The organism is Vibrio sp. 661 (genome assembly GCF_033339315.1).
In the GTDB taxonomy this organism is placed as follows: domain Bacteria; phylum Pseudomonadota; class Gammaproteobacteria; order Enterobacterales; family Vibrionaceae; genus Vibrio; species Vibrio alginolyticus.
Map to the genome: position 1 here is coordinate 115,343 of NZ_JAWOUJ010000006.1, position 115,343 is coordinate 230,685.

88 protein-coding genes (2 of these 88 running past the window's edge) are annotated in these 115,343 nt (G+C 44.0%); 39 read left to right on the plus strand and 49 right to left on the minus strand.

Features of this window, described 5'->3' with window-relative positions; all coding sequences use genetic code 11:
* Positions 1-11, plus strand: the final stretch of a protein-coding gene (locus R7P69_RS13410; protein ID WP_017634925.1) for a CPXCG motif-containing cysteine-rich protein. It extends 184 nt beyond the left edge of the window; only the last 11 of its 195 coding nucleotides appear in the window; its start codon lies off the left edge, out of view; the stop codon is at positions 9-11.
* Positions 12-86: 75 nt separating this feature from the next.
* On the opposite strand, the gene R7P69_RS13415 is transcribed toward R7P69_RS13410, so the two are convergent.
* Complete coding sequence (locus R7P69_RS13415) at positions 87-698, minus strand: riboflavin synthase (RefSeq protein WP_005377625.1); 612 nt, start codon at positions 696-698, stop codon at positions 87-89.
* 392 nt (positions 699-1,090) lie between these two features.
* On the opposite strand from R7P69_RS13415, the gene R7P69_RS13420 reads away from it, so the two are divergent.
* Together R7P69_RS13420 and R7P69_RS13425 are read left to right on the plus strand one after the other, a co-directional pair.
* Positions 1,091-2,461, plus strand: coding sequence for an MATE family efflux transporter (locus R7P69_RS13420; protein WP_005377626.1), 1,371 nt, complete (start codon positions 1,091-1,093; stop codon positions 2,459-2,461).
* Positions 2,462-2,594: 133 nt separating this feature from the next.
* Positions 2,595-3,593, plus strand: coding sequence for a DUF3080 domain-containing protein (locus R7P69_RS13425; protein ID WP_206954080.1), 999 nt, complete (start codon positions 2,595-2,597; stop codon positions 3,591-3,593).
* A gap of 15 nt (positions 3,594-3,608) precedes the next feature.
* On the opposite strand, the gene R7P69_RS13430 is transcribed toward R7P69_RS13425, so the two are convergent.
* Positions 3,609-4,454 carry a DNA ligase gene (locus tag R7P69_RS13430; protein ID WP_086046755.1) on the minus strand — a complete coding sequence of 282 codons (846 nt, stop codon included), beginning with the start codon at positions 4,452-4,454 and terminating at the stop codon, positions 3,609-3,611.
* 422 nt (positions 4,455-4,876) lie between these two features.
* Here R7P69_RS13430 and R7P69_RS13435 point away from each other — a divergent pair, with 422 nt between their 5' ends.
* The 16 genes from R7P69_RS13435 to R7P69_RS13510 all read left to right on the plus strand — a co-directional run bounded on the left by R7P69_RS13435 (position 4,877) and on the right by R7P69_RS13510 (position 23,286).
* Positions 4,877-5,197 (plus strand): STAS domain-containing protein, encoded by a 321-nt coding sequence (locus R7P69_RS13435; protein WP_017634929.1) that lies wholly within the window; start codon positions 4,877-4,879, stop codon positions 5,195-5,197.
* Between the two features lie 26 nt (positions 5,198-5,223).
* The gene (locus R7P69_RS13440; protein ID WP_213885316.1) at positions 5,224-6,090 is read left to right on the plus strand and encodes an OmpA family protein; all 867 of its coding nucleotides are present in this window, start codon (positions 5,224-5,226) and stop codon (positions 6,088-6,090) included.
* Positions 6,087-8,189, plus strand: coding sequence for an SLBB domain-containing protein (locus tag R7P69_RS13445; RefSeq protein ID WP_213893836.1), 2,103 nt, complete (start codon positions 6,087-6,089; stop codon positions 8,187-8,189). Before R7P69_RS13440 ends, R7P69_RS13445 begins: the two co-directional genes overlap by 4 nt.
* A complete protein-coding gene (locus R7P69_RS13450; protein ID WP_238952333.1) occupies positions 8,189-8,875 on the plus strand; it encodes an AAA family ATPase in 687 nt (228 codons plus the stop codon). The genes R7P69_RS13445 and R7P69_RS13450 overlap by 1 nt, the downstream gene beginning before the upstream one ends.
* An 11-nt stretch (positions 8,876-8,886) precedes the next feature.
* Positions 8,887-9,267 carry an Hpt domain-containing protein gene (locus R7P69_RS13455; RefSeq protein WP_005377636.1) on the plus strand — a complete coding sequence of 127 codons (381 nt, stop codon included), beginning with the start codon at positions 8,887-8,889 and terminating at the stop codon, positions 9,265-9,267.
* Positions 9,268-9,575: 308 nt separating this feature from the next.
* Positions 9,576-11,102 carry a sigma-54-dependent transcriptional regulator gene (locus tag R7P69_RS13460; RefSeq protein ID WP_065274521.1) on the plus strand — a complete coding sequence of 509 codons (1,527 nt, stop codon included), beginning with the start codon at positions 9,576-9,578 and terminating at the stop codon, positions 11,100-11,102.
* On the plus strand, positions 11,077-12,147 hold the full coding sequence (locus R7P69_RS13465) for a glycosyltransferase family 4 protein (RefSeq protein ID WP_137281981.1): 1,071 nt from the start codon (positions 11,077-11,079) through the stop codon (positions 12,145-12,147). The genes R7P69_RS13460 and R7P69_RS13465 overlap by 26 nt, the downstream gene beginning before the upstream one ends.
* 144 nt (positions 12,148-12,291) lie before the next feature.
* The gene (locus R7P69_RS13470) at positions 12,292-13,476 is read left to right on the plus strand and encodes a glycosyltransferase (protein ID WP_053303085.1); all 1,185 of its coding nucleotides are present in this window, start codon (positions 12,292-12,294) and stop codon (positions 13,474-13,476) included.
* Positions 13,477-13,487: 11 nt separating this feature from the next.
* A complete protein-coding gene (locus R7P69_RS13475; protein ID WP_042522932.1) occupies positions 13,488-14,660 on the plus strand; it encodes a glycosyltransferase in 1,173 nt (390 codons plus the stop codon).
* Positions 14,653-16,083 carry a lipopolysaccharide biosynthesis protein gene (locus R7P69_RS13480; RefSeq protein ID WP_238952332.1) on the plus strand — a complete coding sequence of 477 codons (1,431 nt, stop codon included), beginning with the start codon at positions 14,653-14,655 and terminating at the stop codon, positions 16,081-16,083. The genes R7P69_RS13475 and R7P69_RS13480 overlap by 8 nt, the downstream gene beginning before the upstream one ends.
* Positions 16,080-17,444 carry an O-antigen ligase family protein gene (locus R7P69_RS13485; RefSeq protein WP_167415198.1) on the plus strand — a complete coding sequence of 455 codons (1,365 nt, stop codon included), beginning with the start codon at positions 16,080-16,082 and terminating at the stop codon, positions 17,442-17,444. The genes R7P69_RS13480 and R7P69_RS13485 overlap by 4 nt, the downstream gene beginning before the upstream one ends.
* 115 nt (positions 17,445-17,559) lie before the next feature.
* Entirely contained in the window at positions 17,560-18,684 is a 1,125-nt protein-coding gene (locus tag R7P69_RS13490) for a glycosyltransferase (protein ID WP_104975301.1), read from the plus strand.
* On the plus strand, positions 18,681-20,114 hold the full coding sequence (locus R7P69_RS13495; RefSeq protein ID WP_005377649.1) for a GumC family protein: 1,434 nt from the start codon (positions 18,681-18,683) through the stop codon (positions 20,112-20,114). Before R7P69_RS13490 ends, R7P69_RS13495 begins: the two co-directional genes overlap by 4 nt.
* A 221-nt stretch (positions 20,115-20,335) precedes the next feature.
* Positions 20,336-21,454 (plus strand): glycosyltransferase, encoded by a 1,119-nt coding sequence (locus R7P69_RS13500; protein WP_054574133.1) that lies wholly within the window; start codon positions 20,336-20,338, stop codon positions 21,452-21,454.
* Positions 21,447-22,637: a glycosyltransferase family 2 protein gene (locus R7P69_RS13505; protein ID WP_238952331.1), complete on the plus strand. Its 1,191-nt coding sequence runs from the start codon at positions 21,447-21,449 to the stop codon at positions 22,635-22,637. Before R7P69_RS13500 ends, R7P69_RS13505 begins: the two co-directional genes overlap by 8 nt.
* A 10-nt stretch (positions 22,638-22,647) precedes the next feature.
* Positions 22,648-23,286, plus strand: a complete 639-nt coding sequence (locus R7P69_RS13510) for a sugar transferase (protein WP_054576904.1) — start codon at positions 22,648-22,650, stop codon at positions 23,284-23,286.
* Positions 23,287-23,305: 19 nt separating this feature from the next.
* Here the strand turns inward: R7P69_RS13510 and R7P69_RS13515 are convergent, their stop codons facing one another.
* The 5 genes from R7P69_RS13515 to hrpA all read right to left on the minus strand — a co-directional run bounded on the left by R7P69_RS13515 (position 23,306) and on the right by hrpA (position 31,128).
* Positions 23,306-23,695: an AAA family ATPase gene (locus R7P69_RS13515; protein ID WP_238952330.1), complete on the minus strand. Its 390-nt coding sequence runs from the start codon at positions 23,693-23,695 to the stop codon at positions 23,306-23,308.
* A 126-nt stretch (positions 23,696-23,821) separates the two neighbouring features.
* Positions 23,822-25,402: a BCCT family transporter gene (locus R7P69_RS13520; protein WP_005377659.1), complete on the minus strand. Its 1,581-nt coding sequence runs from the start codon at positions 25,400-25,402 to the stop codon at positions 23,822-23,824.
* A 362-nt stretch (positions 25,403-25,764) separates the two neighbouring features.
* A complete protein-coding gene (locus tag R7P69_RS13525; protein ID WP_042522922.1) occupies positions 25,765-26,280 on the minus strand; it encodes an outer membrane beta-barrel protein in 516 nt (171 codons plus the stop codon).
* Positions 26,281-26,479: 199 nt separating this feature from the next.
* The gene (locus R7P69_RS13530; protein WP_021033871.1) at positions 26,480-26,959 is read right to left on the minus strand and encodes an outer membrane beta-barrel protein; all 480 of its coding nucleotides are present in this window, start codon (positions 26,957-26,959) and stop codon (positions 26,480-26,482) included.
* A 182-nt stretch (positions 26,960-27,141) separates the two neighbouring features.
* A complete protein-coding gene (gene hrpA, locus R7P69_RS13535) occupies positions 27,142-31,128 on the minus strand; it encodes an ATP-dependent RNA helicase HrpA (protein WP_203346061.1) in 3,987 nt (1,328 codons plus the stop codon).
* Between the two features lie 185 nt (positions 31,129-31,313).
* Between hrpA and R7P69_RS13540 the strand changes: the two genes are divergently transcribed.
* Positions 31,314-31,898 carry an FMN-dependent NADH-azoreductase gene (locus R7P69_RS13540; RefSeq protein ID WP_005377667.1) on the plus strand — a complete coding sequence of 195 codons (585 nt, stop codon included), beginning with the start codon at positions 31,314-31,316 and terminating at the stop codon, positions 31,896-31,898.
* Between the two features lie 94 nt (positions 31,899-31,992).
* On the opposite strand, the gene R7P69_RS13545 is transcribed toward R7P69_RS13540, so the two are convergent.
* Positions 31,993-32,280, minus strand: a complete 288-nt coding sequence (locus R7P69_RS13545; RefSeq protein WP_238952329.1) for a hypothetical protein — start codon at positions 32,278-32,280, stop codon at positions 31,993-31,995.
* Positions 32,281-32,444: 164 nt separating this feature from the next.
* A complete protein-coding gene (locus R7P69_RS13550) occupies positions 32,445-33,749 on the minus strand; it encodes a MipA/OmpV family protein (protein ID WP_373921180.1) in 1,305 nt (434 codons plus the stop codon).
* Between the two features lie 235 nt (positions 33,750-33,984).
* Here R7P69_RS13550 and R7P69_RS13555 point away from each other — a divergent pair, with 235 nt between their 5' ends.
* The 3 genes from R7P69_RS13555 to R7P69_RS13565 all read left to right on the plus strand — a co-directional run bounded on the left by R7P69_RS13555 (position 33,985) and on the right by R7P69_RS13565 (position 36,916).
* A complete protein-coding gene (locus R7P69_RS13555) occupies positions 33,985-34,335 on the plus strand; it encodes a hypothetical protein (RefSeq protein WP_017634942.1) in 351 nt (116 codons plus the stop codon).
* A gap of 9 nt (positions 34,336-34,344) precedes the next feature.
* On the plus strand, positions 34,345-36,285 hold the full coding sequence (locus R7P69_RS13560) for an alkaline phosphatase D family protein (protein ID WP_238952328.1): 1,941 nt from the start codon (positions 34,345-34,347) through the stop codon (positions 36,283-36,285).
* A gap of 190 nt (positions 36,286-36,475) precedes the next feature.
* Positions 36,476-36,916 carry a TerB family tellurite resistance protein gene (locus R7P69_RS13565; RefSeq protein WP_238952327.1) on the plus strand — a complete coding sequence of 147 codons (441 nt, stop codon included), beginning with the start codon at positions 36,476-36,478 and terminating at the stop codon, positions 36,914-36,916.
* Between the two features lie 241 nt (positions 36,917-37,157).
* Here the strand turns inward: R7P69_RS13565 and R7P69_RS13570 are convergent, their stop codons facing one another.
* Positions 37,158-37,688 carry a 3'-5' exonuclease gene (locus tag R7P69_RS13570; RefSeq protein WP_005377684.1) on the minus strand — a complete coding sequence of 177 codons (531 nt, stop codon included), beginning with the start codon at positions 37,686-37,688 and terminating at the stop codon, positions 37,158-37,160.
* A gap of 83 nt (positions 37,689-37,771) precedes the next feature.
* The gene (locus R7P69_RS13575; protein ID WP_064376582.1) at positions 37,772-39,313 is read right to left on the minus strand and encodes a sensor domain-containing diguanylate cyclase; all 1,542 of its coding nucleotides are present in this window, start codon (positions 39,311-39,313) and stop codon (positions 37,772-37,774) included.
* Between the two features lie 291 nt (positions 39,314-39,604).
* On the opposite strand from R7P69_RS13575, the gene R7P69_RS13580 reads away from it, so the two are divergent.
* The 3 genes from R7P69_RS13580 to R7P69_RS13590 are packed head-to-tail and all read left to right on the plus strand — an operon-like array spanning position 39,605 to position 45,067.
* A complete protein-coding gene (locus R7P69_RS13580) occupies positions 39,605-40,237 on the plus strand; it encodes a DUF2760 domain-containing protein (RefSeq protein WP_005389474.1) in 633 nt (210 codons plus the stop codon).
* Positions 40,237-42,201, plus strand: coding sequence for an Hsp70 family protein (locus R7P69_RS13585; protein ID WP_238952326.1), 1,965 nt, complete (start codon positions 40,237-40,239; stop codon positions 42,199-42,201). The genes R7P69_RS13580 and R7P69_RS13585 overlap by 1 nt, the downstream gene beginning before the upstream one ends.
* A 55-nt stretch (positions 42,202-42,256) precedes the next feature.
* The gene (locus R7P69_RS13590; protein ID WP_238952325.1) at positions 42,257-45,067 is read left to right on the plus strand and encodes an Hsp70 family protein; all 2,811 of its coding nucleotides are present in this window, start codon (positions 42,257-42,259) and stop codon (positions 45,065-45,067) included.
* An 85-nt stretch (positions 45,068-45,152) separates the two neighbouring features.
* On the opposite strand, the gene R7P69_RS13595 is transcribed toward R7P69_RS13590, so the two are convergent.
* Positions 45,153-45,347, minus strand: a complete 195-nt coding sequence (locus tag R7P69_RS13595; protein ID WP_005377692.1) for a hypothetical protein — start codon at positions 45,345-45,347, stop codon at positions 45,153-45,155.
* Positions 45,348-45,433: 86 nt separating this feature from the next.
* Here R7P69_RS13595 and R7P69_RS13600 point away from each other — a divergent pair, with 86 nt between their 5' ends.
* Positions 45,434-46,120 carry a DNA-3-methyladenine glycosylase I gene (locus R7P69_RS13600; RefSeq protein ID WP_005377694.1) on the plus strand — a complete coding sequence of 229 codons (687 nt, stop codon included), beginning with the start codon at positions 45,434-45,436 and terminating at the stop codon, positions 46,118-46,120.
* A 73-nt stretch (positions 46,121-46,193) separates the two neighbouring features.
* Here the strand turns inward: R7P69_RS13600 and R7P69_RS13605 are convergent, their stop codons facing one another.
* Together R7P69_RS13605 and R7P69_RS13610 are read right to left on the minus strand one after the other, a co-directional pair.
* Positions 46,194-47,183 (minus strand): Gfo/Idh/MocA family protein, encoded by a 990-nt coding sequence (locus tag R7P69_RS13605; protein ID WP_047102227.1) that lies wholly within the window; start codon positions 47,181-47,183, stop codon positions 46,194-46,196.
* 11 nt (positions 47,184-47,194) lie between these two features.
* Complete coding sequence (locus R7P69_RS13610; protein WP_047102225.1) at positions 47,195-47,482, minus strand: putative quinol monooxygenase; 288 nt, start codon at positions 47,480-47,482, stop codon at positions 47,195-47,197.
* A gap of 103 nt (positions 47,483-47,585) precedes the next feature.
* On the opposite strand from R7P69_RS13610, the gene R7P69_RS13615 reads away from it, so the two are divergent.
* Positions 47,586-48,464, plus strand: a complete 879-nt coding sequence (locus R7P69_RS13615) for a LysR family transcriptional regulator (protein WP_047102223.1) — start codon at positions 47,586-47,588, stop codon at positions 48,462-48,464.
* A 128-nt stretch (positions 48,465-48,592) separates the two neighbouring features.
* On the opposite strand, the gene R7P69_RS13620 is transcribed toward R7P69_RS13615, so the two are convergent.
* Positions 48,593-48,748 (minus strand): hypothetical protein, encoded by a 156-nt coding sequence (locus R7P69_RS13620; protein ID WP_154204611.1) that lies wholly within the window; start codon positions 48,746-48,748, stop codon positions 48,593-48,595.
* Positions 48,749-48,890: 142 nt separating this feature from the next.
* Between R7P69_RS13620 and R7P69_RS13625 the strand changes: the two genes are divergently transcribed.
* The 5 genes from R7P69_RS13625 to R7P69_RS13645 all read left to right on the plus strand — a co-directional run bounded on the left by R7P69_RS13625 (position 48,891) and on the right by R7P69_RS13645 (position 55,520).
* Positions 48,891-50,234 (plus strand): sodium/glutamate symporter, encoded by a 1,344-nt coding sequence (locus R7P69_RS13625; RefSeq protein ID WP_047102220.1) that lies wholly within the window; start codon positions 48,891-48,893, stop codon positions 50,232-50,234.
* A 204-nt stretch (positions 50,235-50,438) separates the two neighbouring features.
* Positions 50,439-50,930: a type II secretion system protein gene (locus R7P69_RS13630; RefSeq protein WP_005377704.1), complete on the plus strand. Its 492-nt coding sequence runs from the start codon at positions 50,439-50,441 to the stop codon at positions 50,928-50,930.
* A gap of 271 nt (positions 50,931-51,201) precedes the next feature.
* Positions 51,202-52,941, plus strand: coding sequence for an ABC transporter transmembrane domain-containing protein (locus tag R7P69_RS13635; protein ID WP_047102217.1), 1,740 nt, complete (start codon positions 51,202-51,204; stop codon positions 52,939-52,941).
* A gap of 3 nt (positions 52,942-52,944) precedes the next feature.
* Positions 52,945-54,720, plus strand: a complete 1,776-nt coding sequence (locus R7P69_RS13640; protein ID WP_053303099.1) for an ABC transporter transmembrane domain-containing protein — start codon at positions 52,945-52,947, stop codon at positions 54,718-54,720.
* Positions 54,721-54,971: 251 nt separating this feature from the next.
* Complete coding sequence (locus R7P69_RS13645; protein WP_005377712.1) at positions 54,972-55,520, plus strand: hypothetical protein; 549 nt, start codon at positions 54,972-54,974, stop codon at positions 55,518-55,520.
* Positions 55,521-55,562: 42 nt separating this feature from the next.
* Here R7P69_RS13645 and R7P69_RS13650 read toward each other — a convergent pair whose 3' ends face one another.
* From R7P69_RS13650 to R7P69_RS13685, 8 genes are all read right to left on the minus strand, one after another.
* Positions 55,563-57,785, minus strand: coding sequence for a TonB-dependent siderophore receptor (locus R7P69_RS13650; RefSeq protein ID WP_158173868.1), 2,223 nt, complete (start codon positions 57,783-57,785; stop codon positions 55,563-55,565).
* 199 nt (positions 57,786-57,984) lie between these two features.
* Positions 57,985-59,961 carry a Fe(3+)-hydroxamate ABC transporter permease FhuB gene (gene fhuB, locus R7P69_RS13655; protein ID WP_054574125.1) on the minus strand — a complete coding sequence of 659 codons (1,977 nt, stop codon included), beginning with the start codon at positions 59,959-59,961 and terminating at the stop codon, positions 57,985-57,987.
* Entirely contained in the window at positions 59,958-60,842 is an 885-nt protein-coding gene (locus R7P69_RS13660) for an iron-siderophore ABC transporter substrate-binding protein (RefSeq protein ID WP_238952324.1), read from the minus strand. The genes fhuB and R7P69_RS13660 overlap by 4 nt, the downstream gene beginning before the upstream one ends.
* 11 nt (positions 60,843-60,853) lie before the next feature.
* Entirely contained in the window at positions 60,854-61,618 is a 765-nt protein-coding gene (locus R7P69_RS13665; RefSeq protein WP_238952323.1) for an ABC transporter ATP-binding protein, read from the minus strand.
* 324 nt (positions 61,619-61,942) lie between these two features.
* A complete protein-coding gene (locus R7P69_RS13670; protein WP_005377723.1) occupies positions 61,943-62,161 on the minus strand; it encodes a hypothetical protein in 219 nt (72 codons plus the stop codon).
* Between the two features lie 87 nt (positions 62,162-62,248).
* A complete protein-coding gene (locus R7P69_RS13675) occupies positions 62,249-63,373 on the minus strand; it encodes an HD-GYP domain-containing protein (protein WP_238952322.1) in 1,125 nt (374 codons plus the stop codon).
* A gap of 274 nt (positions 63,374-63,647) precedes the next feature.
* Positions 63,648-64,853 carry an aromatic amino acid transport family protein gene (locus R7P69_RS13680; protein WP_033905238.1) on the minus strand — a complete coding sequence of 402 codons (1,206 nt, stop codon included), beginning with the start codon at positions 64,851-64,853 and terminating at the stop codon, positions 63,648-63,650.
* 159 nt (positions 64,854-65,012) lie between these two features.
* A complete protein-coding gene (locus tag R7P69_RS13685) occupies positions 65,013-66,206 on the minus strand; it encodes an iron-containing alcohol dehydrogenase (RefSeq protein WP_238952321.1) in 1,194 nt (397 codons plus the stop codon).
* A gap of 629 nt (positions 66,207-66,835) precedes the next feature.
* Between R7P69_RS13685 and R7P69_RS13690 the strand changes: the two genes are divergently transcribed.
* Positions 66,836-68,101 (plus strand): HD domain-containing phosphohydrolase, encoded by a 1,266-nt coding sequence (locus R7P69_RS13690; RefSeq protein WP_238952320.1) that lies wholly within the window; start codon positions 66,836-66,838, stop codon positions 68,099-68,101.
* A 54-nt stretch (positions 68,102-68,155) separates the two neighbouring features.
* Here R7P69_RS13690 and R7P69_RS13695 read toward each other — a convergent pair whose 3' ends face one another.
* On the minus strand, positions 68,156-68,758 hold the full coding sequence (locus R7P69_RS13695; protein WP_033905235.1) for a 2OG-Fe(II) oxygenase: 603 nt from the start codon (positions 68,756-68,758) through the stop codon (positions 68,156-68,158).
* A 160-nt stretch (positions 68,759-68,918) separates the two neighbouring features.
* A complete protein-coding gene (locus R7P69_RS13700; protein ID WP_005377734.1) occupies positions 68,919-69,689 on the minus strand; it encodes a TerC family protein in 771 nt (256 codons plus the stop codon).
* A gap of 411 nt (positions 69,690-70,100) precedes the next feature.
* Between R7P69_RS13700 and R7P69_RS13705 the strand changes: the two genes are divergently transcribed.
* Positions 70,101-71,039, plus strand: coding sequence for a LysR family transcriptional regulator (locus tag R7P69_RS13705; RefSeq protein WP_005377737.1), 939 nt, complete (start codon positions 70,101-70,103; stop codon positions 71,037-71,039).
* A gap of 19 nt (positions 71,040-71,058) precedes the next feature.
* Here the strand turns inward: R7P69_RS13705 and R7P69_RS13710 are convergent, their stop codons facing one another.
* The 4 genes from R7P69_RS13710 to R7P69_RS13725 all read right to left on the minus strand — a co-directional run bounded on the left by R7P69_RS13710 (position 71,059) and on the right by R7P69_RS13725 (position 75,763).
* A complete protein-coding gene (locus tag R7P69_RS13710; protein WP_005389101.1) occupies positions 71,059-71,940 on the minus strand; it encodes a YjjW family glycine radical enzyme activase in 882 nt (293 codons plus the stop codon).
* Between the two features lie 22 nt (positions 71,941-71,962).
* The gene (locus tag R7P69_RS13715; RefSeq protein WP_005389103.1) at positions 71,963-73,507 is read right to left on the minus strand and encodes a YjjI family glycine radical enzyme; all 1,545 of its coding nucleotides are present in this window, start codon (positions 73,505-73,507) and stop codon (positions 71,963-71,965) included.
* Positions 73,508-73,719: 212 nt separating this feature from the next.
* On the minus strand, positions 73,720-74,343 hold the full coding sequence (locus tag R7P69_RS13720) for a LysE family translocator (RefSeq protein ID WP_005377741.1): 624 nt from the start codon (positions 74,341-74,343) through the stop codon (positions 73,720-73,722).
* A 202-nt stretch (positions 74,344-74,545) separates the two neighbouring features.
* Positions 74,546-75,763 (minus strand): HD-GYP domain-containing protein, encoded by a 1,218-nt coding sequence (locus R7P69_RS13725; RefSeq protein ID WP_025766705.1) that lies wholly within the window; start codon positions 75,761-75,763, stop codon positions 74,546-74,548.
* Between the two features lie 487 nt (positions 75,764-76,250).
* Here R7P69_RS13725 and R7P69_RS13730 point away from each other — a divergent pair, with 487 nt between their 5' ends.
* Positions 76,251-77,954: a putative bifunctional diguanylate cyclase/phosphodiesterase gene (locus R7P69_RS13730; RefSeq protein ID WP_005377743.1), complete on the plus strand. Its 1,704-nt coding sequence runs from the start codon at positions 76,251-76,253 to the stop codon at positions 77,952-77,954.
* Between the two features lie 108 nt (positions 77,955-78,062).
* On the opposite strand, the gene R7P69_RS13735 is transcribed toward R7P69_RS13730, so the two are convergent.
* From R7P69_RS13735 to R7P69_RS13755, 5 genes are all read right to left on the minus strand, one after another.
* The gene (locus R7P69_RS13735; RefSeq protein WP_005377744.1) at positions 78,063-78,536 is read right to left on the minus strand and encodes a response regulator; all 474 of its coding nucleotides are present in this window, start codon (positions 78,534-78,536) and stop codon (positions 78,063-78,065) included.
* Positions 78,523-79,860, minus strand: a complete 1,338-nt coding sequence (locus tag R7P69_RS13740; RefSeq protein ID WP_005389108.1) for an ATP-binding protein — start codon at positions 79,858-79,860, stop codon at positions 78,523-78,525. The genes R7P69_RS13735 and R7P69_RS13740 overlap by 14 nt, the downstream gene beginning before the upstream one ends.
* 3 nt (positions 79,861-79,863) lie before the next feature.
* Positions 79,864-81,282 (minus strand): SLC13 family permease, encoded by a 1,419-nt coding sequence (locus tag R7P69_RS13745; RefSeq protein ID WP_017634015.1) that lies wholly within the window; start codon positions 81,280-81,282, stop codon positions 79,864-79,866.
* Positions 81,283-81,530: 248 nt separating this feature from the next.
* Positions 81,531-81,995 carry a GNAT family N-acetyltransferase gene (locus tag R7P69_RS13750; protein ID WP_238952318.1) on the minus strand — a complete coding sequence of 155 codons (465 nt, stop codon included), beginning with the start codon at positions 81,993-81,995 and terminating at the stop codon, positions 81,531-81,533.
* A gap of 35 nt (positions 81,996-82,030) precedes the next feature.
* Positions 82,031-82,393, minus strand: coding sequence for a hypothetical protein (locus tag R7P69_RS13755; protein ID WP_238952317.1), 363 nt, complete (start codon positions 82,391-82,393; stop codon positions 82,031-82,033).
* 480 nt (positions 82,394-82,873) lie between these two features.
* On the opposite strand from R7P69_RS13755, the gene R7P69_RS13760 reads away from it, so the two are divergent.
* The gene (locus R7P69_RS13760) at positions 82,874-83,431 is read left to right on the plus strand and encodes a DUF3750 domain-containing protein (protein ID WP_054730819.1); all 558 of its coding nucleotides are present in this window, start codon (positions 82,874-82,876) and stop codon (positions 83,429-83,431) included.
* 51 nt (positions 83,432-83,482) lie between these two features.
* Here the strand turns inward: R7P69_RS13760 and R7P69_RS13765 are convergent, their stop codons facing one another.
* The 11 genes from R7P69_RS13765 to R7P69_RS13815 form a co-directional block, all read right to left on the minus strand.
* On the minus strand, positions 83,483-85,060 hold the full coding sequence (locus tag R7P69_RS13765) for a sensor domain-containing diguanylate cyclase (RefSeq protein WP_005389121.1): 1,578 nt from the start codon (positions 85,058-85,060) through the stop codon (positions 83,483-83,485).
* A 185-nt stretch (positions 85,061-85,245) separates the two neighbouring features.
* The gene (locus R7P69_RS13770) at positions 85,246-85,716 is read right to left on the minus strand and encodes a heme-degrading domain-containing protein (RefSeq protein ID WP_033905228.1); all 471 of its coding nucleotides are present in this window, start codon (positions 85,714-85,716) and stop codon (positions 85,246-85,248) included.
* Positions 85,713-86,753 (minus strand): oxidoreductase, encoded by a 1,041-nt coding sequence (locus tag R7P69_RS13775; protein WP_226083632.1) that lies wholly within the window; start codon positions 86,751-86,753, stop codon positions 85,713-85,715. Before R7P69_RS13775 ends, R7P69_RS13770 begins: the two co-directional genes overlap by 4 nt.
* A gap of 11 nt (positions 86,754-86,764) precedes the next feature.
* Entirely contained in the window at positions 86,765-87,538 is a 774-nt protein-coding gene (locus tag R7P69_RS13780; RefSeq protein WP_226083633.1) for a DeoR/GlpR family DNA-binding transcription regulator, read from the minus strand.
* A gap of 178 nt (positions 87,539-87,716) precedes the next feature.
* Entirely contained in the window at positions 87,717-88,559 is an 843-nt protein-coding gene (locus R7P69_RS13785; protein WP_238952316.1) for a phosphate ABC transporter substrate-binding protein, read from the minus strand.
* A complete protein-coding gene (locus R7P69_RS13790; protein ID WP_053303115.1) occupies positions 88,549-89,169 on the minus strand; it encodes an OmpA family protein in 621 nt (206 codons plus the stop codon). The genes R7P69_RS13785 and R7P69_RS13790 overlap by 11 nt, the downstream gene beginning before the upstream one ends.
* Complete coding sequence (locus R7P69_RS13795) at positions 89,162-90,475, minus strand: TolC family outer membrane protein (protein ID WP_005377756.1); 1,314 nt, start codon at positions 90,473-90,475, stop codon at positions 89,162-89,164. Before R7P69_RS13795 ends, R7P69_RS13790 begins: the two co-directional genes overlap by 8 nt.
* 15 nt (positions 90,476-90,490) lie before the next feature.
* Positions 90,491-91,804, minus strand: a complete 1,314-nt coding sequence (locus tag R7P69_RS13800; protein ID WP_021033865.1) for an HlyD family type I secretion periplasmic adaptor subunit — start codon at positions 91,802-91,804, stop codon at positions 90,491-90,493.
* On the minus strand, positions 91,801-93,972 hold the full coding sequence (locus tag R7P69_RS13805; RefSeq protein ID WP_238855375.1) for a type I secretion system permease/ATPase: 2,172 nt from the start codon (positions 93,970-93,972) through the stop codon (positions 91,801-91,803). The genes R7P69_RS13800 and R7P69_RS13805 overlap by 4 nt, the downstream gene beginning before the upstream one ends.
* Entirely contained in the window at positions 93,969-106,109 is a 12,141-nt protein-coding gene (locus R7P69_RS13810; protein ID WP_318121614.1) for an Ig-like domain-containing protein, read from the minus strand. The genes R7P69_RS13805 and R7P69_RS13810 overlap by 4 nt, the downstream gene beginning before the upstream one ends.
* 152 nt (positions 106,110-106,261) lie before the next feature.
* Positions 106,262-107,698 carry an arylsulfatase gene (locus R7P69_RS13815; RefSeq protein WP_225455402.1) on the minus strand — a complete coding sequence of 479 codons (1,437 nt, stop codon included), beginning with the start codon at positions 107,696-107,698 and terminating at the stop codon, positions 106,262-106,264.
* Positions 107,699-107,945: 247 nt separating this feature from the next.
* Here R7P69_RS13815 and R7P69_RS13820 point away from each other — a divergent pair, with 247 nt between their 5' ends.
* On the plus strand, positions 107,946-109,463 hold the full coding sequence (locus tag R7P69_RS13820; RefSeq protein WP_033905220.1) for an arylsulfatase: 1,518 nt from the start codon (positions 107,946-107,948) through the stop codon (positions 109,461-109,463).
* Positions 109,464-109,570: 107 nt separating this feature from the next.
* Here the strand turns inward: R7P69_RS13820 and R7P69_RS13825 are convergent, their stop codons facing one another.
* The 3 genes from R7P69_RS13825 to R7P69_RS13835 form a co-directional block, all read right to left on the minus strand.
* A complete protein-coding gene (locus R7P69_RS13825) occupies positions 109,571-110,569 on the minus strand; it encodes an HAD family hydrolase (RefSeq protein ID WP_318121615.1) in 999 nt (332 codons plus the stop codon).
* Between the two features lie 162 nt (positions 110,570-110,731).
* Entirely contained in the window at positions 110,732-111,829 is a 1,098-nt protein-coding gene (locus tag R7P69_RS13830) for a hypothetical protein (RefSeq protein WP_065274487.1), read from the minus strand.
* 53 nt (positions 111,830-111,882) lie between these two features.
* On the minus strand, positions 111,883-113,208 hold the full coding sequence (locus R7P69_RS13835; protein WP_213961774.1) for an anaerobic sulfatase maturase: 1,326 nt from the start codon (positions 113,206-113,208) through the stop codon (positions 111,883-111,885).
* A 238-nt stretch (positions 113,209-113,446) separates the two neighbouring features.
* Here R7P69_RS13835 and R7P69_RS13840 point away from each other — a divergent pair, with 238 nt between their 5' ends.
* Positions 113,447-114,175 (plus strand): formylglycine-generating enzyme family protein, encoded by a 729-nt coding sequence (locus R7P69_RS13840; protein WP_373920819.1) that lies wholly within the window; start codon positions 113,447-113,449, stop codon positions 114,173-114,175.
* A gap of 46 nt (positions 114,176-114,221) precedes the next feature.
* On the opposite strand, the gene R7P69_RS13845 is transcribed toward R7P69_RS13840, so the two are convergent.
* On the minus strand, positions 114,222-115,343 hold the final stretch of the coding sequence (locus tag R7P69_RS13845; RefSeq protein WP_213885336.1) for a tetratricopeptide repeat protein. 1,209 nt of this gene lie beyond the right edge of the window; only the last 1,122 of its 2,331 coding nucleotides appear in the window; the start codon falls outside the window, past its right edge; it ends in the stop codon at positions 114,222-114,224.

Here is a 115,343-nt window from a genome sequence, read left to right on the forward strand (position 1 = left end):
ATTACGAATAACAGCTCGAGCATGTGAACATCAGAAATATAAAAACGCTTAAATGAAAAAGGAGCACTAGGCTCCTTTTTCTCATTCTAAAGCTGTTTTGCTGCAAGAACGCGCTCAACAGTATCAACAATTGCTTGAGTCTGAGGATCAAACTCAATATTAACACGCTCCCCTACTTGTCTCACTCCGAAAAGCGTTCGCTGCAAGGTTTCTGGAATTAGGTGTACCGAAAAACGACACGCTTCAACTTCACCAATAGTTAGCGAGCAGCCATCTAAACCAATGTAACCTTTCGCTAATACATATTTCATTGATTCTTGCGGCAGTTGGAACCAAATCGTGCGGTTATTGGGCGTATCGATGATATCGACAATATCTGCCGTTAAACTAATATGACCAGACATACTATGCCCGCCTATTTCGTCACCAAACTTAGCCGCGCGCTCAATGTTTACGCTATCCCCTTCCACCAGCCGACCTAAATTAGTAAGAGCCAATGTCGCTTGCATTAAATCAAAACTGATAAGGTTGCCTTCGATCTTAGTCACAGTTAGACAACATCCGTTGTGTGCAACGGATGCACCAATTTCTAACCCTTTACAAAGTTCATCGCTTAACTCGACAACGTGCGTTTGAAAGCGTTCTTTTTTATCAATTTTAACGACCTTCGCCGTACCCTGAACTATTCCTGTAAACATTTCTTTTTACCTATTGATTTAATACCAACTGTAGTCGAAGACTAAGCCCTAAACACTGCGCTACAGGTCGGAAATAAAGACCGCAGACGATAAAGCCATGGCTTAATGAACACTGGTTTGTTCTCATGCATGCTTCAACATTACCATGATTCGCTGCTGTTCTCAGTAAAAGCGTATCCTTAGCGTGGAGAGCGTCCAGTCAGTGTTATCGACTATTAGCTACCTAGCTATGGAATATAAACATACAATTGTTTATCATTTGCGCGGAGTTTCTCCGAGGCATTTTTTCACCTTATCGTGACTAAAATCAACCATCAGATCCGTTCACCACATCTTTTGCCCTCGAGTACTCTCATTCTTTCAACTTATTGTTCCGCTCTGGAGTATTTTTCGTGCATCGCTATAAAGAAGAAGCATCAAGTCTTATCAAATTGGCGACCCCGGTATTGATCGCATCTGTCGCTCAAACTGGTATGGGGTTTGTTGATACCGTAATGGCTGGCGGCGTTAGCGCCACCGACATGGCTGCGGTTTCTGTCGCTTCAAGTATTTGGCTACCATCCATTTTGTTTGGGGTGGGTTTATTAATGGCATTGGTCCCTGTTGTCGCACAGTTAAATGGCTCTGGTCGTCGAGTGAAAATACCGTTTGAAATTCAGCAAGGCGTCGTTTTGGCATTGCTGATCAGTGTGCCGATAATTGCAGTCCTGCTTCAAACCCAGTTTATTCTCGGGCTGATGGATGTTGAAGCACTGATGGCTGAAAAAACGGTGGGATACATTCATGCCGTTATATTAGCAGTACCCGCTTTTTTACTTTTCCAAACGCTTAGAAGCTTTACGGATGGTATGTCATTGACGAAGCCGGCAATGGTGATTGGCTTTATCGGTTTGCTGCTCAACATTCCTCTAAACTGGATTTTCGTGTACGGCAAGTTTGGTGCACCTGAATTAGGCGGTGTTGGCTGTGGTGTAGCAACCACGATTGTTTACTGGGTCATGTTTGCCATGCTATTGCTGTATGTGATGACATCAGAGCGATTGAAAAGCATCAACCTATTTGGAGAATGGCATCGCCCACAATGGAAAGCGCAAGTTCGTCTATTCAAACTCGGCTTTCCTGTTGCAGCAGCGCTGTTTTTTGAAGTTACACTGTTTGCTGTCGTTGCGCTGCTCGTTTCACCACTGGGTCCTATCATTGTGGCAGCGCATCAAGTCGCGATTAACTTCTCCTCGTTGGTATTTATGCTACCAATGAGTATTGGTGCAGCAGTAAGCATTCGTGTCGGCCATCGACTTGGTGAAGAAAACGTAGATGGCGCGCGCGTAGCGTCACGAGTCGGCATTATGGTTGGTCTAGCATTGTCCGTTCTCACAGCGATTTTAACCGTCTTGTCTCGTGAGTGGATCGCCGAGCTTTATACTAGCAACCCAGAGGTAATCACGCTAGCGATGCACCTGCTCGTGTTTGCCGCTGTTTATCAATGTACGGATGCGGTTCAAGTGATCGCAGCTGGTGCATTACGCGGCTATAAAGACATGCGAGCCATCTTCAACCGTACTTTTATTGCTTATTGGATTCTTGGGCTCCCAATTGGTTACGTCCTTGGCCGTACAGACTGGATTGTTGAGCCAATGGGAGCACAAGGCTTCTGGCTTGGTTTTATCATCGGCCTATCTTCTGCTGCCTTTATGTTAGGCGTCAGAATGCGTTGGATGCATCGCCAAGAGCCAGAAGTGCAATTGAACTTTTCAGTTCAATAAAGAGTAAAAAAGCCAGCATCCGCTGGCTTTTTTGATCGAATAATCACACGGTTGAGTATACTTATAACAAGATTACGAAGCGGTTGATTTTGCTCTCTAAACAACGGATACGAAGTTATAAAAAAGGATATTTGTGCGGTCTATTTTATTGTTCTTAATCTTGATTCTTAATGGTTGTGATAACTGGTTCAACCCAGAGAACGCCATGTTTGATAAGTATCATCAACGTGTAGCCAATGTATTGGACGTTCCTGCTATTCCAATAGAATTACAGTCTACGGTAACGATTCCTGCGAAACGTGTTTTGTTCGAGCCATTGCCAAGGCTATCTATTGGCCTGCTAGAGAGCTATCAATTACGACAGTGCGGACTCTTTAATTTACTTGCTGAGAAAAACTCACAACTAGGAAAGGTGCAGGATGCCTTTCATGATTTTGATTATCAAACTGCCCTTTTAAGAGTCATGAATCGATGTTTATCCGAATTTCCACTTAGCGATGAAGAACGTGCTACATTGACAGAGCTTTACTCAACCAAGTGGCAACATCTAGACATTCATCTCGACAACTTACTACTCGTAAGTGATGCCATGCAAAAGCAACTAACTGCCTCTGATTGGCTATCTCAAGACACGACGAATGATATTGCACGCATTAACGATGTCTATCGTATTTTCAGCGAAATGTATGATTTACCCCACCGCGCGGTCTCACGTCTACCCGATGTGGAAGTTACGCAATATCAAGAAGAGTTAGAGAAATCTCGTTTACTCGGACGACTTTACTATTCAATGGTAAATACATCCCTTTGGTTAAAAGCGACAACTCAGCTACTTGAGCAGAACCAGAGCAATGTATTGTGCGGGCCGAACAGAGACACCACTCAGTTCCGCTACTTAAGAAATGTCTTTCAATCCATTTACGTTGAAGAAGTGCAACCTTATTTGGCTTATTTAGACAGTACCTATCAACAACTTAATGATGGTGCCACTTTGGTGGAGAACCGTATGCAACTCCATGGTCACCAGTATGGCATCATTGAGGCACATAGGACATTTAGGCAAGAAACCCTAAACCACGTTCAGTTTTGGCAGGGTCTCTTCAAACGATGTGGCGTAACCGTTGGCAACTAGTAAGTGCAGAGCGTTCTATTCCTTCAACCTTTCACGCAAGAATCGAGCAAAACGTGGTTTACCAGTATGTGTAAAACCGTTATATCTAAATGTAATGGTTGAACCAATTTTCGGAGGCTGGCGACGCACTTCATCGGTAAATCCGCTACCGATGTAAAACTCAATGCCATTTGGTAAGCGAACTAACATTGCTCCCATCATACCTAATAAGCGCCCTGTTCCTGGCTTATAACCCACAACTAACGCTTCATCATCTGCGTATCGTTTTAGTTTAAGCAAATCACTACCGCGTCCAGCCTGATAGCGGCTTGATACCTTCCGCAACATCACCCCTTCACCGTCGGATATTGAAATTTTATCCAACTGTGTGAACAGATGAGCTTCATTTTGAATGGCTCGGTGCTCGACATATTTGATATGAGGCTGGTCGACTTCAAGCACTAAATCTTTGATGTTGTAATAACGCTTCCGATAATCACCAGCGGAATATGGCATATCAAAGATCATAAAGTCGATGTGTCGCCAAGCAGACTCAACAGGAGTTTTATCTAATACCGTTTGCTGAACAAGATGGAAGTTACCTCTCCCAGCCCAAAGTTCACCGTCCAACGGATAATCAGGTAAAGGTCCTGTAAACCAATCTGGGGCGTAGATTCGATTACCATTTCTCGTCACGAGATGTTGCCCAGTCCAATAAGCGCGAACACCATCAAGTTTTTCGCTATACCAATATTCAGACACATCAATGCCATCCTGATAGCTTTGTGCAAGAGAAACTGGTGGTGCGAGAGACGTATCCGCTTGAAGCTGTGAAGACGCTGCCATAACAGCCAGCGCAATTAATGTCATTTTTAATGGCATAAGAAGACCTTGTACAAAAAATCGCCTTTATTGAAACGTAAGTCCTCTCGATGACCTATTTATTACTAGTTATTCTTCGACTCATAACAATCAACATTAGTAATAATTTGCAAAGATAATCATAAACTTTAGACAGGTTTTGCATTTAGTCGTTACACGCTATTCACGTAAGGCGGATGGTTCGTCAATCGAGTTGGAATCTAATCATGACGAACCTCCCCGCTCTAACGACTTCTTTCGGCTCAACACCTCTTATAAGCAAACCATTTCTCTGTGCGTTTTTGATTCTCAATTTGAGAATCAGTCCTTTCTCAAATTGAACAATATCATTAACAATATTTAACTATTTGATTTTTAATTAATTTCAAATTGGCACGTTACCTGCTCTATATCCAATTAGAAAAACAAACGGAGACAGAGTCATGGAATTACGCAAACTAGAAATCAATCAAGACAAGTTAGCCATTGAGTTTTTTGGTGACTTAGATGCAAGCGGCTGTCGACAAGCACAACATCACATTGATGAGGTAATTCACAACAATCATCACAAAGAAGTCGAAATTAACCTACAGCACGTCCAATTTCTTGATTCTTCAGGGATTGGTGCCATTGTTTACTTATATAAGCGTCTAGTTGAACGTGAAAGAAGCATGAGTATTGAAAACGTATCAGGCCAACCTTTAGAAATCATGAGCTTGCTTCGTATCAACCATGCCATTCCCGTTAACTCAAAAGGACACTAAAAATACCGGTTTAAACGGAGGTTGGCATGGTAAATCTTATACGACGATATGCATTAAGCGGTCTTGTTGTCGGCATGTTTGGTTGTTCGTCGTTTGACTACCCAGAACACGGAAAAGGTGGCTTGGCGGAAAGCTATCAAGATATCTCGATCGAGAATTATCAGTTTTCCCCAGTGATGCCTGACGAGCCTTTAGGTCCAGAACATGGGTTAAGGTTTGATTGGCAACTGACCAAGTTACATCTAGACGCACTAATCCAAGAGGGCGCGCGCTGGTGTTTTCCTGCGGCAGTTGTTCAGGCCCTTGAAAAACAAAATAGAATTGCGCGCGAGTTAGAAGGTGGGCTTTTACTCGACGCTGCCAACGACCTTGTGATTCAGCGTCGACGCTTAAACCAGCTCGAACAACAACTCGACTACGTACTGAGCCAAACCACTTGCACACCGCCCGATGATATTGAAGCACTACGTAGCGACCTAAACATAGTCGCGGATATCTATGCACTACTTAATATCGACAACCAGTTTGCTGTCGATTCAGCAGAAATCAACCCGAAGTACATGGGACATTTGGCAGAAGCTGCCTACATTTTACGTGACCACCCCAACCTATCTCTTGTAGTAACGGGGCATGCGGATGCAACTGGAACACCCGATTACAACCAGAAACTTGCTCAAGCGCGTGCGGAACAAGTAAAGCGTTACCTAACCGTATTTGGTATCACTTCAGAGAGAGTCACTACCAAATCTGTTGGAGATAACCTGCCACTCTATGAAGGTGAAACATCCGCCGTGCGTTTAACTAATCGTCGAGTAAGCATCGAGGTTATTAGCCCTAATTCAGATAGCGATACCTCAATAAACCGCAACCCAACGGCAGGAGGCGCGCTATGAACACGATGAAACCATTTATCCTCTTAATGTTGTTGTGTTTGGTCGCGTGGGTACCTTCTTCCATAGCGGATGAGAGCAATACTGTTAAGGTCGGTGATTTAATACAGATTAACTTACCTGGAGAGGCGTCGTTAAACCAAGGGTTTCAGGTTGATCGTCGTGGACGAATTAATTTACCAGAAGTCGGCCCTGTATTAGTGGCCGGCTACAATGAAAAACAACTCCAAGACGTGATTATCGACAGGCTAAAGACCGTGTATCGTGACGTTAACAACGCTCGAGTTTTTATTAAACAGCAACAGTTGTTAGTGTCCGTTCAAGGCTACGTGGTCAAACCCGGTGAATATACCTTACCTTCTGGGTCCAACATTCAAATGTTTGTGTACGAAGCTGGCGGCCTGCGCGCTGGGGCTCAGCTTGATAAAATGATCGTGAAACGTGGAAATAAAAACATTGAATTTGACTACAAACGCTTCCTTGATACGGGTGACAATAGCCAACTGCCAAAACTAGAATCACTGGATGTCTTATTTGTCCCCGCTTCCCCACTCGTAGGGAATATTGAGCAAGAGTTTGATGCAGCAAAACTCGCGAATTCAGGTGACAGCGCAGATTCCGCTCGTGCAATCAAAGTCTTTGGTGAAGTCAACGCACCTGGCTCGTTCTCATACAAGCCAAACACCACGCTAGTTGATGTCGTAATGCGAGCTGGCGGCGTGACACGATATGCCAGTGTTGAGCAAATTCGCGTGATAACAAACAATAACCCAACCATGTTTAACCTGAAAAAGTACCTTGATACTGGAGACCAAAGCCTACTGCCAGAGATCCTGCCAGGTGCCACCATCTTTGTCCCAAAACAGGAAGAAGAAATCAAAGCAGGTGCAAATGTGGTTTACGTGATGGGTGAAGTCGCCCATCCTGGGGCATACGAAGGCAAGCAAGGCGCTAGCTTCATGGATATCCTCGCCAACGCTGGCGGGCCCACTCGCTACGCAGAATCTCGCCAAATTCGCGTTATAAAAGCCGATGGCAAAGTCATCAAATTCGATCTTACCGCGCATACAGAAGGACTATCTTCAGCCAGACCACCAAATGTTGGACCAGGAGACGCGATTTTCGTACCGGAGAAAACCGATTTCAATGAGAAGTCTTGGTTAAAAGTAGCACCTAGTCGAGCGGTCGCAGTGATGGGAGAAGTTGTTCGCCCTGGACGCATCGAGTGGTCAGACGAAATGGATTTGATTGATCTGCTTGCACACGTTGGAGGCCCAACTCGACGAGCTGATACCACCAAAATTGAAGTCGCCAATAACGGTCAAATGACACAATTTGACTTAGACCAATACATTCTGGATGGCTCACCAACATCAAGCCTACCTCAAGTTTCCGCTGGTACAGTCGTAAGGGTACATGCATTGCCTGACGACCCATCCGATAATAAATCGCAATGGGTAAGCCAAAGCTCTGACGCATCGATATACGTTTTCGGGCAAATCAATGCACCTGGGCGCTATCGTTTCACCGAAGATATGCATTTTCTGGATATTTTGTCTGCCGCCGATGGACCGACAATGGATGCAGATATTCACAACATTCGTGTCACACACCGAGGCCTAGGTTATGCCAAAGTGAGTAAATTGAATTTATCGATGTACTTTGAAACAGGCGATGAGTCAATTCTGCCCCACGTTCGTCCTGGTGATACCATTTACATTCCAGAAAAAAACAAAAACTGGTTAGATCGTTCAAAAGAATCCACGGTACGCGTATTAGGTGAAGTAAGAGACCCAGGGCGGTACGTATTCAATGACAACATGACTGTGCTTGATCTCTTAGCGGAAGCAGGAGGACCAACTGATAATGCCTACCTTGAAAAGATCAGTGTGGTCAATATGTCTTGCTGCCAGGGCCAAGCCCGAACATTTGATTTGGTGAACTTTAGTAAAACAGCCAACATTTATGAGCTGCCAGTCATTCGCGCAGGCGACACGATTTACATTCCCCATAAAGACGAAAGCTTTGTTGAAAAAGCTAGGGCCGGATTAAGAGATATTTTACAAATCACCACAACCATCGTGTTAATAGGAGCGTTGTAATGACTATTCCTGCAACTCACGCTGAGATTGAACAAATTTATCTTCAGAGTGAACAGAAAGGCCACAAAACGATTTGTGTTGTGGGTTGTAAATCTGAAGATGGTGTCACTTCCGTGGCGTCATCTCTTGCAGAGCGCTTGGTTTTAGCAGGCCACAATACTTTGTATGTAGACCTTAACTTATTCAAACCCGCTTATCACACTGTTCACGAATTTGATGATGACGAGAAGGTTGGCCATTTGATCACACGAGAGAATACACATCAAACTTTAGTCGGCCTCCCTGCTCCATCTCTCACCAGCACTCAGTTAGCGTACCGAGACCCAACAATGCTGAAACGAAACATTGCACAATGGTTAACGCAGTACGAGCGCGTCGTGATAGATACATCACCACTTCTCAGTGTCAACCGAAGCAATATTGCGCCTCAAGTGATTGCTGGCGTATGTGATGCTACTTTGTTAGTAGCGCATTATGGTTCTACGACTGCAACCCAGCTCGAGCAAGCCAAAAAGCTACTCGATGCTAGCGATGCGAACTTGATTGGTTCTGTCTTGAACATGAAGCATACACCAAGCCTGAAAGATGAGTTAATCCGCCAAGTTTCCAAGCTGCGTTTCTTACCAAAAAAGTGGAAAGAAAAACTGTCTCAGCAAATTAAAAAAAGCGAACTGTTTATGTTATAGGGAGCGCTATTATGACGATAAATAATACATTGACTATCGAGCAAGAATTAGTGGATGAGCATATTCTTCAGCAAATGATCAAAGATACGTGCGCCGAAATCATCCCTACCTTGATTGATCACTATGTCGAAGAGTCACGCGATCGCATGGAGAAAATAGAGCAAGCATTAAGCACAAAAGACCTTCAAACATTAGAGTTCGAGGTTCACACACTGGGCAGTTCTGCTCTCGCTTTAGGCAATCGAACGCTTTCAAGACAAGCAAGAATGATTGAGAAGTACTGTGTCGAAGGAAAAATACCAAAAGCATTGGAGCTTTGTGAAACACTTCCGCAACTCGCCAATGAATCGTTTGATGCGTTAGAAAAGCGAAAAGCTCAAGGGTTTGAGTAGTATCAGTGTCTTACTCCCTAGCGAAGCATCGCGTTTGATAAAGCGCGATGCCGACATCATCTCAGAAATTTAGGCTCCAAATTCAATCACCCTCGCCAAGCCACACACCTTGAAATTATTTGGGCATAACTTAATCAATTAAAAAGTATGGATTTTTCGCAAATTTCCTACCTTGTGCTAATACTTAAATAACGCTTTTCTCAAATTGAGAATTTTCAGCACTAGAGAGCAATAAACCACTCATAACGCCAAATAGTAGTGCTGACAAAAATCATAAAAAATGAAACAAACTACGTTGGGATGGGACTATGAGACCAAGGGTGTTACTGGTAGAGGACTCTACTTCACTAGCCATACTTTATAAGCAGTATGTGAAAGACGAACCTTATGACATTTTTCATGTCGAGACAGGTCGCGAAGCGATTCAATTTATTGAAAGAAGCAAACCTCAACTCATCATTCTCGATTTGAAACTGCCCGACATGTCTGGCGAAGACGTGCTGGATTGGATCAACCAGAATGACATTCCTACGTCCGTTATTATTGCTACGGCGCACGGCAGCGTCGACTTAGCCGTTAATCTAATTCAAAAAGGTGCGGAAGATTTCTTAGAAAAGCCCATAAACGCTGATCGCCTAAAAACGTCAGTTGCATTGCACCTTAAACGCGCCAAATTGGAAGATTTGGTGGAAAATATTCAGTCCAAGTTTGATCGCCACAACTATCACGGATTCATCGGTTCAAGCCTCCCGATGCAGGCGGTATACAAGACCATTGATGCTGTTGCGCCAACTTCTGCCAGTGTGTTTATTGTGGGAGAAAGCGGCACAGGTAAAGAAGTTTGTGCTGAAGCCGTCCACCGCCAGAGTGACCGTAAAGACAAGCCTTTTATTGCAATTAACTGTGGGGCTATTCCACGAGATTTGATGGAAAGTGAGATTTTTGGTCACGTTAAAGGGGCCTTTACTGGAGCAACAACAGATCGAAAAGGTGCGGCGACGCTGGCACATGGTGGCACGCTTTTTCTTGATGAGCTGTGTGAAATGGAACTTGAGATGCAAAAGAAGTTGCTCCGCTTTCTACAAACGGGCACTTACACCCCTCTTGGTGGCACTCGAGAAATGAAAGTGGATGTGAGAATCATTTGTGCCACTAACCGAGATCCATTAACAGAAGTAGAAGAAGGTCGTTTTCGTGAAGACTTATACTACCGTGTGCACGTTATACCTATCGATATGCCCCCATTACGTGAACGAGGAAGTGACATCGTCACGCTTGCCAAGCACTTCTTGACCACTTACGCCAAACAGGACAAAAAGAAATTCTCAACAATCGACAGTGAAGCTCAACATATCATCAAGCATTACGAATGGCCGGGTAATGTAAGGCAACTACAAAACATCATACGTAACATTGTGGTGCTTAATAACGACGAAAAAGTCACGGTGAGCCACCTACCCGCTCAACTTACTAAAAAGTCTAAAGTGACGAAAACAACGACGCCTGCGCATGTTGCTCAAGAGTCAACAAACATTGCACCAATCACACCACCACCTGTTTATACTGAGGAACTTTCACCTTCTGCGGTCGAACCGTCGATTACCGCAGCGGAGCTGCCTGGTACACCGTCCTCTGCTGCTACCTCACCGTACTTTAACGCTGATGGAACCATTCGTCCTATGTGGCAAGTAGAGCGTGAAGCAATTCAAAACGCAATCGCGTACTGTGATGGCAACGTCCTCAACGCCGCTGTCATGCTGGAGTTAAGCCCATCTACGGTTTACCGAAAAAAACAAGCGTGGGAAGCGGATGAAATTAATCTCGAACAATCTTGATAAACCTGCCATTGGTGAAATTTGGATCTTGCTTGATAGCCGTCTATTCGGCGGCATTGAAAGTCACGTTATCGAGCTAGCTCGGGGATTAATCGCCTTTGGAAACAAAGCTCGAGTTGTGCTAACCACTGAGTATTCGCCAGCCGCTCAGATTGTACAGAAGGCAAAAGAAGCCGCGATCCCTGTGAGTTACTTAAACTATTTGTCTGGCGAGCCCAATAAAGCTTTAAAAATTAAGCACCTAACAAGCGCCGTCGCCAATCACCAACCCTCAGTGGTTCACTCCCATGGTTATAAAGCGTCGATTTTGTCGCGCTGCGCCAAACTGCTCACCCGAACGTTTCCTCGTTTGATTTCAACTTATCATGCTGGTGAATCGTCCTCAGGGAAGCTATGGCTATACGATTGGCTTGATAGAAGCTCAGGCAGCCTATCTGACCATTGCTTTGCTGTCAGTCCAAGTATTCAGCGCAAAGTTTTTTGTTCTTCAGAACTGCTGAATAACTTTGTTTCGATTCCCAACAGTCAACTCAACTATCAGGAAATCGCTTTTGTCGGCCGATTGAGTCAGGAAAAAGGCGCCGATCAATTTATTGAGGTAGCGAGGGTCTGTCCAACATTACAGTTTAGTGTGTACGGTGATGGCCCAGAAAAAGAGTCGCTTAATCAAACTGCCCCTTCAAATGTGACTTTCTTCGGCCATCAAACCGATATGGAAGGTGTTTGGGAAAATATCAGCGTACTTATTATCTCTTCTCGTTATGAGGGTCTTCCAATGGCGGCGCTTGAAGCCATGTCGAGAGGCATTGCCGTGATGAGCTTACGTGTAGGTCGTCTTCCAGATATTATCCAAACGGGTAAAAATGGTTTTATCGTCGAAGACATTCCCTCTCTTGCTAAATGTCTTCATGACTGGATGTCGATTGGTGAAGCGCAACAATCACTCATTCGCCAGAATGCTCGACAAACCATCATTGATGATTTCTCAGCGCAAAGTGTGATTCCCGTATTGCTACAAAAATATCAAATTGAAACGGATCACTAATCCATATTGGTTCTCAATATGAGAATGATGAGTTCCAAACATAAATATCATATAAGATTCAATCATATAAACTAATGGCATATTTTGGCATCTCTATTGCAGCTCAGCAGTTAACGCAGATTAATGATGAGACAGAGGTGACTTATGACTACGCCAAAACGCATTCTATATGTTCATTATGGTGATAATTGGATTCGCGGCAGTGAAGTGGTGCTTCTGGATCTCATTTCAGGAATCGACCGCAATAAGTTTGAGCCATTCGTATGGTCAAACTGCCAACCATTAATCGATAAGTGCCAATCGCTCGGAATTGAAGCGGAACATTCAGCCTTCAATTTGGTGGGTGGTTGGAGCGCTCCACGCTGGGATATTAGCGGGTGGAATAGCCTTATCAAACAAGGCTCAGCTTTGATCGAAAAGCACAGCATCGACTTGGTACACGTCAATAGCGGCGGCCCTTGTCAATGGATGTGTTTGGCTGCTCGCATGAATCATATACCACTTGTCACGCAACTTCATTGCCATTATACATTGCGCGATCGCTTCTCTCTCGGACTTCACCTCTCTCCAAAATTGATTTGCGTTAGCAAAGATGTTGGACGCGAAATTCTTCAGGACGGCTACCCGCAAAACCAACTTCATGTCGTACACAACGGCGTGTCACTTCAAGGCGTGGATACACCCATCGACATTAAAGATCGCCTCGGAATCCCATCACAGGCCTTTACCTTTCTGTCGGTGGGTTCGCTGATTAAGCGCAAAGGGTTCGACCGCCTTATTCGCGCAATGCGCATGCACAACTACCACCACCACAACCCTCACCTTGTTATTGTTGGTGACGGCGAAGAAAGAGAAGCATTGCAACAGCTTGCCGCGGATCTTGGTATCCAAGAACGAGTGCACTTTGTCGGGGAGCAACACAATGCCGGAGCGTGGATGTGTGGTAATGCAGACGCTTTTATTAGCGGCGCCTATGAAGAGGCCTTTGGTCTCGTGCTCGGGGAAGCGGCTTTAGCTCAACTGCCTATCGTGGCTCCTAAAACGGGAGGCATTCCTGAGTTGTTCGAGCATAATCACTCTGCATTGCTGTACCAGAACAGTGGAATGGCGAGCCTGTTAAACGCGATTCAACAAGTCATGCAAGACGCGGCATTAAGAAACAAGCTGGCGGAAAACGCTTACCTACATGCTAGCCAGCACTTAACGACGACTGCATCTATCAACGCTATTGAACGTATTTACGAAGGTGAACTTAATAACAACGCCATTACACCAATGCCAATGACTCACTGCATGAAGCCTCTTTCACGCTGGTTGAGCATCAATTGAGGAGCCCGGTCATGAAACGTGTATTGATGTTCGACGCCATCCCAATGCAAGGTGGATCCAAAATCGCGAATGCAGAGCTCCTTAAGCAGTGCGATAAGCTGAACGTGATTGGTTATCTACTCACTACAAATCCAGAGCATTGGGCGTCACTGCTTAGTGGTACACCGCATGTGCAAGTTATAAAAATAAAACCGTCACCATTTAACTCGACTCATGGCCTGACCTACTGGTTGATGAACGCTTACTACTTTCTCCAACTTCTCTACGCGTGCATGAAGCTTCCAAAGATAGATAGCTTTTTGGGCCTATCTTGCCCAAGTAATGATATGCCTTTGTACTTACTACGATTAATTAGCAAAAAGCCTGTGGTACAGATGGTTCATGGCCCTATTGGACGATCGAGATCTGCTGGCTACTGCTTAGTAAAAGCATCGGCAATTTACTACTTGGCAAACACCCGCGAATCAATGGTAGAAGCATTACAGGCCTACCTCAAAACAGAGAAGCCAGCCACCGAACGCTATTGGTGTGGTTTGAATACATCTACGTTTGTTAATGGATTATCGAAAGATCGCTGGCCAAAACAAGCGAATCCGATTTCAAGCCGCGTTTTCTGGGCAGCTAGCTTACTAAAATGGAAGAACATCGATCTTTTGCTTGATGCTTTAACACTTGATGAGTCGAAAAAGATCAAATCCACCGTGTGTTACATCAAACCTAACGTGGCAGGTGTGGAATATTCAACACCGGACTTCAACACACAAGGTGTTGAATGGCATGAGTGCCCAAACAACTTAGATGAATTGCGTTCACAGTGTGGTGTGTTTGTTTCCACCAGTATCAACGAACCTTTTGGGTTATCTATTTTGGAGGCTCTCGCTGCAGGTATGTGTGTCGTCATTCCACACGATGATAGTTATTGGGACCGCGTGTTAACTCACGGCCGAAATTGTATTAAATACACGCCTAACAATGTGGCTTCGTTACACAACGCAATTCGCCTTTTGAATGAATCGCCGTGGATGAAAGTAACGATGGGTATCGAAGCACTCAATGTTTCTCAACTATACACAGCCGAACGTTGTTATTTGCCAATCGCCCAGCACCTTGCTGCCGAAATTGCTACCAACAATGATTGCACACTCAAGACACCGCGAGACATCAAAGGATATGACCATGTCTAAAGCAATGACCAACATGACGCTATTTGCTATCGCCTTAGTGATCAATAAAAGCATCAGCCTAATCATGCTGCCTGTATTGCCCCACTTTCTCTCACCAGAACAAATGGGCAAGCTTGAGCTTCTAACAACCTTTGGTGTTGTTACGACCTTGTTTGTCAGTTTCGCTTTGCATGAAGCGCTTTATCGATTCGTCGGCGTTGAAAAGGATAAAAATACGCGCACAAGCCTACTAAACCAGCTGTACTCACTTGCTTTACTCATCGCTAGCGTCGTCGCTCTTAGCTTGCTCACTATCATTTTAATCGCCCCCATTCCCGCGCCTTTTACGCGAGTCGAATTTGCTATTGTTATGTTTGCCATCGTTCTAGAAGGCAGTATTGCAATCGGCACTGCCTGGTTAAGAACACAAGACGACAAAGCAAGAACACTGCTTAACGTCATGGTCACTACCACCATTTTTCAGGTCATTTTTATCGTCGCGGCGCTGTCTGTTCATCCCCATGTTATTTCTGTTTTGTGGGGGGGCTTGTTGGCTGCTATTACTCAATTTGTTTGGCTGCACATCGCTAACCATTACAACGTCACTCTTCCTAAGCTGACATTGGCAAAACAATACCTAAACTACTGCCTACCAATGATGATGGCCGGTTTAGTAGCATTTTGTCTCAATGGCGCTGAGCGCTGGTTCATTGGTGCCAACACTTCTCTTGCGACGTTAGGGATTTACGCGATAGCGGTAAAATTTGCAGTGGGCATGTGTATTTTAGTGCAGCCGTTTGGCATGTGGTGGATGCCACGTCGATTTAACTACTTAGAAGGGCGCAAGAACACTGAAGCAGTGCGCATCAAACACTTAGGTATGATTTACATTACAGGTTTGAGTGTAGTGGTTGGCACATTAGCAATGGTGATGATCACCCACTTACTGCCAGAAACCTATCATGAGGCGGTACTATTCAGCTTATTCTTGCTACCTATCGCCATGTTAAAAGAATGGAGCGAGCTGATTAACATCTCCATTTTGTACAAGCGTCGTACTCGCTGGCTACTGGGTATAAATGTCGTCTCTGCGTGCGTTGCGATTGCTTTGCTGTTTGGCTTATCTTCTCTGGGTATTTATGGTGTGTTCATTGCGCTTTATTACGCACAACTGTGTAAGCTGGGCCTGACTTATGTAGTAGGCCAACAATGTATGACGTTGCCTTTTCACCTAAGTCTGATGGTTTTATTACAGATTATATCCGGTGTGGCACTGTTCCTGCTTCACTCTTCACAATCAATAGGCATCGCCATCGCAATTTGCATTTTGACATGCAGTTTGCTGGCAGGGATAGCCACTCGCTACATGAGTAAAGAGACGCTCAATGCTCTCACTCGATACATAGTGAAACGGCGTGGACAGGTGAAGAGATACTCGTTATGAATGAAACCAAGGTGAGAACAAAACAGTCCATCGCAGCACTGACGATCACTGTCTGTATCGGCCTGCTTTGGATTGTTATGCCTCATCCCATTTTGATTGTTGCGTTGTGTTTCGCACCACTCGCGTTACTGTTTGTTCTCAATCAAACGTTTTGGCTTGTCACACTGTTCGTTATTTTTTCATTCTTTCGTATTCACGAAGCCTTTCCTGTTATCTATAACTTCAAGATCCCATTACTGTTATCACTGGGGGCACTCGCCGCACTCGCTTTTCACCTTCTTATAAGCCGCCAGATTACAGCTTTTTGGCACCCTTCATTAAAGTGGCTGTGTATATTTTGGGGTCTGGTGATCATCGGAATAATATTCGCTTCCAGTCGTGATATCGCAATAACGGTGTTCAAAAATACCTATTGGAAAATCATCATTATGACGTTGGCCATCACCTGGCTTATTACTAAACCTTCACAGCTCGCTCAGATGTCAAAAGCAATTATTTTCGCCGGATTATTGATTGGCTTAGTGGCATTACAAAACGCTGCGAATGGCATTGATTTAGTCGAAGGAACGCGCGTGTCAATAGGACGATCCATAGGTTCAGTACTTGGCGATCCTAACGATTTGGCACTAGTGCTGATGTTTCCCCTTGCCTTTACCGTTAGTCAATTGATGGAGAAGCATTCCCCCAAGCATCTCAGGCTCTTTGCCCTTATCACCTGTTTGGTTTTGTTCTTTGCGATCATTGAGACTCAGAGCCGCGGTGGGTTACTCGGTTCACTGTCTGTATTTGCCTACTTTGCTTTTAAACACATCAAAAGCAAAACATTAGTCTTGGTACTAGGCGCCGTAGCAGCCATCGTACTCTACGCATTCGCTGGTATTTCAGGACGAGAATCGGGGGGAGCCGCTGAGGATGGTATAGATGCCTCTGCGATGGGGCGACTTTATGCGTGGGAAGCGGCATTTAAAATGGCGCTGCATCACCCGTTGACTGGCGTAGGTCTAGATAACTTTTACTTTAATTACTATTTCTACAGCCCACACTGGGATGGTATCAACCACGCGGTCCATAGTACTTGGTTTGGCGTGTTGGCAGAAACGGGTTTTGTCGGACTCGCGGTGTTCATTACTTTAATTGTGTCATTGATCCGCACCTCTTTGCATTCCATCTCATTGTTGACACCAAAATCAGATTACACCCTCTCTGTAGGAGCAAACGCCGTGTTAAGTGGGCTTATCGGTACCATCGTATCAGGTACGTTTCTGACTCAAGGTTTCACTTGGCCAATTTACATTCTAGCGGCATTAACAGTTGTCGTTAGCCGTATTGTTCAAAGTGACTGTCAAAATGAGAAATCCTAGTTTCAAACATAAACAAAACCCATAACTCACTGTTTTAAAATGGCTAATTCCTTGGCACGCATTGTGATTACTCACTTAATTAGTAATCAAATAACCAAGACTCAAGGAGAGCCACATGACGGACATCGTAGTATTTGGAGAAGATTTTGGAGGGTTACCCTCTTCCACTCAGCATATTGTCAAGCGACTAGCAGCGAACCATCGAATCCTTTGGGTGAACTCCATTGGCCTTCGTCAACCTAAGCTGGATTCTAAAGACATACAACGTGCGTTAAACAAACTCACTCGTGTATTTCATAACGTAGGCTCACACAAGCCAACATTGGACTCTGAAACAAACCCAAACATTCACATCATCAACTTGCTCACCATTCCTGCCCCTAGTTCTGCATTAGCAAGAAAAGTGGCCGCTAAGATGATGAAACACCAACTCAACAAACAATTACAAGCTCTTGGTTTTGATAAGCCTGTATTTTGGACGTCGCTCCCGACTGCTGCCGATCTTTGTGCAGAAATGAACCCACGTGGACTGATTTACTATTGTGGCGATGACTTTAGCGCTTTAGCTGGTGTTGACCACGACACGGTAGCTAAGCACGAACGTACTCTTGTTAATGCGGCCAGCGTTATCTTTACGGCAAGCGAAACGCTCTCCACCAAATTTCCATCACATAAAACCGTCACTTTGCCTCATGGTGTCGACGTTAGTCTGTTTTCTGAGCCAGCGCCGAAGGCCAAAGACTTGCCTGACAACGGCCGCAAAGTGCTGGGCTTTTATGGCAGTTTGTCTGAATGGTTAGATTACGACTTAATTGCCCAAGTCGCAGACCAAGCACCTGACTGGGATCTGGTTTTCATCGGCCCCAACGAACTCAGTGACAATCCGCTACCTCAAAGAAGTAACGTTTACTATCTCGGCCCAAGAGCTCATCACACTTTGCCAAGCTACTCTCAACACTGGGACGCAAGCTGGTTGCCCTTTGTTAATAACGCTCAAATCAAAGCGTGTAACCCCCTCAAGCTTCTTGAGTATTTGGCAACGGGAACCCCCGTTATTAGCACGTCGTTTCCTGCATTAATGCCGTACAAGCATATGCTCCACATAGTTCAAAATGTCGAAGATGTATGCGCCAGTCTCGATCACCTGATCCCACCCCCGGCAAACTCAAAGCAATATGTTCAACAGCAAAGCTGGGAAGCAAGAGCCAACCAAGTTGAGAAATTAGTGAGGACGCTATGAACGATTTGAGAGAGAACCTTAGTGTATTACTACATGGCGCTTGGCGACGTCGTTACATGATCGTTATCCCTATGCTTGTCTTGCCTGTGCTGGGTTTCATCGTAAGTAAACTGGTTCCGACGACTTATGTTGCTCATACCAGCATGCTTATTCAAGAGACAGCGAAAATGAACCCGTTCCTTCAAGACCTTGCCGTCTCAACAATGCTTAAAGACCGATTGAGCGCACTCAGTACTCTGCTAAAAAGCCGACACGTTTTGTATTCTGTCGCAAAAGAACAATCGCTGATCAATGACGAGATGAGTGCAAAAGAGCAAGAGTTCATCATAAAAGATCTTGCGTCGCGCCTGTCTGTTCAGCCACTCGGTAAAGACTTCATTCAAATTCAATTGCAAAGTGGTAAATCAGAAGGAATGGAGTCGATGCTGCTCTCTGTCAGAGAGCATTTTGTCGAACAGCTTTTGGCTCCTGAGCGTTCTTCGATTAAAGATTCGAGTCATTTTTTGACTATCCATATCAACAAACGCAGGGAAGAACTAGACAAGGCTGAACAAGCTTTTGCAGAGTATAAAAATACTTACTCAGACGCGACGCCCGAAATGCAAGCTCAAAGCCTTACTCGCCTTGCTAGCCTCAAACAAACGCTAGCCGAAAAGGAGGCGGAGCTTGCTGGTGTTTCACGAAGTCTAGGCAGTTTGGATCAACAACTATCCAAAACGAACCCGGTTATCGGTAAACTGGAAGAGCAAATCATCGACATTCGTAGTGAACTTACCCTGCTTCGCGCTAAATACACAGAGGCGCATAGTTTGGTGCAAGGTAAGTTGCGAGAATTAAACCGGTTGGAGCAGGAACGCTCGGTACTCTTGAACTCTAAACAACCAGAACTAAACAGTGCTCAACTATGGGATATCGCGAGCAATACCACAGTAAACAGTCTTGGCGAAGCACAGCCTCTACTTGTCTCCCAACTACATCAATTACAAATGATGCGCGGACGTTTTGAAGCACTTACGGAAGAAACCAACAGCTTGCGAGACATGATCCAAGAATTAGAGCGAAATGCGCACCAATTTGGGAGCACAGCAACAGAAATCAACCGCTTAGCTCGTGACGTCGCAGTGAAGAGAGAAATGTATGATGAACTCGTCGAACGCTATGAGATGGCCCAACTAACGGGTTCTTTGGGAGAGTTTGAAGAGAATAAGCGCGTAAAAATCATTGATGAACCGTTCACGCCAACGATTCCAACTAACTTACCTAGTTTTGTATTTGTCATTTTAGGATTTATTGGTGGCGCTGGTTTAGGCATTGGATTAGCGACGATACTAGAGTTAGCCGATAACTCTATCCGCTCTAAAAGAGCATTAGAAAAACACCTTGGTGTTCCTGTCATCACCACTTTACCTAACGTAGTGTACGGAAACTAAGCGCCATAAGAACTCATTTACAAGCACTCGGTCGGCGAGTGCTTTTCTTTTACTACTGCCTTATACAGCCTCATAGCATGCCCACTAATATGAATCTCAAATTGAGAATAAACATAAAGTCTCACAAACATCAATATTAACCTATTGTTTTTAAATGATTAATTTTTTGGCACGCAGTCTGCAATTCCTAAATAAACAAAGAACTCAACGAGGGTTTGAAAATGGAATTCAGACAAAAACACAATAACACTAAGCACAGCAAAAAAGTGATATTACACGTCGTGCAACACTTAGCTCCTGGTGGTTTAGAAACGCTCGTACTAGAAATGCTTCGTTTTGCGCAGCCAAACCATTCCGTTTTTGTCGTGAGCTTAGAAGGAAGCAAAGAACATGCACTACAAGGTTGGCAAAAACTATTGCCCTACCAAGGCCAACTGCACTTTCTTAATAAGAAACCTGGATTCAGCGGAAAAACCATCAGTACGCTAACTTCCATGCTCAAAGGACTTAAGCCTGATGTGGTCCACACTCACCATATCGGCCCACTTCTGTACGGTGGTATTGCTGCACGTTTAGCGCACGTACCTGTAGTGATTCATACCGAGCACGACGCATGGCACCTTAATAACAAAAAATCAGCTCAACTACAGTCCCTTTTGCTAACGATGATTCGCCCGCAAGTGGTTGCCGATGCTAACTTTGTCGCCCATCAAATACAGACTAAGTTAAAGTATCGCAAAGTTTGTACTATCCATAACGGGATTGACTGTCAGAAGTTTAAAAGCGGTGACCAAACGGCAACAAGACACTTGTTTGAACTTCCAACCGACAAAATCGTGATTGGCGTTGCCGGGCGTCTAGAAGCAGTTAAAGGCCATAAAGTGCTTATCGAAGCCTTCTCTCATCTTACGCCAAACACACACCTAGCAATCGCAGGTGATGGTTCTCAGCGAACTCAATTGGAAGCACAAGTTAGAACGTTAAAACTTGAAGATCGAGTAACCTTTTTAGGCTTGGTGGACGATATGCCCAGCTTTTACCAAAGCCTAGACTTGTTTTGCTTACCATCACTTCAAGAGGGCTTTCCTCTCTCAACCCTCGAGGCTCAAGCATGTGACATTCCTTGCGTCGCAACGGATGTTGGCGGCGTGAAAGAGACGCTCTGTCCGAACAACAGCACACTGGTTGAAGCAAATCGCGTGTTTTCGTTGGCAGAAGCGTTATCACAACAACTGGAATCATCACACCGTTCTCCTCGAACTTTTATTCTCAAACACTTTGATATCAGAGACATGGTGAGTCGCTACTCACGTTTGGCCAAGGAGGCTAGCTATGAATGATTTACTTTGGATTATAGGGTTTGGTTTATCCGCATTTTTGATTGTCTATCATCACGTTGGGTACCCACTGCTCCTTAAATGGCTTCCTTTAAAACGGCAAGCCGAAACCAAAGCACCATTTGTAGAGCGAGCTTACAAAGCCTCCAAAACAGATAACCAGCTACCCTCTATTACTGTCATCGTGCCCACCTACAATGAAGAACAATGGATAGCAGAGAAGATCCGTAACCTTGCGAGCCTAGATTACCCGAGGGATAAATTAAGAGTAGTGATCGCATGTGATGGCTGCACAGATAACACAGCCGAGATTGCTCAAGCGACAATTCAAGAAGCAATCTGCTCTGATACTCTGTTCATTATTAATGATCACCAAGTCAATCGCGGTAAAGTTGCCCTACTCAACGAAGAAATGCGTCATGTTAGCTCGGACATTACCGCACTGAGTGACACGTCGGCATTGATTTCTTGCGATTCTCTGTTGCTAGCTAGTCAGCATTATCAAAATGAGAACGTTGGAGTGGTTAACGCAACATATCAAATAATGAGTACTGATAACCAAGGTGAAGCGGCGTATTGGCGATACCAGTCTCGAGTAAAGCATCAAGAATCCTTGTTAGGTTCAACGATTGGTTCCCACGGTGCATTTTACACTTTCAGAACTCACTTATTTGAACCACTGGAAGTCAGCACCATTAATGACGACTTTATTCTCCCTATGAGAATCGTTTTGCGAGGCTATAGCGCTATTTACGAGCCAAACATGCTGGCTCTTGAACTAGAACAGAGCTCAGACAACGCAGATTTCAAGCGGCGCCTAAGAATTTCAGCGGGTAACATGCAGCAGCTCATGCAATTAAAGCAATTACTGCTACCTCGTTATCGTGGCACTGCCTTTGCATTTCTATCGGGAAAGGTTCTGCGCTTAGCAACACCCTATTTGATGATTGTTTGCTTTATTTGCTCACTACTACTGGCACACAATCCGCTGTTTCAAGTAATGCTGTTCGCTCAAGTTGGCATTTATAGCATCGCGCTTATCACTTACTTGATGCCAGCACTTAACACAATTAAACCTTTTAAGCTGATTAGCTACATCGTCATTGGTCATCTCGCCAACTTTATCGGCGGTATGAAGTATTTACTCGGAATGGAAAATGGACGTTGGAAACGCGTCAACCAATAAGGAAAGCATCATGAAAAACTCACGCTACGATTCAAATGTATGCCACGCGAAAAGAACGTTTGATGTACTGGTTGCAATGCTTATTTTGGTCGTCACTGCACCGCTATTCCCATTTATCGCGCTAGCTATAAAAATCACATCGAAAGGCCCAGTGATCTATCGTCAACTGCGTGTTGGGCGCTGTACACCAGAAAAAATGGATCTTTTTCAAATCATGAAGTTTCGCACCATGTATATTGATGCAGAGCAACGCTCTGGCGCAGTATGGGCAACTGAAAATGATCCCCGCATCACGCCAGTAGGACGCTTTTTACGCAAAACGCGTTTAGATGAACTACCTCAACTGTTTAATGTGTTGAGAGGTGAAATGTCGATGATTGGGCCGCGCCCAGAACGCCCAGCTTTCTACCAGAAATTGGAAGATGAAATCCCCTATTTTGTAGAGCGCACATATGGCGTGTTACCAGGTATCACAGGCTTAGCTCAGGTTAACCAAGGCTATGATGCATGCATTGAAGATGTAAGACGCAAAGTTGGGTTTGACCACAGTTACGCACTAAGCTTAGGTTCGTTTTACTCTTGGATTTCAATGGACCTTTCAATCATGAGCAAAACATTCGTTGTGATGATTGACGGACGAGGTCAGTAACCCCTGGTTCTGGTAACGGTCACTCTTGCCACTGGCGTCGCATCTTTTCTATCGTCGCTGGTGGGACATCATGAATGCTTTGATACGCTCCGTGACACACTTTAACTTCCACCTCAATGCGCTTCTTCACGCAATAGTCCAAGTAACGCTTCATCTCCCAATGTCGAACAAACGTATTGCTCACAATCACGACTCTCCCTTTGTTCAACCACTTTCTAGTTTGCTGAAAACACCACTCATGCGCTTGAGGTAATTGAACTGGTTCAAAGTGATAATCACCTTCATCATTTTCAAAATACATGTCAGCTTCAAAATGCTTAGCACCAAGCTCTATTGCCAGTTGTTTTGCTAAGGTTGTTTTACCTGAACCCGGAAGTCCACGAATAAGAATGAGTTTAGCCAGTGACATAATGCAGTTTAATGAGGTGGGAATAAGCCTAAACTGTAACGAAATTATTGGAAAAGAAAAGTAGAAATAAAAAATGCCGAGCACATTAGGCTCGGCATTTAAACTCAATCATGGATCGTGTTGTATTTATTTGTAAGCTGGCAGTTCAGTTCTTAACCCTTTCACCAAACTGACACACATCAACAGCAGAACAAAAGTAAACGGTAACCCTGTTGCAACAACGCCTGATTGCAATGCTTGCAAGGCTTCTTTACCACCAACCCAAAGCATTACGGCTGCAATTGCGCCTTCAATACACGCCCAGAAAATGCGTTGCGGTACTGGTGCATCAATCTTACCACCGGCGGTAATACTATCGATAACCAGCGAGCCAGAGTCTGACGATGTAATAAAGAATACCAGAATCAGCACGATAGAAAGCATTGAAATCACTGAGCTATACGGAAGCGCATCGTAAACATGGAACAGAGTCAATGAAATATCAGTTAGGCCATTTGCACCTAGCTCACCAACTTTATTCACCACTTGGTCAAGCGCGATACCACCAAACACAGACATCCAAATCAAAGTAACAACTGTAGGAATAACGATGACTGCGAATAAGAATTCTCGAACCGTACGACCTTTAGACACACGCGCGATAAACATACCAACAAACGGTGACCAAGATACCCACCAAGCCCAGTAGAATACCGTCCAGCCGTGCATCCAAGTTTCATCTTCACGACCGTGAGGGTTACTCAATGGAATAATATTTTCAATGTAAGCCATTGTTGTGTCGCGTAGCGAGCTCCACGCCGTATCAAACGTGATGAAGGTAATGAAAATAAGCAGCGCAAACGCAACCACCATATTGACGTTACTCAGTAGCTTAACACCACCATCAATACCACGAATCACTGATAGCACCGCGATAAAGGTAACGAAGGTGATCACAATCATTTGTGTACCAATGCCGCCTTCTAGACCAAAGACATGATTAATACCACTGGTCGCCTGCTGAGCACCCAGACCTAGCGACGTTGCAAGACCAAATAGCGTCGACAAAACGGCAAGGATATCAATAACGTGACCTAACCAGCCCCATGCACGGTCACCAAAAATTGGATAGAACGCCGCGCGCAATGAAAGTGGTAAACCTTTGTTAAAGGCAAAAAACGCTAATGCTAGTGCAACGAGTGCGTAAATACTCCAACCATGTACACCCCAGTGGAACATAGTGGCACCCATCGCGAGGGATTTTGCTTCTTCGGTGTATGGTACTGCGTTAAGTGGCATTCCCCACCAATCAGTGAAATACGCGGTCGGCTCAGCCACACTCCAGAACAGAAGACCAATACCCATACCCGCGGCGAAAAGCATCGACAACCAAGAAACGGTTGAGTGATCCGGCGTTGCTTCTTTGCCTCCTAAGCGGATTTTACCTAGCGGAGAAAAAAGAAGAGCAACGGCGAACAATAAGAAGAAGTTTGTCGACCACATAAAGAACGCATCAAACTGTTCGATAATTCCGTTTTTTAGACCGTTTAATACGTCTCGAGCAGTGGTTGGCTCAACAAGAAGAAGTGAAATCAGACAGAAAACAACGAGCCCCGCACTAATGCCAAAAACCGGGTTATGTATATCGAATCCCCACTTTTGAACGTTATCCTGTCCAACCTGATAATCGGTTGTATCAATACTATATTTTTTAAATGCATTATCCATAAATACAAATTTAACGTGAATTTGAAACGCCCCTCAGGTGAGAAGAACTCCAATACCGCCCTCCATTAATTTGAACTCTAAAGTTTTAAAGCGGGACGAATTTTAGCAGCAATCACATATTTTTGCAAAAAGTCGTGATTTATTGCATTTTAAGCTCAATTCAAGACAGATAAAGGGGAAATAATATCAACACAAAAATTATGAGGTCTAACGATTGATTTTGTCGTAGGTTGTAGACTAGAAAAGACACAAGAAATACTTAAGTTCATAGCCAGTCACTGCGCAAATAGAGAAGACCTGCGCTGATTTGGTTTCACAATTAACGACGAAACCAAATCAGCAAACCTTTCATCCAGCGAGCGTTATAAGAAATGGAAGGTGATGTTCCCTGTTACGCTGCTAACGGTATCGCTATCGCCTTCAATATCCACGCCAAACGCTTGATAACTCGCGCCCACAGACACATTGTCAAGCAAGAAGTATTCGGCACCAACACTATACATGTAAGAGACGCCATCATCTTTGTCTAAGTTTCTCAGTCCGCCGTCATAATCAACGTTGAATGCATTGATGCCGCCTTTTGCGTAAACGTGTAACGGGCCGAAGTCGATACTAGGTTTCGCCGCTAAATAGAATGAATCAAAATCAGCACTACCCCTGCTGCCACTCAAAGATAAATCCACTTTGCCGTGATTAAAGTAGCCTGCTTCAATGCCAATGAACGGCAAAATACCAGTACCGACATGAATACCGTAGGTTGTATCATTTTCGCTGTCGATATCGGACTGACCAATTTGGCCACCAGCGTAAATCCAAGAGTCAGCCATTGCTGACGTTGAGCACAACGTTAGAGCGAATAACGAGAGTGTTTTTTTCATACTATCCCTTCCTGATCGATTCCTAAGCGAAACATTACGCAAATATGCGCATTTAATCGCCACTATATATTGGAAAGCATAGGCATTTTAAGACTCTAAAAGTGAATAATTTATGTTCAACTTTTGTTTTGTGACTTCCAGACAAAAAAACACCGACATAAAGCCGGTGTGTTTCATATGGTGTTAGAAAGCTTGACGCTTATAGGAAATGTAGTGTTGCGTTAACAGAGAACGTGCTGATATCGTCTTTACCAGCAGTGTAATTCATGTAGCTAGCCCCAACAGACATCGGGCCAAAAATGAAGTACTCAGCACCCACACCGTACATTAGGTCCAAATCGTCATCGTCTTTGCCGCCTTTCACTTTTTTGTCCCACTGATGGAAACCACCTTTTGCGTACACGTGTAGCGGACCGAAGTCGATGCTTGGCTTAAGTGCTGCGTAGTAAGAAGTTAGCTTAGTGTCTTGACCATTTACGTTGAACTCACCGTGCTGTGTTACACCAGCTTCAACACCAATGATAGGTAGAATGCCTGTACCAACGTGAACAGAGTATGATGTGTCCGTCTCACCTTTGTAGTCAGACTGACCTACTGTTGCACCACCGTAAATCCAAGAATCCGCCATTGCCGCAGAAGATGCGCCAAGTAGCGCCACTGCTAATAGAGTTTTTTTCATCATCTACCTTTACTCTTTATTATTCCCACGTCTGCATAACTCAGTCGTTGGTACTACAAATAAAGGGAGGCGAACTATTGCCTCCCAGAACTAAAAAATAATGCTTATTGAGTTACTAGCAATTAGTGTACCAGCAACTTCTTAAGCGATAATTACAAATCTGACACTATTTTACTGGTTGATTAGCAAGCATCAATCGCGTTTTTGACTCGTTTATCAGAAACAGGATAAGGAGTGCCTAATTGTTGAGCAAAGTAACTCACGCGAAGTTCTTCAATCATCCAACGCACTTCTTTTACATTTTCAGGAATGGCCACACCTTTCGGGATCTTGTTCAGCAATTCTTTATAGTCTTGAGTCACAGATTCAATCTTCAGCATATGTAAACGATCTTTGTTTGGATCGATTGGCAACTTCTCCATACGACGCTCTATCGCGCGCATGTAGCGAAGAATATCCGGCAAGCGCTTCCAGCCACATTCCGTTGCAAAGCCTTTGAAGATCAAGCCTTCAATTTGTGCTTTGATATCGGACAGAGCAAACGCCATTGTGAAGTCGATCTTGCCTTTTAGCTTCTTATTGATGCTAAACGCCGTGGTCAGAATAGTCTCAACCTGTTGAGCGATCTCTACAACGGTGTCACCCAATTCAGCACGAACGTGTTCTTTCAATGCTTCGAACTTCTCTGGCTCCCAAACTAAACCACCCTGCTCTTCAATAAGCTTATCGACACCGCAGGCAATGCAGTCATCTATCAGATCAAGCACTTTGCCGTAAGGGTTAAAATACAACCCCAACTTCGATTTGTTCGGTAAGTTAGCGTGCAAATATTTAATTGGAGACGGTACATTCAACAAAATCAAACGACGCTGGCCAGCGCGCATTGCGGTGATCTGCTCGTACTCCGTTTCGTAGAGTTTGATTTCAACGCTGTCTTTGGTATCAACAAGCGCCGGATACGCTTTTACATCGTAGCCGCCACGTTTTTGTTGATACACTTTCGGCAATTCTCCAAAACTCCACGTATGCAGACCTTGCTGTTCGATATCGTCATCCGCAACTTTGGAAAGCGTTTCTTGAACTTTGTCTTTCAAACTTTCTTTCAGTTCATGAAGGTCTTTGTTTTCCTTCAGTTTACGATTTCGGTGATCAACCGCACGAAACGTGACTTTCAAGTGCTCAGGTACTTGTTCCAAGTTCCAGTCTTCACGCAGCACTTCTACGCCCGTCATGCGTCGCAACTCTTTCTCCAATGAATCTAACAGCGGAGCTTCCATTGGCGTAACGCGCGCTAAGAATGCATCGGCATAGTTCGGCGCAGGCACAAAGTTCTTACGAATTGTCTTTGGCAACGATTTAATCAAGCTAACCACAAGCTCATGGCGTAAACCTGGGATCTGCCAGTCAAAGCCCGCTGGTTCAACTTGGTTTAAAATCGGCAACGGCAAATGCACTGTGACACCGTCACTATCATCGCCTGGTTCAAATTGGTAACTCAATTTGAGCTTCAAACCATTTTGATGCCAGAAGTTCGGGTAATCCAAATCGGTCACATGGCTAGCATCACCCTTGAATAGCATCTCTTTTTCAAAGTTCAGCAGTTCCGGATTTTCTTTAGATGCCTTTTTCCACCACGTATCGAAATGCTTACCAGACACCACTTCGGTGCCAACGCGTTGGTCATAGAAATCAAACAGCTCATCATCATCCACTAAGATGTCTCGACGACGAGATTTATGCTCAAGCTCTTCCACTTCTTGCAGAAGCTTACGGTTTTGCTTAAAGAACGCGTGTTTGGTTTCCCATTCACCCTCAACCAATGCACTACGAATGAAGATTTCGCGACTTATGGTCGAATCGATACTGCCGTAGTTGACCAAGCGTTTCGGTACGATTGGTACGCCGTAAAGCATGACTTTTTCGTGCGCCATCACCGCAGCGCGTTTCTTCGACCAATGTGGTTCGCTGTAACTGCGTTTAATAAGGTGTTTAGCTAACGGCTCAATCCATTCTGGCTGAATCTTTGCGATGATACGACCCCAAAGTTTTGAGGTTTCCACCAACTCAGCAGACATGATCCACTTAGGCTGTTTCTTGAATAGACCTGATGCAGGGAAGATATGGAAACGAGCATTACGCGCGCCTTGATATTCATTCTTTTCTTGGTCTTTCATGCCGATGTGCGACAGCAAACCAACCAAAATGGCACTGTGTACGCCATGGTAAGAAGCGGGCTCGTCGTTAAGCTTGAACTCCATCTCACGCATCGACTGATGAATTTGGAAGTACACGTCTTGCCACTCGCGAACGCGCAAGTAGTTCAAATAGTCTTGCTTACACTGTTTGCGGAACTGATTGCTAGACAAGGCTTTTTGCTGCTTTTGGATGTATTCCCACAAATTCACAAATGTCAGGAAGTCCGACTCTTCATGGAAGAAGCGACGATGTTTATCGTCTGAAGATTGTTGTTTGTCGGAAGGACGCTCGCGTGGATCTTGAATCGACAAGGCAGCTGCGATGATCATCACTTCTTTAAGCGCACCATATTTTGGCGCTTCCAATACCATACGCGCCAAGCGCGGATCGATTGGCAAACGCGCTAATTGGCGACCAATGGAAGTCAGGCGCTTTTTCGGGTCTTTTACCTCAGAGTTAATCGCACCAAGCTCTTCCAGCAAACGCACGCCGTCTTGGATGTTACGTTTATCCGGTGCTTCCACAAACGGAAACGCTTGAATATCACCCAAACCAAGTGCCGTCATTTGCAAGATAACCGACGCTAGATTGGTACGTAGGATTTCAGGATCAGTAAACTCTGGGCGTGACTCAAAATCTTCCTCTGAGTACAGACGAATACAAATACCCTCTTCCACACGACCACAACGACCTTTTCGCTGGTTCGCACTCGCCTGAGAAACTGGCTCAATTGGAAGACGCTGAACCTTAGTACGGTAACTGTATCGACTGATACGCGCCGTACCCGGGTCGATAACGTACTTAATGCCCGGAACAGTTAGCGAGGTTTCTGCCACGTTGGTTGCCAGTACAATTCGGCGACCAGTATGAGGTTGGAAAATCTTATTCTGCTCACCTGCCGACAAACGCGCGTAAAGCGGCACAATTTCCGTGCTCTTCAGATTACGTTTGGACAATGCATCTGCGGTATCACGGATTTCACGTTCACCGTTCATGAAAATCAGGATGTCACCTAAACCTTCATCGCACAGTTCGTCTACCGCTTCGAAGATGCCTTCAAGCTGGTCACGATCATTGTCGTCATCACCGCTTAGTGGGCGGTAACGTGTTTCTACTGGGTAAGTACGACCCGATACTTCAATGATTGGTGCATTGTTGAAGTGTTTTGAGAAGCGTTCTGGGTCGATGGTTGCCGACGTGATGATCACTTTCAAATCAGGACGACGTGGCAGCAACTCTTTCAAGTAACCCAAGATGAAATCGATGTTAAGGCTGCGCTCGTGCGCTTCATCGATAATGATGGTGTCGTATTGATTCAAGAAACGGTCATGCTGAATTTCAGCCAACAAGATACCGTCCGTCATCAATTTGATTTGGGTATTTTCAGAGATCTGATCGTTGAATCGAACCTTGTAACCAACAAACTCACCAAGCTTGGTTTCCATCTCTTCGGCAATACGGTTAGCAACCGAACGCGCTGCAAGACGACGAGGCTGAGTATGACCAATCAGGCCAAATTTACCGCGACCAAGCTCAGCACAGATTTTTGGTAGCTGAGTGGTTTTACCAGAACCGGTTTCACCCGCGACGATAACCACTTGGTTTTCTTCGATCGCTTTCGCAATATCGTCGCGTTTTTGGCTTACAGGCAGGATTTCTGGGTATTCAATCGTTGGTTTGTAGTTGCTGCGCTGCTCTGCAACCATCATGGATTTTGCGATGTCTAATGCGATTTCGTCGAACACAGCATTACGCGCTGCGTCCTTCTTAATTTTGCTTGCACCAGAAATACGTTTACTCAAGCGGAAACGGTCGCGCATCATGCACTGATTCAGCGCTTTACGCAGAGATGCCGCGCTATTCACTTGAGCCTGAGGTGTTTGAGCTTGTTTCGCTGTCGCTTTTTGCGCACCATTTGACGGTGTCGCTTGCTCTTCAGCTAGATTCTTTTTTGGGGGCTGTGACGAAGTCAAAGCGTTTCCTATTCTTTTCATTACAAAAACTGCGCGGATTGTATCACACAAGATCTGTAACAAGATAACCGAAAGCTCATTCAATTTTTTCGAACATGTTCAGCGAATCGCTAGGCTTTTGAACTCACTTACGTTGCTTATAATGGCTCCCATAGTCGAAAGCACTTATTTAAGGAATAACCATTATGTCTCGTGTACTAGCTCTAAAATCAAGCATCCTTGGCGATTACTCTCAATCAAACAAATTGGTTGAAGACTTCATCAAAAATGTAGACCAAGACAAGCTTACTGTTCGTGATTTGGCTGCAAACCCGCTACCTGTTTTGGACTTCGCCGTTGCGACTGCACTGCGCGCTACGGAAGATCTTTCACAAGAACAGCAAGCGGTGGTCGACTTGTCTGACACTCTTATTGAAGAAGTAAAGGCCGCAGACACTTTGGTTATTGCCGCTCCAATGTACAACTTCACCATTCCGACTCAGCTTAAAAACTGGATTGATTTGATTGCTCGTGCAGGCGTGACATTCAAATACACAGAAAACGGCGTTCAAGGTTTGATTGAAGGTAAAAAGGCGATTGTAGTAACGACTCGTGGTGGTATTCATAAAGATTCACCAACTGACAACGTTACGCCATACCTACGCACTGTGCTGGGTTTTGTAGGAATCACTGATGTGGAATTTGTTTACGCAGAAGCGCTAAACATGGGTGAAGATGCGGCTGCAAAAGGCATTTCAGAAGCGCAAAGCCAACTTGCAACAATGGCGTAAGTTAGAATAAACCAGAATACAAAAGGGATTGGTTCGCGCCAATCCCTTTTTGGATCAAGATGCCTTGATCGTATTTATAGGGTCTCTTACATCGTCAAAAACGATTCACTTTCTCCAAGTTGCGTATTGCATCGAGGTAGACTTTTTCTAAAGACCGCTCAGCTTCGCTTATCATATTCTCGATCATCGCATTAAACGCGACATCGCTACGCACTTCTATATTGTCTCCCGCCTTAACGTCAAGAGAGTTGACGTACAACACCAACCATTCATAGCCCTCCAAATGCCCTTCTCCGTGAATGGCAAAAAAGCGTTTAGCAAATTCAGCGTTGGTACAATTTATCGCTTCAATTTGAAGATTGAATGAGGAGTCGATACTCATGGTGCTCATCCCATCCGATTCATCAGATGCATCACAAACAGCCTTAACTCTGGCACGATATACGAAATTTCTCGTTGAAAGCAGCATAGTATTATTCATCATTACTCATAATGGGCGATAAATAAGTCAGTTGCAAATCCGACTTATATGCATCTCGCGATGCGCTAAAACTCGAACTGGAAATAAATAGTATTGTAGTTACTCCCACCTTTAATTCGCCCAAACTGGGAAGCGCTTTCAAAAATCGCCGAGCGGTGATGCAATGAATAGCCCACCCACATATTGTTCCAGCTCTTTTGGTTGAAGAGATCGCCTACATTGACATCAAACGAGAAATCTAAGTAGTTGAGCAACTTGCTTGGTGTATAACCCTTGTCTTCCATTTCTGTGCCTTCAATATAGGTAATGCTATCAATGTATGACACACCTTCCGCTACACCAAATCGCCAAGTCGTAGGCCAATTAACCGTATAATAAGCCTTAATCGCCATGACGTATTCTGTGCTCGCAGACTGAACACTGGACGACCAGTGATGAACCAACCCTGGCGTTAAATAAATATCAAGAGGAAAACCAAACAGCTCATCCGTTAATGGATGCCCATAAAACAATGAAGTAAGTTGATTGTCGTATGGGTCTTTTTCTCTCTCAAAGCTAAATATTTCACCGATGTTCGAAGGCGTCGCCCAACCATGCGCAATACGTAGATATGCTTTATTGCTCAGTGTCGGTTTCGGAACTTTGCTTTTATCGTTGAAAAAGCCAAAACCGACAAACACTTCTCCCTGATATCGATCTTCTACAAGCTGACTGTTGTAGGCGTTATCATCTAAGCGAGTAACACTCGTCTCACCCAATAAATACAAATTTGAAGTTACATGGTAACGCGCTTTAATACCAAGATTGGTGTCAAGCCCAGCTCCAATTCTCTCGCCAGTAATATCCTTAAAGGAATAATATTCACTATTGAAATCAGCGTCTTTGTATCGAATCGTAATCGATGGCTCTAATTCCCAATCACCAAATACATAATTGGCAGCAAGGCGGTAATTAGAGTGAAACTGGAGTTCGTCGTCCGTCATCAACTCTACTTCTGCGCGCCAATTGTCGTTAATGCTATAACGCACTTGCCCACCGAAATCGACTCTGTCCCCTTCATTAGCATTTTGTAGCGACATGGGAATATCGACAAATCTCAATCGCATGAGTGCGCTCGCACGCCAGTCGGAATCACTCTCGTTATACAAAAAAGCGCCACCTTCAATGCCATTGATATACACATGTTCGTTTTCAAAGAACATCATTGGTACAAATGTACTCACCGTAGAGTCATTATCGGCGGTATAAAACGGAATCGATGCTGTGCGATACATCGCAGCAATCCCCCACATTTGTTCTTCTACACCATGCGCAGAAGAAACTGCCGCAGCCAAAGGTAAAGCGAGTGTTGTTAGAATTAATCTCTTCATGAGTTCGAAAAATGTTGGTTGAGAAGCAGGCAAACATCAATGATTTGCCATTAAAAGCTTATGTTCTGCTTATGATAGCCGTTACAATGGCAAATGTTGTCATCCTCGTGACAGTTTGAGTCCCAAGATCATATTAATATTGCACGACTAGGTGAGCTTGTTTGCGAATATTTTACCATTACAACAAGCGCTTAAACTCTAGCTTAGTTCTAAATCAAACATAATGAAGTAAAAAGTGAAAGCATCAGAACTCATCTCCACCTTGAATCATTTACCCGCAGACACAGACCCAGACATTGTGATGGGAGAAGCATGGCTGCCAGAGAGGTTGATAGGGACTCAACTCGATGGTGACATGTTGTTTTTGCACTTTGATAATGCACCAGAAGATGGTCAAGGTGACGAAGAAGGGCGTGGCTTCGTCGAACACGAAATCGACCTAATTAGAACTCGGCTTCAGCAAATTTTGGATGAAGACAGTAATAACGCGTCAAAAGCCGATGCGATGCTTGGTTTGTTCCTTATGGGACATGAACTTAGTAGCTCGCAAGTTATCGAAATATTAGAAGAAGAAGCTGACACATAAGGAGCCGTTTTGCCAGCATTGATGAACACGACTGAAATTTCTTTACTTCCTCTTGTCGTTGCAGGTCCGATCCTACGTAAAGTGACCGCAACTGAAATCAATATTTGGCTAGTCACCACCCAACGCTTGGAGGGTATGGTGCAAATTACGGATGAAAATGCCTCCATCCTTTATCAAGCCCCTTTAAGTGAACAAAAAGAACAGCTTCAAATCGGCCTCAATGCGTGGTGTTGCTTACTTAAATTAGAAGGCGAGTTTCCAACCCATCAAGCGTTACGCTATCAAATAAAAACGCAATATGGATTAGTGACGGAACTGCTCCCTCACCTGACTTATGAGCGAGATAATACGCCAAACTTGGGTATTGAGTTCCTCGTTAGTGAAAAAGCGGATTATCTCCTACATGGCTCTTGCCGTAATCCCCATCACTTCAGTGATGATACATTGGTCCCTGCGGATCATAAAATCGCGTCTCAATCCATTGAAGAAAGACCGGATATGCTCATCATGAGTGGTGATCAAATCTATGCAGACCATGTTGCAGGCCCCACTCTCGATGCCATTGAGCAAGTCATAGCTTTATTGGGTTTGCCAGGCGAAGAATTCGATCAAGCTCCGATAAAAAATACCAATGACCTCTACCAACACCCTGCTTGCTATTATGGTCGAGATAAATTGTTGCCTCATTATGTGAGTGATGACAGTTTACTAAGTAAGTTTTTTCCACACCGAGGGACACCAATATTCAGCGCCAAAGAGTGTGAGAATCACCTAATAAGCTTTGCTGAGTGCTTTGCAATGTACTTATTGGTTTGGTCTCCGACCTTGTGGAAGCTTGTTCGAACGGATCGTTTGTTAGAAAACGAATTTACTGTCGGCGGAGAAGTTCTTGAACCCAAATGGCAGCAGCAATGGCGCGAAGAAAAAAAGCAAATTGATAAATTCGTCGCAGGTCTGGACAAGGTTCAACGCTTACTCGCTCACATTCCAACCTATATGATTTTTGATGATCACGATGTCACCGACGATTGGAATCTCACCATAGGCTGGGAACAAGCCGCATACAGCAACACGTTTGCAAAACGCATTATCGGTAATAGCTTGATTGCTTACTGGCTTTGCCAAGGTTGGGGAAATGCGCCAGAAAAATTCAATGATGAATTTATGAGCCTCGCTCAACGCTTTATCGATGAGCGAACCTCGCAAACCCAAGATGCATTTATTCAATATTTGTATCGCTTTGAGAATTGGCACTACACTATTCCTACGACACCAAAAGTTGTCGTGCTAGATACACGAACCAGACGCTGGCGTTCTGAGTCTAAAATGAACAAACCTTCTGGCTTAATGGACTGGGAAGCGATGATTGAGTTCCATCAGGAGCTCGTGCATCAAGACAAGGTTGTTATTGTTTCTGCCGCGCCAATGTTTGGTGTGAAATTTATCGAAGCACTACAACGTGTGGTGACCATGCTTGGTAAACCATTGATGGTTGATGCTGAAAACTGGATGGCTCACCCCGGAAGTGCGAATACTCTTATTAGTATTTTCACACACACAAAGACACCAACTAACTTTGTTATTCTCTCTGGCGACGTGCACTACTCTTTTGCATACGATATTAAGCTCCGCTATCGAAAAAACAGTCCGAATATCTATCAAATCACCTGTAGTGGAATTAAAAATCAGTTCCCTACACAACTGCTCAATATGTGTGATGGCCTAGATAGACTGCTATACAGCCCTCGCTCACCTTTAAACTGGTTCACAAAACGTAAACGACTCAAGATTTACAAACGCGCACCAAGTACGCACAACTTTTATCGCTTGGTTAACCATAGTGCCATTGGTGAGCTACGCCTTGATGATGAAGGCAAACCAAGTCAAATTAGTATTCTGACGAGTGATGGTGACGAAGTTCATTTTCCACCAACACGTGCTGAAAGCTGAGTATCAATCCCAAAATGACTTGCCCTTTGTAAGAGGCAAGTCACCTTGAACTAACTCAGGAGTTTAGTTTTTTTTGGGGAGAAAGTGGCCGTTCTTAAATGTCAACGGCGTGCTAAATTTGGTATCGCACCTTGAGATCTTCCGTATTTATTACCATGTTAACCAAATAAACAATAGCTCGGTGTTCATTATGTTTAATTCTCTCACATCATTATTTAAACAACTCATTGATGGCTCTGATTTAAGCCAAACCAACACACTTTCCCCTAACATGGCTATCGCGTGTTTGCTTTGTGAAGTTTCTGGTGCAGACCATAGTGTCGATGATAGAGAACAAGAAACAAAGCGCTCTTTATTGATGAAACTGCTGTCGTTAAATGAAGAAGAATCAAATACTTTGTTAGAGCAAGCGCAACAGAAAATAAAAGATTCCGCTTCGCTGTACGACTTTACCTCTCAACTAAGAGAACTGACTCAAGAAACTCGTTACAACTTAATCAAAAGCATGTGGGAAGTCGCTTACGCAGACGGCGAAATTGACCCGCTAGAAGACGCGGTGATCCGTAAAACAGCAGAGCTACTCTATGTTGATCACTGCGAGTTCATTCGAGCGAAGTTACAGTCTCAGTAAAGTGACGAGATGAGTATATAAGTCGCTGGCTAACTCTAAGCTACCCCTAGGATGACAACAGATATCGCTTCTGTAGCCATAAAAAAACGCGCACTCTGCGCGTTTTTCAATAAGCCAACGACATTGTTATTAAAATACTGGTCAAGGTATGTGTTTAGCTCTTTCCACACTAAACAGACTGCATGACAAAACAACAATGGTTGGATGATAATTTAATTACAAGCTAGCTAGGTTCGAATAACTAAAACATGGTCAAAGCAAGCTTAGCTAAGTTGTATGCATCTACATAGCCAGAGTGTTGACGCCCTTCCCAGTCTATTCCTTTTGCTTCTTGAGCGGCTCGATGGCCTATACGTTTATCTTTAAGACGATTTTGAATACGGTAGAGTGTCGCTAAGTTGATGAACTCTGTGAATGGTGCTTCAATACCTTTTTGCTTACACTCTTCTAGAAGAATGAGGTCATCTCGCCCCCAAGATGCAAAGATTTTGTTGCGACCACCGAAGTTCTTAACCATGGATTTAAGCACTTCTTCTAGTGGGCGTCCTTGTTTTTCAATCTTACGTGGTGTGATGCCCGTTAACTCAGCGCAAAATAGAGAGACTTCATCGTGTTCTGGTTTCACGTAGTATTGAGCACGCTTGACTATCTCACCTTTAGACAAATCTATTTCAGCTAACCCCACTTCGATAATTTCACCCGTGCTGCCGACGCCATTTTCGTTCCAGCAACACATTTCTAAATCGAAGCATACAATACGGTTATGGTTCATAGTTTGCCTTGGTTCCTAACATAAAAATTTAAAGCGTGCGATTCTATCGTAACACGGCGTAAAACTCGAATTTGTGCGCCCATTTAATCGCCGATCGACACATAATTACGGCCGTTTTTTTTACTCAAATAGAGTTGACTGTCCATTTTGTGATACAAGCTCTCAGGATCTTCTTCTTTATGGATAACCGCACCGATACTCAACGTACAGATGATCGACGCATCACCATAATCAAAAGCCGTACTTGCCACAACACTCCGTAACTTTTCTAGGTAAGCTTCTAGCACCGCTCTATCAATGACTTTAGAAATAATACAAAACTCGTCACCACCAGCGCGGTAAAACTTATCTCCCGGTTTTAAATTAGCACTGACCAGCTTAGTGACATGTTGCAACGCTTCATCTCCACCTAAATGGCCGTGTTTGTCATTAATCACTTTGAAGTGGTCGATATCAAAACCAACCAAGGCGAAGTTAACACCTTTGTTTATCTGATTAAGCAAGTGATCGTTGAAGGCTCGGCGATTCAGTAGTTGAGTTAGAGGGTCTCGCTCTGCCATTCTTTTTAATTCAACGGTTTTGAGCTCCAACATGACCGCTAAGCGCTCTTTTTCTCGAGACTGTAAATTCACAATCCAACTGATCAAAAAGGCGATTACCAATCCGGCTAGCGTCGTGCCCGCTAAAATAGAACGCTCCCAAGCTGAGACTGCGTCAGAAAGTTTAAAGTCAATACGCCATTCACGGTTAGGCAGTTGAATGGTTCGGCTTATAACGGTTCCTCGAATGTTATCCCAGCTAGCACTTTGAAAGAGAACAGGGTCATCTGCTGCGTCGAATCCCAAGTCTTCTACGCGCACCGACATATCGAGCTCCGTCGCGGTTTTCGTAATCAAATCCTCAAAGTAAACCGTACTTCGGATAACACCGGTCACTACTCCTAATAAATATTTGTTCTCGAAATCGAACACTGGATGGAACACCAGCAACCCAGTCTTAGGTATGGACTTGTCATAACCATCTTGCAGTAAGCGAACTTTATCCGAGACATTCGCTCGCCCATTTTCGGAAATATCATCCAAGATTAAATCGAAGCGTTTGCGCGAAAAATAGAAACCCAATAGAGAAAGGTTTTCCGGTGTTCTTGGGTAGATATCCGACGCGATGAAAATTGGCTCATTGTGTTCAAAAATGTACCCGTAGGTTTTGGGACCATCTTTAGGAACGGTAAACGGTTGGAAGTTTGGAAATTTTTGACGGGTCTTTAAAATATGTTCATCAAGATCTTCGAATTCGACCTTTTGCATCCATTGAAGTCCAATGAGACTTCGCGAGCTGTTAATCACTTGTTCCGCATACATCGGAAACGATGGCCAATAGCTTCGCTCAATCGAATGGAAAAAGTTTGCGCCCGCACCAATGAACTTTAGATCATTCTCGACGTTTGCTTTAAGTGATTCTGCTTGTCGGTCGGCTAAAGTATCAAACGTAGTCTGTGTATACCGTTGCTGCATTGTATAAGCAGCACCAACTACACCAGCAGTGACACATAAAGTCGCCAAAAAAGCTAAAATAGAGTCTGAATGTCGTTTTATAAAGCTCTTATGAGCGGTGCTTTGTGTCATATCGTAATTTTTGATACTTCCGTAAGTTAAACTTCGGGATCTATTGAAATACTGCGTTAGCAATGCACAAACATCAAGCAACAACCTATATTGGGGAGTCTGATCGTCGATTTTTCACGCTGTTCGTACGGTATAGTCACGAATTATTACAGCCTTAAGCCTTGAATATGCTACCATCCGTCATCATTTTAATGTCTAAACTTGGTGCAAGATCGCAAAGACGATCGTTTTAGTGAACAAATATGAGCCAATACTGAGCACCAATAAATCAATAGAAAGAGAAAAAACGTCATGAACATTGATTTGAACCTAATTCCTCAAACGTTCGATATGCTTCACGCTGGCCTAACCGCATCGAGCGTTTTGCTTCTTCTAGTTGCAGTGTCGCGCAAATCAAAAGTGGTCGAGAAAGTGGTAGAAAAACCAGTCGAGAAAATCGTCGAGGTTGAGAAACCAGTTGAGAAGATCGTTGAAGTAGAAAAAGTAGTGGAAGTAGAGAAAGTCGTTGAAAAAGTGGTGGAAGTTGAATCAAAACTTGCAACCGCGTCAACGGACTCTGCAATGCAGCTGCTTTCTATCATGCAACAAGAAGCTCGCCTGATTGACTTCCTAAAAGAAGACCTAACGTCATTCTCTGATGAAGAAGTAGGCGCAGCCGCTCGCGTAATCCACACTGGCGGTCAGAAAGTACTGAACGACTACGTGACGCTAGCGCATGTTCGTAACGAAGACGAAGAAACTCGCATTACGGTTGAAGAAGGCTTCAACCCACAAGAAATCCGCCTAACTGGCAACGTAACAGGCAGCGCGCCATTCAACGGCACGCTAGTTCACAAAGGCTGGAAAGCAACATCAATGACGTTGCCTAAACTTGCTGAGAACTACGATGCTTCTGTGATCGCTCCAGCTGAGGTTGAGCTGTAATGGAACACATGAACCAAGAAAACCATTCTCAAGAAGCGTCTGTTGAAACTCAACAGACACCTAAATTCAGTGTTGGTATCGACTTAGGTACAACACACTGTGTCATGTCTTTTGTTGATACACACAACGAAGACGCTCGCGTTGAAGTGATGCCAATCCCGCAGTTGACTGCGCCGGGTACGGTAGAGACTCGCAGCCAATTAGGCTCTTTCCTTTACCAGCCGCACGAACACGAAATGAACCCGCAATCACGCGTTCTTCCGTGGTCGAGCGAGCCAAAAGCTCTAGTTGGTGCAATTGCACGTAACCTAGGTTCAAAAACACCAATTCGTCTTGTTGCAAGTGCGAAATCTTGGCTTTGCCACGCAGGTGTGAACCGTCGTGATGCTTTCCTGCCAGCAGGTAGCCCAGAAGAAGTGGAAAAAGTATCCCCTCTTCGTGCGACAGAGCTTTACCTAGAGCACCTAAAAGACGCTTGGAATCACGCGAACCCAAATCACAACCTTGCCGATCAAGACGTAACCATTACGGTTCCTGCTTCTTTTGATCCTGCTGCTCGCGATCTAACTGCAGAAGCAGCACGCAACGTTGGTTTTGTGCACCTAACACTTCTAGAAGAGCCACAAGCTGCACTTTACAACTGGATCGATAACAGCAACGACAAATGGCGCGACGAAGTTGAAGTTGGCGACATCGTGCTTGTGGTCGATATCGGTGGTGGTACAACCGACCTTTCTTTGGTTGAAGTAACTGAAGACGACGGCAACCTAACTCTGAACCGTATCGCGGTAGGCGAACACATCCTACTTGGCGGTGACAACATGGATCTTGCACTTGCGTACCGCTTGAAGATGAAGCTAGCGCAAGAAGGCAAAGAGCTACAGCCATGGCAAGTTCAGGCAATGACACACGCATGTCGTGACGCGAAAGAAGCGTTATTGAACGACAGCGAACTTCAGTCAGTGCCAATCGTAGTACCAAGCCGTGGTTCTAAACTGCTTGGCGCAACGCTGAAAACAGAACTGACTCAAGAAGAAGTACAACAAACACTGGTTGATGGCTTCTTCCCTCAAGTTGCAATTACTGACCACCCTGTTCAACGTAACCGTGGAGCACTAACGCAAATGGGTCTGCCTTACGCACAAGATGCAGGCATTACTCGTCACATTGCAGCGTTCTTGTCTAAGCAAGCCAATGCTCTTTCTACTTCAGGAAATGGCGCAGAAGCAGCAGCTCAAGATTTCAACCCATTCGCTAACATGCCTGGTATGCCAGGTTCGGATGCAGCGCAGTCAGCTGACTTCATCAAGCCAACCGCAATCCTATTCAACGGTGGTGTTCTGAAATCGAAACTTCTAGCAACTCGTCTAGAAGACACGATCAACGAATGGCTAATTGAAGCAGATGCAGAAATGGCAAAACGCCTAACAGGTGTGGATCTAGACCTTGCAGTTGCTAGCGGTGCGGCTTACTACGGCTCTGTGCGTCGTGGTCAGGGCGTTCGTATCCGTGGTGGTATTGCTTCGGCGTACTACGTGGGTATCGAAAGTGCGATGCCAGCTATTCCGGGCATGGCGCCGCCAATGGAAGCACTTTGTGTTGCACCATTTGGTATGGAAGAAGGCTCAAGCGTTGACGTACCAAGCCAAGAGTTTGGTTTGATCATCGGCCAGCCAGTTAACTTCCAATTCTTCGGCTCAACGGTTCGTCGTGATGACCTAGCAGGTACTCACCTAGACTACTGGGCACCAGAAGAGCTTGAAGAGCTTCCAGAAATCCAAGTAACGCTGCCTGTATCTGAAGGTCGTCGTGAAGGTGAAGTGGTTCCAGTAACCCTAGCCTCTCGCGTCACAGAGCTTGGTACGCTTTACTTAGAAGCCATTGCCGCTGATAACGGTCAAAAATGGCATGTTGAGTTCGATGTGCGCGAAGACGCGAAAAGCAACTCAGACGAAGAAGAATAAATAGAAATCAAACGGCATCCAATCGGGTGCCGTTTTTAAATACACGAAGGTTTGTATGGCATCTCCTCGTTTTCTTGTTGGTATTGACCTTGGCACCACAAACACTGTTGTGGCGTACTGTGAAATCACCGACAACCTTGAACAATCCGAAGTATCCCTATTCGACATCGACCAATTGATTGGCCCGGGTGAAGTGGTTCGTAAGCCATTGCTGCCCTCTTTCCGCTATCACCCTGCGGTTGGTCAAATCTCCCCTTCTGACCTAACACTCCCTTGGGAAAACGAGCCTGTCTCTGGCGACATTAGTAATGTGATCGTGGGTGAATGGGCTCGTGAATTAGGCGCGAAGGTGGAAGGACGTCAGGTATCCAGTGCTAAAAGCTGGCTATCACACCAAGCAGTGGATCGTAGCTCTGATATTCTTCCTTGGGCTGGTGCGCAAGACGTAGATAAAGTCTCACCCGTTATTGCCAGCGCAAGCTACCTCAACCACATTCGTCAAGCATGGAACTACCGTCACCCTAGCAATAAGCTAGAAGACCAAGATGTGGTTGTGACCGTTCCAGCGTCGTTCGATGAAACCGCTCGTAAGCTTACGCTTGAAGCCGCGGAGTTGGCAGGTTTAAAGAAAATCGTCCTGCTCGAAGAGCCACAAGCCGTATGTTACGACTGGTACGCACGCCACCAGCAAACCGCAGCTGATGAGCTCAAAGAGTTACCGCTGATTCTGGTGTGTGATGTGGGCGGTGGTACTACCGACTTGAGCTTGATTGAAGCAAGTTTCTCTTCTCAAGATGAACTAGCCCTTGATCGTATTGGTGTTGGCGAGCACTTGATGCTTGGTGGTGATAACCTCGACTTAGCATTAGCACACCTTGCGGAAAGACGCTTCAACCAGAGTAAGAAGCTCACTGCTGCAAGCCTGACTAAGTTGATTCAACAAACCCGTAAAGCGAAAGAAAACCTGCTTTCAGCAAGTGCACCTGAAGAAGTAAAAATCACCATGCTGGGCAGCGGCTCGAAACTTCTTGGCGGAACAAAAAGTATTGGGCTGAGCAAACAAGAAGTGCACCAAATCGCTTTGGATGGCTTCTTCCCGCTTTCTGATTTCAGTGAAGTACCAGACAAACGCCGCAGCGCCGTTGTCGAGTTTGGCCTTCCATACGTTGCTGACCCAGCAGTGAGCAAACACGTTGCCGAGTTCTTAACTCAGCACCAACAAGTTGCTCGTGCCGCACTTGGCATTGAAGACGACAAACAAAATGCCATTCCGGTTGGTTTGCTACTTAACGGTGGTGTGTTCAATAGTGAACTTGTGACTGAGCGTGTCACTACCCTACTGTCCGATTGGCGCGGCGCTCCGGTTACGGTCTTAGACAACCCACATCCAGATTGGTCTGTTGCACTAGGTGCTGTTGCATTTGGTAAAGCACGTCGTGGCGCACAGCTAAAAATTGGTGGCGGTGCGGCGCGTTCCTACTTCTTACATCTTCAAGAAAAGAACAAGATGGGCAAAGCGCTCTGTTTGCTTGCAAAAGGGACAGAAGAAGGTCACGAGATCCGCTTAAGTGGTCGTCGTTTCTCGCTTACCCTAGGTGAACCCGTTCGCTTTAACCTGCTGACCTCTACCCACGACACCTTAACCAATAACACCGCTATTCAAAACGGTGTGATGGTGGACGTTGATCCTGACTTATTTGCTCCTCTGCCGCCTTATATCACCACCCTTGAAGGTGAAGGCGCTGAACTACAAGCCAACCAGAAAGAGCGTGTAGAAGTACAACTGGCGTGTCAGTTGACCGAAGTCGGCACACTTAAGATGGAATGTGTCAGCGCAGAAGATGACAGCAAACGTTGGGAGCTGGAGTTCGAAGTTCGTAACAAGCAAACCGACGACAGCGAGCAAGTTAAGCTTCACCCTAAACTGAACGAATGTAAGGAGCTGATCGCTCGCCTTTACAGCGGTAACAAGAAAAGTGCAGAAAGCAAAGAGATCAAAACCTTAGCCAAAGATCTTGAGAAGAAACTTGGCAAACGTGACGAGTGGGATTTCACGACCCTACGTCAACTGTTCGATACCTTTGCACAAGGTCGTAAGCGTCGTCGCCGTTCTGAACAACACGAGAAAAACTGGCTTCGTTTGGCAGGTTTTGCACTGCGTCCTGGCTTTGGCGATCCAACCGACTCATGGCGTATTGAGCAAGTTTGGGGTCTCTACCAACAAAACATTCAGTTTAAGAACCATCAAGGTTGGACCGACTGGTGGGTGTTCTGGCGTCGTATCGCAGGTGGCTTGAGCCAAGAGCAACAAGAGACCATCTTGGCGGACATCGCGAAATACCTACATCCTGGTGCGATGAAAAACCCACAATCCGCCAAAGCGGCACAAGATATGGGTTACGAGTCGATGGTACGTTTGTCAGCCTCTCTGGAGCATCTAGAAGTCGAAGACAAAGTTCTATTGGCTACGTGGTTCTTGAGCAAAGCCATCAACCATAACCAGTTCGAACAAGCACACTGGTGGGCAATGGGTCGCTTGGCATCACGTACGCCTTTATATGGCAGTCAGCATAACGTCGTTCCTCGTGAACAAGCGGAACAGTGGTTGCCTAAGCTGCTAGAGCAGAACTGGCAGAAAGAGCCAATGATCGCTTTCGCAGCCGTAATGATTTGTCGTAAGACGGGCGACCGCCTATTCGATATCTCAGACGACTACCGTGAGCAGGTACTGGCTAAGTTGAAGCAAAGCAAGGTACCTGAATCTTGGGTATCACTGGTTGAAGAAGTCAAAGAGCTATCTGAGAGCGAATCGAAGCGTATCTTCGGTGATGTACTACCAAGCGGTCTGACACTGGTAAATAACTAGGCTCTCACGCTTATAAACGCAACAAAGCCCTTCTCGTGAAGGGCTTTGTTTTATCTGATTCTAATAGCTGACGAAAGACGACTCGTTAGTTCATTTCCGTATTGATCACCACATCACGCGTTTCATTATCCATATCACTGATGCCGACCACTGAGATTTCGCGGTCAGATAAATTCTCAATCATGCTGTCTTCTAACCCACCGTCCGTCATCCACGCATAGAATTTTTCCGCAATACGATCCGAACCTTCCCCGACAAACGTTAATGTGACCTTCTTCATTTGTGACACTCCATCAATTTACGATTCAGCCACTTAAGCGTAGTATGTTTCGCAAATATCGACATAAACTAGGACTAACTTCTTTTATGAGTATCGAAAAATTTGACGCAATTTATCAGCGCGCTGCCGAGCGTAAAGGTGGTGAAGATCAACTTGAAGCGCTTTTGTCTCATCCACTAAGCAAAGAAGAGCTGGCAGCGATTCCCGACGACCGTTGGCTGGCCGCTTTTTCGATGAAAGTATTCCAAAGTGGGATTTCGTGGAGCGTGGTTCGCAACAAGTGGCCGAACTTCGAAGAAGTGTTCTTTGGGTTTAAGATTGAGCCGCTATTGATGCTGTCAGATGAGCAATGGGAAACCAAAGCAACAGATAAACGCATTATTCGCCACCTCACTAAAGTCATGTCGATTCCTGCCAACGCACGTATGATCCACGAAGCAAAAATCGAATACGGCTCGTTTGGCAAAATGGTTGCCGATTGGCCGCAAGAGAAAATCACCGACCTGTGGGCATATTTGAAGAAACGCGGTAATCGCCTAGGTGGAAATACTGGCCCTTACACACTGCGTCAAATGGGCGTTGATACCTTCATCTTGTCTAGTGACGTCGAGGCTTACCTGCGCAATTGCAAAATCATTGAAGGTGGCAAAGATACGAAAAAATCGCTCGATGCCACCAACAAAGCGTTTGTTCAATGGCAACAAGAAAGTGGTCGAAGCCTGTCTGAGATCAGCCAAATCATTGCGTTCAGCACCGGCGATAATCGCATTTAATCCAGACTGAACACAAAATAAAAAACGGCGCACCAAATATTGTATTTAGTGCGCCGTTTTTATGTTCATTGGTTCAAGTACACACTTGCTTTGAAGCCAGTGATTCCCACTCAGTCAGTAGCTGCATAATACGGTGAGAATCTTCCCATGTTGCACAAGGGTTTTCTAACGAGGTACGCCCTGCTTCAACCGCTTGGCGAATATTGCGCACTTGATAGAAAAAAGCGTCCCCGGCTGCCGGAACACACACTTCACGCTTCGACGTCTCGTAAATTTCCACACTAAACTGGTTTTCTTGCGTTGGTAGCCATGGGTTTGAATCTAACGTAATACAGCCTTTGCTACCCAGAATGGTGAATTGGTGTTTCAATCCGTGATCTTCGGCAGTGTGTACGCTCGCCGTTTGTTGCTCACCGAATTGCATCATCAAGCTCGATTCACAGATATTACCGTCATGGCCTCTTCGACCAATCGCCGTCATAGAGCGGTTTCCAAAGGCTTGTTGACCCAACATGGTTTTCACCACCAAATGCACCAATGACATTGGGTAACAACCTAAATTATACAAAGCACCTTTACTGTCTGGATTAACAAACTGCGCAATCGACGCGATATAAGAAGTATGGATCGAGCGAAGCTCACCAATCTCTCCCGATTTCAGCACCGAAACCAACTCGCGGATCAACGGGTGATGTAAATACATTAAGCCTTCAGCAAAGAATACCTTGTGCGCTTCTACTGCTTGAAGTGCCAGCTCGGTTTTTTCCATATCTACCGAAAGTGACTTTTCACACAGGATCGCTTTGCCCTGCTCAGCCGCTTTGACGATAAAGTCATGATGAAGGTGATTTGGCAATGCGATATAAATAATGTCGACTTGCTCATCAGCAATCAACGCATCGTAATCGTTGAACGTATTCTCGATGCCATATTGCTCAGCGAATGCCTGTAAGTTCTGCTCCGAACGCCCAGCAACCGCGTACAGTTCACTCTTGTCATCGCCTTGGATTGCCTCAGCCATGACTCCTGAGATAAAGCTTGTGCCTAAAATGCCCCATTTCATGTTCACGTCTCCTATTGAGCTTGGGTTTCGAATGCTTGAACTAACTCTGCCATTTCAGCCGCAATAAACGCTTGTGTATGCGGCATAGCAAAATGCGCTTCAATCGCGGCGCGGTTTTCATATCGCTCCCAAAGAATTACACGTTGTGGTTCTTTCGAATCGTAGGTCGCATTCGCTTGCAAGCACCCCGCTTCGCTTTGCATATCAAGGCAAAATTGTTCAATGGCTTCAACCACTTGTTGTCTTGGCTTATCGGCATTCATTTTCAGTTCGGCGGTAACAAAAATCGTCTCGCTCATGATGGATCTCTTTCTCCATTCTTAATCATACGCCCACTGTAATTAACCTCATTTGATTGATAAACTCTGCTTTAGTTATTTCTTTATCAACTCTGGGTGTGCAATGGATAAATTAACAAGCATGAAAGTTTTCGCTTACGTGGTCGAACACGGCAGCTTTCGTAATGCAGCACACCACTTTGATATTTCACCGACCATGGTTGGCAAGCACGTGAGCTTTCTTGAGCAAAGCATAGGTACACAGCTGATTTATCGCACCACGCGTAAACAGTCCTTAACCGAAGCTGGCAGACTCTACTACCAAGAGTGCCACCGCATTATTGAAGACATCACCAACGCAGAGAACCTGATCCAGACGCTGATCAACCGTCCAACCGGAACAGTAAAAGTTAACTGCCCTGTCACGTATGGCAAAAAGGTCATTGCTCCTATCGTGGCTGACTTCTTAGCTGAATTTCCCGATTTGAACGTTGAGCTGATGTTGGACAACAATTTGATTGACCCATATCGAAGCGAAGCTGACGTGATTATTCGAATCGGTGAATTGGTCGATTCGTCGTTAGTCGCGAGAAAATTGGGTGAATACCACATGACTTACTGCGCCTCACCCTCTTACCTTGAGCAACATGCCCCTATCCAATCGCTTGATGACCTTGAACATCATCATTGTTTGGGGTTTCAGTATCACCAAGGAGAAAGCCAACAAGTGGTGAACATGCCATCTAATACCTTTGGAAACAGCAACACCCGATTAACGTCTAATAATGGCGATGTACTTAAGTTTGCCGCGTTAAAAGGCTCTGGTCTTCTTCTGCAACCAAAGCTCTTAGTTGAACAGGAAATCCAATCTGGTGCCTTAGTAGAAATTCTCCAGCAACATGCTCCCAAGCCAAAACCAATCCACCTGCTTTACCGTTCAAAACAGCTTTCCCTTAAAAACCGCACCTTGGTTGATTTTGTTCTTTCGCATGTGAATCCGTAACACCACCTCATAAAGCGGCGACAATTTAACCGCTCAATCAACTTTTATTGTCGATATGACAAATATTATTTCTTGTTAATTGTCTTTATTTTTCAGGCCGTTAGTATAGAACGCTCATTTAGTGAACACTATTTGTTGATTCCCATCAATTGCATTGCTCTGACAAAGTGACTAGGATTGCCGCCTTTCCTGAGTGAACTATCAAAATAACATCGAGAAATTTCATCAAATTTCTCTTCCTGTTCGTGTGCAATCACAACATTTACACTCATTTCAAATTGCATAAGCACATTCCTTTGCTTATGAAAACGACATTGATTTCTCAACGCTTTTAGTCACGTATGTGGCTTTTTGGCTTGAGAGAGATTTTTATTCAAGGTAGGTCACAAGGACGCTACCCCTTGACTGCATTTACTGGAGGATAAGATGCCTAAAGGTCTAATGCTGACTGACTTAGCCATCGCTGGCTTACTATTGATTTTGGCAAAAGTCATTCGCGTTCACGCGCCATTACTACAGCGTATGTACATTCCATCGGCGGTTCTCGCAGGATTATTCGGTCTAATTTTTGGACCAGCCCTGTTAGACGTACTGCCTTGGACCGATACGTTTACCGCTAACGCAAGCCTATTAACTGCTGCACTTTTTTCTGCGTTAGGTCTGGCAACGGATGTTCCATCACCTAAAACCGTCGCACAGCGTGCTGGCTCATTGTGGGCGTTTAACCAAATCGCTTCTGTTTCTCAGTGGTTGTTTGCGGCAATGTTTGGTCTAGTTCTCACAACCTTCTTCTGGCCAGAGATTAATCCTGGCTTTGGTGTGACAATGTCTGCGGGTTTTATGGGCGGACATGGCTCTGCATCTGTTGTTGGTGAAATCTTCACGGGGCTTGGCTGGGAAGATGGCTTCACACTTGGCTTAACGTTCGCAACCGTGGGTATTTTCATCTCGATTTCTGTCGGCATGCTCATGCTGCAATTCGCATTGAAGATGGGTTGGATTCGTAGCTTTACGACCTTCGACAGCATGGACGAACACGAACGCAAAGGCCTTGTTAAGCCTGATGATCAAGAACCGGTAATGAAAGACACCATGTCTTCCCTGTCGGTTGATTCTTTTGCGATTCACGCGGCGTTGGTTGTAGTGGTAACAGCTTTCTCGTATGTAGCGGCTAACTACTTATCTTCTTTCCACGATAAGGTACAAATCCCTACGTTCGTAACTGGCTTCCTTGGCGGCATGCTCGTGCGAATCGTCGCGAAACAAACGAAAGCTTCACGCTATCTTTGTGACGGTGCATTCAAACACGCTGCGGGCATCAGTACCGATTATTTGATTATCTTTGGTATCTCAGCCATCAAGATTACCGTCCTAGCCCAGTATTTAATGCCGATGGTAGCGCTTGCAATCGGCGGTATCGCCTTCACACTATGGCTAATCTTCTGGGTTGCCCCACGTATCATGGGAGAAGATTGGTTCGAGAAAGGCATTTTCTCTTGGGGTTGGTTGACCGGTACGGTAGCTATGGGCATTGCTCTACTTCGTATTGTTGATCCAAAGATGCGTAGCAAGGTACTTGATGATTACGCCATCGCTTATGTCCCAGGCTCAATCACTGACATCTTCATCATCTCTTTGATGCCAATCGCAATGTATAACGGCATGCACTGGCAAGCGCTTGGTGTAGGATTAGGTTACATCGCAATTGTCTTATTTATTTGGCGATTCATTTTTAAACGTAACAGCAGTGCTCTGACACACGAATCTTAGTCGCTTTACTCGGGAGGATTTTATCCTCTCGAGTTCATTCCTTGGTTTTTATCAAAATCACTCCCCCACCACGAAAATAAGCAACTTGTTTTATATTTGAGATTTGCAATCCCGATCTCTTATTACCATTCTTTTTTAATACTTGACCTGAAAGTTTCTATATCAGAATAGCCGCCTATTCGTTTCTAAACATGGAGAAAGGCTGTGCGTCGCTCTCAAGGATTTACTCTTATTGAACTCATTGTGTGCATCATCATTCTTGGTATTGTAAGCGTCGTTGCATTTCCTAAATTTCTTGGCTTACAAAAAGATGCCAGAGTGGCGGTTCTATATGGAGCCAGAGAAGCACTCATGACCGCCAACAACTTTGTCTACACCAAAGCAGTGATTCAATCTCAAGAGACAGTTGATGGCGGCATACAATATAACATTGATCTAGATAATGACGGCCATAACGACCTAATTGGTTACTTTGGATTTATCAAAAATGTTATTCCAGCAAAAGAGCTAGCAGGCTTTGATCCGCAACTCACTATTAACACTTGGTATGGGGTAGATAGCCCAGACGAGCCCTACTTCCTTATTGGTTTTGCAAACAAGCCTGTTGGTCCAGAACATATGTGTTATGTCGAAGTTTACTACCCAGAAACTCCTGGTGGCCAAGTGAAATACAAAATACAAACTGACGATTGCTAATTCCCATAGAGAGTGGCAGTAACACTTTTACTTTTGGTGTCTTCATCGTTATTGCAAGGTAATGGCTCCAAAACCACCATTAACAACTATTTCACATAATGTCGTCGCACAGTTAGCTCATAGAGATAAAACCAGTAATTTGCGCCGACACATGGCTATAATTGAAACAATCTATCGTTTTTAAACCCGCCTATAACTTGTGCTTGTAAACTCATCATTTCGCTCAATAATAGTTCTATAACAAATTCAATAATTTAAAGCGGGAGGCGTAATGAGAATATTCTGGCAGCTACGTTGGTATTTCCAACAAAAGTGGAGGCACTATGTCGGATCCATTCTGCTTTTCGCTGTGATATCAGCACTACAGCTTGTTCCGCCCAAAGCAGTTGGCATCATCGTTGATGGTGTCGTAGACAACACTTTAGATACAAATACGCTGATTCTATGGCTCTCAGGGTTAACTGTACTGATCTTTACTATTTATGGGTGTCGCATCTTATGGCGAATTTGGCTTTTCGGCGCAAGCTGGGAACTCGGGACCATTCTACGTAACCGTCTATATAGGCACTTATCGACACAGCCACCTCGTTTTTTTGAACGTTACAAGACGGGGGATCTGATGGCTCGTGGCACTAATGATGTGCGTAATATCGTTATGACAGCCGGCGAAGGGGTTTTAACCGCCGCAGACTCTTTGATCACTGGTATTGCGGTTTTAATCATTATGGTAACGCAAGTAAGCTGGAAGCTCACCGTAATGGCGCTTCTTCCAATGCCATTTCTTGCCATCATCATCTTCTTTATTGTGCGTATCCTACATCAACGCTTTCGTGTCGCTCAGGAAGCCTTTTCTACCATGTCAGACATGACACAAGAGTCACTTAATGGCGTGCGAATGCTGCGTGCTTTCGGATTAGAAAACCAAGAGCAGCAACGTTTTGAAGAGGTTGTGGATGATACTGGCGAAAAGAACATCGCTGTCGCAAGAGTCGATGCTAGATTTGACCCGGCAATTCAGTTAACCATCGGTCTTTCTTTCCTTCTTAGTGTCGCTGCTGGTGCTTACCTTGTTGATAAAGGTGAGATCACGCTTGGTGATCTGACCGCATTTACGATGTATTTAGGGTTGATGATATGGCCGATGCTGGCATTCGCATTCCTATTTAACATTTTAGAAAGAGGCTCAGCTGCATGGAACCGACTACAAGAGATCTTTGATGAAAAGCCAGAAATTATCAGTGGTAATAAGCCAATAGAAAATAAACCACTTCCGTTAAAAATTGATATCGACGATTTCCACTGGTCTAGTGATTTACCGCCCGCTTTGACGGAAGTAAACATCGAACTTGAACCCGGAAAAATGTTGGGAGTTGCAGGGCCGGTAGGAAGCGGAAAATCGACCCTGTTAACACTACTTTTGCGTCAACATGATTTAGAAAACGGCTCAATTAAATTCGGGGATGTCGAGATCAAGGATGCCCTACTACCGCAGTGGCGCAACCGTTTTGCTGTCGTTAACCAAAGTCCGTTTCTATTCTCCAAATCTATCTTCGAAAATATTGCCTTAGGCAACCCTAATGCAGAGAAAGAAGAAGTCTATAGAGCAGCAAAGTTAGCCTGTATACATGACGATATTGAAAAGTTTCCTGAAGGCTATCAAACAGAAGTTGGTGAAAAAGGCATTACACTCTCCGGCGGGCAAAAACAACGTATTGCGATAGCACGCGCTATGCTGCTGAATGCTCAAGTGTTGGTTTTGGACGATGCACTTTCCGCTGTTGATGGACGGACCGAACATCAAATCCTTAAGAATTTGGAAACATACTACCGTAATCAGGCCCTAATCGTTATTGCGCACCGCCTCACCGCTTTGGAAGCAGCAGACGAGATCATTGTATTGAATCACGGACACATTACTGAACGTGGGCAACATAGCGCGTTATTAGCGCATAAAGGCTGGTACGCCGAGATGTTCGAGTATCAGAAACTAGAGCAGGCGATGGAGGAATAATGAATGAACCAGACCAGCACGTTTAAACGGTTAATGTCTTACCCATTATCTCAACCAAAGCCAATGATTAAAGGACTCGCCTTGCTGTTTATTGCAGCGTTAGCTAGCGCCGGCGGCCCTTGGTTGATTCAATATTTCATTGATGAGCACATCGCTAAAGGTGACTATTCACAAAGTGTTCTGATTTCGCTAGCAGTAGGTTATATCGCTCTTCAGATCGTATCGGCAACATTCCAGTATTTTCAGTCATTGCAATTTAGCATTGTCGCGGCTAACACGATCAAAGCGATTCGTAAGCAAGTATTTTCTGGCGTGATTAAGCAGCCGTTATCTGCGTTTGATTACACTCCTGCTGGAAAATTGGTGTCGCGAATCACCAACGATACGGAATCTTTACAGCAATTTTATGAGCTTTTGATCGCGACCGTGGTGAAAAACGTGGTCATGATTGTCGTAATGCTTGGCGTTATGTTTTTCATGAGCTGGAAGCTCACACTCGTTGTGCTTGTATTGCTGCCGATCGTCATCGGCTTTATGTACTTGTTTAAGCAGCTAAGTACAGAAAGCTACCGAAAGATGCGTGACCTATTGACCGATATAAATGCGAATCTGAGTGAATCCATTCAAGGGATGAGTGTCATTCAATTAATGCAACAAGAAGAGCGTTTTAATAAACAGTTCAACGAGCTAACCGCAGAGCATCTGGTGGCATCTAAACGAGTGATTCGGCTAAACGGCTATCTGCTAAGACCATTAATGGACTTACTCGCTGGTCTTGCGTTGCTTTGCTTGGTTGCGATCTTTGGTTTTAATGGTATTGAGTTGATTGGTGTGGGGGTACTGTATGCATTTATCAGTTATCTTGCGCGAGTTACTGAACCACTAATTGAGATGACTCAGCAACTTGCTCTACTTCAGCAGGCGTTAGTATCAAGCGAACGTGTTTTTGAATTGATTGATGCGAAAGAACAAACTTACGGGGGCGATCATCAACCATTAAGGTCAGGTGCTATCGAACTTAAAGACCTCACATTTAGCTACGATGGTAAACAGGACGTCCTAAAAGACATTTCGTTGAAGGCCAACCACCAAGACTTTATCGCGCTTGTCGGGCATACAGGAAGCGGTAAAAGCACATTAGCGTCACTGTTAATGGGCTTTTATCCAACGCAATGTGGTGAACTGCTCATAGATGGTCGTCCACTTAAAACATTAGGGAAAGACGTACTTCGCAAAGATGTGGCAATGGTTCAACAAGATCCACATATTCTCCCTGCTTCAGTCAGAGAAAACATCTCTCTCAGTCGGGCGGTTGATGACAATCAAATATGGGATGCGTTAGACAAGGTAGGTTTGGCAGAACAAATTCATCGTTACCCTAACGGGCTAGACACGCAGTTAGGTCAAGGCGAAACTAATTTATCTGCAGGTCAGAAACAGCTTTTGGCGTTAGCACGTGTGCTTGTGGTAAAACCTAAGGTATTGATATTAGATGAAGCAACCGCAAATATTGACTCAGGAACAGAGGCTTTAATCCAAAAGAGCTTGGCGGTACTCAGACAAGACATGACGCTCGTTGTTATTGCTCATCGGCTTTCAACTATCCTAGATGCAGACCAAATCATTGTTCTTCATCATGGGGAGTTAGTCGAGAAAGGTACACACAAAGCACTCTTAACGCAAAATGGTCGTTATGCTCAAATGTATCAGTTACAGCAAGCAAACCGACACCTACAACAGATTGAAGAAGACACCAAGCAACTCGAAGAAGCGGTGTGATTTTATGCCCGTGCCTTCTTTTTATTTAGTCGGCATGGGCATAATTGGTGTAACTTCAAAATTTAGCCTTGTTAGCTTCCAATTTCTTCATAATGTGAACTAATTTTCTATTTCTTACCTATTATTGACATAACCCCTCGCTATATCACGCAAGGTCGTTGTAAAATCGTACGGTACTTAAGTCTACTGCCTGTGGCATTGGGCTGAATTCCGCTTTCTAATTATGCACATTAATCTCATGACACAAGTCCATGGACAAAGATAAGTTTACTAACATCTATCGCTTGCCTGGTTCGATTCAAATTCGTATCGGTAAATGGCAAAAGACGTTCCGCGGCACCTCTGATTTAGTTTTACATCAGGCGCTAATGGAGCGTAATAAGCAATTTAAGAAGCCAGACTTTTTACCTAAAGGCTGGTGTGTCACTCCTATTGATGAAAACGACATTACCATTACGCATCACGGTAAATATATCCAAACCGTTATGCGCACAATGCTGGACAGAAAGGTCTCATACAAGCGACTGTTCCTATCTCGAATGAGTCTCGAAGATGGTGAAAAAGTGCTCCACAATTACAAGCTGGAGTGGGTAAGAAAACATAACCAGATCGCCAAAAAGTACAATCAAATTAAAAAGAAACAATATATGAACTTTGCAAGAGAAGAAGAGGAAACCCTCTACCCTTCGATTCCAAAGGGTGAGTTTGACAAAACATTATGGAACAAACTTGTCGTATCATCGTTTGGCCCGCAGAAAAAGTACAAAAACCCGCACTTTGTCCGTAAAGCCGATTTCTAAATAAACACCCCTAAAGTGAGGGGTGTTTATTTATACGTTAACTCACCAGTCGTAAGTTAAACTTGCAATAACATTTTGTCGGTCGCCATACCAACAAAAGCCATCACATGTCGCTATGTACTTTTTATCCGCGATGTTTTTAGCTGCGACTTGTAGCTTGTAATCGCCGATTCGATAACTGACCGTCGCATCCATTAAGAAATAACTTGGTACTTTTAGTCTCTCTTCATTGTCTCCGTATGACTCACCTGTATAGCGCGCGCCTAAGCCAACAGCAAAGCCATCAAGAGGTCCATCAAAGAAACGATAATGTGCCCAAGCTGATGATACGGTATTCGCCACTTGGGAAGGTGTTTTGCCAACCCATGCCTTATTGATGTCTTCTTTTATCTCTGCATCAACGTACGCAATGTTCCCGATCAATGTTAAGGATGGTGTCACATTAGCTACAGCTTCAAACTCAACGCCGTTATTTTCTATTTTTCCTATTTGCGTTAATTCACTCAAGTAGATACGAGCCAAGTTTTCTTTTGTTGCCCGATACGTTGCAATATTGAAATAACCATCAAATGAATCCGGTTGGTATTTCATACCGATTTCAAATTGATCACCGCTTTCAGGCTTCGCTGGCTTACCATTGCTGTCTTCTTGAATAATTGGATCAAAGTACTGAGAGTAACTAAAGTATGGCGTGAAGCCAGAATCAGAAATATAAGCCGTTCCCACGCTAAACGTCCACTCTCCATTATCGACTTTCGTGCGAGCACCCGTGGTAACATTATGTACTTCATTACTTGTATCGTCGTAACGTGCCCCCAATAACATCGCCCATTTATCGTTGATCAGCATATGATCTTGAAAGTAGACGCCGAGCTGCTGATTATCGATTTTCGTTCTTTGCTTATCGGTTTCGCTCAATGGTTGTAGCGTATTCGGATCGAGTAACATTATGTTATCCGAATAAGTAGGATTAAATACATTAAACCTAGGATCGGGCAAAGCTCCCATTGGTGTGTTTAATAATGCATTACCATTAGCAACGATAGGGTCATTGGCAAAATCTTTACCATCGATACTGATCATTTGAAAATCTATGCCCAACATCAAGTTATGCTCAACACTTCCCCAATTTACTTGGTGCATCAAACGATTATCGATATTAAAAGCATCAGATGACCCATCTTCTGTTGAAGCACCCCGAAGTATGGTTTTGCGTTCATTTGATGGGTCCAAAGCCGGCCCCAACGCAGGCACGTCAGCCGAGTAAACGTACGAATACATTTGTCTTAGCTTAACATCCATTTCGCTGTAACGAGCTGCTTGAACAAATGAAGTGGTATCATTAAATGCATGAGAAAACTCATAGCCTAAAGACACCTGCTCACGCTCAAACGTCTCCCAGTTAGGATTGCCTATCGCTAAACTATCACTGATCTTTCCATTTTTGTTTGGCGTTAACGTTCCTTCAACTGGCAAAAATTGCAGATAAGGATCTGAGTCGTCTTTTTGATAGCTCGTTAGAAAGGTAATTTCAGACGTCTCATTAAATTTGTACGTCATCGATGGAGAGAGAAGAATGCGCTCTGCTTCTACCCCACTAATTCTCGTCCCATTTTTTCTCGCTAACCCTTGAAAGCGGAAAGCTAACTGCTCACTCACCTCAGAGTTTACGTCAAGAGAAAGTTGTTTACGGTCTTCAGAACCGTACTCCAAAGATACAAGTCCTGACCCCCCATCAAATTGAGGTCGCTTACTGACAACATTGATAACCCCACCTGGAGGGTTTTGCCCATAAAGAACAGACGCTGCACCACGTAAAACTTCAACCCTCTCTAACGCAAACGGATCTATTTGCCAACTATAGAAGCCAGAAGAATATAAACGGGTACCATCTTGATACAACCCGCTGTTCGCTTGTTTAAAACCACGAATAATAAACCAATCTTGCTTGTTATCTTCGCCGAAATAATTAGTTTGAATGCTTGGTGTGTACTGTAGTGCGTCAGAAATGCTAATAGAGGCACGATCATCCATTTGCTCTCGCGTAACAACAGACACTGCTCTTGGAGTCTCATTGATAGCAATATCAGTTTTCGTCGCTGCCCGACTCTTCGCTCCGAGATAACTAAAATCTGGACCAACTGCACTGTCTTGCTGCTGTCCAATCACAACTATATTTTCATCTTCCTGAGCCAAGACATTTGGCGTTGATACAGCTAATACAACCGCCATCGACGTTGGTGTCAGCATAAACTGCCGAGTCATATTCTCTCCTTTTTGTCGGCAGCCAAACCAACCCTTCATGACTTCAGCGACCGCTGAAAGAAAAGCGAGTTACGGCATCGCCAGTTGTTTCCGTAAAAGACAAACCAGAGGTTTTGCATAAAGCACTCGCATAGGTTACGAATGCCACTACGAGTGCTTATTTGTATAAGTACTTTCTTGGTTGAGGCTTAGCTCATCTCTATAAGCGGCGTAAACCCCACATTAAATACAAACCGCCAATGAGAGACGCCATAAGCCCTGTTGGTATTTCTTGCGGGTAAAGGACCTGTCGTCCCAACCAATCAGCCAACAACATCACCCCTGCCCCCAGTATCGCGGCGCATAACATGTGTTGTGACGCTTTGTTAAAACCAAATAAGCGAGCTAAATGCGGAGCCAACAACCCAACAAAGCTAATCGGGCCAACAACCAATGTCGCACTGACCGTGAGACAAGCAACTAAAAGAAGCAGTATTGCGCGTGAACGATCAACTCGAATTCCAAGTGCTTTAGAGGAAGCGGCACCGACAGGAAGAATATCTAGCCATCTTACGCAGAGAAAACTCAACCCTATAAAGACAAGCGCAGATAAAGACAATGGGAGTAACGTTTCAACCGAGACATAGTAGGTAGACCCAGACAACCAAGCCAATGCTTGATAACTTCTTGGGTCACCAGTGGCTAGAATAAAGCTCTGTATTGCATTCATCAGTGCGGTTATCGCAATACCAGTCAACAAAATACGCTCCGGCTGAAAGCCTGACTTACGGTTTAGCAGCACAATGACTAATACCGTCGCTAATGCGCCTACGAGCCCGCCTAGAGAAAGAGTGAAAATTGACGAACCAAACCCAGTAAACATCGCGATGATCAATCCCATCGCTGTCCCTGAACTGATACCGATCACTTCAGGACTTGCCATTGGGTTTCCACTTAGGCGTTGAATCATGGTTCCAGCAATCGCCAACATTGCCCCCGCAATTGCTGCTGCAAATAATCTAGGTGCGCGCCATTCCAAAAAAATCCAATTTTGGCTAGCAAATAAGTTTGTCCACCCTTCATTTTGCACAGCAACCGTGGCAAAAAGGACAACGGAAATTAACGTACCGATCAACGCCAATGAGATCGCTTTAGGGTTTAGCTTGTAAACATGTTGACGGTGTCGAGTTAACACTGTTTGAGTATGGCCCTGCGTCTTTTGTGATAAACGAGGTAACAGCCATAACAGTAACGGAGCGCCCAATGCAGCCGTTGCTGCTCCCGTTGGTATAAAACTCGCCATTAGCCCTGGCAGTTGCTGAATAACCAAATCGGTTAAAGTCAATAACATGGCACCAATTAGCATTGATACCCAAAGCTTATGCTGGACTTTATTGATACCTATCAATCGAGTAATCGCTGGCGCCGCTAACCCGATGAAACCGATGATTCCTACGGCAGAAACCACCCAAGAAGTGATTAACACCGCAAGCCCAAGACAGACAAAACGCAACTTAGCTAGCGAGACACCTAAACTCTTGGCACCTTGCTCGGAGAGTACCAACAGACTTAACGGCTTTGCAATCACAAATGCAACGACCGTAGCAAGTGCGATTCGAGGGGCAAGATACGAGAAATCTCCCCATCCACTCTGAACAAGCGAACCGGCTCCCCATATCATTAACCCATTCAGCTTTTCGGTATTCATCATCAGAATAACCGTACTTAATGATGCAAAGTACAGGTTTATCACTAACCCAGAAACGACGACAACCGTTGGAGATAGCGCTCGTCGCCATGACAACAGCATCACCAACCCCATCGATATCACACCGCCGATGAGAGCAACCAAATTAGGCGCGATATCCAACATCCAAGGTGCGAATAGCGTAGCTAACATCAAAGCAAAACTTGAACCGCTCGCCACACCAAGTGTCGTGGGTGAAGCGAGAGGGTTACGCAGCACTTGCTGCATCAATACCCCAGCAACCGCTAATCCAGCACCAGATATAATCGTGGTGAAGACTCGAGGCCACCAGCTAAAGTGAAGTAAAACAGAATCGATAGATTGAAAGTTAGGCTCCCATAAACTGCTTAGAGCCAACGAAAATGAGCTTACTTGGTACAATTGGAAAGCACCAATAGAAAAGGTAAATGCCGAAAGTAACACCACAAAGCTTAAAGGCATCGTTTTCATTGTGTTAACTCCTCGACCTTACTCGCCGTAACTAACTCTGCGAAACGGAGAGCTGAAGGCATAGAACCAAAACTCCAAACGGGTGCGACTTGCATGACCTTTTCACCAGATTGTTGAACAACATATTGCCAAAATGGGTCTTGAGAGAGCTGCTCCGCTCCACCGTAAGGTAATGGCTCTACGATAACAATTTGAGCTTTTATGCCAGCTAACTTGTCGATGCCAACTAGGCTGAAGCCCCAGCTATTCGTCTTTTCATTCCATGCATTACTCAGCCCAATCTTTTCGATAGCCTGAGAGTAAAGACTATTTTGACCAAAAACACGAACGTGCTTCGTATCCATAAACTGAATCATTAAAAGCGGCGGCTGGTCTTTGTTTATGCGCTGTTTTAATAAAGAGAAACGTTTTTCATATTGTTGGATAAGCGCCTCTGCTTCCGCTTCTCTTCCCAGCTCTTCACCAAACCTCCGAGTGAAACGAGTAAGTACCGACCAATCTGTGATCCCGCTTTCATATAAGTTAATCGTAGTAACGGGGGCAATATCGACTAAACGATGCTTCATTGAGGAGAAGTACGGGGCAATAAAAATACGGTCAGGTCTGAGCTCGTAAATACGCTCTATATTGGGTTGAGTTCTTAACCCTACATCCTTAGTTTGAGGTGGTAACGGTGGCGATTTTACCCAAGCATCGTAATCTTGCCCTTGAGCGACGCCTACGGGCACAACCCCTAACGCCAACATCGTTTCAGTTTGTGTCCAATCAACCGACATCACCCGAGGTGATGCGTCAGCTAGTGCTTGAAAAGAACTGACCAAAAGCGCACTAAGTGAGAGAGCGAAAGAGAAATGTTTAAGTCGAGTGTTTGTACTGCTCATTATTCCAACCTTTAGCTTGGCATCGCCACCGGATAACCCGCAGGGTGGTCAGAGATCATCATCTCTATCCCATATATGTCCCTCAACTTAGGTTCAGTAAACACCTGTTCAACATTGCCTTGTGTAATCAAATCACCTTGATGTAATGCAACGATGTAGTCGCAAAATCGTGCAGCCAAGTTGATGTCGTGTAATACGATAATAACGCCCAAGCCCAGTTCTTGACTGAGTTTAGAGATAAGCTTCAACATATCGACTTGATGGCTGATATCTAGCGCAGACAAAGGCTCATCAAGAAGCAAATACTCGGTTTTTTGGGCTAACAGCATAGCTAGCCACACACGTTGACGCTCTCCTCCAGATAACGTGTCCACTAAGCGATCTGCGTATTTTAGTGTGCCTGTCATCGCCATTGCTTCTTCAACAATGTCGTGATCTTTCTTACTCAAACGTCCAAGTAAACCATGCCATGGATAACGACCAAAACCGACTAAATCTCGACCTAAAATACTGTCGGTCACCGGAAGATGCTGAGGCAAGTAGGCAATGTGTTGGGCGAATTTTTTCGCTGAGAGATCGTTAATGCTCGTTCCATGCAGAACCACGTCACCAGCGGTGTATGGCTGTTGCTGTGCCAGCAACTTTAACAATGTGGATTTTCCTGAACCATTGTGTCCAACAAGAGCGTATGTTTTTCCGGGTTCAAATGTCACATCAAACGCTTTTAGCAATGACTTGCCTTCAATCTCAAACTGGAGTGCTTTAGCTTCCAACATCCCTACTTCACCTAATAGCCATTTACGAATAACAGTTATTCAAAGCTCTCATTCGTTGATCACGTTTGCCGTTCTTATTCAACAGAACGATTAATAAGGGAGGTTTTATATAACAACAAAGATACAAATGCAAACCGTTGTTATTATCATTACATCAACAAGATCATTGAGAGAATTGCTAAGTGTTAGTGATAATTTGCTCTGCTGAACTTCATTAGTAAATTATAGGCAGGTCAACGAGAGCAGCGGTCTCCCACTGCTCTCGCATAAATTTGAACGAATACTGCAGCGTATGAAGAAATGAAAAATACCGCAGTGAATACATTAATGACGAGCGTCAGCGCCAAACTCTACTTCTTTATAGATATCGGCCAGCGACTTTTTACCTTGTTTATCTTTGGCTGAACGCTTTTTCTTAGTTTGATAATGGTATTCTTGCTCCTGAAGTGCTTGTTCGTGCTCTTTTGCTGACTCAACAAACTCAGGATTTGCAAGTGCTTGTTGGCGTAAGCGGTTTACTCTTTCAAGGGTTTCCCACAACATACTTCACCTCCAAACTTATTACTGTATATAAAAACAGTATTGTTTAAATATTCCTCCTCGTCAACATTTCAACTTTGTTACTGCTCTTCACATTAACCCCAAGCCTGTATAGTGCTCGGGATATTTGTGGATGATTTGTTTTATATAACCTTGATGCTCTCGCAGAGCATTAACACATTCTCGAGATAACCATCCCTGATACACCCATTTTTCAAGTTCTAACAATGCGTATGGGATGGACCACGCTTGTCTATACGGATGGTGCGTTGTCATAAAATCAAAGGCATTTGCGGCAGCCGTAATTTGGGCGGCGATTGGTATATCGTCACTGGTTAAACCATAAGGATAACCAGTACCATTTAAGTTTTCGTACTGATAAGTAACCATCTGCAAAAACAAAGTCACACTCGGGTGAACCGGATTTCCGATACGGGCAACCATGTCATCCGCTGAATCGATACAACGCTCAATATGTTGAATCAATATCGCCTCTTGTTCTTGAGAGTAATTTGTTCGGCGGCTAGCAATTTCAACTGGCAGCTGACTATCACCGAGCGCATGGAACTGAGCAAAAATACCAATATCTTCGACCATTTCGTCATTCAGGTGATAACGATCCGCTAACTGCGTTGCGATAATTTGACTGTAGTACTTCATGCGTTTGGTATGCGCGTAATACTCAGGTGAATAGCCTGGCATCATACATTGCATTCGGTTCGCTAGCGTTTCTATCGCATTGACTACTTGAGTTTCTGATTCAACCGCAAATCGAATCATTTCGAAATAAGGTTTAAGACCATTCAGCGCTTCTAAACTAAACGCATCACGTTGAGTGGAGTTCAAAAATACAAAACCAGTAAAAGCTTTATTGTCATAACAAGGAATAGCAGCCGACGACTGATATCCGTGTTTGAGTAAAATTTGAACCCGAGGACAGTGCTTAATATCATGAAGGTCTTCGACGATACGAGGAACCGCGTTTTTAGAGGCAATATTGAGGTGGTGGAGTTTACGGAATGCTGATTCGTGATGGGCTAAACACCAAGTGTCGAACTCACTTTCTGCAAATGATTTGAGCACATCTTGGTCTGGGTGATATTTTGCAAATGACACCCTATCAATACATGGCAAGTGCGCCTGCATCCTGCCTTTTAGCGTTTGCAGTTGCTCGTTAAGCGGTTTTGCAAACGGGTAAAAACTCCGGTGCGCCATGCTTCACCTCCACACCAAAGCAGAGAAACAAGAAAAGCTCATTGTGTTGCAAATTCAATGGTATTTTGAGCGGTTTTCTCCACTTAAATTATCGATATACCACAACTTAAGTGTACGAAATAAAAGCACATTTCTACCAATTTTTTCACCGGATATCTTACGGTAATTTGATCCAGATTAAAAAAGCCAACGAGCGAAACTCGTTGGCCTAACAATACTGATTGATTACGATGGATTCAGTAACTAGAAGTTATTCAAAGAACGTTCTAAACAACTAGCCTAGAGCAGGAAGAACACCCAGCGTAATTAACACCTGAGCGAATACGATGCCAGTGCCAGCGATGCCCGTTATCACTAACGCACCTTGACCACCTGCGACGCGGTACTCCCCAGTAAAATCATCCGATTTACGAACCTTGATCACCATAACCAAAGGCAAAAAGATGGCTAAAATCGCTAAGGCAATCGCTGCATAGCCCAAAGCCATAATAAAGCCTTGAGGATAGAAAAGTGCGAAGCCTAGCGGTGGAGTAAACGTCACTAGTGCCGCAATCAAACGATTAGGCTTATCGTTACTTCCTTTGATGGTATCACCCAAAAATTCGAATAGACCCAAACTCACGCCAAGGAACGATGTCAACAATGCCAGGTCAGCAAACACACCAACAATGCTACCCAAATTTGATTGGTGTACTGTCTGAGATAGTTGACCAATCAGTGCGCTCAACCCTCCGTTCTCAACAAGCGTACTTTGACTAACCACACCCAACGTCACGATTTGCCAAAAGATATAAATAACGAGTGGAATCGTCGAACCAATAATAACGGCTTTGCGTAAAGAAGAAGTGTCACCGTCTAAGTAATTCACAATTGCAGGTATACTTCCGTGGAAACCAAACGAAGTAAAGATCACCGGAATCGCCGCTACAACAAGGCCTTGTTCGATTGGCATACTTAACAAGTAAGATTCCGTAACGTTTGGAGCAAGAAAAGAAAGCACCGCAACCATCGCAATGAGCTTCATCGCGAACAGAACTCGGTTTACTTTATCGACCGTACCGGTACCCACTGTCACAACTAAAGTCACAATCAAGGTAAAGATTATCGTTGATGTAGGCCCTGAAATATCGAGGTCAAACCATTGTGCAAGGCGGTCTCCGAACTGAGCACCACCGCCAGCGATATACGCTGCACATAATGAGTAGAAAAGAAACAACATCGCAAAACTTGCCACCCACTTGCCTTTTTGACCTAGGATCTGTTTCGCCAAAGTATGAAGTGTAGCACTACTCTCCGCATGTTGATGAAGCTCAAGCATAAGCAAGGCAGTGAAAGCCATCAGAGCCCATAAGCCTAGCATGATGATAATAGAAGTTGAAAAACCAATGCCGGCAGAGGCAAGTGGAAGCGCTAGCATACCAGCGCCTATTGTAGTGCCCGCAATAATTAGCGTACTACCGAATACTTTAGAACGACTCATTGTATATTAATCTTTACACTTTATTGGAAATTATCAGTATTAGATCGGGCAACGGCGGACCGAAACCAACACCATATTTGTATTGCCGTCGATATTGTAGGATCTTTAGCAGAAGATCAAGCAAGTGTAAGGATAAAAACCACACATGTAAACTATAATTTACACCTTACTGATATTTAACAATAACTGTGTGCATTCTTCCCTGTTCATGAACTTGGGAACAGGGTAATTCCAGTGCGCCTCTTTCAGAATTAAATCAACAAGCGCATCAGCATCTTCACGTTGAATGAGCGCACTGGTTTGCTCAATATCAATAGTTGAAAACAAGGACTCCAGATTCGCGAAAAAATGCTGAGCACTTGCGTTACCTAACTGCCCCTCGGCCGTCAACTCATCGAGCTTTCTTAGTTGAGGCTCAATCTCTGATAATGAAAAGCGCAGCACAGGCAACAAGGCTAATCCGTTTGCCATACCATGAGGTATTCCATATCTCGCACCGAATGTGTGAGCAAAGGCATGAACATAACCCAAACTCGCTTTGGTAAATGCTAAACCCGCGTAATAGGATGCCATAGCCATTTTATGACGAGCTTCGACATCATCCCCTTGCATCACAGCCCTAGGAAGATATTTAAAAATGAGTTTAATAGCGGCAACCGAATAAGCCATCGTTTCTTGAGTAGCGTTTTTCGATACATAGGCCTCAATAGCGTGGGTTAATGCATCAACGCCAGTATCAGCCGTGATCTTAGGAGGTAAACCAATCATTAAATTCGCATCTAAAGCTGCCATTAGTGGCACCAACTTTGGATCCATTAAAGGGGTTTTAATGTGTGAGGAGGGATCTGACACGACCGCAGCGATAGTAACTTCACTTCCGGTTCCAGCCGTTGTTGGAATAGCAAAAAGCGGCGCTGGCATTCGCCATACCTTCAATAGTCCAGCTAATTTTTTTATTGGCCGTTTATTGGTAACTTTCGCAGCGATAACTTTTGCACAATCCATTGCAGAGCCGCCACCCAAAGCTAATATGCCCTCACAATGAAAACGATGATAAGCCTCTAGACCGCTCTCTACCTGATCATAGGTAGGATCGGGCTTAACTTGCGAGAAAACATCTAACTGTAAATCGAGTTGTGCTGCTGCCTCAAGCACCTTATCAACAATACCGACTTGGACTAACCCTTCGTCGGTAACTAACAAAACGCGTTTAAATCCCAGCTCGGTCATCGATTCTAATAGCTCATTCATCGAACCAGGGCCGGAAAACAAGGTTGGTCTCGGCATAGGAAGGATATGGGCTGCTATTTTTAACCCTGCGGTGTAAGTCCGATATAAACGATGCTTCAACATACGAAATCCTTTTCATTTAGAGCTATCATTCTAGCTACTTTTACTACCTATGCTTACTTTGCAATCACACATTTTCAATAAACTTATCTCACTAAAAGGGCTAGCATCGCTGGGAAACCGTACCATTTTATTATCTTTCCTCAACGACATGAGCTACAGAGTAAATGTTTTCAACGACGCTCTATTGTCATGTAGTTAGCAAGCTGCTTTCCCTATTACTCTGTTAGTTACAGAGCAAGCCTCGAAGAAGTCTTCTTATTTTTTGCCTTCAAAAGCAACAATATGAATTCTGTTAATCAGACATCAATACCGTGTGTCTCTGGTTGAGCCCGAACACGATCTACAAAAATAAAAATAAGAATGCGTTACATCATGATTTATTGTCGTTTTCAAATAAGTCAACAAGAGCAACAATAATCTTTCAAAACTTATACTTAGTTCAAATATCTGACTCTTAACCATGAGCTTCAGGTGATATTATTATGCAACTAGGATTATTATCCCGCCCATAATCAAAACTATGTCTAAACGCCCACCTTTTTGGGGTCTATTCGCTGTCGTACCCAATTTTTCCTATCACCTTCTGATTTGGGTTTAGCGTGGGCTAATTAGCAATGTCGGTATAAACCATGAATCATTCTTGCCATTCCCATACGGACATGGGCTTTGAAGTCGATCTGAAACAAGCACTTATCTGGGTTGCTCGAGCACTCGACTATGTCGGTGTTGATGATACGCACCATAGCCATCGTGTCGCTTACATCGCTTACCAATGTGCTCGGGTCATGAGCTGGGAACCAGAAAAAGCGGAGTTTTGCTACTTCGCAGGGATGATCCACGATTGTGGGGTCTCCGAAACACAAGAACATAAAATGTTACTTGAGGAGTTGGTGCCACAAGATGTAAAAACACATTGCTTAAGAGGATACCGAAGCCTCAAGCAGTGTCGTTTGTTGCGTCAGTTTGCTACACCTGTTCTTTACCACCATACACATTGGAGTGAACTAAAATATCTTGATTTACCGCCTTTTGAAAAAGAGGTCGCTGCCCTACTCTATTTAGCCGATCGTCTCGATTTTATGCGTTCCAAATACGTCATGAACTGCCACTGTGACATTGTCACTCTTCATGAAGAACTAATTGCAGAATGCATCATGGCAAACGCTGGAACTTTGTTTAATCCAGACATGGCTAAGGCAATGGTTAGGCTCGTTATGACCGACGCATTTTGGTTCGCGATGGAGTCTGAAAATATAGAAACCATCGGATTAAACTTTAAAAGCATTGATTGGCTTCAAAAACAGCTCACCATCCAAGATATGAATAGTTTGGGCATGTTTATCGCTCGAATTGTTGACGCAAAAAGCCCATTTACTTATCAACATTCGCAAAAAGTGGCGGAGTTATCTCGGTATCTAGCCATCAAGCTTGGGTTCTGTGAGCACGACCAAGAGATGTTATTTATTGCTGGGTTGGTGCATGATATCGGAAAGTTAAAAACACCAGATGAGATTCTTCATAAAGAAGGCTCTCTTAATAAACAAGAGTATACGCGTATTAAACGCCATACAATTGATACTCAGCTCGCATTACACAAAGTGTTTCCCAACGCTAAAATAGCGGAGTGGGCCTCTAATCATCACGAGCGTTTGGACGGTTCTGGCTATCCTTATCATAAAACAGGAGACGAACTCGATGTACCATCGCGTATTGTCGCGGTTGCCGATGTTTTTCAAGCTCTGTCTCAGGACCGGCCCTACCGAGGACGAATGGCTCAAGCACAAATCGCCGCGATTATGGGTGAGCAAGTCGCTAAACAAGAACTTTGTTCTGACGTCTATGCAGTGCTAGAGCGAAACATGACCGAGTGTTACGAGCTATCAACTAATGTTTAATCGATAAAGGGCGTATCTACGCCCTTTGCTGAATTTATGCTGGTTGCAAACCAATCATTTTGCAATATCAAGTACATTGTCTCGCACACCATTGATTCTGAACCAACCTGCAATACTGAAACGCTCAGCATTGGTCGGTAAAACCTCATGCGGGAATTGCTCAGATAAGAATAAAAGTAAGCGTCCCGATTGAGGAGGGATGGTTGCTATCTTATTATCATTTAGATCGTAAACCACCAATTCACCTGCATCCTTTTCCGTCCAAGATTCGTTCATGTAAAAAACGGTTGTCAATCGACGGTTTTCATTACCTTTAAAACAATCTAGATGCTTTTGGTAGAAATCCCCTTCCTCGTACTTGGCAAAGTGAGCTTCATACTCAAAAAGTCCCAGAAACAAGTGACGGTTCACTTCTTGGCGTATTTCTTCCATCTTATCTAAGTAAGAAGTAACCGCGTGCCCCATATTGGGCGATAACCATTGAATTTTGTCACTTCGAATTGACTCAATACGAGTCACATCGTCATTACGACCAATACGCGCTTTTTTCCAGTTACTTGGAATGCAGTCTCGCAATTGATCCACTTCTTGTTCAGAAAGAAAATCATCCCAGATGTAGTAACCATGGGTTGCTAACGCATCGATCATTTTATTCATTATTGTCGTTCACTCATATTAGTTGGGCGGTCTATATAAAAAATCTTCAACCCCACAACAAATGCGATTTTTTGTCGAAACGACAACAAAATAAAAAGAGAGTAAAAATAGGTGATGACGAATATAAAAATGCCGCTCATATGAGCGGCAATATCTTTTATTATTGACGAGCTTCTAATCTGGTTGGATGAACTCGCAACGGACTAAGACGTTTAATAGTCGGGCGTTGTTTGTTTTTTAACTGGATATGACAAAGTTCCAGAATTAAGCCGAATGCCATCGCAAAGTACACATAACCTTTGTTGATATGAATTTCGAAGCCTTCTGCCATCAATAAACCACCTAACAAAACGAGGAATAACAAAGCAAGTGTCTTAAAACCAGGGTAACACGACACTAGGTTATTGATTTTTTCGGCTGTCATGACCATCACGATAGCAGACGAAACAATCGCTGCGACCATAAGTGGGACATCACTTGTCAAACCAACGGCGGTTATCACCGAGTCCATCGAGAATACAGCATCCACGGCAACAATCTGCAACAGAACTACCGCTAAACCAGTACGGGCGTGAGTTGAGTGAGCCGACTCGTTGTGATTTAACCAACTCCACAACTCTTTCAGGCTTTTAGCCAAGAGGAATGCACCACCCGCAATCATGATGACGTCTCTTCCGGTAAACGCTTGGTTCGCCAAAGAAAATAGCGGTTGAGTCAGTTGCATGATCCAAGAGATTGAAAACACTAAACCAATACGAGCAATAACAGCAAGACCAATACCAAGGTTTCTTGCCAGCTTGCGTTGGTGCAGCGGCAGTCTTTCACATAAGACAGAGATAAAAACGACGTTATCAACGCCTAAGACAACTTCAAGCGCAAACAAAGTGGCGAAAATAGCCCAAGCTTCTGGTTGCATAAAAAGTTCTAGCATGAGCATGTCTCCAATAATAAGAAGACATATGGTGAAGGGTTTTGCCGACTAAAGGGGTCGTCCATTAATTATTTATACCTTTGTTACTGAGGGATCATGAGTAAATCACCAAACAATCAACAAAACAATATCTATTTTAATTAACAAGGAACAAGTTTAATTCGTGTACAAATCAATCAACTCCTCCAAATTGATTAAAATTACATAGAAGCTTTAGAATTGAATAAATGAAAGCATTAAAGTCCAACAAAACTAAGATAAATTTCTAGACTTATAAGCACCATCAATCCTTATGCAACCCATTAAATGCATTGAGCTCAAAGAGAAACAGGCGTATTTCCGAGATAAACAATAGTAAAAATTTGTTTCATGCTGATATACTGCCAAAAATCATAAGAAACCATGCTATTTATGGACTACATTGCTCTTTCGCGTATAAGCCTTAAACATCTAACTGTTTTACATATGTTGTTAACCACTCACAGCGTCACACTTGCGGCAGAACGCTTGTGTGTAACACCATCGAGCGTCAGTAAAACGCTCGGACAGTTGCGCGAAACGCTAAAGGATGACCTTTTTTACCGTGATGGCACTCGCTTAGTGCCGACAGCATTTGCGCTGCATATAGGCCCGTCAATCCATGGCATACTCTCCAGTATGAATGGGTTATTACATCAAGGCTCTTTTAATCCGGCTTACTATCAAGGTAGTTTTTCATTAGCAATGCGTGAAAGTTCGTTTGAGCTCTTTGCGCCAGTTCTACAGCACTTGTCCCAACAACTGAGCAATCACGCGCACTTGAATGTCCATGCGAAAGAGGAAATGAGCTTCGATGCATTAGCAAGAGGTCAAGTAGATTTTTTGTTGCTTCCTCACGATCTCAGCCAACCACCCACACAAAATAAAGACTTGGTCTGGAAAACCATTTTGAAAGACGAAATGGTTTGCTTAATGAGAGCATCGAACCCACTCGCTGAGCAACCCTTATCTGTTGAAAGTTACCTTTGTGCAAGACACATCGGTATTCATGATAAAGATCTGTCACAACCTTATTTTGAGCAAAATCTCACCCAAAGGCATTCAAAGCGAAACTTGGCCATGCGTGTAGCCGACTTTGGTTCAGCTGCGGTGATGTGTCAGCACTCGGATTACTTGTTCACATGCTCCAAGCTTTGGGCAAGAGCGGCAATGCAAGCAAAAGGTTTGGTTGAACAAGCTCTTCCATTCGATTACGGACAGGTAGCCTACAGCCTCGTTTGGAACAAAGCGAGCTTAAACGATCCCGCTTTAAAATGGTTACAGCAACAATTACTCGACGCCTGCGCCATGTTAGATGCCTGTGATGCGTAAGCATAGATAAACAACGGTACTACGTGAGTACTGTCGGCACTGTGATAGGGTTACTCACGTAGCATCGAAGCTCTGATTTTAAGCGTTCGATATCATGATGAGAGCACATATCCCAAGTTAACGCCTCCCCCACTACTCCGTGATGCTGAAAGGCATTTAAACGTATAAGCACCGATTCAGGAAGAGTACTCAAGTAACGTCCAATTGCTACGATTTCTATATCTAAATCACTTTTTTGGGGAATATGCAGTAAGCGGACCTCGTACAATTTTTCGTGCTCAACAAGGTACTGAAGGGTTTTAAATACACGATGATTATCACGCCCAGTTAGCCACTGATGCGTCTCCGTCTGCCACGCTTTCAAATCGATCATTGCGCCATCCAGAAAAGGTAGAATACGCTGCCAACCAGCAACCGCTAAAGAACCGTTACTGTCGATGAAACAAGAGAGGTGCCGTAATTCAGGATCTTGTTTTATCCCTTTAAACAGCTCAATAATGAAAGGAAGTTGTAAGGTAGATTCCCCACCGGATACAGTAACACCACTGATGAAAAAGCGATGTTTGCGTATCAAATCGAGCATTGTTACTACAGAGTAGTCAGTAATTTTTGGATTAGATTGGTTCTGACATATCTCTATACAATGATCGCAGTGGGTGCACTCCTCTTTAAGCCAAACAACGTTGTTGTTTTCGTCGAACTTCAATGCGCCTGCTGAACATTCACTCACACACTCACCACAATGATTACAATGGTTTATCGTGTGAGGATTGTGGCAGTTCAAACACTGATAGTTACAACCCTGTAGAAAGATGACTAGACGATTTCCTGGCCCATCAACACAAGAGAAAGGAAGGATATGAGTGACTTTTGCCAAAAGGCTTCCACTTCGTCTAGACATCTTGTTCTTTCCTAAACCGAACTTATGCCTGCGTGTAAGTCGGTGTTACTTCATGGCTCACCACACGTGGTGAGCGTTCTAAAATTTTGGTATTTTTTGCTGCTTCTGCACCTAGAAACGTCGTGTTGGTTCTCGAACCTTCTTCATCATATTTCGCGACGTCTGAAAGTTTGATCATGTAGCCTGTCACGCGAATTAAGTCATTTGAAGTGACATTCGCGGTAAACTCACGATAACCAGCATTTAGTGCCCCTTTACATAAATTGAACATCGCTTCTGGGTTAGATTTCACCGTTTCATCAATCGTCAAAATATCGCTGATACCCGCACGATAATACTGATGATGCTTCGCCGTTGCTTGTACATAAGTGACAGGGTCTGGCTCTGCACCATAAGGCAGACGTACACCTGGCGTAACATCATGATCTAAGCTAATGCCGCCTTGTGCATGTAAGAGCGCTTTGCCATCTAAACCATATTTCACCGGGGTTGAGTCCACCAGTTTAGCCAGTGTTGCTGAAACATCATGAGCAAAAGTATTTGCTCGATCATTTTTTCCGTATCGCCCTATTTGCCCTTCTTTTTCAAATAGAAGGTTTACCGCTTCGGCCATGCCGTAAACGCCATACATTGGCGCGAAATAGGACTCTTTTATCAACCCTTCTTGCGTCAAAAAGCCTTGAAAGAAGTTCGATTTTTCATGCAAGTGCGTGCTTCTTGCGTTTATGAGCTCGACCATTAATCGATGGTAAGAAGGCAACGCACTATTTAAGAAGTCGTTACAGTCTGATGCTCGTTTTGCAACTTCTTTTAAATTCATTCGCACCAATGTGTTCGAGCCACCTGCTAATGGAAGCGAGTTGTAGCAACTTACAATACCAAAGCGTGAGCCGTTGTAGGCTTTCGCGTGCATTGGGTAATTGGTAATATGCGGTTTACTGCATTCACAAATGTTCTGTGTCGCTTGACGAAGTAAGTCATCAGGCGTAACTGTCTCGTCGTACATAAAGGTGAGATTCGGTGCGATCTGCTTGAGCTCCGCATCTACTTTTAAAACAGTGCGACAAATAATGTTGTCTGTCGGTCCGACATTCACATGCATAAACGCATCTGGCAATGTGCGATCCAGCATGATCCAAAAATGTTTTAACTTTTTGTAAATCTGGCTCTCTGTTAGGTCGCCTATGTAAGGCAACAAGACATCATCTAACTGACCTAAGTAAACCGGAATGTTCGTTACCGAAGGAACATGATGGTAAATGATGGTAAGCATATTCAGCGCATCATCGAAATCATCAGCCGGAGACAACTCTAAATAGTCTGAGCCTTGCGATAGAAATTTAGCGTAATCAGGCAACACATAGCGAGGTTTAAACGGTGCATGACCTTCAAACATATCGCAGATGATGCCTTCATCCATTGCTTGTCTCAGTGATGGAGATACGGTCATATAAGGAATGTACGATTCCGCCTCTAAAGCTAAAAAACTCGACTTCTGTTTTGGAGAAAGACGGACGTCGGTCGCGATATCTAGAAAACGTTGTTGTAGTTTAGAAAGGCTTGTCATCTAAGATATTCCTACAAAGTAACCACAAGCCCACAAGACAAAATACGAGCTCTACCCCTAAAGAGTAACGTGATTTTACTCCTGCTTGACTGTTGCCACTAATGAAAATAAACAAAACGCCTATTTCCATTCTGGAAATAAGACAAAGCTAAATTAGCGCATTCCAACTTACTATATGGGAAAACCTAACTGCGTACCGAAATCTGTCTTATTTATCGGTTTGCCGTCGACAACATCACGCCTGCACCAATAAATACTCCACCAGTCAAACGATTGAACAACTTCGCCCTTCCAGCGACAAACAACCAATCGGAGGCTTTTACCCCTAACAATGCATAAAATGTTAGCCAGCTAAGCTCAAAAACCACAAATGTAGACGCGAAAATCGCGTATTGAGCCAGTAGCGGTGCGGAAGGTTCAATGAATTGAGGAAACAAAGCGGTGAAAAAGACTATCGCTTTGGGGTTACTAGCGCCAACAATGAAACCACTAGTGAACGCGCTGAACGCTGTCGCGGAACTTTGAGTCGTTGCCGTTTTATTAAAATCTGTCTGAGATGAGCGCAACGCTTGAATACCTAACCAGATTAAATAAGCGGCACCACACCATTTGATAATATTAAAAACTAACTCAGATGAAGCAATGACAACTCCCAGCCCGGTAAATGAGAGCGTAAGGATGATCGTAATCGCAGACAAACTGCCAAGTGCAGTCATGAAAGCAATACGAAACCCACTACTCACTCCTTTACTTAAACACAACAGTGAGCTTGGTCCTGGTGAAGCTGTGAGCACGAGAATGGCAAGAGTGTAAAAAATCCATGTATCTATTTGCATTGGCATCCCTTCCAGCAAAATGAGGTTTATAGCCCATTGTGTATAGAACTATTTTATCGCCCGGTTTCTATCCATGAAGCCGAGGTCTTAATAACCATCTTGCATCTAAATAACTTAGAAAAAATTAATAGATAGTTATGCAAATAAAATACGATCTACATGCAAGGATGTAAAGCCTGTTGTATAAGCTTATCTATTTCTCTTAATCATAAAAAGGCTTAGGATCGATCTCTAACGATGAAGGCGCTATCGCTCTTTCAATTTTGTACGCACTCGTTTTTAAGTCCACCATCGTGACATCAATGTATCGTTTATACTTGCGGGAGTAAAAACATTTCACTTCTGGCTTTAATGCTTGAGATTCATTTGAAGACCAAACAATACCAACACGCCCATCGTTCAACTCGACAATGGAGCCTACGGGATACATCCCAATGCAATTAATGAATTTGTAAACTAAGTCGGCGTCTAAATGAAATGGCGTTAGACTCAACAAGATTTTAAACGCTTCCGCAGAACTCATGCCTTTTTTGTAACAGCGATCAGCCGTTAGCGCATCGTAGATATCTACAATACAGCTCATACGGCCGTGAATTGGAATCTCCTCCCCCTTCAAGCCTCTAGGATAACCATTGCCATCTAACTTCTCGTGGTGCATCAAACAAACATCACGGCTTACGTCACTAAGTCCTTTTACGTGAAGGATTATCTCACCTGCGAACACTTGATGTAGCTTCATATGTTCAAATTCTTCAGGCGTTAGCTTCGCTGGCTTGTGCAAGATCTTATCATCGACTTTAATTTTACCTACATCATGAATAATGCCACCTACAGCAAGCTGTTTTAGCGTTGGCTTATCCAAGCCCAAGTACTTACCGAATGACACTAAAAGACAAGCGACATTGACGGAGTGTTCCAATAAGTAAGAGTCTTTTTTTCGGAGTGCAGAGACACACTGCAACGCATCTGAGTCAATCAAAACACTTTCAATGACATCGTCAGCCCAAGCTTCTACTTCATCAACTTCAATGATTTTTCCTTCAAAAGTTTGATTCAATAGTTTCTGCGCCAAATCTTTTGCTTCGGCGATCAGCTTTTTGGCTCGCTTGTGTTGGATGTCTCTCGAACGATAAGTTCGTTGACCCCTCTTAAAATCGGAGTGTTTCTGCTCTCGCGTCTCTTTAGTGGCATCAGTTGATTCATCTACAGGCTTGAAGACACACTGCTGCGAAGATAATGTTTGATCTACCCAAACATACTTTACGCCACTTGTAGCAAGCTTCTTAATGCCTTCAGGGCTAGATATCCGCCCTGCATTGGCTAAATTGACGCGCTTGTTGTGCTCTATCGCGGTAACAAACATACCAACGCCGATATCAGCGAGCGCAATTTTGATTGAATTTTTCGGATCGTACTGCATATAAAGAAGGCTTACTCGATATTAACGTCCGCATTATAAGAGATTTGATTACTTGGCGTGATAATAAATTTGAATTGATTACAATTAATGAGCATCCTGTCAATTAATAATCGGTCGCGCTCATTAAGTCCTTTTTGTTATTATGGTTTTATCCAAGATAACATATATACAAATGACGTTAGAAAACAGCACATTGATACCGACACAACTGAAAATAACTTTAGGATAATTATTCATAAATATTTATAGATTGCGGACGGCATCAATAACTGTATTTTATAAATGATTTTTACTGTTGACTATTTTTTATAAATGTCGATGATTAGCCGCCTAATCTTAGTATGTTATTAACCTAGTAGCGCATAAAATGATAGCCAAACAATTTGAACTGACACTTTTGTGATTGTAATGTACGCCAGCAGATCAACTCTATGTTATCAACCCCAACACTCATCTCTGATGCTAAAAGGCTCGAGGAGGAAATATCTTGACCACCATATTTGACCAACAAGTCTCAGATAGTGACCGAGAGTTCCTAAAAATCGTCGAAGAACGATTCATTCATATCTTCGATGTATTTAACGAAGGCCTCTTTTACATGGATGAGTTTGGCACCATGGTATTTTATAACAAGGGCTTTTATGAGCAGCTTGGTATCAACGCTGGTCGAATCAGCTTAGAGCAATGGTTAGACCTTGTTCACCCTCTCGATCGAGAAAGACTCTCCACTCGGGTCGATGCTCACATCATTACCAACAACACGAGGGTCACAACGACCTACCGCGTGCGTAAACCCAATGGACAGTACGTCTGGATTGAAGGCGTAGCCATGACCAAAGAAACAGAACATGGTCATTATATGGTTGGTAGCCACCGTGATATTTCTGAACGCAAGCTGATGGAAAGCTACATTCATCAAGTCGCATTTCATGACAATGCGTCAGGTATGGCTAATCGCGCCCATCTCTTGCTGGATATTGAAGATAGTGTGCGAGCCACTGATTCTTGTGCATCTATCTGTTACATTCAGATAGAAGAGATTAAATCTTACTTAAATCAATATGGCAGCGAGTTGGTCGATGGGTTAGTGGAAAAATTGCTACAAACTCTCAGTCACCTACCTTCTCCAAATAGTTCTGTATATCGCGTACATGATGATGACTTTGCGATTTTGATTCACGATGAATGCTCGGTAGAAACGCTGCAAAGTTACGCCGAAAGTTTAAAGGAAACCTACCACGAGGCAGTGATTGAAGAGGGCCAATACTTAGGAAGTAACATTAGTATTGGTTTGTATCCTTGCATAGATCCAAGTCACTCAGCAGAGGAAATATTACGTAAAGCAGCACGAACTTGTCAGTACGCAAGCGAGCAGAATAAAGACCGTGTTGCGGTTTACAGTGAGAAAACTCAGCATGCCGTAGACCGTTATTTCTTTATTGAGCAAGGTCTAAAAAGTGCACTTGAAAAACAGACATTGAGCGTTAAGTTTCAGCCAATTATTGACGCCAAAAGCTCAAAAGTAGTGAGCTTCGAATCTCTGGTTCGCTGGCGTAGCAAAGAGTTTGGCGAAATTTATCCAGACGAATTCATCCCCGTCGCAGAGAACAAAGGTTTGATTGTCGAACTCGGATATCAAGTCTTTGCCAAAGCGTGTGAATTTATCAAAAACTACCGTGAGCGTTACCAAAACCAAGTTCGTGTAAACGTGAATGTTTCTGTACTTCAGTTAATGAATAGTGAATTCCCTGCGCGAATTAAAGCCATGGCGGATGAGGTTGGTGTCGATCCTGAGTCTATTGTGTTGGAACTAACAGAAACGTTTATTTTGGATAATAATCAGACAGCCATTGCCCCTCTGAATACCCTCAGGGAACTAGGATTTGCACTCTCTCTGGATGACTTTGGATCTGGTTACAGTTCATTAAATAGCTTCTTCGACCTCCCGATGACACAAATCAAAATTGATAGGTCGATGGCGTGGAAAACACTAACCAACCGCTCTTCACAAGAATATCTGAAGTTTCTTATCACTATGTGCCAGGAAAATAATATTGAAGTAGTGATTGAGGGAATTGAAGACGCCAAAATGTGTGAATTTTTTACCGAAATGGGCGTCGATTATCTGCAAGGTTATTGGTTCTCTAAGCCACTTTCTGTTGCCAGTGCAAGCCGCTATTCGTTAAGTTAAGCCATACTAGAGCAATATTCCGCACGGCCACGTTAAACATGCTGAACTATTCACTATAGATTTCAGACACTAACTGGCCGTGACGAAAACAAGCTTAATGTCCCCCGATTAACGTAGACGTTCAAACACCACACTCTGATCTAAATGTTCGTGATACTGAGTGTAATCTAAGCCCACATCAAAGATATATTGGGTCACCAGGTTTCTAACGCACTCTATTAATTGGCTTGCTTGCCATGGTTTTTCAAAGTAGCGGTCAATGCCTGCGGAGTTGATCGCATTAATCGTATCGGTGTGCGTCGCTTGCCCGGTAAGAAGCACTTTCCTCGTAAAGCCAAAACGACCGTCCTTTGATACATCGGTCAGCAGCTCTACTCCCGTTTTACCTGGCATCACATGATCGGAAATAATCAATGCGATCATCTCGCCTTCTGCATCAAATTCATCCATCAGTTCTAGAGCCTCACCTGCTGATTCGCAGTCTTCGACATTCAACCACTGATTTAACGGCTCTAAATCTTGTAGAACCGCGCTTAGTACCTCTCGTTGGTCATCAACGCAAATTACATTAAGCTTCTCCATGTTCACCCTCTACTGGTAACTTGATTCTAAAAATCGTTTTTTCACTGTCGCTCTTTACTACAATAGAGCCGTTATATCCGGCGATAATGCGCTTCACAATCGACAGACCTAACCCTAAACCAAACGACAATCCCCCCTTTTTAGTGGTGAAGTTTGGCCGGAAAATTTTTCTACGTGTCGCTTCATCAATTTCTGGTCCGTTGTTAGCAATCGTGACCAAAATTTTACCCTTACTCTCCCGAGTATGTATTTCGATACCGGGTTTCTCCGTTTCACCAAGTGCATCGCACGCATTCTTTAAGATATTTACCCAAACTTGGACGAGTTCGGTTTGAGAACCAATAAAAGCAGGTAAATCCGCAGGGCTAAAACGAACACTCACTCGTCTTAAGTCACTTTGCAATAGAGCCAAGGCGCGATTGATTGAATCATTGATGTTAATCGCTTCATCCAAGTCGATATCCGTGCGCCCCAATTGTTTTACGGATCGCACAATGCCAACGGTATGTTTAGAAGCGATGCGTAAGTCATGGAGATCTCGCCCCATTTGCCAGAAACGTATCGCTTCTTCTGGTCTTTTTAGCCAATGTTCTGAAAGGAAGTTATTTGGAACGGCTCGCGCAAGATCACGAGCAACCTCCTTGGTTAAACCGTAGTATTTTTCGAAGTGGCGCCCCCGCTTTCTCGCTTCGCTAGAAGAGACTTTCTGCCCTTGCATTAAACCAAAATCAAAAAATTGACTCGCTTCCGGATGAACTTCTTCAAGCAGTTCCATGATAACTGTCTCTAGCCGTTCTGATTTACTGCTTACAACGCCTATCGCATTGTTCAACTCATGAGCAATACCCGCTGCAAGCTGCCCCAACGTTGTCATTTGCTCTGCGGTATGAAGCTTTTGTAGCGCTTTTTCTTTAGCTAATGCCTCTTGCATTGCACGCCGTTGACGACGAGATAATTCGTTAACCATCACAGGCATAAATTGTGTCGTCAATGGTCCGTATGTCGCCTCTTCCACGGCGGGCGTATCACGCTGTATCCAAGCCAATTCAACATCGGTTTGAGCAATCACTGTCGAAGAGGCAGTCCACGTACCAGAAAAGAAACTATGTACGCCAATAAACGCACCTTGAGACGCAGAAAATACCTGAATCGGTTTCTTGTCATCTTCCGCGTAATAGCCCGCCAGTTCTCCCGACAGCACATAGTACAAGCGATCGTTGTAGCCAGCTTGCTCAATAAGCACTGACCCGGATAAAACCGTTAATCGGCGTTCAAGGTGATTAAAGTAGCGTTGTACTAACGCGTCTAACTTCGTTTCGTACATGGGTTATCCAATATGCCCAACAGTATGTAAAATCCACACCATCACAAAGCTGAGTAATACGCCAATCACGCCTAACACAGCACCGATACGAGCCATTTGGCCGCTCTCGACATGCCCTGTTGCATGAGCTAACGCGTTTGGTGGCGTACTGATTGGTAACGACATACCGAGTGAAGCAGCAAATGTCACGACTAAGATCAGAGTAACTTCACCGCCGAGAGGCGTTAACGAAGCCATAGAGGTACCTAACGCAGCCATAATCGGCATCAGCAAGTTTGCGGTGGCTGTATGCGACATAAAGTTTGCCATTAACAAGCACAAGAAAGCCGCACCAAACAAGACAACATATGGCGAGAACTGATCAAACGGAATGCTGTGTACCACCAGCTTCGCAAGCCCGGTTTTATCTAGAGCAAGGCCCAGAGCAATACCGCCTGACACCAACCAAAGCACATCCCAAGAGATTTTCTTCAAGTCTTCTTTGTTGATGATGCCCGTCAGTGAGAACACTGCGACCGGAATTAATGCTACTGTGTAAGAATTCATTCCATGTGCAGAACCCATCAACCAAAGAATAATCGTGCCGGCAAAGGTGACGTAAACCATTATTGCTTTGGGTGTTTTCAAAAACTTGCTTTTAATGTTCAGATCGATGGTGGTTTGTTCGGCTTTATACAAAAAGCCAATCAGAAACCAGGCTAACGCCATCATCACAATAACAAATGGCACACCAAATACCATCCATTCACCAAACGTAATTAAGTTGTCACCAACCAAATATTTTAGGGCGATGGCATTCGGTGGCGTGCCGATTGGAGTACCAATGCCACCAATGTTGGCCGCAACAGGAATACACAAGGCGAATGCAATTCGACCTGGGTCTTTAGGCCCGAAAACCGCTATCACAGGGGTTAAAATGGACAACATCATCGCTGTTGTTGCGGTGTTTGACATAAACATGGAAAAAACAGCGGTGATCAGCATCAACCCCAGCATAACGAACTTTGGTTTTTGTCCAAATGGTTTGAGTAACACTCGGGCTAAGTTGACATCTAACCTGTACTTTGTCGCCGCCATAGCCAAAAAGAAACCGCCGAGGAAGAGCATGATAATCGGACTAGCGAAGGTCGCCATTATCTCGTTGTATTGTAATAGCTCACCAAAATGTGGCTGCCCTTCTTGCAAACGAAAGAGCACAATACCTTTATTTGATACAAGCAATAGCTCTAGGACAATGATCACAACCGAAGTGGCGTAGATTGGAATTGGCTCGAATACCCAGCAAAGTGCGGCAAGCAAGAAGATTGCAATCACTCTTTGCTGGACGATAGTAATGCCATCAAATGGGAACGCAGAGAGAGGCATCAACCAAACAAGCAATGGTATCAATGTTGGAACAACGTATTTGAGATAAGGGCGCATAGTACTACTTCTCTTCCTGAGATGGTTAGCCAGACACATTTGGCGTTTGGAACGCTATTACCCGCCGCAAAACCAAAACTTTCAGACTGTTTTTAAGCCTTCAGAGACGAAATGCGGTAATGGCGTTCCAGAGAAGATTATGTACACTGTTTTCAAACAAAACGTTGGTGCGAGATCAATGAACTCGTTTTCACATTGGAAAACATTTTATATCTGTGTTCAAGCTCACTAAATGCTCACTATTTAAGTTAAATATACTTTTCCATCATAAAGTTAGTTAAGGTTTCTCCCCTAACCTCAACATGTTGTCGAGACTTAACTGTGAAACCCATTTTCTCGTAAAAAGGTCGGGCGGTAATACTCACTTCAGAATACAGTCGTTTTATCCCCTGTACTTTCGCCTGTGAAAAAAGAAAAGACATCAAATCACGACCAACACCTTGTCCTTGGTATTCATGATGGCAAAAGAAATGATCAATCAAGCCGTCACCTTGCAAATCACAATAGCCAACGACCTGCCCTTCTATCTCCGCGACGTAGGGTTGAATATCGTCCATTTTGTGTTGCCACACACCGAGGTCAAAATCTGATGGTGCCCAAGCGGAAACTTGTGATTCCGTGTAATCGCGACGATTAATGATTCGCACAGTATGGTAAAAGAGTGCCCACAGTGTTGGGGCATCCTCGGTGCGATAGCAGCGTATTGAGAGCATCAATTTCCTCATTCCTATTCAATAAATACTAAGCATTAACGCAAAGTGATACTAGTGAACTCATCACTTTCAACGCCAATCACTAAAGGCTTCCCAATCTGATCACTGTTCATCAATACGGTAGTATTCAGCTCACGGCTTGATCTGCGTATATTGCTTTTTCTTATGATATGAATATTCACAATATAATCGGAGTACTCCTTTGTGATTCCGCCGGAAAATTCTACGTGCTCACTTTCATTGTCTCGGACAACATGAAATTTTCGATTGGCTTGAATATCAGTACTGATGGAGGAATCACCATAGTTCAGCACAACGGACGTTGGTTCGCTATCTTGATTGGCAAAACAGCCAAATGCGAACATGCTTAATGCGAGTATACTTTTTGATTTAAACATTAATTATTCTATTTCTGGTTATTTTTCTGCTATTTGCATGACCAAACAGCACTTGTTCTGTGAGCGCCTATTGTGCCATAGCTGAACGCCGACTCTAAACGCGCAAAAAGATGAGCGATGAAAATTCCGCCCAAAACAAGCAAATGTGAGACAATGTGAGGGTCCCAAACTCACCCAACCAGCAATGAATCACTGTAAATGTCTGTTTTGTAATGCTTTTAATTCATGTAACCGTGTAAGGAATACATACAACCTCTTACTTTTTCATACGCAACTAGACGAATCGTTCGAGAAATACGGCATCGTCTATGCCACATGTTACAAATCGGCTTACCTTATTATTACGTATGAACTGGGGTTATGGCACTAACCTTCCCTCTCTCTTTTAATAAGGAGAGGATTTCAACAATCAGACTTGCCACGTTTTTATAGCTAAAATCAATAGAGCGTTAACAGCATCGGTTGGTCTAGGAGCAATAAATGAAAGACCCTCTCAACTTTACTCACCTTGTAAAAATTTGGCTCATGTCAATCACGGTTATGCTGGGTGGATGCACTCAAGGAGATTGGCGTACCGCAAGCAGAGAACCTGCGGGTATCGCACCCGATCCTTCCAATGTCAAGCATGCTGTGATTGAGTTTTACGCCGCAGACGCGTTTGGTTGGCGAGGCTGGTTTGCTGTTCATACATGGTTTGCAATAAAGCCTGAAAATGCGAACGAATATACAGTGTATGAAGTAGTCGGCTGGAGAGTGAATCGCGGACAACCCGCTCTATATCAGTACCAAACTGGGACGCCAGATCGATATTGGTATGGTGCAAAACCAGAAAAGATCCTCTCCATACAAGGTGAAAAGGCCCGCCAACTTATCCCTAAAATACAAAGTGTGATTAACCAATACCCTTGGGCTGAAGAATATACTCTGTTTCCAGGGCCAAATAGCAATACATTTCCGGCTTGGGTGGGTAAACAAATTCCAGAATTAGAGCTGAACTTGCCGTTTCGCGCAATTGGTAGCGGTTACGCCAGCGATTAACAGCAAAGGTTAGTCACTGGCTCGTTTTATGTTCAGCATAAAGCGCAATATCTATTGTGCGTCGTCACCCAACTCCGTTCTATTTCTTCCATTATGTTTCGCTTTATAAAGTGCATTATCGGCGTCTTTCATTACCGCTTCAATTGGTGTGTCATTGCCTTTCCAGTGAGAAACGCCCAACGAAACCGTGACCTTACCAACCACCTGAAAGTCATGTTGTTCCACATTGTGTCTAATACGCTCTGCAACATCCATAGCGTGGTTTACGTCTGTTTTTTCCAAAAACATCATAAACTCTTCACCGCCAGAACGACACAGGTGATCATTAGAGCGAGCTTGGTCTTTCATTAACTGCGCAAACTCTCTAAGTAAGTTGTCACCCACGTCATGGCCATAGTTATCGTTTACGCTCTTAAAGTGGTCAATATCTAGCGCCAAAACAGAGAACGCGGTATTTTCCTGCTTAAACAAACCAAGAACTTTATCTAATCCACGTCGATTCAATAATCCAGTCATCGAATCTGTTAATGTATCCAGTTGCAGCTTATCAATGGTTTTTGACACGATACCAAATGCTTTAAGAAAGCTAAGCTTCAAATGTGAGACCTCAAAATACCAAGACTTAACCAGTTTGAGATCATCGATAGATGATGAATGTTCTTCGACACCTCGCACAGCACCCGCTAACTGCCAAAGTGGTCTAGAAATAAGAAGGGACAAGAACCAAATTAGTAACAAAGTTAATAAACCAATTGGAATCGACTTAAGGAAAACATTCCACATCTGTTCATCTAGCACAGATAACGTCATCGATTTCGGGCGCTGAGCAACAATTCCCCATCCTGATGACTTTACTGGTGCATAACCAGCAAGCATTTCGACGCCGCGAGAGTTAACAATTTCTTTGTTACCGCTCTGCCCCATCGTCACCGCTTTGATTGCCTCATTATCGTCGATTACTTCACCAACTCTCGACTGATCTGGGTGATAAATCAGAGTGTTACTCTCATCGACAACGTAAAGGAAAGAACCATCTTTGTATGCGTGCTGGCTGAGTAACTCTGCAAGAATATTTTCTTTTTCTAGATAAATAGTGCCGCCGATATAACCTAAATATTCATTAGATTGAGAAAATATAGGGTATGAGATGGTTAACAAGTAATTTCCAGCTGGCGATATAAATGGTTCAGTAACAACCGGTGCTTGAGCGTTTAAAGACTGGCGTTTTCTTTCACCCACTAACCTTACACCTTTCACCTGAAGTGTTTCAGGGGATACAGAAATAATAACCCCTTTTGCATTAACGACAACCACAGAGTTAAATGATTTGGTTTGCGTTCTTAATCTCTCAGCCTCTTTATCAAGAAGCTGAGCGTCATGCATCTTGTCTTTTAGCACGTTCGCACTGTATTTTAGCTGCGACATTGAGCTTTCTATGAAAGAGTCTGTCATTTCAGACATTTTTTGGGCGTAAACACGGTTTGATTCTAACGTGTTATTGATGATGAGATCCCTTTGAACACGATAAATCGAGTAGAATGCGTTGATCAAAGTGACAAGCACACTGAACACACATAGGGTGACAATAAGATTTCTAAGATTGAGTTTTTCTTTTCTTCTAAAAGACATTGCCAATGGCCAACTTTGAAGGCTTTCTATATGAATGAGCGTATAGGTTATATGAAATTGATTTGATTTTCAGGTAGTAAGTTGGGATCAATGTTAATATTTGCTCACATTAAAGAACACTTTATGAGCTAAAAAGAGAATTCAGTAGCACGATAAAGAAACCGTGCTACTTTCATATTTGGCGTTTAAGAGGGTTTTGTCTCTGTCATCGTTTTTAATATATCCACAACTAGCTGATGATCATCTAACTGCGGTAAACCCGATACCGTCACAACCCCAACCAAACCAGACCCAGAAAGCCGAATTGGGAACGCGCCACCATGAGCGCAGTACTCACGAGCATCGAGATGAGGCTGATTTTCGAAATCACGTTGCTTTTGCTTGTTGTACAGAGAAAGATAGTAAGAGCTGTGGCCATACCTTAATACTGAGTTTCGCTTCCTACGGACCCAATCTAAATGATCAGCACAGGTTCCTGCCATCGCGTACTGAAATAGCGTTTGTCCAAAGCCGTAAACCTCAATAGCAACAGCCGCGCCGCGAGCTTCAGCCTCTTCTTTTAGAGCGAGGCCGATAGACCACGCAATATGGTGATTAAATTCGGCCAACTGAAGTTCATGCTCTTGCAGGGCCACGAGTTCAAGCGTCAAACTCATGGTTTCACCTGAATCGTTTTACCCGTTTTACTGCTTTCCAATGCCATCTCAATCAGAGCGATATTCTGTACTGCTTGAGCGGCAGGAACCGGGTTATCAGTGCCCAAACGAATGGCGTCTGCCACACCAACAAAGTAAGCTTGGTACGCGCCTCTCTCCGTTTTGATAGTTTGCGCACCGTCTTCGTCGTAACGGACGCCGTATAACGCCTCATCTTCTTCCGACCAAGCATCGTTTTCCGGCAAACGGCCTTCTTTTAAGTAGCCCTCTTGAGGATCTAATCCGAACTTTTCATATTTAGCTTCCGTACCCAATACTTTGTAGCGGAGATTCGGCTCTGGGCTATACAAGTTTGAATGCAAGTGCACAATATGCTCAGGGTAATGAAGTATCAAGTTGTAATAATCAATCGTTGTCGCACCCGGGCGCATCATTCGACATTGTGCGTCTATCGCATCTGGCAAGCCAAACAACACCAATGCTTGATCGAGAAGATGAGGAGCAAGGTCGAATAGAATACCACCACCATCTTGGGCTAGCTCTCGCCAGCGTTGACGAACTTCAGGGCGGTAACGGTCAAAGTGTGACTCGAATAGCTTTATATCACCTAACTTACCTTGTTCGATAAGAGATTTAACCGTGAGAAAATCTCCATCCCAACGTCTATTGTGAAAAACGCTCAGCACCAGACCTTTCTCTTCCGCCAAGGCGATAAGTTCATTACCGTCTTCTATACGAGTAACAAACGGTTTCTCGACGATGACGTGTTTCCCATTGTTCAACGCACGCTTTGCAAGTTCGTAATGTACGTCATTTGGCGCAGTAATGATTACGAGCTCTACATCACTATCATCGAGTAAAGTATTCGCATCAGAAAACCACTTAGCATCTGGCCAATCATTTTGAACCGCCTCCTGTTGACGCGAGCTTATCGCGCTCAGCGTTAAATTTGGTAGCGCTTTAATGAAGGGTAAATGAAACGTTTTTGCTGAATATCCGTAACCAATCACAGCGGTTTTTACGGGATCGTAAGCCATTCTAAGATTCCTTATTTCGGTGACACAACAATACATTCAATATCATTGTGATCGAGGAGTTGTTGAAAATCTGATTGAGGGGGATGATCGGTAATAATGATGTCGATCTTTGACAAATCACATACGTGGTGGAAATTGTCGCTACCAATTTTTCGGGATTCACAAACGACGATGACCTGCTGAGCTTGAGCAATCATCGCTTGTTTCAATGTTGCTTCTAACAAACTATTTGTTGTCAGCCCTCGGGATGACAATGCACACACGCCAATGAACGCTTTGTTCACGTGATAATGCTGCATTTGCTGCTCTGCTTGCGCCCCTAAAACTGCTCTGGCATAAGGGTCAAAGTGTCCGCCTAAGAAATGAACGTCCATTGTGTCGTTTGTCTCAGCAGCGGTCAGCACATCAATGCTGTTAGTGACAACGTTGAGCTTGTTTTCTCCACAACGCGCTTTTCCTGCATAGAGTGGGAGCAGAGACAAAATGGTGCTGGTATCAATAACAAGATGGTCGCGCTCATCCAACAACGCTGCGGCAGCTTGAGCTAGTCGATGTTTAACGTCACTCACGGGTCGACTCGCGTATGCCTCGGTATGGGAAGAGATCGGCGCAAGCATGACACCACCTCGTATTCTTTGTAACCCAGGTTGCTGACTCAACTTAACTAAGTCTCGGCGAGCTGAATCTCGCGAGATACCAAAGTACTCACAAACTTCAGACAACGTTACTTTGTTTTGCTGCTCCAGCTTCGCTCTGAGTGCTACGAGTCTTTCTTCTTGTGTCATAACTTAAATGTACTTAAGTGATTTTAAGTGAACTTGCCACAATAATAGAAAAATTACCAACAAAACCACTTACAACCAACTCAATTGACCAAAGGTTAACCAAAGATAAATGAGCAGCAAGGCAAAACTTCCTAGAGCGGTACGTTCACTCAAGCCCACATAGTTAGGCGTATGAAGTTTATTTATACCCGTTTAAAACAACTGGCTCATCTAGCCCTAACTTCACCCTATTTATTTTAATAAGCGCTTTTGGTAGTGGAATAAACCCAGCATTTCGTACCTGTTGTGTATTGTTGTCGGTTGTAAGGAGTTCAAATAGTTTTGATTTTGTGATTTTCTGATTGGTGTCGAATTGTTTATTTATATAAACGTAATAGACCTCGGAAAATGGATAGCGAAGAGAATAGATGCAATCTGTGCTCAAAGAGCATGAGTCATCGTTATGATGAACAGAGAGAGCCTTGTAGCTCGACCACTGTTCTGAGTATTTAAAATCGGAGTATTGCATATAAGCTTTGGCTGAAAAGTCGTCACTTAAAGCGCGTTTCAATCGGTCTTCATCAAGCATTTGAATCGATGATTGACAACCATTAGAGCTCACATCTGGGTTACTTAAACGCATCTCCCCGAAAGCATACGTATTTGCATCACAGCGTTTCAATTCACTAACGGAAACACTATCTACCGTACTCTTTTGACTATTGATTACGACAATAGCGTTTGCCATTAAAAACAAACGTGTAGGCCTGTGGCCTCTTTCTCGTTGAAATCGGGAGATGTTTTCATCTGACCATTTCTTAGATGTGATCGCAATAGAGGCTCCGTCATTTAGCATGTCGTTAAAACCACCAGACTGAGATGCAAGCGCTACATTTACACTTGGCTCATCTATCAATGTTTCTATCGTTTCTAGTATCTCTGGTTCGACAAAAATCGATGTTCGAGCCTCAGAGTCAGCAAATGCCAGCGGTGAAATCAAACATGAAGTTAGAGCAAGGAAAGGCAAGACTTTAATTTTCATAATTCAGCTCCAACTTCGAATTAGGTGTCAACTCGCTGTCCGAACTAAATATAGTCCACGCTTGTTCAGTACTTTCAGCTTTCGTGTTTACAACAGCAATTGTGCGCCTTTCCCGTTTTTTTAGTTGTACCGTCAATGCCGTATTCTGATAAAACTCTTGCTCTTCAATTCGATTATCTTGAATGCCGTTTCTCACTAGCAATTCTCGTATAGCTGCCGTCCTTTTCTTTGCCAACGCTTTGTTGTATTCGAGTGACGCTTCAGGGCTTGTGTCTCCTATCAGTATGACTTGCGCATTTGGGTTACTCTGAAGCAGTGCTTTCAACTCGCTTAGCGGCATATCATGAGATGGCGTTACCTGATGCTCATCCATCGCAAAGAAAAAGCTGATCAGGTGTGTCTGCGAGTCGTTGACCCAATTCGCACAGCCTTCACTGTCAACAACCACACCTTTTGGCGTATCTGCGCAGTTATCTCGTTGGTTTATCACGCCATCACTATCATTGTCTTTAAGGTCGTTGTACTGGTAAGTGGTCAACGTCGTATTCGGTGATTCAGCACAGCCTGCTAACATGAAAACTAGAAGACTCGTCACTGCGAATTTATCCATTATTGTTCTCCTTCCAGTTCTCTGGATACTCAACTCGCAACGCATAAGTCAGAATCCCCATCGAGTTGAATAAACGGTAAGTGGCAACCAAATGATCGTACTTTGTTCGGGTGTAGTTCCGTCTCGCAACAAACGTTTCAACTTTGGCATCTAATACATCTAACAAACTGCGTCGCCCTACATTGAACTGCTGGATGTACCCTAATTCAGTTACTTTCGCCGCATCAACGTTGACTTTTAAAAACTCCATTTGCTGTTGAAGCAATGTATGTGCGTCCCATGCCAGCCTTACACCTTCATTCGCATCTAGTTCTGCATTTGCTCGAATAGCCCTCGCCTCCTCTACTCGCCAGGCAGATGACTCCACTCGGGAGTCTGTAGAAAAGCCGTTAAAAAGATCGTAGTTGACCGTCAGCATAACCTTTGCATCTTCGTTAATGCCTTCAATATTATCCACGTTGTCTGTTTTGTTGGCTGACAGCTCAAGCTTGAGCTCTGGGTAGTAATCCCCCTTTTCTCTTTTTACTTCATGTCGAGCCGCCTCTAAATCTTTCATCGCTGACTGTATGGATGGGTGCAACCTAACCGCTTGTTTGAGTGCTTCGTCAAGCTTATTCGGAAGCAACTCCTGCGGGTAAACAGGTTCAACTAAGTTTTGCGGCGCTCGACCAACCAAACGTACAAATCTTGTTCTAGCATCGGAAAGATTGTTTTGGGCGGCAATCAATGAGGACTGTGTTGTCGCGACACGCGAAGAAACCTGCGCTAAGTCGGAGTTGCTGGTTAAACCTTTTTCTTTTTTATCTAGAATGAAACGGTAGATCTCTTGGTGTTCATTTAGGTTTCTTTCTGTCAGTTTCATCAACTCTCGGGCATGTAAAACATCCACATACGCTCTGACAGTATCTAATGCAACATTTTCCGCAGATGCCAATAAGTCCAAGCGTTCAGCTTCAGCCTCGTAAGATAGGCGATCAACATCAGCACTTGTTTTAAATCCATCAAATAACAGTTGGGAGATTCTTACGCCCATCTCCGTTCTTTCTAATGTTCTATCTTCACTGTCGATGTAGTTTCCGTTGTTATATCGAGTACCTTCGTACCCTGCTGCTGCATACAAATTAACCTGAGGAAGAAATGAACCATTTATGGCATTTCGGTCTCGTACCATCGACTCATAGCGAGAATAGCGAGCAAGCAAACTGGGGGAGCTATCGAGAGATAACGTAACTGACTCTTCTAAAGTCAAAGCGTTTGGCGACGATGATACTGCAAACAAGACCAATAACGTTGATTTAAGCCGCATCTTATATCCTTATGTCTATCTTTCTCTGAGCGAATTCTCTTTCGCACGTAATATAGGTTTTAACCAATAATTCAGTACTGTTTTTTCTCCTGTAAGAATGTCTACCACAACCTGCATTCCCGGGATGATCGTAAACTTATCATCAACCTTGAAAGTAACGTTGGCACGGTAGTAGGCATTGCCCTCTTCATTTTGAAGTGCATCGGCGCTTACGTAGGTCACTTCTCCTTCTAGGCCTCCGTAAATGACAAAGTCATAGGCAGACAACTTTACCGTTGCCGGCAGGCCAGGCCTTATGAAGGCGATATTCTGAGGAGAAATTCTCGCTTCAACGATTAACGTGCTATTACGAGGGACTATTTCTAAAATAGGCTCACCCGGCTTAACCACACCTCCGATGGTTCTGACAAAAACATCTTTGATGGTTCCATCGACCGGAGAAAGTAACTGCGTTCGATTCAACTGATCCGCAATCGCCTGACGACTTTCATTGAGCTGCGCTAGTTGCGTCACAACTTCATTGAGCTGCCCTTGTGCCTCTGCCCTAAAAGCAAGCGCAGTACCACGATAATCTGCGATGGATTCAGAATACACAGCCCTTTGCTTTTGGGCAGCAGCTTGTGAACTCGCGATGTCTCCTTTGAGCTTTATAACGTCTCTATTCAGTTTTAATAATTCCACTTCAGCCACCGCGCCACTAGAAACCACCTCTCTCAACATATCTCGCTCTTTCGAGACAATAACCAGACTGCTTTTTAGTGTTTGAATGGTATTCAAGGTATCTAGATAAGCTTGCGATTGTTGCTCAATTCGCAATTTAGCCTCCTCCAGCTCAGACTCCAGTTGGCTCAACCGCTCAAGATAGTTTGCTTTGGCATTCAGATAGGCAGAGTGGCCGGTCATCGAAATATCAAATGGCTGAGGCTCGATACTCACTTGTTGTTTCCAATCCAGTTGGAGGCTATTCACTTTTACCGTTTCTAATTCAATTTGAAGCCTCTGCTTTCTGGCGAGCAAAGATTCAACTTGTTCAGAGGTCTCCGAATAGGTCGACTTAAACCTTGTATCATCCAGAATAGCGATGGTTTGCCCCTTAGTGACGCTTTCACCAGGCATGACAAGTAACTCCTTTAGAATGCCTCCCTCTAAGCTCTGAATCGTCTGAACAGACAAAGTAGGAACAACCTTTCCTTCGCCGACAACCACTTCGTCTAACCTCGCCCACGAGGCCCAAATAATCACACTTAGCACTAACGCGGCAGACAACCAAATCAACGTTCTCGAACGGTTTGCTAAATGAGCATTACTCCAACGAACTGTGCTCATCATTGACCTCCTTCGCGTACAATTGATACTGCGCGTACTCTGTTCGTTTTCGCGTTAGACTGTTGTTTAGCAAAAATTTCTTGGGGCGCTCCTTCCCTCAAAATTGTGCCTTTATCAAGCACAACAATTCGATCACAAAGCGATAATAAGGAATGTTTATGAGAGCTAATAATCATCGTCGTCGAGTGCGGCAACGATTTAAGAGCATTAAACAACGCATTCTCAGCTGGCTGGTCTAAGGAACTGGTTGGCTCGTCTAAAATTAATGCTGCAGGGTTTCGATAAAACGCTCTTGAAATCGCTACAGCTTGCCTTTGCCCCCCCGACAAATAACGCCCTCCTTCTCCGACTTGCGTTTCTAGACCATGAGGAAGGCGGCTCATGTACTGGTTCAAACCCGATAATTCTATCGCACGGCGTAAACGTTCTTGATCAATAACATGATGTCCTAATACTATGTTTTCCATAATGCTGCCGTATATAAGATGCGAATCTTGGCCAACCCAACCCGTTTTCTCTCTTATCAATTCGGCGGGCCAAAGCTGACTGTCAATGTCATCAAAATAAACGCTACCCTGTAAGGCACTGAGTTGATTGGTAATAATAGAAAGGAGTGTAGACTTTCCTGCTCCTGCACTACCAATAACGCCAACGCGTTCGCCTTGCTTGATAGTAAGATTAATATCTCTCAAACATGGCATATCAACATCTGGGTATTGGAAGCTCACGTTTTCTAAACGTATATTCCCTGTAAATTCGGCAGACGTAATGACCTGACTGCGTTGCACCTCCTGAGGTAAAGACATGATAGAATTTAAGCCTTCAACCGCTGTTTTTGTCTGTTGATAGCGAAGTAACAGCATAGCTAACTGGTTAATCGCCCCTGCAGCACGACCGCTAAGCATGACAATAGCAATGAGCCCCCCCATGCTGAGCAATCCCTCAGAAATTCTGTACACGCCTGTTACAAGTAACATTACGGTAATTATCTGCTGGCTAGATTGAATGGAGTAAGCAACGATATTCGAATAGTTTCGCGATTGATTTTGCCAATCAGAAAGCATGGATACCGTTTGCTCCCAACGCTTTTGTGCTTCTCCCGTAGCGTTATTTTGCTTAATCTCTTTTAAAGAGGACAATGAATCAAACAAGTGAGCTTGTCGCTTCATGGATAGTGCAGCACTTTCCGTATGTGATTGTTCTATTTTTGCTTTTACCGCAAAGCCAAGGATCAGCAGGATAAACATGACGGCAATAGGTATGAACATCATTGCCCCACCTAGCCAACCTATTAAGACTAAAAATAACAACGTAAATGGGAGATCAACTAAGGTCACAAGAGATGCAGAAGTAAAAAAATCGCGAACACTATCAAAATCTTGTAGTTGTCGAGCGAATGCACCGACTGATGCAGGACGGTGTTCAAGTTTCATCCCCATAACTTTAGAAAAAAGTATCGAAGAAAGCTTGTTATCGATGTACTTACCCGCGGTATCAGTGACAACTCCCCTTGCTTTACGCAATAGCCAATCAAAAATAATGATGACGGAGACACCAGCGACCAAAACCCATAATGTACTGAAAGCTTGATTAGGCACTACACGATCGTAAACGTTCATAGTGAAAAGCGGAATAACTAGCGCTAGCGTATTGATAAGGAAAGAGGCAATCAAAAGATCTCGATACCACGGAGACATTTCTTTCACTACGGCGAAAAGCCAATGTTCATTATAATCCGCTTGAATAGAACTTATCCGTTTGTCCAGCTCTGGACGCATAGAAACTTGCCATGCTTGAGGCTGGAATTGATTATGCAGCTCCTCGCTCGTGACGTATTGCGTTTCACCTTGATCTTCACTAAATAACGTGACTTGATAATCGCTGTTATGTCGCTCAGATATAATAGCGGGTTGTAACGTCTTCCTATTGATTACCACCAATGGAAAGCTCAACATTGCGGTGGATTTTAAATCGATTAATGTGAGTTCAAGATCGGCTCGCTCAGCGGCTCTGATGAATAAGTCACTATCCAATCTACCCTCAACAAGAGGTAATCCAGAAAGCACCTTTTTTGTATGGTGTCTAACCTCAAAATAACGCATCAACCAAGTTAACGATTGCCCCCAAGGATCGTTAGTCAGCTCACTTGATGAGGATGAGTGATGCTTCATGACATACCACCTACTAGCAAGTTGTTGTCATCAATCATCTTCTGTAAGACATTTTCTTCGGCTACGCCAGTCGAGTCACCTTTGTAAAGCTGATCAAGAGTGACGCCCTGCATAAGAATCTGTTGTTTTGTCCCCGTCTCTTCTGGTTTTATGTGAAGCGTTACGCCATCATCATTCTCTGTTAAATCGAGCTTATTATCGACTTCTGTTATCGAGGTAGCGGTGATTATCGAGGCAATGTCAATTGTGTCATTATCATCACCAACAGCGGATATTTGGAAATCGTTGATCACATCGTACGAGGGCTTTAACTCGTTACCGAGCCCTGAACTGTCAAACTGGAATACATCGCTGCCACTTCCTCCAATAAGCAAATCATTAGCATCTGTCGCAAGTAATGTTTGGCCCCCTTCTTCCACTAAGGTAACATTGACTGTCTGAGCAGCACCTTCTGCGACTGTAGCACCCAGTGTTGCAATCGGTTTTATCGACAACGTAAAATCACTTGCACCGCTAAACCCGCCAACGATGGAAAGATCAGCGACATCCTCTTGATCAACAGCATAAATGCCGTTCAATCTTTCACCATGACTCAACTCTAGATCTGTTGGTAATCCGCGAATCTCCACACTTCCAAACTCTTCGGGTGCAGGATTGACTAAATTCATGCTCAACCCCAAAGGAATACTCCCAGACGCTTCAGACACAATAGACTGATAATCGGCCGTTAGTGTTGGCTCATCAGCTTCAGGGGTAACAACAATGGTTAGATCGGTAGTTTGCACATCTCCAAAATCGGTTTCGAGTGTCTCTGACACTATCGCTTGATCAAACGTTCTAACATTGAGAGCAACATCCATCGTTCCAAATGCATCCTTCGGAATGAACTCCAAACCTGACACTTCATTTGCTCGCACTAATACCGTCGCCACGGCATTGCCCGCGTCATCGAAGGTAGAGGATGAGAATTGAGTTCCAATACGAATCCTACCTAAGCCTTCCAATGCAGAGGGTTCAGAGCTTGCTTTGATCAACATCGACACTTCTATATATTCGTTGCTATTTGTTTCAAAACCGCTCGCTAAAAAGTCAATCGAAATGGAATCACCTTCATCTCCAGTGAACGTGTTAGAGGTTGTATTCAACGATACATCATCGCCAATCGGTTTTACGCCGACGTTGAACTGAGAAGTGGTATAGTTATAGTCGTTTGATCCAGACTCTTGGGTAATAGCTTGCAGTGTTAATGAAATATCCCCACTAAAATCTAGTGGCGGTAGAAAGTAAACCTTATCAAGTTGTGCTTGAGTTAGCTGCCACTCCTTGCTCTCACCATCCGTTGAACCGTTATCAGGGAGTAATTCGAACGTCCCATTATTGTCCCAAACCAACACGGCTCCGTCTGGCACTCCTGTCATGACCAAAGACATCGACTCAGAACCATCTTGATCGATTAATGATGCAGATAAGTTTCCTAAATAAATATAATTATCTTCATTACCAACTACGTCTTCTGTTTCCAGAACCGCTTTATCAACCACTGGGGCAATGGTAACGGTAACTTCTGTTGATTTAGTTTGAGTATCTTTCGCACTGTCAGTACTTAAACAACTTCCCGTGACTTCATCAGTAATGTTTGCGTCAACGGAAATAACAAGCTCTCCACTGTAGTTTTCAGGTGGGATTAACTGAATTTCGTTTAGACGCGTAACATCTGTCACTACCCATGTTCCATCACCGTTGTCAATGAGTAGGCTCGGGTCCACGGCAGTAAACCGCGCATTCTCGTCAGACACCGATAAAGAAACCCAATTGACACTTTCAAGGCCAGTCGCTGCGTCACCTTCTCCAGTAATGGACTGCATTGGCCCTTCACTATCGCCCAATACAAGAGCAAGATTCAGGTTGGTTATAGTATCTTCTTGAACCGTAACTTGGCTTGGTGCTATCGCGATATCATCGACAACAGGAGAGATTTGTACCGTAATGGTCTGAGAGGTTGTTTTCGAGTCACCATCGCATGGGGCCGTTTCTGTCACTTCTAAATTGAAAGTAATGCAACCAGCAAAGTCCTCATCCACGCCAGTAAGCGTCAAGGAAGACAATCCAGCGCTAGAAATTGAATAACCCAACAGATTGCCCGCATTATCATAAGCAGGTATCACACCTTCGCCAGTAAGCTCGACTCCTTCAGGTAAAGAATCTGCGGCGACAAAGAAGGAAACTAAGTTACCATCACTACTCGCCACATCAGGGTTTAAAAACGCCCCAATTGAGACATCTTCACCTTCTTTACCTACAATATCCCCACTTTGAACGCTTCCTGGTTCACCAGGATCTGCACACTGGTCTCCATCTCCTTCATGGCCAGTAATTTGAATTTGGAACTGGCCTGTGATGTATTGGGCATCCGTTCCATCTCGAACATACGCTAACACATTCACATCAAGTATCTCTGTGTTAGATGGGCTATAAATCGATGCGCCAGCAAGCAAATCTTGAGCGGTTTCCAACACGCTATCACTTGTGATTCCTTCCATTGGAATCAGCCAGTTCCCATCGGCATCTTGAGAAGCACCGTTCGGATGAGTAACAATGAGGTCTTGACCCTGCGGTATCTGTAAAACGATGTAATCGAGATACTCTGAACCATCAATATCCGCTTCTGTAAATGTAATGCCTCCACTCACGTCGACAGCAGACCCATCGGTACTTGTGAATACTTCAGTCGCACCTTCTAAACGTGTTTTGTCAATATCTTCATTACCAATATCCACTTTGCCAGAAACCACGACGCTCAAAGAGCCATGGATTGCCTTTACATCAGTCTCCATCGTCGGAGACGTGTCTGTCACTTCGTACTGAACTTCCAGGCTAAATGTCCCACTTAGGTCTTCATTAGCTTTTACAGTGATTCTTCCACTGTTTAACAACTCAGATAATGTTGCCGAGCTACCATCAAGTAGTTCATTGAGTTCTAACGGTAAGTTACTTTCCTCTACTGCATTACCATCAAAGTAAAGCGTTAAGCCATCTGGAATGGATACAATGGTGTATCCTGTCAAGGACTCACTAGAATCTATATCTTGATTAATGACAGGCTCAAGATTTAGTGTGATGAAATTGTCCTCAATACCATTGCTTTGTAATTCTTGACCGTCAGTTTGATCAACAATAGGTGAGATTTCCATTTCCACTTTAAGAGGGGTTTCAGCAGAATCACCATCCGGCTCTGTTGAAACGACGATAACATCCATGCTCAGTGTTCCACTAAAATCTTGCTCTGTTTTGAGGTAAGTGTTTTCAAGAACAGCGTTTGAGACCTGATAAACTGGCCCCGTTATTGGGTCCACGTAAGCAATTGGAAGAGCAATAGGGTCACCATTTACATCTGTCAGTTGTGTTCCCAAAGGGATGTTCTGAAGCAAGATATTAATTTCTTCTGATAGATCGTCGTCTGATGTCTGGATGATAAAATCCAGTTGTATCAGGTTATCTTCGTCTAACGTAGAGAGATTACTAATTACTTTAGTCGCTTGATCATATTGCCAATTCCCCTGTCCACCATCTAGGACAATTGGTTCATCGACCACGCCTTTTAGCTTAATGTCAATGGTTGCAGATTGGCTCTCGGCGGTTTCATTAAGAGGTGCTAAGCCATCAATAGTCGACTCTGTTGAAATGGCGGTTACTTGAAGGGATAGAGATTCAGTAAATGAGCTGATATCCGATTTTGGTTGAAGTAACGCCTCTGAATTGGCTAGAACATTGGAGGTCACTAGGTAGGTATTAATACCGATAAGCGTAATCCCAGCTCCGACAGGCAATGTCCAACCATCTTGAACTTCTATGCGATAAGAAAGAGACTCCGAGCCATCTGTGTCAGTGAGCCGCCCTAGGATGTAATCTTTTAAGTCAATCGCTTGGTCTTCAAGCCACTGAATGTTTTTAACGGTCAGCGTAGGCACATCGGCATCTGGAGATATATCGATAACAACTTGCTCAGTGATCTCCGCTGTTTTATCTTGCTCATCGGCAAACACACTACCCGATTCAGTCGTTACTGCCGTTACATCAAAAGTAAATCTTCCGGCTAAGTTTTCGTTAGATGTGATTTCAATTTGATCTAACTCGGATTGGCTATACGCTTTCCCTTCCTCAATAGCACTTCCGTTAAGTGTTAATATAAGTCCATCTGGAATATTCGAAATTTGGTAGTGGAGCGTTTCAGAACCGTCTTGGTCAAACTTTTCAGCAACAATATTGAGTGAAAGTGATTCAGCGGAATCTTCAACACTTTGATAAGAAAAGTCCGAATCATTAGACCACTCTGGCAAATCTGCAACCGGTAAAACGTTAACATTTAACGTGTTATTGCCTTGTAATACAAAACCATCTGGTTCGACATCAGATACGATTAATGCAGACACTGCTAACGAAACTTTGATAGTGTTGCCCGACAGGTTTAGTGCTGGTTGATAAGTGAGATCACCATTTGGAACAGTGAATATACCCACCCCCATTAGCTCTGTACCAGAAAGACTAATAAATCCGTCATTATCATCATCTTCAAGGCGCGCTCCGTCTAAAAACAGAGCCCCTCCTTGTAGAGATTCAACAGAGATCCTTATCGCTTCAACACGCTCATTATTCTCCGTATCCCCAGGAGAAACTCTAATCGGTAACGCGACTGGCGTAGGGTCTCCACTATTATTCGCGCCATTATCTTCTAACGTATCTACATTAACGGTTCGAATAAAGCCCCTAGCATCATCAAGAATTAATTGAGCTTCACTGCTTGCTTGGTCACCGTCTGCATCCGTCACAGTTATCGTTAGATCATCAAGCAAACCACCTACAGGCGTATTAACAATAAGCTCGGTAGTTAGCGTAAATGTCCCATCTTGAGCAATAGTCAGCGTTCCATATTTTAAGTTACCATCACTACTATTGATTAAATCGATGGTCCAAGCATCATTGCTAAATACCGAACTCGCCGTATCGTATGTTTCACCTGCATAGGTCAAACTTGAAATCAACGTGCCATCTGAACTGATTAAGTCGGCATTATTGCTAAACCAGTTTCCCGAAAACTCATCCCCCTCGGTAAGTTCAATTTCTATTGGTGAGCTTGTGTCTTCAGGGATATCATCTACTACACTAACGGTATATGTCTCAGCTTCAGACTGGTCGCCATCCTTATCAACGGCATAAATTGAAAAACTGAGTTCTAATGTGTTCTCGTCCGCTGGAACACCGTCAGGTTCATCGTGTTCAAGTGCACGGTATAGATCAAACTCGACAGTCCCATCGGTATTAAATCTAATTCTAAAGACGTCTTGCTCGCTTTCATCTCTTGCATATAACCAACCATTCGAGTCCGGTGAATCAAGCGAAACCAGGCTACCACTACTTGTTTTATAGCCGAGCGCATTGAACATATCGATATTCACGCTCACACTGGCGATAGAGTCTGAACCTTGTAATAGCGTAATGGATGGTGACGAGCCCTCGATGCCAGAATCAAGCGAATCATCATTCAACCCGCTTTCATTGACTGTGATTCCCTCTGTAATTACTAGTTCCGGAAACAAGCCATCATAGACCAGTATGTTGGACTCCGTAGAGATCTCGCTTCCATCAGAATCTCTCGCCACGATGGGCATAGAGATCGACAATTGCGTCCCATCACCTAAAACATGGTCAAGCGAGTGATAAAGCTCTACAGTTACATTAACGGTAGACGTATCATTTGATGGCAAAGAGAAGTCACTAGGTAACGTGACCCTAAATACAACGTCTCCAGTGTCTGAAATTGCGTCAAAGCTTCCATCATTGTTATCGTACCAAGTGACAGCCTCTCCGTTATAAGTAACAGCATCACCAAGTGTAGTTTTGACAGTATCTCCATCATTTATGTCAACACCCAGATACACAATCGGATCGAATGATGACGTAACTATCACATCCGTATTCGCTATGGCTGAAACCCCATCAGGAGCAATGTTTGTATCGACAGGTGTTTCGGTTAACTCGACATTGCCACTATTGATTAGCGCTTGTCCATTGTCGTTATCTATAACATTAATGTCTAAAACGACCGACGTGTTATCTTGGTCTGAGTCGATTGCAGTAACAACGAGAGGTACGTTTGGATCAGTATTTTCTTGTTGGTCGAGAGCCTGAAAAAGCTCAAAGGAGTAGGTAATGTCGCTATTTGCATCAATAGGTAATGAAGCATTGAGGGTAGCTTGAAAGATGGGAATCTGAGTTTGCCCATCTTCGTCAAGAATATAACCATCAAGTGTTTTGCCATCCGCAGAGACTTGATAAAGCACAACTTGTTCACCACTCGTCAACAAGGGTTGTTCAGAGACGATGAACGACAAAGATTCGAGGTAATCACTGCCAACCTCAACTTGAAAATTCCCTGAGCTCAACACACTTCCATTTGCGAGATCAAATTCTTTTACTTCTACCCCATTCAAATTATTTAAAGTTGGGTCTGTGCCATCCTTTAGAACATAATCAATTTCATTCTCTACAAGCGGTGTGGCATCTAAATCTACGCCACCAATGGTCAACGGGAAGGTTACCGTATCACTGCTATTGAATTGATCGATAGGGTGCTCAAGAGTAAGTGAAATTGAAGCTAATACATCGTTACCCGACTCAACGCCACTCAATGTTAACGTAAATACAGTGACACCATTCGCAAATGCTGTAATTTGCTTTCCACTGGAACTTAACGTGTAGCTAAGCTCATTATCAGAGACTGAGCTTGTAAGCCCTAATGCTTCTAACTTAGTAATAGATGACCCACCGAAATACAAACTACTCGGATCCGGATTGTCAGATCCCGCGACAATATTGACAGTTCCTTCAAAGTTCAATATCGGGCCATCCAAAGGGACTTCTGTTACGTCTATAGTCGCATTGCCTACGTAACCTGCTTGTCCATCAGTAATGTCAATGGTCGCGTTAGCCAAGCCATAGTCTTGGGAGTCATCTGCAGCTAAATAGCTGAAAGAAACACTTTGCTCGACCGAATGATCTAGGTTTCGACCTGCATCAAACTGCCAAGAGCCATCAGAAAATACGGTTAATTCGCCTTTTTCTAAACTAAAACTTACGGATCCCCCCTCTAGAATTGACTTCTGCTCCCCGCCAGCCTCTACAAATTTCACATAAAGTGTTCCATCAAGATCAATATCATTTTCAAGTAGATTGCCCGTAATTGTTTGATCTTCTAAGACTGAGTATGTGTCATCTCTAATCACCGGATCAGAGTCATAAATAGTAATCGTTAACGGTGCCACAACCGTCTCTTGTGTACCGTCAGCATCACTTTGAATGCTTTCAACCAATACGTTAGTCACCAGCTCATCTTGACCTACACCATGATCAATCGCTTCATAAAAAGTAATTTGAACCGTACCATCATCATTGACTTCTGCTGAGAAAACTAATCGGTCGTCGGTCGATGTTCCTTGTAAGCTCAACCCACCTTCTGCAACAACAACATTAATAGATTGACCGACCGATGTAAGCGCGCTCAAACTTGGCTGCTCTGCATGCAGTGCTGGCACACCATTTTCTATGTTGATGGCTGCCGAGCTGCTTTGCTCACCAAAAAATCCAACGATGTTTTCAGAAAATACCGTTGAACCGGGTAGCACTATTGTCGGCATGGTATCGACCGCATGGTTGCCGGCGGCATCCAACACTTCAGCTTCAATGGTCCACGTGCTGTTTAGATTGAGAGTGTTTACGTCAATTCCGGTTACTGTCCACGAACCTGATGCATCAACAAGGCCAGTAAAATTCAGCGTGCTGCCTCCGTCACTTACCCGAATCGTCACCGCCAGACCTTGCTCTACACCATTGGTTGTCCCTCTCATTTCCGTGACTATACCCTCACGGAAATCATCAATGGCAAGACCACCGCTAATATAAAAATCCGTATCGATATCAATGGTGGGAGCAGTGGCATCTATGGTCGTAGCCTCATCCATCGCTTTCGCTTGGTTGCCCGCCACATCATTCACGGAGGCAGATACGGTTAACGCCCCATCGGCTAACGTGGATAAGTTCGCCCCTTCGACTTGCCACATACCATCAACGACAACGGCATTGAACGAGAGCATCGCCCCCAAGCTGTCTTGAACCGTGACAGAAACCGTCTGACCATTTTCAACATCACTGACTTGCCCTGACAAAGTGACAGATTGGCGCTCTTCAGTGTTTAAATAGCCGTCTCCGCCATCGTCAACGTCCACCGTCACACTTGCGAGCGTATCTTTGATGATGGTGTTTTCACTGGTTGCAGGGTTGCCCGCTATATCTATACTCTCAGCAACAACGGTCAGCGTACCTTCAGACAATCCAGAAAGGTCAACGTCGTCCAGAGACCAACTTCCACCAGTCACCACCGTTTCTGAGTTTATGACCGCTCCTAACGAGTCGGTTACCGTAACTTGGATACGCTGGCCATCTTCAATGTTTTCAATCGTCCCTTCGAGGCGAGTAGTCGCGATTTCGTACTGATTTAAATACTCATCCCCTCCACCATCAAAATTGACGTTCACCGTTGCAAGCGTATCTTTAATGGTCGTATCGACGGCGTTCAGGTTATTGCCATAAATGTCAGAAACCACAGAAGTCACCGTAAGCGGCCCTTCAGCAAGAGAAGACAGATCAACGCCTGATAGGGTATACGCCTCATTCTCTACGGTCGTTGTAACAGTAATGGAATTATTGAGGCTGTCGGTAATGGTGATAGTAACAAGCCACTCATCGCTTATCTTGAGTGCGTCACCTTGAATCGTGACACTAGGAACTTCAAACTGGTTTTCGTATCCATCACCGCCATCAAGAATATCCACCGTTAAAGAGGCATCATCGTTCAAACCTTCTATTGCCTCTAAGGTAATATCCAATGTTACCGAGGTGGTGTCACCGTCTGAATCTGTTGCATTAACTAACAATGGTATATCCAGGATTTGATCTTTTGACAGATCGAAAGAGCGATATAATTCAAAGGAATACTCTATTTCACTACTCGACTCTAAAGGTAATGTGGATAATAGTTTCGATTGAAAAATATTTACTTCCACCCCACCTTCTAAGATATAGCCAGTAATTGTCGTACCGTCATCAGACAGACGGTAAAGCAACTCACTTTCACTACTCACTAATGTGGGCTGGTTTAATTCGCTAAATCGAAGAGAGTCAACATAATCACTCCCGATATCGAGTTGAAGGCTCCCAGTCTTAAAGATTGTCCCACTTTCTAGATTAATCTCCTCCATTGCAACAACAGTCAAGTTGCTCAACGTAGGATCAACACCATCTTTCAACACGAAATCAATTTCATTCTCTACAAGCGGTGTGGAGTCTAGATCTGTCCCTCCAATGGTCAACGGGAAAGTGACCGTATCACTACTATTGAATTGATCGATAGGATGATCAAGAGTAAGCGAAATTGAAGCTAGTACATCGTTACCCGACTCAATGCCACTCAATGTTAACGTAAATACAGTGACACCATTGGCAAATGCTGTGATTTGCTTTCCACTGGAACTTAACGTGTAGCTAAGCTCATTATCAGAGACTGAGCTTGTAAGCCCTAATGCCTCTAACTTAGTAATGGATGCCCCACCAAAATACAAACTAGTCGGATCAGGGTTATCAGAGCCAGCAATCACATTAACACTGCCTTCGGTGGTTAATAATGCCTCTCCCAGAGGTACTTCTGCTGTGTTTATAGTAGCGCTGCCTACATAACCCGCTTGGCCATCTATAATGTCGATAGTTGCGGTTGCTACACCGTAATCTTTTGAATCATCGGCTGCGAGATAATCAAAAACGAGACTTTGCTCAACCGTGTGATCTAAGTTGCGACTGGCATTCAACTGCCAAGAGCCATCTGAAAATACGGTTAATTCACCCTTCTCTAGACTAAAACTTACTGAGCCACCATCAGGGACAGACTGGATCTCTCCTCCGGCTCTGACATATCGAATGTACAAGTCACCATCAATATCAATGTCATTCTCCAGTACATTGCCAGAAATGACTTGGCCTTCGGTTACACTATATGACTCATTTGCGATCACTGGATCGGCATCAAGGATGGCGATTTCTAGGGGGGCCACAACCGTTTCTTGTGTACCATCAGCATCACTTTGAGTGCTTTCAACCAATACGTTAGTCACCAGCTCATCTTGACCTACACCATGATCAATCGCTTCATAAAAAGTAATTTGAACCGTACCATCATCATTGACTTCTGCTGAGAAAACTAATCGGTCGTCGGTCGATGTTCCTTGTAAGCTCAACCCACCTTCTGCAACAACAACATTAATAGATTGACCGACCGATGTAAGCGCGCTCAAACTTGGCTGCTCTGCATGCAGTGCTGGCACACCATTTTCTATGTTGATGGCTGCCGAGCTGCTTTGCTCACCAAAAAATCCAACGATGTTTTCAGAAAATACCGTTGAACCGGGTAGCACTATTGTCGGCATGGTATCGACCGCATGGTTGCCGGCGGCATCCAACACTTCAGCTTCAATGGTCCACGTGCTGTTTAGATTGAGAGTGTTTACGTCAATTCCGGTTACTGTCCACGAACCTGATGCATCAACAAGGCCAGTAAAATTCAGCGTGCTGCCTCCGTCACTTACCCGAATCGTCACCGCCAGACCTTGCTCTACACCATTGGTTGTCCCTCTCATTTCCGTGACTATACCCTCACGGAAATCATCAATGGCAAGACCACCGCTAATATAAAAATCCGTATCGATATCAATGGTGGGAGCAGTGGCATCTATGGTCGTAGCCTCATCCATCGCTTTCGCTTGGTTGCCCGCCACATCATTCACGGAGGCAGATACGGTTAACGCCCCATCGGCTAACGTGGATAAGTTCGCCCCTTCGACTTGCCACATACCATCAACGACAACGGCATTGAACGAGAGCATCGCCCCCAAGCTGTCTTGAACCGTGACAGAAACCGTCTGACCATTTTCAACATCACTGACTTGCCCTGACAAAGTGACAGATTGGCGCTCTTCAGTGTTTAAATAGCCGTCTCCGCCATCGTCAACGTCCACCGTCACACTTGCGAGCGTATCTTTGATGATGGTGTTTTCACTGGTTGCAGGGTTGCCCGCTATATCTATACTCTCAGCAACAACGGTCAGCGTACCTTCAGACAATCCAGAAAGGTCAACGTCGTCCAGAGACCAACTTCCACCAGTCACCACCGTTTCTGAGTTTATGACCGCTCCTAACGAGTCGGTTACCGTAACTTGGATACGCTGGCCATCTTCAATGTTTTCAATCGTCCCTTCGAGGCGAGTAGTCGCGATTTCGTACTGATTTAAATACTCATCCCCTCCACCATCAAAATTGACGTTCACCGTTGCAAGCGTATCTTTAATGGTCGTATCGACGGCGTTCAGGTTATTGCCATAAATGTCAGAAACCACAGAAGTCACCGTAAGCGGCCCTTCAGCAAGAGAAGACAGATCAACGCCTGATAGGGTATACGCCTCATTCTCTACGGTCGTTGTAACAGTAATGGAATTATTGAGGCTGTCGGTAATGGTGATAGTAACAAGCCACTCATCGCTTATCTTGAGTGCGTCACCTTGAATCGTGACACTAGGAACTTCAAACTGGTTTTCGTATCCATCGCCGCCATCAAGAATATCCACCGTTAATATAGCATCGGGATTCAACCGCTCAGGAGCCTGAGTCTCAGAAGTTGGGTTCTCTCTTTCTTGCACTGCTGGCCTAGTAACATAGCCATTAGAAACGAGTTGCTCAGGTAAAACAGCGCGAATATAGGCAACAAAACTTAACCCACCAGAAGACTCACTAAAATCTCGAACGCTCTGATTAAAAGTGGATTCAATACCGTTTTGAGATGCAATTAAAAGATCATTCGAACTCGATTCATCCTCACTTGTTGTATCTTCATTAAATGCAATATCGAGAATGTCAGTATTAAGAACAACCACCTCTACTTCTGGAACTAATTGTTCGTTGGGCAACATTTGGATCCAAGAACCGTCACTTAAAACCGCCCAAAGAACATTACCGATTTGAATGTAGAGTATTGGCTGCATAATTCGCCCCATATGAAACAACGAACTTTAAGTATGGTCGACGAATATGACTGTTCAAATGAAACTAGAAAAAACATGGCCCTAAATGGCTCTAATGAGATATTGAACCAAAAACATACCTCATGTATGCGAGAAAGAGCCATTGGGATAAACTACTTCTGGCGTAACCCATCCACTGGAAATTGATTGAAATTCCCCTTGCTACAATCGGGCTTATATCCAAATGGAGCAGGGAAAGGAATCGTATCGCAGCTTGTTGCAACGGAAGATTCAAACTTTACTCTCTTTCCTATCATGATAGGAAATAACCATGTGGCATTATTTCTTAAATCAAACTCCTCTTTAGGGTCATCAATCAAATTGTATATTTCAGGGATCTGTAATGGGCGCCCTTTCTCCGGCATGATATCTTGATCAATAAAGTGCATCTTGTAATTTTCCCACTTATAAGCGTAGGTTTCAGAGCCATTGTTAACGATAAAACCATCTCGATTAGACTTTTCACTATCTCCCTTTAAAAAGGCCCACTGATCAATACTATCTATTGTTCTATCGCTTGGTAATTTGTATCCACCGACATGAGAAAGTGAGGCAAATAGATCCACAACATGGATAATTTCATCACTCACTCTGCCCGGTTTGATGTGGTTAGGCCAAGAGGCAATAAATGGTGTTCGGAGAGAGCCTTCAAGAGCCGTAAAGTACGCACCACGCCATGGTCCGCTAGAGCCTTGGTATGGCATATGCCACTCTGGACCGTTGTCAGAAAACCAAATCACTAGTGTATTGTCTTTAATTCCTGCTTTTTCTATTGCACCAATAACTTGCCCAGCTCGAAAATCTATCTCAGCTAACACATCTGAGTAATTTCCTTTGCCTGTTTTACCAATAAAATCAGGATGAGGTAGCGTCGGTAAATGTGGTTGAGTAAAAGTAATTACAGAGAAAAATGGCTTATTCTCTTTCACATTTCGATTTATAAAATCTGTGGCATGTTCAACTAGCTCACTGTCAATCGTTCTACGTGAGTCCAAATTATATTCTTTGACCCCTTTAGGATCCTGCCCTGCTCTAGCTGAAAGGATTTGAGGTTTAGGTAATATAGCTTTATAACCGGGTTGAGAGCTATATTCTGACTCATCCGTCGTATTTGCAATGCCATACCATTCATCAAAGCCTTGATCCGTTGGAAAGCGCCCTTTTTGGTCTCCCAAATGCCATTTCCCGTAAAGGCTCGTGTTATATCCTTGTTCCTTAAACTTCTCTGCAATGGTTATCTCCCAGTTCACCATACCGTAAGGCACTCCCCAAACAACCTTATCTGTCCCAGATCTAAGCGCTCGCCTCCCCGTCATGAATGAGGAGCGAGTTGGCGTGCATTGCGGTTCCACATTAAAATTAGTAAGGCGTACACCTTCTCTAGCAAGTTGATCTAAGTTTTTAGTTTCAACACCTCTGGTACTCCCATAGGAACTTAGTTCCCCCCACCCAAGGTTATCAACCAACATTACCACGACATTTGGTGTCTCTTCCGCAACCACTTCTAACGGGATACATAGAAACAGGATAGTTGCTAGTTTATTTTTCATAGTGTCGCCTTTCATTGAAATTCAATCCTGTAAGTGCGTCTTATCACACTTAAAACACACTAAAGTCTAGTCCATGTTAGTTAACATTTTTGAAAAACAGGGATTACTTGGAAGCAACAAAAAACCTCTACTATATTCAACTGACTACATTGTCTCATTTGGTGTCATCTAACTCGACTTCGCCATGATGAACACAATTAGTAACGTTATATAACGATAATGGATTCATTTATCGCGGAGGATTTTCATGCGAAACTCGATTAAAAAGGTAATGGCATTGGTCGGTACATTAGCTGCGTCCACAGCCTTTGCTGCCGATAAGCCCAACATCCTTGTGTTCTGGGGTGACGATGTAGGTGTATACAACATTAGTGCGTATCACAATGGTATGATGGGAGGGAAGACTCCTAACATTGATAAAATCGCCAATGAAGGTGCCATTTTCACAGACGCTTACGCACAACAGAGTTGTACTGCCGGACGAGCCTCATTTATTCTGGGTCAACATCCGTTTCGTACCGGTCTATTGACTATTGGTATGCCCGGCGCAAAAGAGGGTATTCAATCGAAAGATCCTACTATCGCAGAGTTACTTAAAAATCACGGCTATGTGTCTGGTCAGTTTGGTAAAAACCACCTTGGTGATCAAGATGAGCACCTACCAACTAACCATGGGTTTGATGAGTTCTTTGGTAACCTATACCATTTAAACGCGGAAGAAGAGCCTGAGTCTGAGTTTTATCCAAAAGATCCAGAGTTTCGTAAAAAATTCGGACCTCGAGGCGTGTTGAAGGCGACTGCGGATGGCAAAATCGAGGACACAGGTCCCCTTACTCGTAAGCGTATGGAAAACGTAGACCGAGAGTTCATGGATGCTAGCTTGGCCTTTATGGAAAAAGCAGTAAAAGAAGACAAACCATTCTTTATTTGGCATAACTCAACCCGTATGCACGTCTGGACACATTTGAGTGAAGAATATCAAGGGAAGTCAGGTTACGGCTTATACGCCGATGGCATGATGGACCTAGATGATCAAGTAGGTGTCATGCTTGATAAACTTGAAGAGCTAGGCGTAGCAGATAACACCATTGTTGTTTTTAGTACCGATAATGGCGCTGAGAAATTTACCTGGCCAGATGGTGGTACTACACCGTTCAAGGGCGAAAAAGGTACGACTTGGGAAGGCGGATTCCGCGTTCCGATGATGGTACGCTGGCCTGGAAACATTAAACCAGGAACGGTTATCAACGATATCTTTTCACAAGAAGACTGGATGCCAACTCTACTAGCAGCTGTGGGCGAACCTGATGTGAAAGAAAAACTATTGAAGGGTCATAAAGCAGCGGGCAAAACCTTTAAAGCACATTTAGATGGCTACAACCAACTTGATCTGCTGACTGGTAAAGCTGATGAAGGCGCACGCAAAGAAATCTTTTACTTCGATGCTGGTGGTAATTTAAACGCCGTTCGTTATAAAGACTGGAAGATCCACTTCAGTGTTATGGAGGGTGCCATTAATGAGGCATACCGCAAAACACCTAGTTGGCCTTTGATTGTAAACCTTCGTATGGATCCATTTGAGGTCGGTCCAGATGCAGCACTTTACGTCAGACATTTTTACGCTGATCAAATGTGGATGTTCGTTCCTGCTCAAGCTATCGTGCGTAAGTTCCTAGAGACATTTAAGGAGTTCCCTGCAACGAAAGGTAGCTCGTTAAGTATTGAAAAAGTGGTAGAAACAATGACACAGCAACCTAGAAACTAGACCCTAGGTATCGAAGCTATTGTGGAATTAACTAAGGCCTCAATTGTGAGGCCTTTTATTTCGTTGCAATTGTTTGGTTGCAGCAAGTTATGGTCAAACAAAGATTATCATTTAGTGCTCTCTTTAAACACTTGATTCCAATCTTGTTTCATATCGACAAATAGCCAACCTTGCTCTTCACCTACTTTAAACGATTTATCTAACTTACCAACATGCGAATCTTTATCATACGCCCATTCACGCTTGTCATCCGTGTGATGGATAATCGCAGAAAATCTTGGACCTGAACCTGCTTTCGTCCACTCTAACATCTGTAAATCACCATCAGAATTACCAAACGCCATTACCGGACGTTTGCCAATGAAGTTTTGAATCGTCACAGGCTTTACTGCTTTGTCATTGACAAAGTCTATTTCCGGCATGCGTTGGATGGTAGGTTTTCCATCAACACTTTGATATTCCGCCTTTAACGTCGTTCCCACGATGTTTTGCGTTGGAATGCCGTATACTTCCGGCGCCCAAACGCGCATAAATTCAATTCCGCCTCCAGAAACGATGTAGGTCTGATAGTCGTTCGCTCTTAAATAGTCGAGCAGTTCGAGCATAGGTTGATAGACCATTTCAGTGTATGGTCTACCCGTTGTTGGATGGACAGCCGTTTTCAACCATTCCTTAACTTCTTGATGAAACTGTTCAGTAGACATTCCAGAATGGGTTGCCATAACAAGCTTCATTACACCTTCGAGTCCTTGTTTACCAATCCTCTCCATGTCACCTTTTAATGCGGAAGCAAAGGGTTCGGTTGTCTTCCAATCAGGATGCTCAGAGGCCATTTCTTTTACTCTATCGATCGCAAAAAACAACTGTAGATAAACAGGCTTTTCTGCCCAAAGTGTTCCATCATTATCAAACGTCGCGATTCGTTGGCTTTCAGGAACATAGGAATCCGAACCTTGGGTCGTTGTTTTCGTAACAAACGCCATAATAGCTTGCTTAGCGTCAGTGTTGTTCCATGACGGAAGTGGATCTTGCATATCAGCAGCAACAGCGTAACTAGACAGAGCAAAACCTGTTGCTAAGACAATCGTCTTTAACTTTATAGCCATCTTAATTCCTTATATTGAGGTGCTAGGTGCGAATCCAATCAAAAGTATAGTTCAATTGAAACAGGCGCATATTGAACTGAAATATGCAACGGCCACCAAAAAGTGACAATGTCACTAATCTAGTCCACTATTTTATTAAAATAGAAACATGGAATTTAACGATTAGAGTTTAAATTCATTGGCTTCAACTGATGTAGGGGCACTTTTACGTCCCTTTTTCTGATTGAGCTCTTCAATAACATAGTCGGGAGCGACCTTCGTTAGCTCTGTTAAACAGTCATCCGTTTTAGGGTTGCCGTATCTAACATAGATGTCACACACGGCATACAATTGTTCTGGAGCACCGGATATCAAATACGCTTGCTCAAAAGCGTTGACAGACTTCTTCAAGTCTAACTCTTCTTGCAGAACACCATTTAAGTACCAAAAGTAACTGTTCGTCTTTGCCATCGTCGCAGCTTTGTCTATTTCAAACGCCGCTTCTTTCTTTTTGTCTAATCTAACCAAAGCGAGAGATTTAGAATAATGCAGCGAGGCATCTTCTGAATTTAGCTTGATACCCTCGTCAAGCACGTTGATAGCTTTTTGGTCTAGCTGTTGCGCTCGGAAGTTGTCTGCATAGCTTAACCAAACTTGAGGGTTGTTTGGCTCAAGCTTAGTTAACTCTGGGTATATCAGCGCCGCTTTATCCCAATCACGATGCCAACGGTAAACGTCTGCAAGTAATAACTTGGAAACATTATCGTTCTTACTGGACAAGTGTGCTGTCAGCTCTGAAACAGGCCCCTCAAGTGACTGCTGTTGCTCCGAACTCAAATTGGCGTAATCTCGAACGAGGTTAATCGCTGCTGTAATTCGCACCATGGCGGCGTCATCACTCAATAATGGTGAAATCAAACGCCAACGGTGCTCAATCATATATGGCTGTGCTCCCACGATCGCAGCTTCGCGAATACCTGCATCTTCATCCTGCAACCCACGGGCAACTGCAACCAATGCATTTTGGCTTGGATAGTTGGCTAACTCACGTAAAGCATCAATACGTTTTTCTGAAGACAACTTTTTATTTTGCGCATCATAAGACAGCTTTTCGACTCGTTGCGCCGGTGTCATTTGAGCTTCTTGTGGAGTGACAACCGTTGTCGGCGATACCTGGTCTGGGTCTAGCAATGTTGTTTCTTGTGCCACTGCTGTTTGACTCGCAGCAATGCCGATCGAGATCACGAGTAATGATTTAGAGAGCAGCTTAATTTTTTGCATTCAATAACCTATATTCTTTCATTTCCGGGCCTGTAGCAGGCGTAGTGACTATCTTAAAACTTCGTTTCAAACACAGTCTGTGTTTGAGTAGCTTGCTGGCGTAGAATCTGGTCACTGTATTTACCGTGAACCACTGGGTTACCTGTCGCTCGTAAGATGTACGCCATCGACTGATCAACATGGGTAAAAAACTTCTTCCAACCCGCGCAGAGATAATTAAGACCAGGCTCACCTTGCCTAGTACGGATAAAACGGTTTTTGGGACATTCTCCAAAACATGCAAATTGATAATCACATTGAAGGCACTGTTGGGGCAGCGTACGACTTTTAGCAAACCCAAATTTCTGCTGCTCAGAGCTATAAGCGAGCGTATCGAGCTTTTCGTGATGAATGTTTCCAACCTTATATTCTGGGTACACGTAATGATCACACGCAAACACATCACCATTAGGCTCCATTGCTAAGCCCTTCCCGCAGATTTCACCTAACGTACACAGTGGGTTTTTTCTGCCCATCCAGGTTTCGATACTGGCTTCAAAGTACTGCACAAACACGTTGCCGATATCGTGTAAAACCCATTCATTGAAAATCGCGATCAGAAAATTTCCCCATGCTTCATCCGCAACGCAAAAAGGCTCAATAACGGCATCTTTATGACCTGGGATCAACCGTTTATCTCCTTGCTTTAGTTGCTCGTTTGGCTCCCAAGTTTGAGGGGCGGTTGTTCTGAATGTTTTCTGCTCAACTATTGGAATAAACTGCATTTGAGGGGAGCGTACTTCATCTCGCAAGAATCGGTACACTTCAAGTGGGTTACGTCCGGTCAAGTTGTTAACACAAGTGAGCGTAGCAAACTTTACTTCGTGCTTATGTAATAATTCAACCGCATTCATAACTTGCCGGAATGTGCCTCTACCAGCTCGGTTTGTTCGGTAAGCGTTGTGCATCATTTCTGGGCCATCAATGCTTAAACCGACGAGAAAGTTGTTCGCCTTTAAAAACTCACACCATTCATCGTTAAGCAGTGTGCCATTAGTCTGGAGATCATTGGAGATCGTAATGCCATCGGGACGGTATTTATTCTGTAGCTCAACAATTGTCTTGAAATAATCCAAACCTAGCATTGTCGGCTCACCACCCTGCCAAGAGAAAATGATTTCAGGTGTATTCTGTCCCGCTATATATTGGCGGATATAGGTCTCTAGCGTTTCCTCATCCATGACTGGTGAGCAGCCTGGCTTGTACTCAAGTAAATCTTGTTTGCTTAGGTAATAACAATAGGTGCAATCGATATTGCACACTGCACCGATAGGTTTCGCCATGACATGTAATCGCTTGGATGCTTTCCCATTGAACTGCGGACCTTGAGTTATGTGCATTCATCACCTTCTTAGTTGCTAGCCTGCGCCCAACGGCGTTAAGACTAATCATTAAGTTAATCGCCTAGTGTGATGATAATGTTCAATTATTCGTGGCGCTTGTTATAGTGTGTATAACTGTTTTTCATAGACTTGCCTGATAAAATTTTTTGATCATAAATGTTGATGGAGCTCCCCTATGAAGCATTCCAAAAGTAATACTCTTTACCTTGGTGCCACTATTTCGATTTCGCTAATTATGACTGGATGTGCAACAACACAACCTAGCCCTCTTGCTCAAAAAATCGATCAAGATATGGTTCTTATTGAAGGTGGACAATTTATGATGGGCTCGGATAATCCATCAGCAAATAAATCCGAGCGCCCGGCTCGCACCGTTCGCGTGGATGATTTCTATTTGGCAAAATTTGAGGTAACCCAAGAGTTATTCGAATCGGTTACAGGATCTTCTCTGAGCTATTTTAGAAACCCAAATACGCCCGTAAATAACATTAGCTGGCAACAAGCCAATTATTTTATAAAGAAATTGAATGAAAAAACGGGAGAGCACTATCGTTTACCCACCGAAGCAGAATGGGAGTTTGCAGCGAAAGGGGGGAATCTAAGTCAAGGATTCACTTACGCGGGGTCTGATGATATTAACGACGTTGCCTGGTATGCCAGTAACTCAAACAATAAGGCACACAAGGTAGGTCAGAAAAAACCGAATGAGCTTGGCTTATACGATATGACGGGTAATGTTGGTGAGTTTGTTATTGATGCGTTTGATGAAGGCTATTACAAATCAGCACCAAGTGATAATCCGGTAAACGCAAAAGATGAAAAAGAAAGCCTGGCACACAAGTCTGTACGAGGTGGTAGCTTTGCCTATGATGCTGACGAATCCGAAAACTATCGTCGCGATTTTGCTAGCCAGTCAGTCATCATGTCCGACATGGGGCTGAGATTAGCGAAAGACGCTGATTAAACTAAGTAAGAAAAAAGTGGAGCGATAAAAGCTCCACTTTTGGTAATTAGCTCCTATTGACCCCAACAATAGAGGCTTTAAGCTGATCAATAGCTTGCTTAGGTGCATAGTGACTAAGCTCTTGTATGCACCTATCGAAAGCAAAAGCGACAGCACCTTTTTTATGATTTCTCGCTAGAACCTCGCATTGAGCAAACAAGTGTTGTGGATTGCCACCGACTTCAAATGCTGTATGCAACGCTTTACTGGCTTCTAGAACATCGCTTTTTTCTAAAGCTAGACCGTACACGTACCAATAATGCGCATTAGTTTCACCAACTTCTGCGGCGCGTCTAAGTAGCTTTTTCGCATCATCGGCTTTGCCTTGACGTAACAAAGAAAGACCTGCGCTGTATGGTAATGTGCTGGATTTAGGTTGAGCTTTCATCCCTTGTTGTAGCACCGTGAGCGCAGCTTCTTCTTTACCTAGGTGACGATACAAATCTGCTAGGTTAACGTAGCTATTTTCGAAATAGGGTTCGATGCTGATCGCTTGTTTATACAGCTCGGCCGCTTTGTCGATTTCACCTAAGCTGCGGTACACATTCGCCAAATTGGTTCTTCCGAAACCACGATCGGCATTAAACCCTTGAATTTCCATGTACTCTTCTAAAGGCGATTTAATGATATCTTTTTGTAAAGGGGTCATTTGTGCGTAGTTCGCTACCAGCACCGAGGCAGCTTCCGCTCTCACTGAAAGCACCGGGTCACCAAGCAATGGCTCTAGAATCCGCCACCGATCATGAAATTCATAACCAGACGAGCCTGAAATTGCCCCTAATCGAACCATTTCATTTTCATTCTTAACGGCCCTAGCCAAAGATACTGTTGTATTTTGGTCAGTATTGCCCCCCATTCTCTCCAGGGCTGAAGCACGAATAATGTCTTTTAACGACGAATCCTGAGCAGAGTATGCCAACGCATTTGCTGCTCCTTGATGACCAATTGAATCCGCATAAAATGCGACAGCAAAATGTTGCTGATTACGATACTTCGAATTCGGGTACCATTCTGCTATCTGTTCATCGGCCCATTGATTGCTTTTATCTTCATGGCATGACATGCAAACATTGGGCGTTCCAATATGTTTGCTCAAATCCGGTCGTGGAATATGCCAACTGTGGTCTCT

Excerpts from the sequence above, each read along its gene's own strand:
- R7P69_RS13415 (WP_005377625.1), bottom strand. The coding sequence starts at position 698 with ATGTTTACAGGAATAGTTCAGGGTACGGCGAAGGTCGTTAAAATTGAT.
- R7P69_RS13430 (WP_086046755.1), bottom strand. The coding sequence starts at position 4,454 with ATGCCATTAAAAATGACATTAATTGCGCTGGCTGTTATGGCAGCGTCT.
- R7P69_RS13435 (WP_017634929.1), top strand. The coding sequence starts at position 4,877 with ATGGAATTACGCAAACTAGAAATCAATCAAGACAAGTTAGCCATTGAG.
- R7P69_RS13440 (WP_213885316.1), top strand. The coding sequence starts at position 5,224 with ATGGTAAATCTTATACGACGATATGCATTAAGCGGTCTTGTTGTCGGC.
- R7P69_RS13445 (WP_213893836.1), top strand. The coding sequence starts at position 6,087 with ATGAACACGATGAAACCATTTATCCTCTTAATGTTGTTGTGTTTGGTC.
- R7P69_RS13450 (WP_238952333.1), top strand. The coding sequence starts at position 8,189 with ATGACTATTCCTGCAACTCACGCTGAGATTGAACAAATTTATCTTCAG.
- R7P69_RS13455 (WP_005377636.1), top strand. The coding sequence starts at position 8,887 with ATGACGATAAATAATACATTGACTATCGAGCAAGAATTAGTGGATGAG.
- R7P69_RS13460 (WP_065274521.1), top strand. The coding sequence starts at position 9,576 with ATGAGACCAAGGGTGTTACTGGTAGAGGACTCTACTTCACTAGCCATA.
- R7P69_RS13465 (WP_137281981.1), top strand. The coding sequence starts at position 11,077 with ATGAAATTAATCTCGAACAATCTTGATAAACCTGCCATTGGTGAAATT.
- R7P69_RS13470 (WP_053303085.1), top strand. The coding sequence starts at position 12,292 with ATGACTACGCCAAAACGCATTCTATATGTTCATTATGGTGATAATTGG.
- R7P69_RS13475 (WP_042522932.1), top strand. The coding sequence starts at position 13,488 with ATGAAACGTGTATTGATGTTCGACGCCATCCCAATGCAAGGTGGATCC.
- R7P69_RS13480 (WP_238952332.1), top strand. The coding sequence starts at position 14,653 with ATGTCTAAAGCAATGACCAACATGACGCTATTTGCTATCGCCTTAGTG.
- R7P69_RS13485 (WP_167415198.1), top strand. The coding sequence starts at position 16,080 with ATGAATGAAACCAAGGTGAGAACAAAACAGTCCATCGCAGCACTGACG.
- R7P69_RS13490 (WP_104975301.1), top strand. The coding sequence starts at position 17,560 with ATGACGGACATCGTAGTATTTGGAGAAGATTTTGGAGGGTTACCCTCT.
- R7P69_RS13495 (WP_005377649.1), top strand. The coding sequence starts at position 18,681 with ATGAACGATTTGAGAGAGAACCTTAGTGTATTACTACATGGCGCTTGG.
- R7P69_RS13500 (WP_054574133.1), top strand. The coding sequence starts at position 20,336 with ATGGAATTCAGACAAAAACACAATAACACTAAGCACAGCAAAAAAGTG.
- R7P69_RS13505 (WP_238952331.1), top strand. The coding sequence starts at position 21,447 with ATGAATGATTTACTTTGGATTATAGGGTTTGGTTTATCCGCATTTTTG.
- R7P69_RS13510 (WP_054576904.1), top strand. The coding sequence starts at position 22,648 with ATGAAAAACTCACGCTACGATTCAAATGTATGCCACGCGAAAAGAACG.
- R7P69_RS13515 (WP_238952330.1), bottom strand. The coding sequence starts at position 23,695 with ATGTCACTGGCTAAACTCATTCTTATTCGTGGACTTCCGGGTTCAGGT.
- R7P69_RS13520 (WP_005377659.1), bottom strand. The coding sequence starts at position 25,402 with ATGGATAATGCATTTAAAAAATATAGTATTGATACAACCGATTATCAG.
- R7P69_RS13525 (WP_042522922.1), bottom strand. The coding sequence starts at position 26,280 with ATGAAAAAAACACTCTCGTTATTCGCTCTAACGTTGTGCTCAACGTCA.
- R7P69_RS13530 (WP_021033871.1), bottom strand. The coding sequence starts at position 26,959 with ATGAAAAAAACTCTATTAGCAGTGGCGCTACTTGGCGCATCTTCTGCG.
- R7P69_RS13540 (WP_005377667.1), top strand. The coding sequence starts at position 31,314 with ATGTCTCGTGTACTAGCTCTAAAATCAAGCATCCTTGGCGATTACTCT.
- R7P69_RS13545 (WP_238952329.1), bottom strand. The coding sequence starts at position 32,280 with ATGAGTATCGACTCCTCATTCAATCTTCAAATTGAAGCGATAAATTGT.
- R7P69_RS13550 (WP_373921180.1), bottom strand. The coding sequence starts at position 33,749 with ATGAAGAGATTAATTCTAACAACACTCGCTTTACCTTTGGCTGCGGCA.
- R7P69_RS13565 (WP_238952327.1), top strand. The coding sequence starts at position 36,476 with ATGTTTAATTCTCTCACATCATTATTTAAACAACTCATTGATGGCTCT.
- R7P69_RS13570 (WP_005377684.1), bottom strand. The coding sequence starts at position 37,688 with ATGAACCATAACCGTATTGTATGCTTCGATTTAGAAATGTGTTGCTGG.
- R7P69_RS13575 (WP_064376582.1), bottom strand. The coding sequence starts at position 39,313 with ATGACACAAAGCACCGCTCATAAGAGCTTTATAAAACGACATTCAGAC.
- R7P69_RS13580 (WP_005389474.1), top strand. The coding sequence starts at position 39,605 with ATGAACATTGATTTGAACCTAATTCCTCAAACGTTCGATATGCTTCAC.
- R7P69_RS13585 (WP_238952326.1), top strand. The coding sequence starts at position 40,237 with ATGGAACACATGAACCAAGAAAACCATTCTCAAGAAGCGTCTGTTGAA.
- R7P69_RS13590 (WP_238952325.1), top strand. The coding sequence starts at position 42,257 with ATGGCATCTCCTCGTTTTCTTGTTGGTATTGACCTTGGCACCACAAAC.
- R7P69_RS13595 (WP_005377692.1), bottom strand. The coding sequence starts at position 45,347 with ATGAAGAAGGTCACATTAACGTTTGTCGGGGAAGGTTCGGATCGTATT.
- R7P69_RS13600 (WP_005377694.1), top strand. The coding sequence starts at position 45,434 with ATGAGTATCGAAAAATTTGACGCAATTTATCAGCGCGCTGCCGAGCGT.
- R7P69_RS13605 (WP_047102227.1), bottom strand. The coding sequence starts at position 47,183 with ATGAAATGGGGCATTTTAGGCACAAGCTTTATCTCAGGAGTCATGGCT.
- R7P69_RS13610 (WP_047102225.1), bottom strand. The coding sequence starts at position 47,482 with ATGAGCGAGACGATTTTTGTTACCGCCGAACTGAAAATGAATGCCGAT.
- R7P69_RS13615 (WP_047102223.1), top strand. The coding sequence starts at position 47,586 with ATGGATAAATTAACAAGCATGAAAGTTTTCGCTTACGTGGTCGAACAC.
- R7P69_RS13620 (WP_154204611.1), bottom strand. The coding sequence starts at position 48,748 with ATGCAATTTGAAATGAGTGTAAATGTTGTGATTGCACACGAACAGGAA.
- R7P69_RS13625 (WP_047102220.1), top strand. The coding sequence starts at position 48,891 with ATGCCTAAAGGTCTAATGCTGACTGACTTAGCCATCGCTGGCTTACTA.
- R7P69_RS13635 (WP_047102217.1), top strand. The coding sequence starts at position 51,202 with ATGAGAATATTCTGGCAGCTACGTTGGTATTTCCAACAAAAGTGGAGG.
- R7P69_RS13640 (WP_053303099.1), top strand. The coding sequence starts at position 52,945 with ATGAACCAGACCAGCACGTTTAAACGGTTAATGTCTTACCCATTATCT.
- R7P69_RS13645 (WP_005377712.1), top strand. The coding sequence starts at position 54,972 with ATGGACAAAGATAAGTTTACTAACATCTATCGCTTGCCTGGTTCGATT.
- R7P69_RS13650 (WP_158173868.1), bottom strand. The coding sequence starts at position 57,785 with ATGACTCGGCAGTTTATGCTGACACCAACGTCGATGGCGGTTGTATTA.
- fhuB (WP_054574125.1), bottom strand. The coding sequence starts at position 59,961 with ATGAAAACGATGCCTTTAAGCTTTGTGGTGTTACTTTCGGCATTTACC.
- R7P69_RS13660 (WP_238952324.1), bottom strand. The coding sequence starts at position 60,842 with ATGAGCAGTACAAACACTCGACTTAAACATTTCTCTTTCGCTCTCTCA.
- R7P69_RS13665 (WP_238952323.1), bottom strand. The coding sequence starts at position 61,618 with ATGTTGGAAGCTAAAGCACTCCAGTTTGAGATTGAAGGCAAGTCATTG.
- R7P69_RS13670 (WP_005377723.1), bottom strand. The coding sequence starts at position 62,161 with ATGTTGTGGGAAACCCTTGAAAGAGTAAACCGCTTACGCCAACAAGCA.
- R7P69_RS13675 (WP_238952322.1), bottom strand. The coding sequence starts at position 63,373 with ATGGCGCACCGGAGTTTTTACCCGTTTGCAAAACCGCTTAACGAGCAA.
- R7P69_RS13680 (WP_033905238.1), bottom strand. The coding sequence starts at position 64,853 with ATGAGTCGTTCTAAAGTATTCGGTAGTACGCTAATTATTGCGGGCACT.
- R7P69_RS13685 (WP_238952321.1), bottom strand. The coding sequence starts at position 66,206 with ATGTTGAAGCATCGTTTATATCGGACTTACACCGCAGGGTTAAAAATA.
- R7P69_RS13690 (WP_238952320.1), top strand. The coding sequence starts at position 66,836 with ATGAATCATTCTTGCCATTCCCATACGGACATGGGCTTTGAAGTCGAT.
- R7P69_RS13695 (WP_033905235.1), bottom strand. The coding sequence starts at position 68,758 with ATGAATAAAATGATCGATGCGTTAGCAACCCATGGTTACTACATCTGG.
- R7P69_RS13700 (WP_005377734.1), bottom strand. The coding sequence starts at position 69,689 with ATGCTAGAACTTTTTATGCAACCAGAAGCTTGGGCTATTTTCGCCACT.
- R7P69_RS13705 (WP_005377737.1), top strand. The coding sequence starts at position 70,101 with ATGGACTACATTGCTCTTTCGCGTATAAGCCTTAAACATCTAACTGTT.
- R7P69_RS13710 (WP_005389101.1), bottom strand. The coding sequence starts at position 71,940 with ATGTCTAGACGAAGTGGAAGCCTTTTGGCAAAAGTCACTCATATCCTT.
- R7P69_RS13715 (WP_005389103.1), bottom strand. The coding sequence starts at position 73,507 with ATGACAAGCCTTTCTAAACTACAACAACGTTTTCTAGATATCGCGACC.
- R7P69_RS13720 (WP_005377741.1), bottom strand. The coding sequence starts at position 74,343 with ATGCAAATAGATACATGGATTTTTTACACTCTTGCCATTCTCGTGCTC.
- R7P69_RS13725 (WP_025766705.1), bottom strand. The coding sequence starts at position 75,763 with ATGCAGTACGATCCGAAAAATTCAATCAAAATTGCGCTCGCTGATATC.
- R7P69_RS13735 (WP_005377744.1), bottom strand. The coding sequence starts at position 78,536 with ATGGAGAAGCTTAATGTAATTTGCGTTGATGACCAACGAGAGGTACTA.
- R7P69_RS13740 (WP_005389108.1), bottom strand. The coding sequence starts at position 79,860 with ATGTACGAAACGAAGTTAGACGCGTTAGTACAACGCTACTTTAATCAC.
- R7P69_RS13745 (WP_017634015.1), bottom strand. The coding sequence starts at position 81,282 with ATGCGCCCTTATCTCAAATACGTTGTTCCAACATTGATACCATTGCTT.
- R7P69_RS13750 (WP_238952318.1), bottom strand. The coding sequence starts at position 81,995 with ATGCTCTCAATACGCTGCTATCGCACCGAGGATGCCCCAACACTGTGG.
- R7P69_RS13755 (WP_238952317.1), bottom strand. The coding sequence starts at position 82,393 with ATGTTTAAATCAAAAAGTATACTCGCATTAAGCATGTTCGCATTTGGC.
- R7P69_RS13760 (WP_054730819.1), top strand. The coding sequence starts at position 82,874 with ATGAAAGACCCTCTCAACTTTACTCACCTTGTAAAAATTTGGCTCATG.
- R7P69_RS13765 (WP_005389121.1), bottom strand. The coding sequence starts at position 85,060 with ATGTCTTTTAGAAGAAAAGAAAAACTCAATCTTAGAAATCTTATTGTC.
- R7P69_RS13770 (WP_033905228.1), bottom strand. The coding sequence starts at position 85,716 with ATGAGTTTGACGCTTGAACTCGTGGCCCTGCAAGAGCATGAACTTCAG.
- R7P69_RS13775 (WP_226083632.1), bottom strand. The coding sequence starts at position 86,753 with ATGGCTTACGATCCCGTAAAAACCGCTGTGATTGGTTACGGATATTCA.
- R7P69_RS13780 (WP_226083633.1), bottom strand. The coding sequence starts at position 87,538 with ATGACACAAGAAGAAAGACTCGTAGCACTCAGAGCGAAGCTGGAGCAG.
- R7P69_RS13785 (WP_238952316.1), bottom strand. The coding sequence starts at position 88,559 with ATGAAAATTAAAGTCTTGCCTTTCCTTGCTCTAACTTCATGTTTGATT.
- R7P69_RS13790 (WP_053303115.1), bottom strand. The coding sequence starts at position 89,169 with ATGGATAAATTCGCAGTGACGAGTCTTCTAGTTTTCATGTTAGCAGGC.
- R7P69_RS13795 (WP_005377756.1), bottom strand. The coding sequence starts at position 90,475 with ATGCGGCTTAAATCAACGTTATTGGTCTTGTTTGCAGTATCATCGTCG.
- R7P69_RS13800 (WP_021033865.1), bottom strand. The coding sequence starts at position 91,804 with ATGATGAGCACAGTTCGTTGGAGTAATGCTCATTTAGCAAACCGTTCG.
- R7P69_RS13805 (WP_238855375.1), bottom strand. The coding sequence starts at position 93,972 with ATGAAGCATCACTCATCCTCATCAAGTGAGCTGACTAACGATCCTTGG.
- R7P69_RS13810 (WP_318121614.1), bottom strand. The coding sequence starts at position 106,109 with ATGCAGCCAATACTCTACATTCAAATCGGTAATGTTCTTTGGGCGGTT.
- R7P69_RS13815 (WP_225455402.1), bottom strand. The coding sequence starts at position 107,698 with ATGAAAAATAAACTAGCAACTATCCTGTTTCTATGTATCCCGTTAGAA.
- R7P69_RS13820 (WP_033905220.1), top strand. The coding sequence starts at position 107,946 with ATGCGAAACTCGATTAAAAAGGTAATGGCATTGGTCGGTACATTAGCT.
- R7P69_RS13825 (WP_318121615.1), bottom strand. The coding sequence starts at position 110,569 with ATGGCTATAAAGTTAAAGACGATTGTCTTAGCAACAGGTTTTGCTCTG.
- R7P69_RS13830 (WP_065274487.1), bottom strand. The coding sequence starts at position 111,829 with ATGCAAAAAATTAAGCTGCTCTCTAAATCATTACTCGTGATCTCGATC.
- R7P69_RS13835 (WP_213961774.1), bottom strand. The coding sequence starts at position 113,208 with ATGCACATAACTCAAGGTCCGCAGTTCAATGGGAAAGCATCCAAGCGA.
- R7P69_RS13840 (WP_373920819.1), top strand. The coding sequence starts at position 113,447 with ATGACTGGATGTGCAACAACACAACCTAGCCCTCTTGCTCAAAAAATC.